This is a genomic window from Methanobrevibacter intestini (genome assembly GCF_047402955.1).
Taxonomy (GTDB): Archaea; Methanobacteriota; Methanobacteria; order Methanobacteriales; family Methanobacteriaceae; genus Methanocatella; species Methanocatella intestini.
Map to the genome: position 1 here is coordinate 346,028 of NZ_CP187956.1, position 115,343 is coordinate 461,370.

General features: G+C 30.0%; 128 protein-coding genes and 1 tRNA gene (2 of these 129 running past the window's edge). 36 read left to right on the top strand and 93 right to left on the bottom strand.

Going from position 1 to position 115,343, the window contains the following annotated elements; genetic code table 11:
• Together ACMC9J_RS01410 and ACMC9J_RS01415 are read left to right on the top strand one after the other, a co-directional pair.
• Window positions 1-69: the 3' end of a hypothetical protein gene (locus ACMC9J_RS01410; RefSeq protein WP_368500037.1), read on the top strand. It extends 423 nt beyond the left edge of the window; the window shows 69 of its 492 coding nt (coding positions 424-492); its start codon lies off the left edge, out of view; the stop codon is at window positions 67-69.
• A 4-nt stretch (window positions 70-73) separates the two neighbouring features.
• Window positions 74-421, top strand: a complete 348-nt coding sequence (locus tag ACMC9J_RS01415) for a hypothetical protein (RefSeq protein WP_427003433.1) — start codon at window positions 74-76, stop codon at window positions 419-421.
• A gap of 347 nt (window positions 422-768) precedes the next feature.
• On the opposite strand, the gene ACMC9J_RS01420 is transcribed toward ACMC9J_RS01415, so the two are convergent.
• From ACMC9J_RS01420 to ACMC9J_RS01430, 3 genes are all read right to left on the bottom strand, one after another.
• Window positions 769-1,146: a hypothetical protein gene (locus tag ACMC9J_RS01420; protein ID WP_019266997.1), complete on the bottom strand. Its 378-nt coding sequence runs from the start codon at window positions 1,144-1,146 to the stop codon at window positions 769-771.
• A 382-nt stretch (window positions 1,147-1,528) separates the two neighbouring features.
• Complete coding sequence (locus tag ACMC9J_RS01425; protein WP_427003434.1) at window positions 1,529-1,996, bottom strand: hypothetical protein; 468 nt, start codon at window positions 1,994-1,996, stop codon at window positions 1,529-1,531.
• Window positions 1,997-2,001: 5 nt separating this feature from the next.
• Window positions 2,002-3,285, bottom strand: a complete 1,284-nt coding sequence (locus ACMC9J_RS01430) for an AAA family ATPase (RefSeq protein WP_427003435.1) — start codon at window positions 3,283-3,285, stop codon at window positions 2,002-2,004.
• A 214-nt stretch (window positions 3,286-3,499) separates the two neighbouring features.
• On the opposite strand from ACMC9J_RS01430, the gene ACMC9J_RS01435 reads away from it, so the two are divergent.
• Window positions 3,500-3,733, top strand: coding sequence for a DUF3781 domain-containing protein (locus tag ACMC9J_RS01435; RefSeq protein ID WP_427003436.1), 234 nt, complete (start codon window positions 3,500-3,502; stop codon window positions 3,731-3,733).
• 267 nt (window positions 3,734-4,000) lie between these two features.
• Here ACMC9J_RS01435 and ACMC9J_RS01440 read toward each other — a convergent pair whose 3' ends face one another.
• Window positions 4,001-4,132: a hypothetical protein gene (locus ACMC9J_RS01440; protein ID WP_427003437.1), complete on the bottom strand. Its 132-nt coding sequence runs from the start codon at window positions 4,130-4,132 to the stop codon at window positions 4,001-4,003.
• Window positions 4,133-4,259: 127 nt separating this feature from the next.
• On the opposite strand from ACMC9J_RS01440, the gene ACMC9J_RS01445 reads away from it, so the two are divergent.
• Together ACMC9J_RS01445 and ACMC9J_RS01450 are read left to right on the top strand one after the other, a co-directional pair.
• Window positions 4,260-4,781 carry a hypothetical protein gene (locus ACMC9J_RS01445; protein WP_427003438.1) on the top strand — a complete coding sequence of 174 codons (522 nt, stop codon included), beginning with the start codon at window positions 4,260-4,262 and terminating at the stop codon, window positions 4,779-4,781.
• A 1-nt stretch (window position 4,782) separates the two neighbouring features.
• The gene (locus ACMC9J_RS01450; RefSeq protein ID WP_019266988.1) at window positions 4,783-5,034 is read left to right on the top strand and encodes a hypothetical protein; all 252 of its coding nucleotides are present in this window, start codon (window positions 4,783-4,785) and stop codon (window positions 5,032-5,034) included.
• Window positions 5,035-5,153: 119 nt separating this feature from the next.
• Here the strand turns inward: ACMC9J_RS01450 and ACMC9J_RS01455 are convergent, their stop codons facing one another.
• The 3 genes from ACMC9J_RS01455 to ACMC9J_RS01465 form a co-directional block, all read right to left on the bottom strand.
• A complete protein-coding gene (locus tag ACMC9J_RS01455) occupies window positions 5,154-5,531 on the bottom strand; it encodes a DUF2283 domain-containing protein (RefSeq protein ID WP_019262841.1) in 378 nt (125 codons plus the stop codon).
• The gene (locus ACMC9J_RS01460; RefSeq protein WP_019265341.1) at window positions 5,512-5,835 is read right to left on the bottom strand and encodes a hypothetical protein; all 324 of its coding nucleotides are present in this window, start codon (window positions 5,833-5,835) and stop codon (window positions 5,512-5,514) included. The genes ACMC9J_RS01455 and ACMC9J_RS01460 overlap by 20 nt, the downstream gene beginning before the upstream one ends.
• 130 nt (window positions 5,836-5,965) lie before the next feature.
• Complete coding sequence (locus ACMC9J_RS01465; RefSeq protein WP_427003439.1) at window positions 5,966-6,988, bottom strand: glycosyltransferase family 2 protein; 1,023 nt, start codon at window positions 6,986-6,988, stop codon at window positions 5,966-5,968.
• A gap of 195 nt (window positions 6,989-7,183) precedes the next feature.
• Between ACMC9J_RS01465 and ACMC9J_RS01470 the strand changes: the two genes are divergently transcribed.
• Entirely contained in the window at window positions 7,184-7,660 is a 477-nt protein-coding gene (locus ACMC9J_RS01470) for a GNAT family N-acetyltransferase (RefSeq protein WP_279069694.1), read from the top strand.
• 10 nt (window positions 7,661-7,670) lie between these two features.
• Here ACMC9J_RS01470 and ACMC9J_RS01475 read toward each other — a convergent pair whose 3' ends face one another.
• Window positions 7,671-7,820: a hypothetical protein gene (locus ACMC9J_RS01475; RefSeq protein ID WP_004033392.1), complete on the bottom strand. Its 150-nt coding sequence runs from the start codon at window positions 7,818-7,820 to the stop codon at window positions 7,671-7,673.
• Window positions 7,821-8,269: 449 nt separating this feature from the next.
• Here ACMC9J_RS01475 and ACMC9J_RS01480 point away from each other — a divergent pair, with 449 nt between their 5' ends.
• Genes ACMC9J_RS01480 through ACMC9J_RS01505 form a run of 6 tightly spaced genes read left to right on the top strand, consistent with a single transcriptional unit; the run spans window position 8,270 to window position 13,800 of the window.
• Window positions 8,270-9,043, top strand: a complete 774-nt coding sequence (locus tag ACMC9J_RS01480) for a uroporphyrinogen-III synthase (protein ID WP_400243398.1) — start codon at window positions 8,270-8,272, stop codon at window positions 9,041-9,043.
• Complete coding sequence (locus tag ACMC9J_RS01485; RefSeq protein WP_019266986.1) at window positions 9,033-10,136, top strand: glycosyltransferase family 2 protein; 1,104 nt, start codon at window positions 9,033-9,035, stop codon at window positions 10,134-10,136. Before ACMC9J_RS01480 ends, ACMC9J_RS01485 begins: the two co-directional genes overlap by 11 nt.
• Before the next feature lie 6 nt (window positions 10,137-10,142).
• Window positions 10,143-11,237, top strand: coding sequence for a UDP-galactopyranose mutase (gene glf / locus ACMC9J_RS01490; RefSeq protein ID WP_019265336.1), 1,095 nt, complete (start codon window positions 10,143-10,145; stop codon window positions 11,235-11,237).
• Between the two features lie 18 nt (window positions 11,238-11,255).
• Window positions 11,256-11,525 carry a signal recognition particle subunit SRP19/SEC65 family protein gene (locus ACMC9J_RS01495; RefSeq protein WP_019265335.1) on the top strand — a complete coding sequence of 90 codons (270 nt, stop codon included), beginning with the start codon at window positions 11,256-11,258 and terminating at the stop codon, window positions 11,523-11,525.
• Window positions 11,522-12,943, top strand: coding sequence for a single-stranded-DNA-specific exonuclease RecJ (locus ACMC9J_RS01500; protein ID WP_019265334.1), 1,422 nt, complete (start codon window positions 11,522-11,524; stop codon window positions 12,941-12,943). The genes ACMC9J_RS01495 and ACMC9J_RS01500 overlap by 4 nt, the downstream gene beginning before the upstream one ends.
• Before the next feature lie 53 nt (window positions 12,944-12,996).
• On the top strand, window positions 12,997-13,800 hold the full coding sequence (locus ACMC9J_RS01505; protein ID WP_250416026.1) for a winged helix-turn-helix transcriptional regulator: 804 nt from the start codon (window positions 12,997-12,999) through the stop codon (window positions 13,798-13,800).
• On the opposite strand, the gene ACMC9J_RS01510 is transcribed toward ACMC9J_RS01505, so the two are convergent.
• Together ACMC9J_RS01510 and ACMC9J_RS01515 are read right to left on the bottom strand one after the other, a co-directional pair.
• Complete coding sequence (locus ACMC9J_RS01510; protein WP_019265332.1) at window positions 13,801-15,090, bottom strand: DEAD/DEAH box helicase; 1,290 nt, start codon at window positions 15,088-15,090, stop codon at window positions 13,801-13,803.
• Window positions 15,091-15,147: 57 nt separating this feature from the next.
• Window positions 15,148-16,482 carry an SPASM domain-containing protein gene (locus ACMC9J_RS01515; protein WP_427003440.1) on the bottom strand — a complete coding sequence of 445 codons (1,335 nt, stop codon included), beginning with the start codon at window positions 16,480-16,482 and terminating at the stop codon, window positions 15,148-15,150.
• A gap of 107 nt (window positions 16,483-16,589) precedes the next feature.
• Between ACMC9J_RS01515 and cas4 the strand changes: the two genes are divergently transcribed.
• Both cas4 and ACMC9J_RS01525 read left to right on the top strand, forming a co-directional pair.
• Entirely contained in the window at window positions 16,590-17,273 is a 684-nt protein-coding gene (cas4, locus tag ACMC9J_RS01520; protein ID WP_427003441.1) for a CRISPR-associated protein Cas4, read from the top strand.
• A 119-nt stretch (window positions 17,274-17,392) separates the two neighbouring features.
• A complete protein-coding gene (locus tag ACMC9J_RS01525) occupies window positions 17,393-17,800 on the top strand; it encodes a thermonuclease family protein (RefSeq protein WP_029143262.1) in 408 nt (135 codons plus the stop codon).
• Window positions 17,801-17,817: 17 nt separating this feature from the next.
• Here the strand turns inward: ACMC9J_RS01525 and ACMC9J_RS01530 are convergent, their stop codons facing one another.
• The 5 genes from ACMC9J_RS01530 to ACMC9J_RS01550 form a co-directional block, all read right to left on the bottom strand.
• Window positions 17,818-18,459, bottom strand: coding sequence for a hypothetical protein (locus ACMC9J_RS01530; protein ID WP_094516188.1), 642 nt, complete (start codon window positions 18,457-18,459; stop codon window positions 17,818-17,820).
• Between the two features lie 33 nt (window positions 18,460-18,492).
• The gene (locus ACMC9J_RS01535; RefSeq protein WP_019268161.1) at window positions 18,493-18,897 is read right to left on the bottom strand and encodes an RDD family protein; all 405 of its coding nucleotides are present in this window, start codon (window positions 18,895-18,897) and stop codon (window positions 18,493-18,495) included.
• Between the two features lie 12 nt (window positions 18,898-18,909).
• A complete protein-coding gene (gene hypE / locus ACMC9J_RS01540) occupies window positions 18,910-19,929 on the bottom strand; it encodes a hydrogenase expression/formation protein HypE (protein ID WP_019268160.1) in 1,020 nt (339 codons plus the stop codon).
• A gap of 211 nt (window positions 19,930-20,140) precedes the next feature.
• Entirely contained in the window at window positions 20,141-20,626 is a 486-nt protein-coding gene (locus ACMC9J_RS01545) for a hypothetical protein (protein ID WP_295870599.1), read from the bottom strand.
• 70 nt (window positions 20,627-20,696) lie between these two features.
• Complete coding sequence (locus ACMC9J_RS01550; protein ID WP_427003442.1) at window positions 20,697-23,540, bottom strand: FmdE family protein; 2,844 nt, start codon at window positions 23,538-23,540, stop codon at window positions 20,697-20,699.
• A gap of 452 nt (window positions 23,541-23,992) precedes the next feature.
• Between ACMC9J_RS01550 and ACMC9J_RS01555 the strand changes: the two genes are divergently transcribed.
• Together ACMC9J_RS01555 and ACMC9J_RS01560 are read left to right on the top strand one after the other, a co-directional pair.
• Window positions 23,993-24,613, top strand: a complete 621-nt coding sequence (locus ACMC9J_RS01555; protein ID WP_427003443.1) for an energy-coupling factor ABC transporter permease — start codon at window positions 23,993-23,995, stop codon at window positions 24,611-24,613.
• On the top strand, window positions 24,606-25,109 hold the full coding sequence (locus ACMC9J_RS01560; protein WP_427003444.1) for a hypothetical protein: 504 nt from the start codon (window positions 24,606-24,608) through the stop codon (window positions 25,107-25,109). The genes ACMC9J_RS01555 and ACMC9J_RS01560 overlap by 8 nt, the downstream gene beginning before the upstream one ends.
• 122 nt (window positions 25,110-25,231) lie before the next feature.
• Here the strand turns inward: ACMC9J_RS01560 and ACMC9J_RS01565 are convergent, their stop codons facing one another.
• The 6 genes from ACMC9J_RS01565 to ACMC9J_RS01590 form a co-directional block, all read right to left on the bottom strand.
• Window positions 25,232-25,609 carry a 30S ribosomal protein S8e gene (locus tag ACMC9J_RS01565; RefSeq protein WP_004033374.1) on the bottom strand — a complete coding sequence of 126 codons (378 nt, stop codon included), beginning with the start codon at window positions 25,607-25,609 and terminating at the stop codon, window positions 25,232-25,234.
• Window positions 25,610-25,826: 217 nt separating this feature from the next.
• On the bottom strand, window positions 25,827-26,213 hold the full coding sequence (locus tag ACMC9J_RS01570; protein ID WP_400253741.1) for an adhesin: 387 nt from the start codon (window positions 26,211-26,213) through the stop codon (window positions 25,827-25,829).
• Window positions 26,214-26,231: 18 nt separating this feature from the next.
• A complete protein-coding gene (locus tag ACMC9J_RS01575) occupies window positions 26,232-27,395 on the bottom strand; it encodes an ABC transporter permease (RefSeq protein ID WP_019266978.1) in 1,164 nt (387 codons plus the stop codon).
• A 6-nt stretch (window positions 27,396-27,401) separates the two neighbouring features.
• Window positions 27,402-28,340: an ABC transporter ATP-binding protein gene (locus tag ACMC9J_RS01580; RefSeq protein WP_019266977.1), complete on the bottom strand. Its 939-nt coding sequence runs from the start codon at window positions 28,338-28,340 to the stop codon at window positions 27,402-27,404.
• 4 nt (window positions 28,341-28,344) lie between these two features.
• Window positions 28,345-30,957 carry a hypothetical protein gene (locus ACMC9J_RS01585; RefSeq protein ID WP_427003445.1) on the bottom strand — a complete coding sequence of 871 codons (2,613 nt, stop codon included), beginning with the start codon at window positions 30,955-30,957 and terminating at the stop codon, window positions 28,345-28,347.
• A gap of 91 nt (window positions 30,958-31,048) precedes the next feature.
• On the bottom strand, window positions 31,049-31,396 hold the full coding sequence (locus tag ACMC9J_RS01590; protein WP_094516185.1) for a hypothetical protein: 348 nt from the start codon (window positions 31,394-31,396) through the stop codon (window positions 31,049-31,051).
• A gap of 222 nt (window positions 31,397-31,618) precedes the next feature.
• Here ACMC9J_RS01590 and ACMC9J_RS01595 point away from each other — a divergent pair, with 222 nt between their 5' ends.
• Together ACMC9J_RS01595 and ACMC9J_RS01600 are read left to right on the top strand one after the other, a co-directional pair.
• Window positions 31,619-32,302 (top strand): DNA polymerase domain-containing protein, encoded by a 684-nt coding sequence (locus tag ACMC9J_RS01595; RefSeq protein WP_019265320.1) that lies wholly within the window; start codon window positions 31,619-31,621, stop codon window positions 32,300-32,302.
• 38 nt (window positions 32,303-32,340) lie between these two features.
• Window positions 32,341-33,042 (top strand): TIGR02253 family HAD-type hydrolase, encoded by a 702-nt coding sequence (locus ACMC9J_RS01600; RefSeq protein WP_019265319.1) that lies wholly within the window; start codon window positions 32,341-32,343, stop codon window positions 33,040-33,042.
• Here ACMC9J_RS01600 and ACMC9J_RS01605 read toward each other — a convergent pair.
• The 5 genes from ACMC9J_RS01605 to ACMC9J_RS01625 form a co-directional block, all read right to left on the bottom strand.
• Window positions 33,037-33,810, bottom strand: a complete 774-nt coding sequence (locus ACMC9J_RS01605; RefSeq protein ID WP_019265318.1) for an exodeoxyribonuclease III — start codon at window positions 33,808-33,810, stop codon at window positions 33,037-33,039. The genes ACMC9J_RS01600 and ACMC9J_RS01605 overlap by 6 nt on opposite strands.
• Entirely contained in the window at window positions 33,811-35,355 is a 1,545-nt protein-coding gene (locus ACMC9J_RS01610) for a phenylalanine--tRNA ligase subunit alpha (protein WP_019266974.1), read from the bottom strand.
• 155 nt (window positions 35,356-35,510) lie between these two features.
• Window positions 35,511-36,395: a triphosphoribosyl-dephospho-CoA synthase gene (locus ACMC9J_RS01615; RefSeq protein ID WP_427003446.1), complete on the bottom strand. Its 885-nt coding sequence runs from the start codon at window positions 36,393-36,395 to the stop codon at window positions 35,511-35,513.
• A 9-nt stretch (window positions 36,396-36,404) separates the two neighbouring features.
• Window positions 36,405-37,406 (bottom strand): porphobilinogen synthase, encoded by a 1,002-nt coding sequence (gene hemB / locus ACMC9J_RS01620; RefSeq protein WP_019266972.1) that lies wholly within the window; start codon window positions 37,404-37,406, stop codon window positions 36,405-36,407.
• Window positions 37,407-37,452: 46 nt separating this feature from the next.
• On the bottom strand, window positions 37,453-38,163 hold the full coding sequence (locus ACMC9J_RS01625; protein ID WP_427003447.1) for an endonuclease III domain-containing protein: 711 nt from the start codon (window positions 38,161-38,163) through the stop codon (window positions 37,453-37,455).
• A 73-nt stretch (window positions 38,164-38,236) separates the two neighbouring features.
• Here ACMC9J_RS01625 and aroC point away from each other — a divergent pair, with 73 nt between their 5' ends.
• Window positions 38,237-39,331, top strand: a complete 1,095-nt coding sequence (aroC, locus tag ACMC9J_RS01630) for a chorismate synthase (RefSeq protein ID WP_427003448.1) — start codon at window positions 38,237-38,239, stop codon at window positions 39,329-39,331.
• Here aroC and ACMC9J_RS01635 read toward each other — a convergent pair.
• Window positions 39,328-40,251: an MBL fold metallo-hydrolase gene (locus tag ACMC9J_RS01635; RefSeq protein WP_019266969.1), complete on the bottom strand. Its 924-nt coding sequence runs from the start codon at window positions 40,249-40,251 to the stop codon at window positions 39,328-39,330. The two genes, aroC and ACMC9J_RS01635, sit on opposite strands and share 4 nt — an antisense overlap.
• A gap of 14 nt (window positions 40,252-40,265) precedes the next feature.
• Window positions 40,266-41,186, bottom strand: a complete 921-nt coding sequence (locus ACMC9J_RS01640) for a DUF2121 domain-containing protein (RefSeq protein ID WP_303999291.1) — start codon at window positions 41,184-41,186, stop codon at window positions 40,266-40,268.
• Window positions 41,187-41,555: 369 nt separating this feature from the next.
• Here ACMC9J_RS01640 and acs point away from each other — a divergent pair, with 369 nt between their 5' ends.
• Together acs and ACMC9J_RS01650 are read left to right on the top strand one after the other, a co-directional pair.
• Window positions 41,556-43,652, top strand: coding sequence for an acetate--CoA ligase alpha subunit (gene acs / locus ACMC9J_RS01645; RefSeq protein WP_427003449.1), 2,097 nt, complete (start codon window positions 41,556-41,558; stop codon window positions 43,650-43,652).
• 75 nt (window positions 43,653-43,727) lie between these two features.
• A complete protein-coding gene (locus tag ACMC9J_RS01650; protein WP_427003450.1) occupies window positions 43,728-44,177 on the top strand; it encodes a hypothetical protein in 450 nt (149 codons plus the stop codon).
• Between the two features lie 217 nt (window positions 44,178-44,394).
• On the opposite strand, the gene ACMC9J_RS01655 is transcribed toward ACMC9J_RS01650, so the two are convergent.
• Both ACMC9J_RS01655 and ACMC9J_RS01660 read right to left on the bottom strand, forming a co-directional pair.
• On the bottom strand, window positions 44,395-45,345 hold the full coding sequence (locus ACMC9J_RS01655) for an ABC transporter substrate-binding protein (RefSeq protein ID WP_295870563.1): 951 nt from the start codon (window positions 45,343-45,345) through the stop codon (window positions 44,395-44,397).
• A gap of 165 nt (window positions 45,346-45,510) precedes the next feature.
• Window positions 45,511-46,533 (bottom strand): adenylosuccinate synthetase, encoded by a 1,023-nt coding sequence (locus tag ACMC9J_RS01660; RefSeq protein ID WP_019266964.1) that lies wholly within the window; start codon window positions 46,531-46,533, stop codon window positions 45,511-45,513.
• 356 nt (window positions 46,534-46,889) lie between these two features.
• Between ACMC9J_RS01660 and ACMC9J_RS01665 the strand changes: the two genes are divergently transcribed.
• From ACMC9J_RS01665 to ACMC9J_RS01695, 7 genes are all read left to right on the top strand, one after another.
• Window positions 46,890-48,770, top strand: coding sequence for a sensor histidine kinase (locus tag ACMC9J_RS01665; protein WP_427003451.1), 1,881 nt, complete (start codon window positions 46,890-46,892; stop codon window positions 48,768-48,770).
• Between the two features lie 15 nt (window positions 48,771-48,785).
• Window positions 48,786-50,636, top strand: coding sequence for a sensor histidine kinase (locus tag ACMC9J_RS01670; RefSeq protein ID WP_427003452.1), 1,851 nt, complete (start codon window positions 48,786-48,788; stop codon window positions 50,634-50,636).
• A gap of 15 nt (window positions 50,637-50,651) precedes the next feature.
• Window positions 50,652-51,062: a response regulator gene (locus ACMC9J_RS01675; protein ID WP_019266960.1), complete on the top strand. Its 411-nt coding sequence runs from the start codon at window positions 50,652-50,654 to the stop codon at window positions 51,060-51,062.
• 11 nt (window positions 51,063-51,073) lie between these two features.
• A complete protein-coding gene (locus tag ACMC9J_RS01680; protein WP_427003453.1) occupies window positions 51,074-52,843 on the top strand; it encodes a glycosyltransferase in 1,770 nt (589 codons plus the stop codon).
• Window position 52,844: 1 nt separating this feature from the next.
• Window positions 52,845-53,459 carry a hypothetical protein gene (locus ACMC9J_RS01685; RefSeq protein WP_019268144.1) on the top strand — a complete coding sequence of 205 codons (615 nt, stop codon included), beginning with the start codon at window positions 52,845-52,847 and terminating at the stop codon, window positions 53,457-53,459.
• Window positions 53,460-53,558: 99 nt separating this feature from the next.
• Window positions 53,559-54,950 carry an MFS transporter gene (locus tag ACMC9J_RS01690; RefSeq protein WP_427003454.1) on the top strand — a complete coding sequence of 464 codons (1,392 nt, stop codon included), beginning with the start codon at window positions 53,559-53,561 and terminating at the stop codon, window positions 54,948-54,950.
• A gap of 111 nt (window positions 54,951-55,061) precedes the next feature.
• The gene (locus ACMC9J_RS01695) at window positions 55,062-56,444 is read left to right on the top strand and encodes an MFS transporter (protein WP_400253737.1); all 1,383 of its coding nucleotides are present in this window, start codon (window positions 55,062-55,064) and stop codon (window positions 56,442-56,444) included.
• A gap of 38 nt (window positions 56,445-56,482) precedes the next feature.
• Here ACMC9J_RS01695 and ACMC9J_RS01700 read toward each other — a convergent pair whose 3' ends face one another.
• From ACMC9J_RS01700 to ACMC9J_RS01715, 4 genes are read right to left on the bottom strand one after another with little or no spacing between them, the layout of a single operon-like run.
• The gene (locus tag ACMC9J_RS01700; protein ID WP_427003455.1) at window positions 56,483-57,067 is read right to left on the bottom strand and encodes a hypothetical protein; all 585 of its coding nucleotides are present in this window, start codon (window positions 57,065-57,067) and stop codon (window positions 56,483-56,485) included.
• Window positions 57,068-57,077: 10 nt separating this feature from the next.
• Window positions 57,078-57,662 (bottom strand): DUF6891 domain-containing protein, encoded by a 585-nt coding sequence (locus ACMC9J_RS01705; RefSeq protein ID WP_427003456.1) that lies wholly within the window; start codon window positions 57,660-57,662, stop codon window positions 57,078-57,080.
• Between the two features lie 4 nt (window positions 57,663-57,666).
• The gene (locus tag ACMC9J_RS01710) at window positions 57,667-58,362 is read right to left on the bottom strand and encodes a DUF6882 domain-containing protein (RefSeq protein ID WP_304129515.1); all 696 of its coding nucleotides are present in this window, start codon (window positions 58,360-58,362) and stop codon (window positions 57,667-57,669) included.
• A 9-nt stretch (window positions 58,363-58,371) separates the two neighbouring features.
• Window positions 58,372-59,607, bottom strand: coding sequence for an LL-diaminopimelate aminotransferase (locus ACMC9J_RS01715; RefSeq protein ID WP_427003457.1), 1,236 nt, complete (start codon window positions 59,605-59,607; stop codon window positions 58,372-58,374).
• Window positions 59,608-59,768: 161 nt separating this feature from the next.
• On the opposite strand from ACMC9J_RS01715, the gene ACMC9J_RS01720 reads away from it, so the two are divergent.
• Entirely contained in the window at window positions 59,769-61,493 is a 1,725-nt protein-coding gene (locus tag ACMC9J_RS01720) for an ATPase (RefSeq protein ID WP_427003458.1), read from the top strand.
• A gap of 25 nt (window positions 61,494-61,518) precedes the next feature.
• Here ACMC9J_RS01720 and ACMC9J_RS01725 read toward each other — a convergent pair whose 3' ends face one another.
• Together ACMC9J_RS01725 and ACMC9J_RS01730 are read right to left on the bottom strand one after the other, a co-directional pair.
• A complete protein-coding gene (locus tag ACMC9J_RS01725; RefSeq protein WP_019266945.1) occupies window positions 61,519-61,977 on the bottom strand; it encodes a hypothetical protein in 459 nt (152 codons plus the stop codon).
• Between the two features lie 8 nt (window positions 61,978-61,985).
• Window positions 61,986-63,653, bottom strand: coding sequence for a glutamate--tRNA ligase (locus ACMC9J_RS01730; RefSeq protein WP_427003459.1), 1,668 nt, complete (start codon window positions 63,651-63,653; stop codon window positions 61,986-61,988).
• 127 nt (window positions 63,654-63,780) lie between these two features.
• Between ACMC9J_RS01730 and ACMC9J_RS01735 the strand changes: the two genes are divergently transcribed.
• The 4 genes from ACMC9J_RS01735 to ACMC9J_RS01750 are packed head-to-tail and all read left to right on the top strand — an operon-like array spanning window position 63,781 to window position 67,764.
• Entirely contained in the window at window positions 63,781-64,785 is a 1,005-nt protein-coding gene (locus ACMC9J_RS01735) for a tetratricopeptide repeat protein (protein WP_019265297.1), read from the top strand.
• 9 nt (window positions 64,786-64,794) lie between these two features.
• On the top strand, window positions 64,795-65,823 hold the full coding sequence (locus ACMC9J_RS01740) for an aldo/keto reductase (RefSeq protein ID WP_427003460.1): 1,029 nt from the start codon (window positions 64,795-64,797) through the stop codon (window positions 65,821-65,823).
• 15 nt (window positions 65,824-65,838) lie between these two features.
• On the top strand, window positions 65,839-66,921 hold the full coding sequence (locus ACMC9J_RS01745) for a peptide transporter (RefSeq protein WP_427003461.1): 1,083 nt from the start codon (window positions 65,839-65,841) through the stop codon (window positions 66,919-66,921).
• Window positions 66,922-66,945: 24 nt separating this feature from the next.
• Complete coding sequence (locus tag ACMC9J_RS01750) at window positions 66,946-67,764, top strand: class I SAM-dependent methyltransferase (RefSeq protein WP_427003462.1); 819 nt, start codon at window positions 66,946-66,948, stop codon at window positions 67,762-67,764.
• Window positions 67,765-67,843: 79 nt separating this feature from the next.
• Here the strand turns inward: ACMC9J_RS01750 and ACMC9J_RS01755 are convergent, their stop codons facing one another.
• Both ACMC9J_RS01755 and hcp read right to left on the bottom strand, forming a co-directional pair.
• Window positions 67,844-68,173, bottom strand: a complete 330-nt coding sequence (locus tag ACMC9J_RS01755; protein WP_019265293.1) for a cupin domain-containing protein — start codon at window positions 68,171-68,173, stop codon at window positions 67,844-67,846.
• A 1-nt stretch (window position 68,174) separates the two neighbouring features.
• Entirely contained in the window at window positions 68,175-69,470 is a 1,296-nt protein-coding gene (gene hcp / locus ACMC9J_RS01760) for a hydroxylamine reductase (protein ID WP_427003463.1), read from the bottom strand.
• Between the two features lie 117 nt (window positions 69,471-69,587).
• Here hcp and ACMC9J_RS01765 point away from each other — a divergent pair, with 117 nt between their 5' ends.
• Window positions 69,588-70,370 carry a TrmB family transcriptional regulator gene (locus ACMC9J_RS01765; RefSeq protein WP_019266939.1) on the top strand — a complete coding sequence of 261 codons (783 nt, stop codon included), beginning with the start codon at window positions 69,588-69,590 and terminating at the stop codon, window positions 70,368-70,370.
• Here the strand turns inward: ACMC9J_RS01765 and ACMC9J_RS01770 are convergent.
• The 22 genes from ACMC9J_RS01770 to ACMC9J_RS01875 form a co-directional block, all read right to left on the bottom strand.
• The gene (locus tag ACMC9J_RS01770; RefSeq protein WP_427003623.1) at window positions 70,351-71,757 is read right to left on the bottom strand and encodes a DUF2142 domain-containing protein; all 1,407 of its coding nucleotides are present in this window, start codon (window positions 71,755-71,757) and stop codon (window positions 70,351-70,353) included. The genes ACMC9J_RS01765 and ACMC9J_RS01770 overlap by 20 nt on opposite strands.
• Before the next feature lie 374 nt (window positions 71,758-72,131).
• Window positions 72,132-73,124: a short chain isoprenyl diphosphate synthase IdsA gene (idsA, locus tag ACMC9J_RS01775; protein ID WP_019265289.1), complete on the bottom strand. Its 993-nt coding sequence runs from the start codon at window positions 73,122-73,124 to the stop codon at window positions 72,132-72,134.
• Window position 73,125: 1 nt separating this feature from the next.
• Complete coding sequence (locus tag ACMC9J_RS01780; protein WP_019265288.1) at window positions 73,126-74,490, bottom strand: RNase J family beta-CASP ribonuclease; 1,365 nt, start codon at window positions 74,488-74,490, stop codon at window positions 73,126-73,128.
• Between the two features lie 6 nt (window positions 74,491-74,496).
• Window positions 74,497-75,543, bottom strand: coding sequence for a type 2 isopentenyl-diphosphate Delta-isomerase (gene fni, locus ACMC9J_RS01785; protein ID WP_019265287.1), 1,047 nt, complete (start codon window positions 75,541-75,543; stop codon window positions 74,497-74,499).
• Between the two features lie 7 nt (window positions 75,544-75,550).
• Complete coding sequence (locus ACMC9J_RS01790) at window positions 75,551-76,348, bottom strand: isopentenyl phosphate kinase (RefSeq protein ID WP_019265286.1); 798 nt, start codon at window positions 76,346-76,348, stop codon at window positions 75,551-75,553.
• 5 nt (window positions 76,349-76,353) lie between these two features.
• Entirely contained in the window at window positions 76,354-77,316 is a 963-nt protein-coding gene (gene mvk, locus ACMC9J_RS01795) for a mevalonate kinase (RefSeq protein ID WP_019266937.1), read from the bottom strand.
• Window positions 77,317-77,327: 11 nt separating this feature from the next.
• Complete coding sequence (gene amrB, locus ACMC9J_RS01800; RefSeq protein ID WP_427003464.1) at window positions 77,328-78,176, bottom strand: AmmeMemoRadiSam system protein B; 849 nt, start codon at window positions 78,174-78,176, stop codon at window positions 77,328-77,330.
• A 9-nt stretch (window positions 78,177-78,185) separates the two neighbouring features.
• Window positions 78,186-78,782, bottom strand: a complete 597-nt coding sequence (rpsB, locus tag ACMC9J_RS01805) for a 30S ribosomal protein S2 (protein WP_019265283.1) — start codon at window positions 78,780-78,782, stop codon at window positions 78,186-78,188.
• A gap of 51 nt (window positions 78,783-78,833) precedes the next feature.
• The gene (locus ACMC9J_RS01810) at window positions 78,834-79,028 is read right to left on the bottom strand and encodes a 4Fe-4S dicluster domain-containing protein (protein ID WP_004033287.1); all 195 of its coding nucleotides are present in this window, start codon (window positions 79,026-79,028) and stop codon (window positions 78,834-78,836) included.
• 22 nt (window positions 79,029-79,050) lie between these two features.
• Window positions 79,051-80,295 (bottom strand): phosphopyruvate hydratase, encoded by a 1,245-nt coding sequence (gene eno / locus ACMC9J_RS01815; protein WP_250415955.1) that lies wholly within the window; start codon window positions 80,293-80,295, stop codon window positions 79,051-79,053.
• 140 nt (window positions 80,296-80,435) lie between these two features.
• On the bottom strand, window positions 80,436-80,633 hold the full coding sequence (locus ACMC9J_RS01820; protein WP_004033277.1) for a DNA-directed RNA polymerase subunit K: 198 nt from the start codon (window positions 80,631-80,633) through the stop codon (window positions 80,436-80,438).
• A 69-nt stretch (window positions 80,634-80,702) separates the two neighbouring features.
• Window positions 80,703-80,873, bottom strand: a complete 171-nt coding sequence (locus tag ACMC9J_RS01825) for a DNA-directed RNA polymerase subunit N (RefSeq protein WP_004033275.1) — start codon at window positions 80,871-80,873, stop codon at window positions 80,703-80,705.
• A 51-nt stretch (window positions 80,874-80,924) separates the two neighbouring features.
• On the bottom strand, window positions 80,925-81,326 hold the full coding sequence (locus ACMC9J_RS01830) for a 30S ribosomal protein S9 (RefSeq protein WP_004033272.1): 402 nt from the start codon (window positions 81,324-81,326) through the stop codon (window positions 80,925-80,927).
• Window positions 81,327-81,344: 18 nt separating this feature from the next.
• Entirely contained in the window at window positions 81,345-81,767 is a 423-nt protein-coding gene (locus tag ACMC9J_RS01835; RefSeq protein WP_004033270.1) for a 50S ribosomal protein L13, read from the bottom strand.
• Window positions 81,768-81,785: 18 nt separating this feature from the next.
• Entirely contained in the window at window positions 81,786-82,151 is a 366-nt protein-coding gene (locus ACMC9J_RS01840; RefSeq protein ID WP_004033268.1) for a 50S ribosomal protein L18e, read from the bottom strand.
• Window positions 82,151-82,975, bottom strand: coding sequence for a DNA-directed RNA polymerase subunit D (locus ACMC9J_RS01845; protein WP_019265281.1), 825 nt, complete (start codon window positions 82,973-82,975; stop codon window positions 82,151-82,153). The genes ACMC9J_RS01840 and ACMC9J_RS01845 overlap by 1 nt, the downstream gene beginning before the upstream one ends.
• Window positions 82,976-82,987: 12 nt before the next feature.
• Window positions 82,988-83,380 carry a 30S ribosomal protein S11 gene (locus ACMC9J_RS01850; protein ID WP_004033264.1) on the bottom strand — a complete coding sequence of 131 codons (393 nt, stop codon included), beginning with the start codon at window positions 83,378-83,380 and terminating at the stop codon, window positions 82,988-82,990.
• Window positions 83,381-83,391: 11 nt separating this feature from the next.
• Window positions 83,392-83,928: a 30S ribosomal protein S4 gene (locus tag ACMC9J_RS01855; protein ID WP_019265280.1), complete on the bottom strand. Its 537-nt coding sequence runs from the start codon at window positions 83,926-83,928 to the stop codon at window positions 83,392-83,394.
• Between the two features lie 92 nt (window positions 83,929-84,020).
• Window positions 84,021-84,464, bottom strand: coding sequence for a 30S ribosomal protein S13 (locus ACMC9J_RS01860; protein WP_019265279.1), 444 nt, complete (start codon window positions 84,462-84,464; stop codon window positions 84,021-84,023).
• Window positions 84,465-84,658: 194 nt separating this feature from the next.
• Window positions 84,659-84,743: transfer RNA gene (locus ACMC9J_RS01865), tRNA-Ser, on the bottom strand.
• A gap of 228 nt (window positions 84,744-84,971) precedes the next feature.
• Entirely contained in the window at window positions 84,972-87,113 is a 2,142-nt protein-coding gene (locus ACMC9J_RS01870) for an RNA degradosome polyphosphate kinase (RefSeq protein WP_427003465.1), read from the bottom strand.
• The gene (locus tag ACMC9J_RS01875) at window positions 87,113-88,027 is read right to left on the bottom strand and encodes an exopolyphosphatase (RefSeq protein ID WP_427003466.1); all 915 of its coding nucleotides are present in this window, start codon (window positions 88,025-88,027) and stop codon (window positions 87,113-87,115) included. Before ACMC9J_RS01875 ends, ACMC9J_RS01870 begins: the two co-directional genes overlap by 1 nt.
• Window positions 88,028-88,241: 214 nt before the next feature.
• Between ACMC9J_RS01875 and ACMC9J_RS01880 the strand changes: the two genes are divergently transcribed.
• Both ACMC9J_RS01880 and ACMC9J_RS01885 read left to right on the top strand, forming a co-directional pair.
• Window positions 88,242-88,805, top strand: a complete 564-nt coding sequence (locus tag ACMC9J_RS01880) for a LemA family protein (protein ID WP_019265276.1) — start codon at window positions 88,242-88,244, stop codon at window positions 88,803-88,805.
• 14 nt (window positions 88,806-88,819) lie between these two features.
• On the top strand, window positions 88,820-90,604 hold the full coding sequence (locus tag ACMC9J_RS01885) for a DUF2207 domain-containing protein (protein WP_427003467.1): 1,785 nt from the start codon (window positions 88,820-88,822) through the stop codon (window positions 90,602-90,604).
• Here the strand turns inward: ACMC9J_RS01885 and ACMC9J_RS01890 are convergent.
• From ACMC9J_RS01890 to ACMC9J_RS02050, 33 genes are all read right to left on the bottom strand, one after another.
• Window positions 90,601-98,001, bottom strand: a complete 7,401-nt coding sequence (locus tag ACMC9J_RS01890; protein WP_427003468.1) for a UvrD-helicase domain-containing protein — start codon at window positions 97,999-98,001, stop codon at window positions 90,601-90,603. The genes ACMC9J_RS01885 and ACMC9J_RS01890 overlap by 4 nt on opposite strands.
• 154 nt (window positions 98,002-98,155) lie before the next feature.
• Entirely contained in the window at window positions 98,156-99,118 is a 963-nt protein-coding gene (locus ACMC9J_RS01895; RefSeq protein WP_427003469.1) for an RNA-guided pseudouridylation complex pseudouridine synthase subunit Cbf5, read from the bottom strand.
• Between the two features lie 78 nt (window positions 99,119-99,196).
• Window positions 99,197-99,418 (bottom strand): 50S ribosomal protein L14e, encoded by a 222-nt coding sequence (locus ACMC9J_RS01900; RefSeq protein ID WP_004033248.1) that lies wholly within the window; start codon window positions 99,416-99,418, stop codon window positions 99,197-99,199.
• Window positions 99,418-99,936: a (d)CMP kinase gene (gene cmk / locus ACMC9J_RS01905; RefSeq protein ID WP_019264639.1), complete on the bottom strand. Its 519-nt coding sequence runs from the start codon at window positions 99,934-99,936 to the stop codon at window positions 99,418-99,420. The genes ACMC9J_RS01900 and cmk overlap by 1 nt, the downstream gene beginning before the upstream one ends.
• Window positions 99,936-100,202, bottom strand: a complete 267-nt coding sequence (locus ACMC9J_RS01910; RefSeq protein ID WP_004033246.1) for a 50S ribosomal protein L34e — start codon at window positions 100,200-100,202, stop codon at window positions 99,936-99,938. Before ACMC9J_RS01910 ends, cmk begins: the two co-directional genes overlap by 1 nt.
• 117 nt (window positions 100,203-100,319) lie before the next feature.
• Complete coding sequence (locus ACMC9J_RS01915; protein WP_004033244.1) at window positions 100,320-100,895, bottom strand: DUF106 domain-containing protein; 576 nt, start codon at window positions 100,893-100,895, stop codon at window positions 100,320-100,322.
• Between the two features lie 9 nt (window positions 100,896-100,904).
• Entirely contained in the window at window positions 100,905-101,465 is a 561-nt protein-coding gene (locus tag ACMC9J_RS01920) for an adenylate kinase (RefSeq protein ID WP_019264640.1), read from the bottom strand.
• Between the two features lie 41 nt (window positions 101,466-101,506).
• Complete coding sequence (gene secY, locus ACMC9J_RS01925) at window positions 101,507-102,871, bottom strand: preprotein translocase subunit SecY (protein ID WP_019266549.1); 1,365 nt, start codon at window positions 102,869-102,871, stop codon at window positions 101,507-101,509.
• A 30-nt stretch (window positions 102,872-102,901) separates the two neighbouring features.
• Complete coding sequence (locus ACMC9J_RS01930) at window positions 102,902-103,339, bottom strand: uL15m family ribosomal protein (protein ID WP_019264642.1); 438 nt, start codon at window positions 103,337-103,339, stop codon at window positions 102,902-102,904.
• Between the two features lie 9 nt (window positions 103,340-103,348).
• Window positions 103,349-103,807, bottom strand: coding sequence for a 50S ribosomal protein L30 (locus ACMC9J_RS01935; RefSeq protein ID WP_019266550.1), 459 nt, complete (start codon window positions 103,805-103,807; stop codon window positions 103,349-103,351).
• Between the two features lie 13 nt (window positions 103,808-103,820).
• The gene (gene rpsE, locus ACMC9J_RS01940) at window positions 103,821-104,462 is read right to left on the bottom strand and encodes a 30S ribosomal protein S5 (protein ID WP_019264644.1); all 642 of its coding nucleotides are present in this window, start codon (window positions 104,460-104,462) and stop codon (window positions 103,821-103,823) included.
• A gap of 2 nt (window positions 104,463-104,464) precedes the next feature.
• A complete protein-coding gene (locus ACMC9J_RS01945; RefSeq protein ID WP_019264645.1) occupies window positions 104,465-105,046 on the bottom strand; it encodes a 50S ribosomal protein L18 in 582 nt (193 codons plus the stop codon).
• 11 nt (window positions 105,047-105,057) lie between these two features.
• Complete coding sequence (locus ACMC9J_RS01950) at window positions 105,058-105,504, bottom strand: 50S ribosomal protein L19e (protein WP_019264646.1); 447 nt, start codon at window positions 105,502-105,504, stop codon at window positions 105,058-105,060.
• A 126-nt stretch (window positions 105,505-105,630) separates the two neighbouring features.
• Entirely contained in the window at window positions 105,631-105,960 is a 330-nt protein-coding gene (locus tag ACMC9J_RS01955; protein ID WP_019264647.1) for a 50S ribosomal protein L32e, read from the bottom strand.
• A 15-nt stretch (window positions 105,961-105,975) separates the two neighbouring features.
• A complete protein-coding gene (locus tag ACMC9J_RS01960; protein ID WP_019266551.1) occupies window positions 105,976-106,512 on the bottom strand; it encodes a 50S ribosomal protein L6 in 537 nt (178 codons plus the stop codon).
• A gap of 8 nt (window positions 106,513-106,520) precedes the next feature.
• The gene (locus ACMC9J_RS01965) at window positions 106,521-106,913 is read right to left on the bottom strand and encodes a 30S ribosomal protein S8 (protein ID WP_004033225.1); all 393 of its coding nucleotides are present in this window, start codon (window positions 106,911-106,913) and stop codon (window positions 106,521-106,523) included.
• A gap of 12 nt (window positions 106,914-106,925) precedes the next feature.
• The gene (locus tag ACMC9J_RS01970; RefSeq protein WP_004033224.1) at window positions 106,926-107,069 is read right to left on the bottom strand and encodes a 30S ribosomal protein S14; all 144 of its coding nucleotides are present in this window, start codon (window positions 107,067-107,069) and stop codon (window positions 106,926-106,928) included.
• Between the two features lie 16 nt (window positions 107,070-107,085).
• Window positions 107,086-107,598, bottom strand: a complete 513-nt coding sequence (locus ACMC9J_RS01975; RefSeq protein ID WP_019264649.1) for a 50S ribosomal protein L5 — start codon at window positions 107,596-107,598, stop codon at window positions 107,086-107,088.
• Complete coding sequence (locus ACMC9J_RS01980) at window positions 107,595-108,323, bottom strand: 30S ribosomal protein S4e (RefSeq protein ID WP_019264650.1); 729 nt, start codon at window positions 108,321-108,323, stop codon at window positions 107,595-107,597. Before ACMC9J_RS01980 ends, ACMC9J_RS01975 begins: the two co-directional genes overlap by 4 nt.
• 1 nt (window position 108,324) lies before the next feature.
• Window positions 108,325-108,678 carry a 50S ribosomal protein L24 gene (gene rplX / locus ACMC9J_RS01985; RefSeq protein ID WP_019264651.1) on the bottom strand — a complete coding sequence of 118 codons (354 nt, stop codon included), beginning with the start codon at window positions 108,676-108,678 and terminating at the stop codon, window positions 108,325-108,327.
• Window positions 108,679-108,686: 8 nt separating this feature from the next.
• The gene (locus ACMC9J_RS01990; protein WP_004033220.1) at window positions 108,687-109,085 is read right to left on the bottom strand and encodes a 50S ribosomal protein L14; all 399 of its coding nucleotides are present in this window, start codon (window positions 109,083-109,085) and stop codon (window positions 108,687-108,689) included.
• 5 nt (window positions 109,086-109,090) lie between these two features.
• Window positions 109,091-109,408 (bottom strand): 30S ribosomal protein S17, encoded by a 318-nt coding sequence (locus ACMC9J_RS01995; protein ID WP_004033219.1) that lies wholly within the window; start codon window positions 109,406-109,408, stop codon window positions 109,091-109,093.
• Between the two features lie 13 nt (window positions 109,409-109,421).
• A complete protein-coding gene (gene rnp1 / locus ACMC9J_RS02000; protein WP_019266552.1) occupies window positions 109,422-109,697 on the bottom strand; it encodes a ribonuclease P protein component 1 in 276 nt (91 codons plus the stop codon).
• A 73-nt stretch (window positions 109,698-109,770) separates the two neighbouring features.
• The gene (yciH, locus tag ACMC9J_RS02005) at window positions 109,771-110,112 is read right to left on the bottom strand and encodes a stress response translation initiation inhibitor YciH (protein ID WP_004033216.1); all 342 of its coding nucleotides are present in this window, start codon (window positions 110,110-110,112) and stop codon (window positions 109,771-109,773) included.
• Window positions 110,113-110,319, bottom strand: coding sequence for a 50S ribosomal protein L29 (rpmC, locus tag ACMC9J_RS02010; RefSeq protein WP_004033214.1), 207 nt, complete (start codon window positions 110,317-110,319; stop codon window positions 110,113-110,115).
• A 38-nt stretch (window positions 110,320-110,357) separates the two neighbouring features.
• Window positions 110,358-111,110: a 30S ribosomal protein S3 gene (locus ACMC9J_RS02015; protein ID WP_019266553.1), complete on the bottom strand. Its 753-nt coding sequence runs from the start codon at window positions 111,108-111,110 to the stop codon at window positions 110,358-110,360.
• On the bottom strand, window positions 111,110-111,574 hold the full coding sequence (locus ACMC9J_RS02020; protein WP_004033210.1) for a 50S ribosomal protein L22: 465 nt from the start codon (window positions 111,572-111,574) through the stop codon (window positions 111,110-111,112). The genes ACMC9J_RS02015 and ACMC9J_RS02020 overlap by 1 nt, the downstream gene beginning before the upstream one ends.
• Window positions 111,575-111,586: 12 nt before the next feature.
• Window positions 111,587-111,997 (bottom strand): 30S ribosomal protein S19, encoded by a 411-nt coding sequence (gene rpsS / locus ACMC9J_RS02025; RefSeq protein ID WP_004033209.1) that lies wholly within the window; start codon window positions 111,995-111,997, stop codon window positions 111,587-111,589.
• Between the two features lie 15 nt (window positions 111,998-112,012).
• Window positions 112,013-112,738, bottom strand: a complete 726-nt coding sequence (locus ACMC9J_RS02030) for a 50S ribosomal protein L2 (protein ID WP_004033206.1) — start codon at window positions 112,736-112,738, stop codon at window positions 112,013-112,015.
• A gap of 12 nt (window positions 112,739-112,750) precedes the next feature.
• Window positions 112,751-113,011, bottom strand: coding sequence for a 50S ribosomal protein L23 (locus ACMC9J_RS02035; RefSeq protein WP_019264654.1), 261 nt, complete (start codon window positions 113,009-113,011; stop codon window positions 112,751-112,753).
• A gap of 24 nt (window positions 113,012-113,035) precedes the next feature.
• A complete protein-coding gene (gene rpl4p, locus ACMC9J_RS02040; RefSeq protein ID WP_019264655.1) occupies window positions 113,036-113,800 on the bottom strand; it encodes a 50S ribosomal protein L4 in 765 nt (254 codons plus the stop codon).
• 2 nt (window positions 113,801-113,802) lie between these two features.
• Entirely contained in the window at window positions 113,803-114,813 is a 1,011-nt protein-coding gene (gene rpl3p / locus ACMC9J_RS02045) for a 50S ribosomal protein L3 (RefSeq protein ID WP_019266554.1), read from the bottom strand.
• Window positions 114,814-115,150: 337 nt separating this feature from the next.
• A protein-coding gene (locus ACMC9J_RS02050; RefSeq protein ID WP_019264657.1) for a putative RNA uridine N3 methyltransferase crosses the window boundary here: on the bottom strand, window positions 115,151-115,343 show its 3' end. The gene runs 635 nt beyond the window's last position; only the last 193 of its 828 coding nucleotides appear in the window; the start codon falls outside the window, past its right edge; it ends in the stop codon at window positions 115,151-115,153.

Consider the following 115,343-nt stretch of genomic DNA (forward strand, 5'->3'; position numbering starts at 1 on the left):
CAGATAAGTGTTAATGAAAGTAATTCACAAGCACAAAGCTATTTAAATGGCCTGGAGTTTAAGGGGTGATTTTATGAAAGACCGTACTGTTTTTATAATCTGCGGAATTGCAATTATAGTATCTGCACTGTTTGCAGCTTATATTATTAATGATACTCTTTCAATATCCACTACAGAATTCCATTTATATGAAAATGATCCTGCAGAATCCGACAGTGCTGTTGAAGATGTATCCGATGATTATCCTGAATATTCACCAACCTTCGGAAATTATAAAATTTTAGGTGATGATCTGGAAGACAGATTAATTGAAACATCTGCTGGAGAAAAATATGTTTTAGGCGGAGACGGGTATTATACCTATGCCGGCACAGATTCAAATGGAAATTACAAAATAGGAACTTATATGGGAAAATATTAATTTCCCATTTTAAATTTAAACTGCTTTTTAAAGAAAATCCAAATTCTTTTTGTTTTATGCAAGCTAATTTGCTTCACTATAAATACACATTTTAAGAAGAAAATTACACAAAATAGGAAAACATTTATAAGGTACAAAAACAATAAGATTAATTGAAAATAGATTTCCATGATTATTATCCTTCAAGATATCTAGCATATACTCACAACAAAAAAATCTATTTTCAAAACAAAAATAGCTTGCAAATAATACGAAGGCCTGTTAAGAGATTACCATATCGTAAAAGCTAATTAAAAAGAATAGCCTAATAGCTATTCTCCCATTCCAATTTCCTTATTGAAAATCTTTTAAAAATCATAATCCACATATTTAAATGACTGAGGAGCAACAAAACCGCAAATATCATCAACATCTATAGGATTATTAAAAAGAGTTAACTTAGAAATTTCCATTGCAAATCCCTTTTCTTTTTCCAAAAAATATTCAAAAAAATTTTGTTTAGAAATCCCTGCATCTTTTGAAAAATTATTCCATAAATTATCCGGAGTATCCTCAATAACTTTATCACATTCAAAATATCCCACAATCTCTTTATCAGGAACAGTAGAATAAATAAAAATTTTTTCAACAGGTTTTTTAGGAATATTCTTTCTAAATTCATATTTTTTTTCTTTAGAAATTATTTTACTAACAAACTGGGGTTTAATTGAAATAATTAAATTCATTTTAACATCTCTTCTTTTAATTTTAAATATTTTTCATGTGCCAACCTTTGAATAGATTGTGGGTGTGCTTTAATAATATTTTTATTAACTAAATCATCCAAAGAAATTTTCTTACATATTCTACTATGTATAAATAATATAACGTTATTCCTATCTTTAAAATTCTAGGAATTCACTGACTTTTTGCCCGATTTATTAAAAAGAAATTAATTAAAAAATATATGTATTAAACTATTAATTTAAGCTGTTAAATAAAAATTTTGTCGGATTTAACATTAATATTCCTAAAATAAAACAATATTCATATATCATACTATTTTACCAAATGGTTGCACTACATATAATATCAATTTTGTTTATTTGACTATAAAAAAATCCTACTTTAATTTTCAGAACACAACATTGAAACAAACACATCTTCAAATGTTTTTTGATTATAACATTTATGCTCCAAATTAACAAAACTTTTTAAATATTTATACTTAGAATCAATTTTATTAGAAATATTTTTTTTATAAATCTTAGACTTGTTTTTATCATCTAAAAATACAACATAAAGTTTTTTGTTAACCTTTAATAGCCAATCCATAAATCCTGAAATTGTTTCATAATAATTTTTATCCAATTCATCACAATATTTTTTATATAATTTAGGAAGCACTACAAAAAGAGATTCAATTGGTTTAATTTTTAAACTCAAACAATGATTACTTTTAATTAAACTTTCCCCACTTTCTGATTTAGAAATTTCAGTTATAGATTCAAATGATTCTTTAGCGTTTTTAGAAAAACAATTTTTATCTTTGAAGAAATTTAACATATCAATAAAATCCTGATTAGTGAAAACCATTAAAACTACCCCATATCTTCTTTTAACTCTGTTTTAAGTCTTATTTTTTCAATTTCATCAAAAGGATTACCTAAATTATCATAAATTTCAACAGCATCATAAAGAGGTATTCTCTTGAATTTACATTTATTTTTACCACTTTCTTCAGTTAAATAAAAATTAACCTCATCATCAAAAGAATAATACTTAGAATATACTTCAATAGCTTCTGCTAAAAAAGGACTATGAGTATTAATATACAATGAAATATTCAACTTTTTAACTAATAAAATTAAAATTTCGGCAAATTTTATTTGCCATTCAGGATGTAAATTAACTTCTGGTTCATCAATTATTAAAAAACTATTTTTAGTCAATCCCCTATTTTCCAATAATAATTGAATAATACCTAACTGTTTTAATCCTGATGCAGTGTTTTTAATTAAATATTCACTTTTATCAGAAATAAAAACAAACTCATTTTTATTATAATCAAATTTAAATCTACCATTTAATAATCCATTTAATTTATTATTAAAATCAATTAAATCTTTATTATAAACATTATCATAAACATCAATATCTTCATTAGGAAGCAATTTTCTATATAATTCATTTAAGTGATACGCATTGTTGTTTTGGACATTATTATAATTAATTTCAAAAATAGATGGAGAATCTATATAAATAACTTTTGAAAAACTAATATTGTCCAAAATTTTACCGGACACATTTCCTTCAATTCCATCATTATTAAAAGTTAAAGTATTTTCAAAATTTTTTTCATCACAAGTTCCATAAAATTTAATTTTAGCACCAGTATAACAAAAATCAAATTCAAAAGCAAATAAAACATTACTAATCTGAATATATCTTCGGGTTTTATTTTTATTGAAATTTATCACTTCACCTATTTCTTTTAAATTTTCAGAGTATTGATTATTAAAATTTTCATCAAAATTAGACGCTAATTTAAAAAGCTCATCATACTCTTTTTCAAGGGAAGTTTCCAAATCATGATTACTAAGTTCAAATTGAATTTTTTTTAATTTAGATTCTTCATCATGATATTCTTCAGATACTTTATTAGACCAGTGAAAAATAAATTCTGAAAGTTTATCCCTTATACTTTTATTTGCTAATTTTACACCTTCATCAGATGCAGCATTTAAAAAACAATACAAAATTTTACTAAATGTGGACTTTCCAGTACCGTTTTTTCCAACCACAACATTAATTCTACCAATTTCAATATTAGCTTCATCAATTGGACCAAAATCAGATATATTTAACACCATATCATTTAACATAACTATAAGCCCCATTTTAAATTATAATATCAACATTTTTCATATTGTTTTAATAGTAGATTAAACATTTTCTTAAAAAAATATTAATTAATAATTAATATATCATAAATTCAAACTATTAAATATATTTTTTGTAGGATTTAACATCAATATTCCTCTATTAAAACAATTATAACAGAATATTTATCTGTAGCATCCCTCAAAAATAACATACATGAGCCTGCTTGAAAACACAGATAAAATACACACAACCCAGATGGGTGTTGGAAGAATTAAAAGAAACCTCAAATTAGATACTGATGATGTCGTTGGCTATTGCATTTCCAAAATTAAAGATAAAAACGCTAAAATAAGTCGCAAAGGTAAAAACTATTACATTGAAGCTGACAGATGCATAATAACTGTTAATGCTTCCAGCTATACCATAATAACTGCACATTTAAAATAAGTAAAATACTTTCATCAAATAAAAAGCCATATAGTTGCATTTAAGTGCAATATTCCAGAATCAAGGCAATTTTTCAGAATGATAAAAAAAAATAGTTTAAATTAAACACAACCGCATGATTTTAAAAATCATTTAATTCAGATAGTTTAGTTGAAATAATATCCTGAATTTCAGCTTTTTTCTTGTGATTTAAATAGATATCCGCACCATGAAATGTTTTTTTAATACCAATGATTCCCTTTTTGTGTAATTTCTTTACAGCTTTATTTATTTGTTTACAGGAATATATGATAATCTATTGCATACATTTTTTATAGGAGTGTGTCTTTTATTGTAATATGCTCTCCTATGCAATGCATATACAATTTTTATTTCAATTTCTTCTTCACAAAATTCCATACAACTTAATCACCTCCATTATTAATTTATTAAATTAAAGATATAATATTTAATGTATTCAATTTAGACAATTTACAAAAATTTATTAATGATAATTGTATAATTATTATACATGGAATGATTAAATATGCTAATAGAAATTTTAGGAAAATGCCCCCAAATAAAAGTATTAGACTATTTATTAGCAAATCCTTTTGAAAGCTATACCAAACAACAAATAGCAATAGGAGCTGAAATATCTAGATCTACATTAGACAAATTTATGGATAAACTGCTGGAAAATAAAATACTGATTTTAAAAAATTCAAAATACGAATTAAATTTCAATTCAGAAATTGTTAAAAAATTAGATGCACTACAGGAATATCTGGCCAAAAAAGAACTTGAAAAACAATCATCATATGAAACTGAAGAATTTATAAAATATTCTGATGAAGAATTAGACAAACTTTTTGACGAAAATGCAAAAGATGTTGATTTAGACAAATTAGAAAAAGAAATTGAATTAAATGAAGAAATATTAATCAATAAACAGGAATACAGACAATTAAAATATAATATTGCCTGTCCTTCCAAAAACCCAAAAAATAGCTATAATAAATTAGATTTAACAAACACTAAAAAATATTACAAAATTGGAGGATTTTAATATGGCAAATAAAAATAAAGAAATACAAATAAACTCTAGCATAAACATTAAAGATGAATCTAAAGTCATTCACGCATCATCATTTGGAGTGGGAGGAGACGACGAAGAAGTCAGGCTAATTATAGTAAACAACAAATTGATTAATAAAAATGATAATTTTGAGCTAATCAGCGAATCAGATTTACAAATTGTTATGAGTCCAGCTACTGCCATGAAATTAAAAGATATGCTTGAAAATTATACTAAAAATTAAATCCGTTAAATATTCTTATTTTTTTATATCATCAATTATTAAATAAAAAGTAATATAGTTGCATTTAAGTGCAATATTCCAAAGTCAAGGCAATTTTTCAGAATGATAAAAAAAATAGTTTAAATAGTTAAATCAGCAGTTATATTTGGAATTCCATATTTATTAACAGTAAATGATTCTAAAATCTGTTTATTTTCATTATTATGAATTAAAACACCAATAACAACATTAATTGTAATAAATTTATTATCAACAACAACAGTCATATTAAAAAATTTTAAATCATTTAATGAAGATTTTGGAATGTTGAATCTTTTAGAAGCATCCATAATTTCTAAAGAAACTGGCACATCATTTTTATCAAAATCCAATAATACACCATCTTCCAGTTCAACGGTTTCATGATAAATAAAATCATTTTTGACTTTAACTCCTAAAACATCTGAAGAATAATCATACATATACTTTAATACAGTACTATTTTCGTTCAATATCACGCTCACGCCTCCTTTTATTAAATGAATATACTGTTAAAACTTCTACATTATCAAAGTCATCAATTACAATAATAATATATAAATCATCATTTTTATTTTTTTCATGTGGATAAATAAGTTTAAAACGATTTTCACAAGTTTTTGAAATACTTAAAGGCACTTCATTAACTAAACAATTTGCAACATAATTTAAATTATAATCTCGTTCAAACCAATTATCTAAAATATGTGGATGAACCACCAAATCATTAACATTACACTTTCTTAAAATATTTTGAACATCTTCAATATTAAAATTTATCATTTATTACCTCCTTATAATGAACAATAAATATATTAAAAATGTTAATATAAAAAATTAATGTTACATATCACTCCAATTATTCAAAATAAAAACAATATTCCTTATTTAGCACAATATCCAACATGAACAATTAAACAGACCTGAAAATCTTTCTTAAAAAAGCAGATTCCTTTGAAGCTTTCATAATCTTAATAATTAAAATAGCTAAATTAAAGAATCTGTGAACTATAAAAAAGTTAATTATATTTGCCCATCCTTCATTAGCCTTACATCCAAATCCAGCTTCTTTTTCATAGTTATACAACTTTTTAATCATTGATTTCAAATTACTTCCAGTTGTATTAACATCAATGAAAAATCTGAGCAAATTACGTAAGTAGAATTTAAAATAAAAACTAGCTAAATCTTTTTTATTATATTTATCTAAAATTTTAAACATTTCAGGAACTGAATTAAGTAAGTTTTCCACATGCTTCGGACTGCATTCATGAGATAATGACTCTTCATGCATATCCCAAAAGTATCCGTAATATTTTTCCAAATAAACTAATTTAGATGAGTTGAAAAAGACTTCCAGACAAAAAAGCAAGTCTTCAGCAAGCATATTTTCTACAAATCTTATATTATTATCTGCAATGATTTCTTTTTTAAAAATCTTATTCCAGATAGTTATATCTTCAAAATAAGCTAAATCACCATCTGAAATTACAATATCCCCCTTGGAACTTAATTTTCCGCCAACATACTTTTCAGATACTGGAATATCCTTAATATTATCTCTTTTAACTTTATCACAGGAAGCTATGTCAGCATCTTCTGAAACAATAGCCTCATACAATTTTAAACATAAATCTTTGTCATGTTCATCATCATTGTCTGAAAACATGATATACTGACCGCTGGCTATTTCAATACCTTTATTTCTTCCAAAACCAGGAAATCCGTGGTTTTTATCAGAGTAAATGCCAATTACATTATCATATTTAGCTACATATTCTTCTATAATGCTTTTTGAGTTATCCTGAGAATTATCATCTGCTAAAATAAGTTCAATATTTTCAAAACCTATACTCTGATTAATAATTGAATTTATTGTTCTTTTCAGGTATTTTTCCGCATTATAAACAGGTATAATCATAGATATTTTGTACATAGCCAGTCCCCATCTTTATAATTTATTATTAATTTTTGTATCTTATTAATTTTATTATAATCAGTAAAAAAAATAGATAAAAACTTCTAATTATTGTAGTAATTACGAAATATTGATTTAATTGTAAAGAAAAAAATTATAAATTAATAATTTAATAATATAATTATGAATAAAATTAATTGCAGTAAATTAAAGATGATAAAAGCAAATAAACAAATTTTATCAACAATACAGTTTGATTGTGGTGATAATGATCTTAATGAATTCTTATTAAAAGATTCTTTTAAAAACTTAGAAAATAGTTTATCTAAAATATATTTATGTTTATATGATGAAACAGTTGTTGGATTTTTTTCATTATCTGCAGATTCTATTAAAATTAACAAAAAACTTGAAATCAATTATAAAACATACCCTGCAATCAAAATAGGTAGATTAGCAGTCCATGAACATTACCAAAATATGCGAATTGGATCCATTATTATTGATTGGATTGTCGGTTTATGTTTAGAATTGAGAAAAGATATAGGTATCAGATTTATATCAATAGATGCATACAATCATGAAAAAACAATAAATTTCTATACTAAAAATTTATTCGAAGTTCTACAATACCCTAAAAACAAGAATAAACTAACATTACCCATGTATCGTGATTTATGCCAAAAATAATTAAAAAAAATTATCTTTTAAATTCAATTTGTTCAAAAGTTTTTTTTGCTCTTTTTAAAGCTTTAATTTCCTCTTCAGTTGAAGGAATATTTAATTTTTGAATAAATCTATCTGCATCATCACCAGTTAATGTTGGAGTTGGTTCTACTTTAGTTGCCATGATTAAATCTCCTTATTGATAATTTTAATAAATATTATATAGATTATTATTTAAATATCTATTGATTTGCATGACCTTGTTGAAATCATACTTATATTATTTGATTAGTTTAAAAATAAAATGAAACCATTCCACCAACAGCACTCGAATAAACTTTCAAATCCATTATGCATAATTTTTCAAAGTGTTTAAAATATTCATTGACAATATTGGAGCCAATCCCAATGCTGCTACAGCAATAGAATAATCTATGAATTTTTTTCTAGTAGTTTACTTTACCATTTTGTAGGAATTCACTTTACCATTTTGTAGTATTTTACTTTACTACTTTGTAGCAATTCACTTTACTATTTTGTAATTTTTAATTATTAACAACAAATAATACATAAATAATATTAACTAATAAAATCAAAAATTATAATATTATTAAATTATTTGGAGTAAATTAAATGTCAAGACCCATTGTTGCAATTACAAGGCCTGCTGACAGATCTAAAGCAGCCTGTAAGATTGTTGAAGAGTTAGGAGGCCAATATATTCTAGCTCCTACCTTAGATTTAAAACCGGTTAATAGTGAATCTTTAAAGAATTTAATAGCTAATAAAGATTTGCTGGATTGGATTGTTTTTACCTCTCCAACTACAATTACTTCACTAAATCTTTTTTATCCTGATTTTTTAAAAAATTTAGATTGTAAAGTAGCTGTAATTGGAAATAAAACCGGAAAAATAGCCAGTGAACAGGGCGTTAAAGTTGATTTAATACCTGATGATTTTACAGCAGAAGGTCTTTTAGAGGAATTTGAAAAAAGAAATATTACAAATCAGACTATTGGAATTCCCAGAACTGCTTCTGCAAGACCTGTTCTGCCGGAAGGCTTAGAAAAGCTTAACAATAAAGTTATACTTGCTGAAGCTTACAAATCATTATTCCCAATGGATGAATATAAAATCAGTGATTTGATAGCTAAAATAGAAAATAATGAAATTGATGCAATTACTTTTACCAGTCCTTTAACTGTTACCAATTTCTTTAAAATATCTAAAAACAAAGAAAAATTAGCTGATTTACTTTCAAATAATTTATTAACTGTCTGTATTGGTCCCATTACCGGTAAAATTTTAGACCAGTACAATATTAATTATATATATCCTGATACTTACACTGTTCGTGATATGATGGAGTTATTATTCAAAACCTGGAGAAATTCACATGAAAGATAAAATAAGTATTATTCTGCCTATTTTTAATGTCGGCCCTCATTTAAGAGGAGGAATTGATTCTTTAATCAACCAAACAATAGGAAATGAAAATTTAGAAATCATTATGGTAGATGACTGTTCTACTGATGAAAGTGGAAAGATTATTGATGAATATGATGAAAAATATGACTGCTGTAAGGCTATTCACCTGGAAAAAAATACTGGTGCAGCTAACGGTCCCCGTAACAGAGGTATTGAAGAATGCAGCGGCGATTACATCATGTTTTTAGATCCTGATGACAGATACACATTAGATGCCTGTGAAGTATTATACAATGCCGTAACCAAATATGATGCAGATATGGCTTTTGGCAGATTTAGAAGAATCTACACTTACGGTGAAACTGTTCAGAAATCATATTCCCCTTATTTGGATGATTTGGAAAGCGCTTATCCTGATGAAACATTTGAAACAGCAAATCCTTTAAATGTTCCTGATTATGTTTGGGACCACATTTTAGAACATGCTTTATACGGCAAAAATATTCAGGGAAAATATGAAAGAAACGAACCTGTTGATGTTATCCATGTTAAGAGCATTAAAGAAGAGCCTGATTTATTGAAAATGGCTCCTTCTGTCTGGAGTAAAATCTTTAAAAGGGAACTTATTATGGATAAAAATATCCGTTATCAGCCATTTGTTTCCGGGGACGATTTGGCATTTACTTTAGAAACTCTTCTTAAAGCTGACGGAATTGTATATTTGAATAATTTCATGTGCTATGACTATTATGTACGTGATTTGCCTGATGACAAGTCAATTACCAATAATGTAAATGTCAGATTCCTCAGCGATTTAATGGACTCATATATTTATGCCAGACAGTGCACTGAAAGGTTTTCCAAAGAGATTCAAACAATTTCAGTTAATCCTCATTTAATTTACTGGATGCATACATGGAAAAATTCACCGTTTACCAAAAACGAAAACAGATTACTGTTAAGCAAAGTGGAAAAGCTTAAAAGGATTCATAAAAGCGATTTAAAAACCAAAATGTTATTATCTTCCATGACAACAGCTATTGAATCTGCAATTAAAATACACAAGGAGTAAATATTAATGAAATATGTAATTGTTGGAGCTGGTCTTTCCGGTTTAACAATAGCTGAAAGAATAGCTAACCAGCTTAATGAAGAAGTTCTGATTATTGAAAAAAGAAATCATATCGGCGGAAATATTTATGATTTCTACGAAGACGGCATTTTAATACAAAAATACGGACCTCATATCTTCCATACCAATGAAAAAATCGTTTACGAATACTTGTCCGAGTTTACTGAATGGTTAGACTACGAACATCATGTTTTAAGTAATGTAGACGGAAAATTAGTACCTATGCCTATCTGCATAGATACTTTAAATGCTTTATATGACCTTGATTTAGATGAAGAATCTATGAAAAAATGGATTGAAGAGCACAAAGAAGATATTGATGAAATCAAATCAAGTGAAGATGTTGTTTTAAAAAATGCTGGTCGTGACATTTACAATAAGCTTTTTAAAAACTACACTCAAAAACAGTGGGGAACCTCAGCAGCAAATCTTGATCCGTCAGTAATTTCAAGAATCCCCTTCAGGTTTAATCATGATACAAGATACTTTGAAGACACATATCAGGGAATGCCGAAAGAAGGTTTTACTAAAATGTGTGAAAAGATGATTGACAATGATAAAATCAAAGTCGTCTTAAATACTGATTATAAGGATTATTTAAAAGATATTGAGTATGATACTTTAATCTACACAGGGCCTATTGATTATTTTTACAGTTACAAATACGGGGAATTATTATACAGATGTCTGAACTTTGTATATGAAGTTTTAGACGAAGATTCCTATCAGGAAGTTGGTGTTGTCAATTATCCGAATCATCCATACTTTACCCGTATTACTGAGTTTAAAAAATTAACCATGCAGGATGTTGAAGGCAAAACTGCAATTATGAAAGAATATCCCGGATTCAACGGAGAATTATGTTATCCGTATCCTACTCAGGAATACCTTGACAAATTCCAGCAGTACAAAAAAGAAATGGATAAAGAAGAAAACGTAATATTTGCAGGACGTCTAGCTCAATACAAATATTACAATATGGATTTAGTTGTTAAAAATGCTTTAGAAATATTTGAAACACAAATAAAAAAGAATCATTAAATTTGAAGGTGAATTAATATGATTACAGTATGGCCACAGTATCTGGATAAAAACCTCTCTTTAAATGAAGGCAGAAAAGTATCAAAAGAAATAGCTGTAGAAGACCCAAAACTGCAGGATATTGAAAAAGCTCTAAAAAGACTTAATTTACCTTACAGCACTCAAAAAGAAAGAGCATATCCCAGCAAATGGTATGAAAAATCAGGACGTATCTTAGTTGAAAGTGATAAATCCAAATTAGAGCTTTTAAAAGAAATCAGTTTAAAACTACAGGAAATAAAACAATGATGGAAATACCAAATGAAATGCAGGAGCAGTTTCTTGAAGCTAAACAGTTAATCGAATCTAACAACAACATTAAAATTTATACACATACTGACTGTGACGGAATCTGCTCCGGTGCAATTCTATCTATAATATTGGACCGTTTAAACAAGGATTATGAAATTGAATTTGTTAACTTGGATGAAATAGAAGACCTGAATCTGGATCATGAATTAACAATTTTTTCAGATTTAGGATCTGGTCAGGGAGTTGACAAAAATGCAAAAGACAATCAGAAAATACTGATTTTAGACCACCACCCACCATTAAGAGACATCAACTATAAAAATGACAAAGCATATACTTATTTAGAAATTAATCCGATGTTTTATGGTATTGATGGATCATATTATATTTGCGGTGGAGGATTGTGTTATTTCTTAGCTAAAACATTTGGCTTTAAGGATTTGAGCTGGATTGGTGTCCTGTCAGCTATTGGAGATATGCAAAACAATAAAACAGGACATTTTGAAGGATTAAATGAAATTATCCAGGAAGATGCAATTAATGAAGGTCTTTTGAAAGTAACTAAAAATGATTTAAACATCTATGGACGCAGTACCAGACCGTTATACGTTGCACTCTCTTATTTCAGTGATGTTAAGTTACCGATAACCAACAATCAGCAGGAAGCTAAAGTTGTTTTGGAAGAATTGGGAGTTGATGAAAAACACAACAGAAAAACATTGTCAGAGGTAACTGAAGAGGACAAAATGGAAATCAAGAAATTTTTAAGCAGAATGATTTCCAAAAGAGTTCCTCCAAAATACCTTAAATATGTTCCTAAACTGATTGTCGGAGATGCATACACCTTCTTAAATGAAGAGGAAGGAAGTTTTCTAAGAGACGGTTCTGAATTTTCAACAGCTATGAATGCCTGTGGCAGAAACCGTGAAGAAGCTATTGGAGTAGATATTCTTAAAGGAGACAGAATTGTTGCTCTGGATTCTTTAGAAGAAGTCAGCAAAACACATAAATATAATTTGGCCACTTCCATCAGCAAAGTTGCAGATAATTACCATTCGGAAATTATTGAACTTGATAATTTCCAATATTTTGACTGCAGTGACTTTGATGAAGATATAGCTTCTAATATCATCGGTACAATAACTGGTATGGTTTTAGGTTACTGCAATTGGAAAAAACCTATTTTAGGATTCAGTAAACCAAAAAATAACCAAATCAAAGTCTCACTTAGATGCTCCAAACTTTTAGCTTATGACGGAATTCACTTCGGTAATATAATGCGTGAAATCGCAAAAGAAGTTGGAGGTACCGGTGGAGGCCATGCAATAGCTTGCGGAGCCTACATTCCAAATGAAAAAAAATCAGAATTTCTTGATAAATTTAATAAAAAGTTACAAGGAAAAATAGCAAATTAAATATAACATTAAATCAAAATTAATTATCATTGAAAAAATTGAGGAATGAAAAAATGAAAGCATTTAAAAAAAGAGGTGCCTTAACACATTTTCAAATTTTAAGTGAAATCTCAAAGCAAAACCCTCATCTTAAACAAAAAGATTTGGCAAAAACTTTAGGTATCACCATTCAGGCTGTTTCAGAAAATATTAAGACACTTATTGAACAAGAGTATATAACATCTAAAGATGGCAGATCACCATATAAAATTACCCAAAAAGGTATTGACAAAGTTAAAAGAGATGCTATTTCTCTTAGAAAATACTCTGATTCTGTTTTGGAAACAATGAATCATTATAAAACTGTCTGGCCAGCTATTGCAAAAGAAGATCTTAAAAAAGATGAAATTGTTGGTCTTTATATGGACTCTGGTGTTTTATATGCTCATAAAAAAGAAGAAGATGCGACTGGTGTTGTTTTAGGAGATGCTGCAAAAGGCTGTGATGTAGCATTAAGTAATCTTACCGGTTTAATCGACATGACCATAGGAGAAGCTGTTGTTATTAACCTACCTACTATTAAAGAAGGGGGATCTAATAAAGCTAACCTGGAATTAATTAAAAGTGTCTATGAACAGGGAACAACTAACGGCAGAAAAATAGATAGAGTAGCTATTGCAGGAACTGTTTCCAGAGCAGTAGCTAATATGTTAGATCTCCCAGTTACTATTGAATATGCTGCTCCTCAGGCTACAGCAAATGCAGCTCGTAAAGGATTAAATGTTTTGGCATTATGTGTCGGAGATATGACTAAATCTTTTACCCGTGAACTTGAAGAACAAAAAATAAAATTCGACATTATTGATGGTGGAAAATAATTAATTTTCCTTAACCATTTTTAATAATGCGGCAGCTATGTCTACAGAATCAAAATCTTCTTCCATAGCACCTTCAACTAATTTTACATATTTTTCCAAATTATCTTTTTCAATGGAGTTTTTAACGCTATTCATTAGCTGAGTATTTTTAATATTTTCCATTTCTTTATATGATGGAATTTTTCTTTGTTTGATTTTAGATTTGGTTACTTTTTTAATAGTTCTTAAACTATAGATTTCTTTACCTGCAACAAAGGTAAATGCATATCCCATATTACCTGCTCTACCAGTTCTTCCAATTCTATGAACATAGTATTCGGGATTTTGAGGAACGTCATAGTTAACAACCACTTCAACATTAGGTACATCGATTCCACGTGCAGCAACATCAGTAGCTATTAAGATTTCAATATTTCCATTACGGAATTTATTCATGACTTTATCACGGGATTTCTGATTCATGTCTCCATGAATTCCTTCAGCAGCATAGCCTCTGTTTCTTAAGTTTTTAGCAACCCAATCAACCCTTTTTTTAGTGTTACAAAATACCAAGCCTAAATTAATATCATAAACATCAATTAAACGAGTTAAATTTTCAAGTTTATCTCTTTCTTTTGTTTCAAAATAGTATTGAGTTATTTCAGGAACAGTCATCTGACTTTGAGCTACTTTTAAATGCTTAGGCTTTTTTTGATAAAATTTAGTAATTCTTTTAATTTCCTTAGGCATTGTAGCTGAAAAAAGTAATGTTTGCCTTTGCTTTGGAGTGTGTCTTAATATTTTTTCAATATCCTCTCTGAAACCCATATCCAACATTTCATCTGCTTCATCCAATACTACAGTTGAAATTCCTTTTAAGTCTAAAGTTTTACGTTCAATATGATCTAAAACACGACCAGGAGTTCCAATAACTACATGAACACCTTTATTTAATACTCTAATCTGCCTCCCAATAGGCTGACCACCATAAACCGGTAAAATTTTAAGTTTTTTCATATGGGAACCTATTTTACCGATTTCACCAGCTACCTGAATACATAATTCCCTTGTAGGGCATAAAACAATAGCTTGTGGAGAATTATCAGGAATAAAAATCTTTTGAAGTAAAGGAACAGTAAATGCTAAGGTTTTTCCAGTACCTGTCTGTGCTTGTCCTATTATATCAATTCCTTTAAGAGCTTCAGGAATAGTTAATTCTTGTATTGGGCTTGGCTCTTCAAAACCCATTTCTTTTATTGATTTTTTAATTTCTGCTAAAATTTCAAAATCATCAAATGTTATATCACTCATTAAAGTTAGTATTTGTTAAACTAACTATTTATAATATATTGATAAAATAAAAATTGCCTAATTTAAAAGATTTTCCTTAATGTCCTTTAAACAATGATTATCTTCAGACAAATAATCATTATTTTCCATAAATGCTCTTTTACGACATCCACCACAAATATATTTGGATTCACAGCATCCGCACTTTCCTTTTAAAAGGCTTCTATTTCTAAGATTTAATAAAACATCATTATTTAGCCACATACTGTCTAAATCATCACGAATATTAGCTATTTTTAAATTCCTGAAATAATCACAGGGGTAAATATCTCCATTTCCATCTATTGCCATGTAAAATCTTCCAGCTCCGCAGCTGCCAATATAATTTCCCAGCTCTTTCATAGCTTCCTTGTCATAATTCAAATTAAAGAAATGTGTTGGAATCATGTTCATGCCATTACACTGAATTGTTGAGGTAATATCACCCAATTGAGGATCATTAGTTAATATCTGCATGTCTTCATTGATATTTTCCATATAAATTAGCTTAAACAGTTCCAGTCTCTGATTATCATTTAAATCTCCATTGACAATATCCAGTTTATACCATCCAACTCCCAACTGCTTTAAAAACTCGATTATTTGAGGAATTTCCAAAAGATTATCCTGAGTTACTTCTGTTGAAACTTCCACATAAACATCATTTTCACTATATTTTTTAATGGATTCAACTGCATTTTCCCATAAATTATCAATTCCAAATTTTTCATTATGCTTTTTAGGACTAATGCTTTCCAGAGAAATATCTACAAATTTAACTCCTGCATCAACATATTTATCAATTTTTTCCAGATTAAATCCATTGCTGATTAAGCAGGGATACATTCCTACATCATTTGCATGTTTAATAAATGATGAATCAGTTTTTCCGATAAATGTAATATGTGCAACTCCAAAATTAGCTAATTTTTCTATTGCATTATGTATCTGTTCAAAGGACAGTTCACCATCTGTTAAATCCCATTGAACCTGAAGAGGTGCTGCAGGAACAAAGGGCTTTTCAATTCCTATTTCTCCAAGACCTTTTATTACACTGACCAGACCTTTAGTCCAGTATGAATCCTGCATTAAATCAATCAATTCCTTTTCTGATATTCCAAAAATACTGATGCTGTTTCCGACAACTGTTTTAATTACCGGAACAAGCAATCTACATTTTAAACATATATCTGATCTTTTACCTAAATAATAGTCAATTGCAACTTCCAAAGGATTTTTTCCACACTTTCTGCATTTTACAGTTGCTGATTTGATTAATTTTTGAACAAGAGAACTGCCAACTATATTTTCAAAAGTCTGTACTTTATTTGCAATATCTTCGCTGTCTACATCTTTATTTTTGGTAAAACTCAATTTCATCTCTCCAAAATGTAAATTTCATTAATTAAGATAAAATTAAGTTACAATAATATTTAAATTTAACTAAAGAATTATATTTTAAAAACAACAAAATACTACATATGGAAAACAAAATTATCACTGATTTAAACAAAGATTTGGACATTAAATACCATCCAAATATTAAAGGTGTCCAAATTATCGAAGGTAAAAACAATTTCCCTATTAGCTGGTTAAATCAACAGGGATATTGTGAGTATCAGCTATATCTGCAGTACTTCCAGGGAGTAAAAGTAGGTGAAACACAGGCTATGACTACAGGAACCAATGTACACAACCAGTTAGAAAAGAAGTTCCAGGAAAGTGCAACACCTGCAACCTTTGAGGAAGTACTTGAATTTTCAAAAACTGAAAAAACAGTAACAAGAGAAATGTTTGTAATTTCACCAGAATATGGAATCAGAGGATTTATAGATGAAATATGGATGACTCCTGAGGAATTTGTGATAATTGATGACAAACCAGGAAACAGAGCATATGGATCAACAATAAATCAGGTCAGAGCATATTGTCTTGCATTTAAAAATATGATTAATGACAAAAGAAAAATTGTAGGTGCCTTAAGACAAAGAGGAACTGACAACATATTCTGGAGTGAAGAATTTGATGAAGATGCACAAAAATCAATTAAATTCATAATTGATAGGATGAATGGTTTATTTGAAGGAGAAAAACCATTTATAAAAACAAAAAATCCGAACAAATGTAAAAGCTGCAGATTCCAAAGTTACTGTATACACGATTAAAACACAATATTTATTTAAGTTAAAATACCATATAAAAAACAATGAAAGCTAGAAACCTCTCCTTAATATTACTTATATTATTTGTTGGAGTATTTGCAGTTTCAACTGCTATGCATTTCATGGATAATGAAGTAGCAGCTGCACCTTCACAGGGAACACTTAATATTGAGGATTCCAAAACTCATGAAGTGCGAAATGTACACTATGAAGCTAGTGGAAAATGTTACAAAGTCGTAGACGGAGATACAATCTGGGTAGAAGGTATTGGAAAAATCAGATTTGTGCAGGTAAACACTCCCGAACGAGGAGAACCGGGCTATCACGAAGCAAAAGACTATGTTAAAGAAAAATGCCTTGGAAAAACAGTTTATTTAGACATTGATGATAAAAAACACTACGATAAATACAACAGAACATTAGCTATTGTTTATACTGAAGATTTAGACATAAACAGAGAACTATTAAACGAAAATCTGGCGGAAATTATGTACATACCTCCAAGCGAATTTGCTAAAGGCAGTGTATAATTTCTCATTTTTATTTTTTAAACAGTTCTATGAAGACCTAAATACAATTTATTTTTCTTATATACTTCATCTAAAATATCATTCCACTCTGAAATTTCCAAAAGACCCTTATTTGGAATAATGTCATCAAAATAAGATTCATGTAAATTTAAAATATCAGCCAGTACATAAGTTAAAACTTTACCGCTTGGTTTTAAATCATAAGGATCATAACCAGTAACCATTAAAACCCATATATTATCCTTTGAAGAACTGTTATACTCTTTTTTAAGAGCTTCATACCAATGAACAATTTTATTTTCACTATCTCCTATTTCACCAGAACCCACACTGATATAATAACCTTCATCTGAAAAATCAATAGTTTCAATAGCTTTATTGATTTTATCTTTAAGTTCGGGAGAATCGACAGCTAATTCATATTCTTCATTTGTAATATAATCAGTTAAATAATTCTTAATTTCAGTTTTATTTTTAAAATAATCAATAGGTTGTAATTTATCAGGATCTCGATCACACAAATCAAAAATCAAATCCTCATCTACCTCACAAATTTCATACCCATCAAGTTTATGAGATTTATAAGGTTTAAAGTCCAAGCAATAATTTTCCAAATCATCTTTATTTAAATACCATAAAACCTGCACCCGATTAATCATAAATAACACCAAAAAAAGAAAAATAAAAAATTTTTATCTTAATTCATCAAAAACCCTTGTTTTAGTAATTGAATTTAAAATTCTATCATTTTTACCTAATATTTTACCAATTGCCCAATCAAATATTATTGGGAACCAATATATTTTAGTTAAATTACGGACAATAGCTTGCGGCCATGAAACATATTCTCCGTTGTTGGATCTAACCTGTAAATATAATAAAGCTTTACCAACAGTAGCTCCCTTATACTTTTCACATACAACAAAATAAACCATTATTAAAACAGGCACTACATACGGGAAATAAGAATAAAGTGAATTTATACTATAAGGATTTGCTAACATATACAAAACAAATGATACAATCCACATAAATGCTGAAACTACAAAAAAATCAGCAAGATAAGCTGCAATCCTTCTTGTAAATAAACTTGCCATAATATCACCTAATTAACATACTCTTGGAACAGGATCGGCTATTGGAGCTTCAAGTATTCTTTCCCCACCAATTGGAGTTTCAACAACAACATAATCTCCTTCAATAACTTCACCAATAATAGCTGCATCTTTTCCATATTCTTCAGTTTTAATTGCTTCAAGAACTTCCTCAGCCTTATCAGCTTTAACACCCATAACGACTTTCCCCTCATTAGCCACTTCAAAGGGATCAATACCTAACATTTCAGAAACTGCATGAACTTCTTTTTTAATTGGAATTGCTTCCTGATGAAGTAAAACACCTTTTCCAGATTTTGAAGCCATTTCATTAATTGCATTTGCAAAGCCGCCACGGGTAGGGTCTTTCATAGCAGTAACTCCACCTACATCAAGTGCTTTTTTAACAACATTCCACATCGGAGCAGTATCAGATTTCAAATCAGTTTCAAAACCGAAACCTTCCCTAAAAGACATGAGACTCATTCCATGATCTCCCAAAGAACCTGTGACAATTATTTTATCACCAACTTCCAAAGTAGAATCACGAACAATCTCTCCTTTTTTAGCTATTCCAATACCTGTTGTTACCATTACAATACCGTCAATCTTACCTTGCTCCATTACCTTGGTATCACCAGTAATAACAGCAACATCAACTTCTTCACAAGTTTCATTTAAGGATTTCATTATCCTGTCCAAATCAGCAATAGGGAAACCCTCTTGCATAATAATCGCATTAGAAATAGCTAGCGGTTTAGCACCCATAACAGAAACATCATTAATAGTTCCTGCTGCGGAAATCCTACCAATATCTCCACCAGGGAAGAATAGCGGGTCGATAGTATGGCCATCAGTAGTTACAACAATCTCATAGTCACCTATTGGAATAGTTGCACCATCATCTAAAGCGTCTAAGCTAATACCACCATTAACACTTTTTTTAGTGATATTATCCAAAACAGCACTGGAGATTAAATTAGCCATTACCTCTCCACCAGCACCATGATTCATACTAATTTTATCTTCTGACATTTTATCTCCTAAAAAATAATTAAAGTTATAGTTATATTGTCTGTAATATCAACTATTTAATTATAGTTGTTATATCAGAAATATATTTTTGAAATATTATAGTTGAATTAAAATATTGGATTTCACCTATTTTAATAAACCTATAAAAAAAGAAATAAAAAAATGATTTTTAAAAAGGTGTTTTATGTTTTATAACTTCATTTAATAAAATTCATTTAGAAAATAATTTCATTAAACATATTGAACCAAATAAACCTGTTAAAAAAACCACTATGTAAATAAGAATATTAGATGTGCTAAATAAAGGATTAGTTTCTTCAACTACCTCCTCTGCAGTACTGTTATCTGTTGTATTTGAATTATTAACCTCATCAACATTCATATCTCCAGAATCAGACACCTCATTTTGTGAATCAACACTGGATCCGGCAGATTTTCCGCCAGTAGAACTATGTGTTTTTTCAGCCACTCCCTGAGAACTTTCAGATTGGTAAGTGTGAGAAGCGAAAGAACCACCTGAAGAATGTGACTGTTGATATGAACCGGAATGTGAAGGAGCTGACTGTGGAGAATCTGAAGATGAAGAAACCTCTTCAATATATTCATGTCCGTGTCCAGGATGTGCAGCTACTCCACCTACACAAACAAATATTAGAGAAATTATTGAGATTAACAATAATATATTTTTAAAATTCATTTAAATCAAAAAAATATTAAAAGAATTGCATACTAAAAAATTAATATGCAATCCATAAATACAAAAATTCCTATTTTCTATGTTTCATATAACCTACACCAACTAATATTCCGACAATTAATATGACAATTACTACATATGGCATATAATCTGGATTAATGGATTTAGCTGGAGATTTTTTAGAAACTTCATAAGATTTACCATTATCAGAACCTAAATCAGCACTGCTTGGATCTAATGCATTATTTGAATCGCCAACATTAGAATTACTACTTTGCGGCATGTTACGATTATTATAAACACCTGCACTGCTTGCTGATGAATGAGATATTTCATTAACATTAGAGTTGGAATTAGAGTTAGTATTATTGTTAGCATTAGTATTAGTGTTTGAATTGTTATTCTTTTCTAACTGTTTTAACAAATCTTCTTTAGTTACTGAACCGTCAAGACTCTTAATATAAGACATAGTGTTTAATTCACCAGATCCTGACTTTAATAAATTAAATTGCTCAGCAGTAATCCATTTTTCTTCACTGGTTTTAACAACAAATTTTTCTAAAACATTTGGATTATTTATTCCCTTGTATAAATCAATGAATGCTTGAATTTGAGCAGCGCGTTTTGCTTCAGAAGTAGCATACATACTAGTATCTATTGTAGGCCATTTAAATGAAACAATAACAACACGACCAATATTTAAGTTATTATCCCAAATAACTAAAGCACCCTCATCAGTAGCCCCATCTACATATGTAGAAGTTACATCAGAATCAGGTAATTTTTGAACAAAATAAGTTCCCATACCCGGAGATACACCTAACAAATAAGTCAAACTATCATCTTTACAATAAGTACTAGATGCAATGTAATTATATGATTCATTTTCACCTAACGGATGATTCTGTTGAATATAATCAGTTATGAAAAATCCAGGCTGTACACCAGGACAAACATGATTATGGTATAAAAAAGCCATTATTTGATCAAAATTAGGATTTGATTTCCATGCATTTGCAATAGATTGAATATTATTCCAATTTTTATCAGGCATGAAAGTTTTTTGAATTGCTTTTACTTTTACAGAATTGTTTAAAGTTTCAATCCCAATATCAACAACATTACTTCCATTTAATTCACCGACAAACCATGTTCCATCAGGATTATACCTTAAATAAACTGAGTATAAAACATCAGAATTAGGATTACGCAATATAAATGTAAACCATAATGGTTTCCATAATGCCTGGTGATATTGTAACAAGTTTTTACTGTATAGAGTTGCACCAGCAATTTCATGAAGTCCATCACGTATTACAACAGTTTCTTTACCATTTAAATAAACATAACCTGCAGAAGTAAATATACCTAAATCCACATTATCTTTACCTAAATTAATATTTAATTCCTTTTTAAAAATAGCATTAGCTTTATTGAATGCTTCATAAGCAATATTTTTCATTTCTTTATCAGATAATGAAGCAGACCCATTAGAAGAAACAGTTCTTGTTGCTTTAGGTAAATTTAATGATAAAATATAATTCATATCTAATCCATGAGAATCAATAGGATCAATAGATACATTACCATGAACAACACTTTTTGCAGTTCCCATCAAATAATAGTATTGTTCTTCAGTTAAATTAGTAAATTCATATAAAAATGTTGCTAATTCTTCAGGATTTTTATTAATTTTATTAATCCACCAAGTACAATATTTTAATTCTTCTAAGCTTCCAGCATCAGCATTAATACCAGTTTCGGCTTTAAAATCAGCTTTTATCTTCTTAGAATCAAAACTCATTATAATTAAATCACCAGATAATGATTTTGCATCCCATCTAATAAAACCAATCATGTTTTCAGTAGCGCCAGTTGCAGTGGTGTCAATTCCAACATATGAAGTTTTACCAATTGTAGCATCTAAGAAAAATAGTACTGCATCATCATCAGAGCCTCCAGGAACTCCTAATATTTTGTAGGAAGTAACATCAGCTGGAGATCCTCCACCAGTTAAAGTTTCTTGAACTGGAGGATAATATTTTATTAAAGCTTTGACAATACTGTAACCACCAAGTGTACCTTCACAGATATGTCCATGAAATGCTGCTTCTTGAAGTACTTCTCTAGAAACACCTGCAACCCATCCATTAGCTAAACTTGCAAATGACCAAGCATTTTGACCATGAATAGACTTGAAATAATTATTCCATTGTTCTCTGGTCATATTTTCAGAAATTGTACCTAAGTAAGAATAAGATCTTGAACCGTTTTCATAAATTACTGCTTTTAATTCATTTCCTCTTTTAACAATAAAAGCAAAATCAATTGGATTAACAGCAGTGTCACGCAACATTAAAACATTTGAATATTTAATTTTAGTTCCGTAGTTTAAAATAGCTTCAAGAGCATCTTCAGTTGATTTACCATTTAACTTGGTAACTCCTGCTGTTGTTACAACAAGAATATCATCAGCAGTTTTAAAGTCCAATAACCGGTCTGCATCAGCAGTTACATCACGACCAAGTTTATATGCATCACTAGCTTTTAAATTAAAAGTAATGGAATCACTGATAATCTGACTTTGAGAGATATATCCTGCAGTCAAAGCCGTTATATTATACCCATTAGAAGAATTATCCTTAAATGTAAGAACAAATCTGTTTGAGCTAACCAACTCATTGTTGTATTCTATTTTGTCTTCACCTGAATAAATATAAAAATCAGGAATTACATTATTATTATCGTTTGCGTATTCGTAATTAACCTCTACATTAATTGATTTAGTTGGTGTTAATGTATCAACATTTGTACCATTAACATCTTCTGCACAAACATTGCCCATCATTAAAGCAATTAATGTCACGACCAATAATATAAACACGAATCGCTTCCCGTTATTTTTAACAACCATTAAATCAAACCTCCTTTTTAATTAATTAAATCCGTATCCATGAACAAATGAATACAATCTAATATGAAAAGTAATACATATATAAATATTATTATTACGAATTATGAAAAAAAACTAAAAAAAGTATTACTTTTCTAAAAAGAAATTTAAAACTACCTGCGTAAAATACCTTAACATCCATATTAACTTATTTAACCTCAAAAAATCAATTTTAAAGACCCGACAACAAAACAATAATTATAAAATTCGTTAAAACTTCTGCAATTTAATCAAAATATAATTTAATCAAAAGTAATACTGAATATATTAACAAACTACTAATAAATAATATTCAGTTAATTAAAATGTTTAAAAAGTAATACTTTTCAATGAAAAATGGCAAAAAAGTAATAAAAAGTCTTAAATACATATTACCTTTAAATATATAAGAATATAAATGAAAAAGTGATATAATGCATATACCCGATGGAATAATAACTATAGACCAGGCACTTATCTACTGGATTTTAACAATATTAATTATGGCAATATGTTTCTATAAATTTCAAAAAGACAGTCAAAAAGACAAGAAAATTGTTTCAATGGCTATTTTTAGTGTATTTACAGTAATCATTACATCACTGTCTATTCCTTCACCTCTCGGTGTTCCGATTCATTTCTTTTTAATTCCATTAATTGCAATTATATTAGGACCACATTCCTCAAGTATAGTTGCATTTATAAGTTTAATTATACAGGCATTAGCATTGAATATGGGTGGATTAACTTCTCTCGGAGCTAATTTTATAGTAATAGGCTTTATAATATCTATAACAACATACTTTTTCTACAATTTATTTAAAGACTTAAATGAAAAGTTTGCAATATTTGGAGGAACAGTAATTGGAATTATATTTGCAACACTTGGACAAATAATTATATTATTAATATCTAGAACTATGAGTTTAAACGCATTACTTGCAACATTGCTCCCATTTTACTTGTTTATATCAATAATTGAAGGAGCTGCAAATGTAGTGATTATAAGTGCAATTAAAACTATGAAACCTGAAATAATGAGGATTAATGAGTGATACTATGAATAAAAAATATTTAATTATAATTTTATTAATACCTTTAATCATATCTGCTGTATACGGACATGGAGTTGATGTAACTGCCGATACAATGGTTATTGCAGATGAAACAAACGGACAGCTAGCTAAAGACATAGCTGATTCAAATGGAATGAACATCAGTGTTTATAAATTTACTTCACAGGCTGATGTAGAACATATTTTAGAACATACTGTAAACAACACAAACAAACGCATATTAATGATAGCTTATCAGGATAGTGGAAATGAATTTTTAAAGAAACATTCCGAAGTATCTGATAGGGTTATTGTAGTTGACAATGTTAACAATGATACTATAGAAGACGGATTAAATAAAATAATGAATGCACCAATACAAACTGAAGAATCTCAAAGTTCATTTGCTGTGCCGTTATTCATTGGATTAATAATAGGTATTCTTATTGGTGCGCCAATTGGAGTGCTTTTAATGAAAAGAAAAAATAAGGAATGAAAATTCCTTTAACTCCTTTTTTTAAAAAATAAAGTATAAATCTAAAATAAGTATAAAAAGAAATTTTACAAGCTAATCTTCTAATTTTAGTAAAAAAAGTAAATTTAAATAAAATAAATTATTTAAATTAAAATTCCGTTAAGTACACCGTCTTGACCAGGCCTAGAGGTTACTTTTGCATTACCTTCAGGAGTTTCTACAATAGCACCTTTGGTAATGATGTTCCTTCTTACGTAGTTTGGGTTTGCAGAGTTTTCAATTACACCTAAAACATCTACAACTTGGGATTTACCAGTAGCAGGATCAGTTAAATTCATTTTATTAGCAGTAGCTAATCTGAGTTTTTCGTTTCCTCCACGGGTTCTGATTTTTTTCAATCTTTTTTCATCTACTCTAGTTTCAGCTGGATCTCTACCTAATTCAGCTTTCCTTTTTCCACGGTTTGCAACATTCCTTGCACCAGATGGTAATCTAGTTGATTTTCCTTGAGAAATTGCCATTATTTCACCTAATAAATATAATTAAATAATAATCGCGTCATTAAGCCTCTTTCATTTAAACTGTTGTGACAAGAAGATAAATAACAATTTAAATCTTGAGAGCAATAAAGAGTCTTAAAGAATAATGATAATAAAATATTACTCTTTCATTATATATAAATGTTTTATTTGCCTTTCAAAATAAGAAAAATTTGGATTTTTCTAAAAAAGAAATTATCTAGTAATCACAAACTGAAATGTTTTGTGATGTACTAGATTGTTTATAATTGCTGTCACCTGAAAAAACACAATCAAATGAATATATTCCAGGAGTAACATTTATTCCAAAGGTATTTTCCCCACAAGCATCTGTTGTAACATTAAAACTGTTTTTTTCACCTAATACATCAGTTACAATAATTTCAACAGATTTATTGTTAATTGGTTTATTATAAGCATCACTTAATCTTAAAGTAAATGAATCACCATTATGTAAATTAGAATCACTCATAATCTTCAAATTAGTTTTTTCCTGAGAATATTCTAATGCATAAATTGAAACAATAGCTAAAGCAACTAATGCTACAATAATAATGCAAATATAAATCACATTCTCTTTATCCATAATAAACCAAACCTTAAATTAATTTTCCCGTGAAATTTTTCTATTAAACAATAGAATACTTATACCTAATAATATAATTCCCATTATTAATATAATTATTAGGTTCATAACTATTGCATCTAAACCCTGGCCATAAGTCAGAACCTGACGAATTGCAGTAATTGCCTGATTCCAAGGTAAAATCTCATAAATCTGTATTTGCTGATTATTTATAGTAGCTATAACACAATCAGGTAATGGAATAAATGCTCCTGCGATAAAACTTAATGGAACAGCAATAATTGGAGAAATACTTGAAGCCTGTTTTGCATTTTTTGATAAAGCTACAATTATCAAAGCAACAGCTACTGAAGAAAATGTAGTTACAATACCTACAATACAGGCCAGGAATAAAGTATAAATTCCCCCTTCCCATTTAAATCCAACTAAAATAGCTACCAAAAGCATTATAATTACCTGAATGACACCTACAAAAGACCATGAAATTAAATTTCCAAGTACATAATCTCTTGTTTTCATTTTAGAAAGTCTCAAACGTTTAATCATTCCACTTTCTTCTTCAGTAGCTACATTAGAAGCAACTACCGTTATAGTCATTAAAATTGCAAATACAATCAAACCTGGTGCATATAAATCAAAGGTAGAAGATGAAGAAATATTCAAGTCTTCATATTTTAGCTCAATTTCCGGAATAGTTTGACCTGCAACCTTATTTATAATTTGTTTAGAGAATTCTGAAACAATTCCTGAAATAACACTACTTCCAATACCATAATCTGCATCAATCGGATTTCCTTTAATTACAATCTCCCCTAAACTAGACATATTATTTCCCATATCACTAGTAAAACCTTGAGGAATAATCAGAATTGTAGAAACAGATCCGTTTTCCAGCATTTTTTGAGCCTTATCTTCACTGCTAACCTCATGAACTGTAAATAAACTTTCATTTTCGCTGGAATTAAAGTCTTTAATTACTCCAACCAATTCATTTCCTAAATTAACCCCAGATGCATTGTCATGATTAATGACAGCTATATCCACATCACTTTCCACATTATCTCCAAAACCGATACCGAATATTAACATGAATACTGCAGGAAACAATAATAAGAAGAATAAGTTTTTCTTATCTCTAATTAACTGTTTAAAATTTAATTGGACGATATCAAATATTTTCATTTTAACTCACTCTCTTAATTGTCTTCCTGTTAACTCAATAAATACATCTTCCAAAGTATTTTGACGTATGCTAATATCTACTATTTTAGAATCATTACTTTCAACCAAATGTATTATATCCGGAAGTTTTTTAACTGCATCCAACAAAACAAGAATTATTTTTTCATCAGCTTCAAAGATATTGTTTAAATCAGCAATACTTTTAAGTTTATTGATAATTTTAGTATTGTCTTCAGAATTATCTAATTCAAGTTGAACAGTGTCTCCATTACCAATTATTTGTTTTAATTTCTTTGGAGTGTCTAATTTTAATAATTGACCATGGTCAATAATAGCTACCCTGTCACTTAACATATCTGCTTCATCCATTAAATGAGTAGTTAAAATAACCGTATGGCCTAATTCCTTTTGATGGAGAATATAATCCCACAGCAATCTTCTAGACTGTGGATCCAAACCTTCTGATGGTTCGTCCAAAACAACAACAGATGGATTATGAATAGTAGCCATAGCTATATTCATTCTACGTTTCATTCCTCCCGATAAAGAGGACACCAATTCATCTTTTTTATCTGTCAGATGTAATTTTTCAAGAATTACCAGTATCCTTTCTTTTAAAGTCTTTTTTGGAATATCATACATTTTTCCTATCATGTACAAATTTTCAAAGCAAGTTAGATTGTTCCATAATACAACATCCTGCGGACAAATTCCTATTTCTTTTTCATCAAGATATGAAGAATCCTTTCCATTAAATAATATATTTCCACTTGTAGGTTTTAATAATCCTACCATCATATTAATCGACGTGCTTTTTCCAGCACCGTTTGGACCTAAAAATCCAAATATTTCACCTTTTTTAACTTCTAAAGACAGATTATTTACAACTGCAATCTTATCATATTTTTTAACGACATTTTGCAATTCAATTACAGCATCAGACATTATTTTAACCTCTCCCAATAATTTGACCAGTAAGAGGATTAATTTCTATAACATCTGCAACAGCCCCCTTTTCATCATAGATATATGCATGATAATTATCACCATTTAAAAATGGAGTGCCCGCATAATATCCGTCATCATATTCCTTAAGAACAGAATTTACTGTATGTGTAACAGCAATAGGAACATTATTCTCCTGTGGAGCCATAACTAAAATCCTATTAGATATTACACAATCATTACAATAAGTAGAAATAATATATTCACCCGGATTTAATCTAATATTCAAACTGGCTTTACCTTTGTCATTAGATACTTTATTGTAAAATACTCCGTTAATATTGAAAGTAACACTTTGATTAGCTAAAGGATTTCCGCATCCATCAACAACAGTTGCTACAAAAGAATTTCCCTGAGTTATATTTCCGTCTTTGGCAATTACTGTTGGTAAAACAGTAATATTATTGGAAACCATGCACTCTTTGTAAATTGCAGTGACAATGTATTTTCCAGGGTTTAAATTAATATTTAAAGTAGCTATACCTGATGCATTGGTTGCTTTAGTGTAAAAGACTCCATTAATATTAAATATTACTTTTTCACCTTCCACAGCAACACTGCCGTCATTATTAAGTAATTTAACTGAATATTGTGAAGCATTTCTAAAGTATTTTACAAGTTCTTTATTATCTGCAATATTCGGTTTAACAATTACCTTGTTTCCTATTTGTTCACCATTAACAGGATTTATAGCCGTAATAATATAGTTTCCTGGATATAATCTAATATTCAAACCAGCTATTCCCTTATCATTAGTTGTTTTGGTATAAAAGACTCCGTTAATATTAAATGTAACATTAGCATTGGTAAGTAAATTACCTTTAGCATCTACAAATTTGGCGCTGTACTGGGTTTCATTTCTAAATATTTTAACTATGTCAGAACTTGAAATAGTTGATTTGACATTTAAAATAGAATTAACTGTAATGTTATCTTCCATATAACAGGTTGTAACATTGTAAATATTGCTAACTAAATTAATAGACATTGCAACAATACCTTTTTCATCAGTTACACGATTCATAGTAACTCCGTTAATTGTAACAGTGACATTTTTATTAGCTAATGCTTTTCCTGTTTTGTCAGTTAGTTTAATGATTAATTTAGTTCCGTCATGATAATACATTTCAACATCAGGAACTGTTAAAATACTTGCAATATTTTTAACATTAACATTAACTTTCTGAATTTCATTGTCAACATATGCATAGACAGTATAATCATTTTCAACACTGCTTTTAAATGTTGTAGTGAAATCCAAAGTACCGTTATTGTTTTCTAAAACTCCGCCAGTTGCATTTAATTTAATAGCTCTTAAAGGAACATCTGCATGTACTGCAGTTTTATTCCAAACTAAATCAGCCTTTAAAGTAATCTTTTCATTGACTTCAACAGTTTCAGGATTGGCAGTGAAATTTAAAACTGCAAAACTTTTAGGAACTAAAATATTAACTAATGTAGATGCCCAATTAGGATTATTGCACCCCCACCAGTTATTGTCAAAGTACACTTTCGTAAAATTGCTGTATACCGTATCATTGATAAATACGGAGTTAGATACATTACAGGAAGTAGCTATTAAAGTTATAGCATTGTCTACATCTGAATTATTAATAAATTCGCACCCATAGGCAAATACGGAAGCTGAACCTCCCATATATCCACTATGTGAAAATATAGCTCCTGCACCTCTTGCTGCATAATTGTCAACAAATGATGAATTGTAAATTTCCATATCGGCACAATCCCACTGATAGATAGCTCCACCATAGCAGTCTTTATAAACTCCGTCAGCACGATTTGCTATAAAAACAGAATTGCTTACTTTTAAATTACCATTTATATTTTTAATAGCTCCACCGTTTCTTGATGCAAAATTATTCACAAAAGTAGAGTTGCTTACTTTAAGTATTCCAACATTGGAAATAGCTCCGCCATCACGATTGACAGCTGTATTTTTTTCAAAATAACAGTTTACAACATTCAGTTTTCCTTCACTATCTATAGCTCCTCCACCATAAGCAATGTTATTTTTAAAAGTAGAATTATCAATTGTCAATTTAGCATCTTTAGATACACTAACGGCCCCACCATAGGAATAGTTAAGTTTATCTACATAATTGTTTTCAAAAACAGAATTGGAAATTAAACCATTATTTCCACCCCAGCATATTGCACCGCCATATTCCAGACTGCCATTGCCGTTAATAAAAGTTAATCCATTTAAAACTACATTATCACAGGCAACATTAAAAATCCTGCTGGATTTATTGCCGTCAAATACTACATTACCCATTCCCTGAATAGTTAATTCATGGTTTATTGTTAAATTAGTATTTTTAGCTCCAGTATAAGTTCCTTCATTAACATAAACAGTGTCATTATCTGATGCATAACTTAAAGCCAAATCCATATTATTAAATGGATTTTCCTGTGATCCGTCACCATCAATTGTTGTATTTGTTCCTACATACCATTCGGAAGCATCATTAGCTGATGCTATCGGAATAATCAATAATAAAAACAAAGACCAAAAAAATATAATTTTTTTATTCATTCTCTCACATTTATTAATTTACTCAATTAATAGTATATTAAAAATAAATTATAAATATATATGATAATAAAAAAAGGAAGTATTATTCCTTTTAATAATTACTATCTAATAAAAAATTAAGATCTGGAATCCCATAAGTATTTTCAAATTCATTATTATAAATTTTTACTCCATTTACAAAGATATCAAAGTATATTGAAAGACCATCACAGCCAATACCAATTTTAATATCAGATTCTTCTAAAATTTCTTTTTTAACATTTAAAATATCAGATGCATTATCTATAAAAACAGATACTGGACATCCATTTTTATCAATATTTATAAAAATTCCTTTATTCATTGCATAATTTGCAAAATAGCCATTTTTACCATCTATTTTCCCACAGAAAATATCATTTATTTCATCATAGCTGGAAATTAATCTTTGAGTTTTCATAACATATCACCTTACTTATTGTTATAATCTTATAAAATAAATAATTAACCAAGAAGAGCATTTGAAAAGAAATTATAAGTATTTTTTAAGTAAATAAATAATTTTTAAAGCAATATTTCTAAAACAAACAACATTAACTCAATTAAATATTTCAAAACAATAACAATTTAAATTATCAAAGCAATAATAATAAATAACTAAAATAAAATTGGTGTAAAAAAATTGCCAAAAGAAACAAAAGAACAGCTGGAATTGGAAGCTGAAATTAAAAATCAAGCTCAGAAATTCATAACCAATCTTAATGCAACACTTCCGGAAGTTATGGAATTGGAATATGAAGGATTCTACAGAAGAGGATTTTTTGTAAGTAAAAAAAGATATGCAGTTATTGAAGATGGTGAAATCATAGCAAAAGGTCTGGAATTAGTCAGAAGAGACTGGGCACCAATTGTTAAACAAACACAAAAAGACATACTGAAAGACATACTGAAAGAAGGAAACACCAAAAAAGCAATTAATACCGTTAAAAAAGTTTTAAAAAGACTAAAAAGTGGAAAAATTGAAGGAAAAGAACTGATAATACACACACAAATCACAAAACCTTTAAATGAATACAAACAAATAGGCCCTCATGTAATTGCAGCTAAAAAAATGGAAGAACATGGAATTAAAATAACTAAAGGAACAATTATCCAATATGTAATCATAAAAGGAAAAGGTTCAATTAGCCAAAGAGCAGTTCCTTATGACTATAGCGAAGGATTGGAATATGACAGAGATTACTACATAAATAATCAGATGATTCCAGCTATTGGAAGAATAATGTACTCATTAGGCTACACAAAACAAGATTTGGAAGATTTAGCACAAGGAGAAAAACAAACAAGTTTAGATGCATTTTTCTAATAAAACTTTAAATAAGACTAAAATAATAGGTAAATATAATGATGCATAATAACCCTGATGATGACCGTGTTGTATTTTTTGATGTAGATGATACTTTACTTGACACATCAACATTTGCACAAACCGCAAGAAAAGCAGCTATTGAATTAATGGTAGACAATGGACTTCCATTAGATAAAGATGAAGCTTATGGTGTTTTAAAAACTATTATAAGACAAAAAGGTTCAAATTACGGCAAGCACTTTAATATTTTAACAGAAGTAGTTTTAGGTCATGAAGACCCTATGCTTGTAGCATTAGGTATGATAACTTACCATAATGTTAAAATAGCTCTTTTAAGACCATTTGCCGAAACTATTGACACACTAATTTATCTTAAAAGCCAAGGATATCGTTTAGGTGTTATTTCCAATGGAATTACAATCAAACAATGGGAGAAATTAGTAAGACTTAATGTGTACTCTTTTTTTGATGCTGTAATCACCTCTGAAGAAGTAGGGGCAAAAAAACCAGATAAATTAATCTTTGATGTAGCTCTAAGAAAAATGAATGGTGATCCTGAAAAATCAATAATGATTGGAAATAAATTTAAAGAAGATGCACTTGGAGCCGTGAATGCCGGAATGAGTGCAATACTTGTTAATTCAGATGTTACAGAAGAAGACAGAACATACATCAGAAAAGAACAGTTAGATATCACCATTATTGAAAATATCGGTGATGTGAATACAATATTATAAATCCAGTTCCAAAGTAACCGGACAATGATCAGAACCAAAAACATCATCTTTTATGGTTGCTGATTTTACTTTATTTTTAAATTCTTCATTTACAAAGAAATAATCCAGTCTCCAGCCGGCATTACGGTCTCTTGCACGAGTTCTATAACTCCACCAGGTAAAATTATCTCCAGAATTATCAAACATTCTGAAAGTATCAACAAAACCGCTAGCCAGCAAATCATCTAACCATTCACGTTCTTCAATAAGATAACCTGATTTACCTTCACAATTATCCGGATTATAAACATCAATCGGATTATGAGCTATATTGACATCACCAGTAATGATTAAATTCTGACCCTGATTTTTTAAATCTTCAAGTAAATCAAGCAAAGCATTACAGAAGTCTATTTTATAGTCTAACCTTTTAGCATTCATTCCACTATTTGGAAAATAAATATTGAAAAGAGTAAAATCACTATATTCAAGTCTAAGTACACGACCTTCCTTATCCAGTGCTTCAACTCCCAAACCTCTAATAACATTTTCAGGTTTGATTTTGGAAAATGTGCCGACACCGCTATATCCTTTCTTTTCAGCTTCATTAAAATAAGAGTTAAATCCACTGACATTGGTTAACTTTTCAGGTATTGAATCTTCAGTAGCTCTAACTTCCTGAAAATTAATAATATCTGCATTAGTATTACTAAACCAATCCCAAAACTCTGGCTTTTTACTGGCTGCTCTGATACCATTTACATTCCAAGAAACGAGCTTAACTGACATTTATAACCTAACTCCATTTGTTGTAGGCAATTCACGAAGCCATTTAATATCACTTTTATAAAGCATACGAATATCAGAAATATCATATCTAATCATAGCTAATCTTTCAATACCTAAACCAAACGCAAGAACAGGAACATCTACACCTAACGGTTTAAGAACTTCAGGTCTAAACATTCCAGAACCTCCAAGTTCAATCCAGCTTTCCTTATCTTCAAGGTAAACTTCACATTCAGTAGACAAATAAGTGTATGGGAAGTAAGCAGGTCTGAATCTAACTTCAAAACCTAATTTTTTATAAAATTCTTTTAAAAAGCCCATTAAGTTTTGATAGTTAACACCTTCACCGCCAACAAGCCCTTCTACCTGATGGAACTCCGGCAAATGTTTATAAGTAATAGTTTCTCTTCTAAATACCCTACCTACAGAAAACATTTTAAACGGAGCTTCATGCTCATATAAATATCTTGTTGAGATTCCAGTTGTATGTGTTCTTAAAACTGTTTGTCTTGCAACATCCTCATCCCAGTCATATTGCCATCCTGTAGAACCTGTGTCTCCACCGGTATTATGAATTTCAGCAGTTTCATCAACTAATTTCTGATCCGGCAAATCACATGTCAAAGGATTTTTAACATAAAAAGTATCCTGCATTTCACGGGCTGCATGATCTTGAGGCTGGAATAAAGAATCAAAGTTCCAGAATGCAGAAGCTACAATAGAACCATTTTCCTCACTGAATCCCATGTTTAAAAAGATTTCTCTGATTTCATCAATAATTTCCCTTAAAGGATGTTTTTTACCTGGGAAAATTTTTGGAGCTTCAGCATTAATATCATAAGGACGGTATTCTAAATCTTTCCATTCCCCGTCTTTTAATTGTTGGTGTGTTAATTGAGTAGCTTGTTTTTGAATAGTGAAACCTTCATTTAATATAGCTTCACCTTTATCTAATATTTTAAAAGAGTGTGAGGTGTTCTTTTTAATATTTAAAATATTTTTCCTGTCATTAAGTTTTTTAAATCCGTCTAATAATTCAGGAGGTAAATTACTTTTAATAGAATTTTTAGCTTCCTGCAAATGTTTTAATAACTTTTCATCAGTTCCTAATATTTTAAAGGATTCCTGACCATGTTCAGTAATAGTTACAATGCCTTTATTGATTTTAGCCCAATTTTTACGAACTAACCAGCCAATAGCTATGTTAGTTTCTTTTTTATCAATATTAGCATCTTTAGCTAAATCTCCCATGTTCATTTCTTTTTTGGAAGACAATACTTTAAGGATTTTACGTTCTGGAAGTCCCCCATCTGCATATTCATTTCCATTATCAGTTAAAGAAATAACTTCTTCAACATCCTTATCCACTTCAATAATATCCTTAGAAGCAAGGGAACCTGCTGCACTCATAACAGATTTAATATCCATTTGCGTATTTTTAGCTATTTCCTCAGGAGTTGCATCAGGATTAGTTTCCAATTCTTTTAAAAGTTTTTTCTCATAAATATGTAATTCACTAATGGTTTTTTTAATATCCCCACTCATTTAAACACCTTAAATAATAAATAATATTATAATATATGTAAATAGAATTTATAAATGTTAGCTAAAAATAGCTTTTATTTAAAAAGAGGAATTGGAAAAGAAATATTTTAATTTAAATATGGGCTTTGAAGATAATAAAAAAAGAAAAAAAGTATTTAGAAATATGATTCCAGATAGCTGACAAAAATAGAAGCTGCAGTTAAATCAGCAGTAGTTCCGGGATTTAATTTGTTTTCATATAAATAATTATCAAATTCATTTAATTTATCTGAAAAACTGCCATCACCCTTAAATAAAAGCAATTCCTTAGCATGAGATGAAACCTCACTGGCTTTTTTGTCACCATATTTTCTTGAAATTAAAGTATCCGGAATTTCAGATAAAATAGTTAAAAAGGTTAAAACACATGCATCATTAGCTTTCATGGTTTTTCTCAAATCACGGTAAGTCGGATAACCTTTTTCAAAAACAACAGGCATTCCCGTAGTCATTTCATTAGCTAATCTGTCCCATGGTGCAGAAATCTCTAAAACATCAAACATAGTTTGTTTATTTGCCCTTAATTCTTCTTTTGCATTTTCACTAGCTACATCATACTCATCCTGATCACCCATTCCGCCGGCATCTGCAATGTTAATTGCATCATACAAATCCACTGCATCTTCCACAGTAGTTGCTTCCATTAATTGAGAAGTATTTTTTCTAAGCTGAGAAAAATCATCACTGATAGCTGCCCCACAGGCTATTGGAGTAATCATCATTACAATTCCAAGATTTGTATTATTAGCTATCCATTTATCTGTTTCTTTTACAGCATCCAATATGTATTTACCTAACTTTGCATTCTGAAGACAGTTTTTATTGACTTTTGAAGTTGCTTTTTCAATAGTATCCCCAATTACAATTCCACTTATTATAAAGTCTTCAAATTCCATATCTTCAAAATCACGGGTTCTATGAACATTTCCAGGCTTTGGATATCCACTTACTTCTAATGCTGAAGCTATTTGAGCTATTTTAGCTATTGTTTTTGAATCCATAATATCAACTTAAAGCAAATCATTTAAAAGCACATATGATGCAAAGTTAGTGATTATCAGGTCTGATCCTGCTCTTTTAATAGAGATTAAACTTTCTAAAATTGCATTTTCAGTTAAAAATCCTTTTTCAATAGCTGCCATAATCATTGAGTATTCCCCACTTACATTATAGCTAACTAAAGGTAGTGTAAATTCTTCTCTGATTGTTTTAATAATATCCAGGTAAGGTAAAGCAGGTTTAACCATTAAAAAGTCAGCACCTTCAATAACATCAAGTTCACATTCCCTAATTGCTTCTAAGGCATTTGCAGGATCCATCTGATAACTTTTACGGTTTCCGCAAGTTGGTGATGAATCAGCTGCTGCTCTAAATGGTTCATAAAATGCAGATGCATATTTTGCTGAATATGACATAATCATAACATTATAAAATCCATTTTCATCCAATGCAGTTCTGATAGCATCCACTCTGCCATCCATCATATCAGAAGGAGCCACTATATCTACACCAGCTTTAGCATAAGAAACAGCTACTTTAGCAATGTATTTCAATGATTCATCATTTAATATTTCCACTCCGTCGTCAGTATCGTCATTTTCTTTAATTAATCCGCAGTGTCCGTGAGAAGTGTATTGGCATAAACATACATCACCGATAACAACAAGATCTGTCTGTTTTTTAAGTTCGCGAATTGCTCTTTGAACTATTCCTGTAGATGAGTAATCCGGACTAGCCACTTCATCTTTACTTTCAGGTAATGGAACTCCAAAGACAATAATTGATTTTAAACCTTTTTCTTCCAATTGTTTTGCAAATTCAATACCTGCATTTAAAGAATACCTGTATTCTCCAGGCATTGATTCAATAGGTTCTTTTTCATCACCTTCAAGTTCTTCTTTGAAAAAAATAGGATAAATCAAATCTTCTTTGTCCAATTTAGTTTCACGAACAATATCTCTGATTTTAGAGTTTTTTCTATATCTTCTCATTCTTGTAACTGGAAATACCATTTTTTCACCTACATAATTATTAGTAAAATATTACACTTAATATTTATCATATTTTAAATTCACTTAAAAGCGTATCTTCAATCCCGTAAGGCTTTTTTAGATAGTAATTTTTTCCATGCTCAACAATCAATGCATGATACTCCTGATATGCATTAACATCTCCATTAAAACTATCTTCAAATAATTTTTTAATATTCATATACTTTTCTTTTTCATCAAAATATCCCAAATAAGAAAATATCCTTTTAGTATAGGCATCCACTTTAAATTGCTTTTGTTTATATGCAAAAAGTAAAATAGAATCTGCTGTTTCATTACCTACTCCCTTAACTGCTAAAACTTCTTTTCTGGAAGGAATTTCACCATCTAAAGAAATATAAAATTTGGCAATATTTTTAAGATAATTAAATTTCTGATTAAAATAACCTGCAGGGCGAATAGCTTTTTTAAATTCATCTTCACAGGAATTAGCCAGTTCAAGAATATTTTCAGCTGAAAAATCACTTAAAAGACTTAGATTATTTAATGCTTTTTCTACTGAAGGCCAGGAAGTGTTCTGAGTCAGAACAGACCCCATTATAATTTCAAACTGCTCTTTCGAATTTCTTGGAAAACTATAATCATTTGGATGATAACCTTTAACAGCACCTGTTTTAGTGGGATTTGAGCCGTCATAACCTATAATAGGCCACCATCCCTGATAGGAATATGTCTTAAGTAATTTGTCATAAATCAGATTAATATTATTTTCACTCATACTACTCAACAAAACATTTATTAAATTTATATTATATTACTATGAATATAAGATTTTTATTGGAGAAACAAATATGGGAAATACAATCGGAAAAATGTTTTCAGTAACCAGCTTCGGATCAAGTCACGGAAAAGCTGTTGGAGCAGTTATTGACGGATGTCCTGCCAATCTTGAATTAAGTCCTGAAGATATTCAAAAAGAACTGGACAAACGAAAACCTGGAACAAGCGGAGTAACAACACCACGTAAAGAAGAAGATAAAGTTCAGATTTTATCAGGAATTTTTGAGGGTAAAACTGACGGAACACCTATTACAGGAATTGTTTATAACAATAATCAGCATTCCAAAGATTACTCAATGTTTAAAAACACTCCCCGCCCATCTCATGGAGATTACGGTTGGATGAGCAAATATGGCAATTATGACTACAATGGAGGAGGTCGCGGAAGCGGAAGAATCACTATAGGTCATGTAATTGCAGGAGCAATAGCTAAAAAGCTTTTAAAAACAAAAAATATCGAAATTGTTTCTCAGGTTGTTCAAATCGGTGACATAATGGCTCACAGCAATGATTTTGATACTGTAAAAGAAAATGTTGAGAAAAATTCCGTAAGATGTGGTGATTTAGAAGCTGCTAAAGCTATGGAAGAATTAATTTTGGCTAAAAAACAGGAAGGGGATTCAATTGGCGGAATTGTTGAAACAGTAGCTGTCGGAGTTCCTGCAGGGCTTGGAGAACCAGTATTTGAAAGGCTTGATGGTGATTTAGCCAGAATTCTAATGAATATAAATGCTGTAAAAGGAGTGGAAATCGGTTTTGGTTTTGATGTAGCTACAAGCAGTGCATCAGAGATTAATGATGAATACTATATTGAAGATAATGAAATTTACACATCAACCAACAGTTCCGGAGGAATTATTGGTGGAATAAGTAATGGCATGCCTATTATTTCAAGAATCGCAGTTAAACCTACTCCTTCAATTTCAAAATGTCAAAAAACAGTTAACTTGGAAAAAATGGAAGCAAAAGAAATAAGTATCCAAGGAAGACATGACCCCTGTATCTGTCCAAGAGCAACTATTGTAGCTCAATCCAGTGTAGCCATTGTTCTTGCAGACCATATGATTAGATCCGGATATATTCATCCTTCAAATCTGGAAATCTAACCGTTTCTTCCAATTGTAAGCTCATCATTTTCTCCATTTTTTAATGAAGCCTGGTAAGTATTTTTCCTCTCTCTTCTATTTAAATCAATATTTGAACTGTGAATCTGAGAATTGACATCTTTTAATGTTTTAATGCGAATCCTTGCAGGATTTTGAGTATTTACTTCAAAAGACATCCCATCAAAAGCAGCTAATGTTTTTACACCGCTTTCTTTAGTTATTCTTTTTGCTTCATCAATTGGATCTATACTTAACATTTTAAGACCAAAGTGAGTCATAATAGCTAATTTTGGCTTTACTTCTTTTAATAACTCAATAAAATTACGTGAACATAAATGACCCCTAATAGATTTATTTCCCGGCCTAAGTACACTAGCTATTAAAATATCTGCTCCTTCATGGTATTTATGCAAATCCTCAAAATATCCCGTATCTGAAGTATAGGATATTTTAAAACCTTTATAATCAATCTGAAATCCTACACCTTCAGGGTCACCATGAACTGTTTTTGTACCTTTAACAGAACAGCCATTAATGTTTTCAACCTGATTTGGCTCCAGAACATATTTTTTAGAATGACTTTGATGATAATTTGAAATTCCCGGACCCCATCTCTCATAACCGTCAAGAACACTTTTATTTCCTAAAACAACACCATATTCTTTGGTCATTCCTCTGGTCATGGCTTCAATGAGAATTTCCGCATCATTATAATGGTCAGTATGTGCATGAGAAACAAAAACACCATCTAAGTTTCTTGGGTCAAATCCGAATTGGTAAGTTCTAACAAGTGCCCCAGGACCTGGATCAACATGATAGTTTTTCCCGTTCAGATTATCAATTCTAAAACCGCCAGTCATTCTTCGTTGACTGATAGCTGAAAACCTTCCACCTCCAGTACCTAAAAATGTTATTTTCATTTAAAAAATCCCCTTTATAAACCACATAAAATTATATCACACTTAAGATTGGATTTGTCCTTTTTAAGACATAATTTTTCATTCTGGATAACTACCTTATCTCCAAGTTCTGCATCACCATTGTCGCTGAACATAAAAACAGTTTCATTTGGTTTAGCTATCTGTTTCCAATTTCCATCAAAAGCCTGTGTTTTGCTATTTAATTTAACATGAAGCATTTTTCCATCGACTGAAACAACTTCACCAATATCTCCCTTATCAATAATTTTATCAGCTAACGCTATTTCTTTATTTTTTTGGATTAAATCTTCCTGCAGTTTTTGTCTGAATTTAGATAAAACCTTAATATCCTTGTCAATACTTACATTAAGATGTCTTTGAGCTTCTGATTTATTGAATTTAGGCTGTTTGATTAAAACATCAAACTCATTTCCAATTGTAGGTGTTTTTCTAGAAATTTCAGTTAATATCTCTTCAAAGATGTCACCCATATATTTTAAACTTAATGAAGGTTTCCATTTTTTATTTATTAGCTTTTCTGCTTCCTGTTTGGCAAATTTATTACCGAATACAATAATCGCTTTTTCACCAGCTTCTCTGGAAACAGTTTCAGAGCCTGACAGTTCCACTATTTGGTAACCCATTGTAGTTCCATAAATTCTTTTTCTGTATGTTTCAAAGGCTTTTTTAGTAGTGACTTCCCCTCTTACACAATTTCCTACAGTAGTTATTTTAGTAGCATCTTCAGTTAACTTAATTGCAATGCCATATTCATCAGCTTTCTTTTTAAACTCCTCATCATTTTTTATTTTGCCACTATATAACTCGGATTCCAATGCATTTAACTGCTCTTTATTTCCAAAATAACCAATTCTTCTTTTATCACTAGCCATTACACATCCTTTTTTTCCAATATAAGCAATAATCAAACTCATTTCCTAACCCCTAAAATTAACAGTGAATAAAAATTAATTATAATAATTTAAGTTAATATAATATTATATTTATTATAAGTTATATATTTTCATCAAATTTTGATACAACTGTAAAAAAATTTCCATTAAAAAAAATTTATCTTCTAAAAATAAGCAAAAAAATTCGTTATAACACTAACCAAAGTATCAAAAGATACTGTTAAAATTATTAAAAAGATATAGAACTGTTCATAACAACAATCTTTATATAACAATAGAACATAAAATAGTAGTATAATAATTTTTAATTATTTATCATTACAAATTATAACGTCATAAAAATTATAATTTAAATAATGGTAAAAATTAAAGAACTAGGAGAAAAAACCTATGAAAGATCTCAATAAAATGTTTAAACCTGATTCAGTTGCTGTAATCGGAGCTTCAAACACCCCAGGTAAAGTAGGTTATATTATCATAGATAATATCATCTCTGGAGGATATAACGGAAAAGTATACCCAATTAACCCAAAAGGAGGAGAAATCCAAGGGTTAAAAGCATATGAAAATATTAAAGATGTTCCTGAAAAGGTGGACTTAGTAATTATGTCCATTCCTGCAGCTTTTGTAAATGAATCAATAAAAGACTGTGGTGAAGCTGGCGTAGAAAACATGGTAGTTATTAGTGCTGGTTTCAAAGAAATTGGAGAAGAAGGTGCAAAATTAGAAGAAGAATTAGTTGCACTTAGTAAAGAATATGGTATAAATATTATTGGACCAAACAGTTTAGGAATTACAGATTCCCACACTCCATTAAACTCTTCATTTGCACAAATGATGCCACCAAAAGGAAATATTGCATTTATTTCCCAAAGTGGGGCTATGATGGTAGCACTTCTTGACTGGAGTCTTACTTCAGGAATCGGATTCAGTAAAGTAATCAGTCTTGGAAACAAAGCTGGTGTAACTGAAACCGAATTAATGGAGTATTTAGCTGAAGATCCTGAAACTGCAGTTATTATCTGTTATTTAGAATCAATATCTGATGATGATAACTTTGTTAAAGCAATGAGAAAAACCACTGCTAAAAAACCAATCGTTGTACTTAAATCCGGTTCAAGTAATGCTGGTGCAGAAGCAGCATCTTCTCACACAGGTGCTTTAGCAGGTAGTGACTTGGCATTTGATACTGCTTTTGAACAATCCGGAATCCTTCGTGTAAGCAGCATGGCAGAATTGTTTGATATTGGATTGGCATTTTCCAAAGCACCACTTCCAGAAGGAAACAATGTAGCTATCATTACCAATGCCGGTGGTGGAGGAGTGCTTACTGTAGATGAAATGGAAAGACAGGGATTGGAACTTGTTCAATTTGATGAAGAAACAAAAGAAAAATTAAGGAAAGGTATTCCTGAAGAAGGTAGTGTAAACAACCCTATTGATGTTTTAGGAGACGCTCCAGTACAAAGGTACAAAGAAACATTAGATATTGTTTTAAAAGATGATCAAGTAGACAGTTTAATCATCATGGTTTGTCCTACAGCATCTGCAGACCCAGACGGAATTGCAGCTGCAATCTTAGAAGAAAGAGAAAAATTCGGAAAACCTATTTTAGTTGTAAATATGGGTGGACCAACCTTTGAAGCAGCAAATCATGCACTAAGATCCCACAATGTGCCTACTTATGTTTTCCCTGAAAATGCAGTAGATGCACTTGCAGCTATGACAACCTATGCTGAATTGGAACACAGAGAAGCTGATTCCTGTATTGATGATTTAGACAACATCGATAAAAAAGCTGTAGAAGAGATATTCGCTAAAGTTAAAGCTGACGGCAGAGACACCTTACTTGGTAGTGAGGCATATGCAGTAGCTGAAGCTTATGGAATTGAAGCTGCACCAATTAAATTAGCTACCAATGCAGATGAAGCAAGCCAATTAGCAGCAGATATGGAATTCCCGGTTGTACTTAAAATAGCTTCTGACAAAATACTTCACAAATCAGATATCGGTGGAGTAAAAGTAGGAATTGAAAGTGAAGAAGAAGCTAAAGCAACTTTCGATGAAATCATAGCTAATGCTAAAAAAGCACATCCTGACATTGTACCTGACGGTGTGGAAGTGCAAAAAATGATGGAAACCGGTCAGGAAGTAATTGTCGGTATGATTAAAGACAAACAATTCGGACCAATGATTGCATTTGGTATGGGTGGAATTTACGTTAACCTTATTGAAGATGTATCCTTTAAATTAGCTAACGGTATCAGCAGTCAGGAAATTGATGAGCAAATCAATGACACTAAAGTTAGCGAATTGCTTAAAGGTTACAGAGGAGAAGCACCATGTGATATTGATGCTGTAAAAGAAGCTATTAAAAGAGTAGCTAGGTTAACCTTAGACTTCCCTGAAATATCCGAATTGGATATTAACCCAATTTTCGTATACGAAAACGGATCAAGTGCTCTTGATATAAAAATCAAATTATAATTTCTCATTTGAGAAATTACTCTTTTTTTCTTTTAAACATTAGTTGGAGGTTATACTATAACTAATGAAATCGATTTGGAATTATATACCATAGCTATAACCAGATTAAACACAGGATTTCAAAATATCGGTGAAATAATTCAAAAAAATGCAGATGAACTTCAAAATAACAATCCTGAAGCTATAACAATATTAACTGAAGAAATTGAAAACACAGCTCCATCTTTTAAAAATAGTGCCAAAGACTTTAACAGAATGTATTTGGATATTGTAGACAGCTTAAATCAAAAAGAAGTTAATTACAATGAATATGAACCATTTTTTAAATATATAAATCAGATATTTCCACAATACAGGGAAAGTCTTGTAAAAAGTATTGACAATTTAAAAAATATCGGAATAGACAATTCCGAATTGAACCAAACTATTGCAAATCTGGATAATGCAATTATGGAAATCGTAAATACATTTACAAACTTGTTAAAAATAGCTATTGATTATGTAGATAGCACAAAAGATATTTAAAAAAACATTAAAGTTCGTGCTTTAAATTAAAAATTGCTTTGATTATATTAAAGTGAAAATAAAACTTTCAAATATAACCACAGCTACTTCTTTCTATTTTACAATCAACTATTGTTAAGATTCTTCAAATGAAGTGCTGTAACTTTCAGCGGCAGAATCAAAATCTAAAAAAAATAAGAGGAATGTAACTTATAAAAAATTACATTCAAAAGATAAGTTAAGCAGTTACATCATAAAAGATTTTATCTGCAGGGATTTTTTCTTTTAAAACACCTAAATCAACTTCAATATTCATGAAGTCCATTACATTTTGTTTGTATGCATCATCCAATCCAGAAACAAAATTGATTCCGCTTAAAGATTTTTTCTCAATATCCGGATTAGCTACTATGTCTTTTGGTAATTGGGATACTGCATCATCAGGATGTTCTTGAACATATTTAGTAGCATTAGCATGGATTTCTACAATTTTTTTAGCTTCATCAGGATGTTCTTTTAAGAAATCATCAGATGCTGCAACTACACAGCATGGATGTCCAGGTATGATTTCAGATGAGTCAACCAATTCAGTATTGCCGTTTTCAACTGCAGTAGTTACAAACGGTTCATAAGTTAACATACCGTCAATTTGATTAGATTTTAAAGCATCATTCATTGAAGGAACTTTCATTGCAGAAACTTTTAAATCTTTAATATCAATATTATTCTGATTTAAATAATATTTAAGCAACATATATTGAATGGAAGCTTCTCCAGGAGTAGCAATGGATTTGCCTTCTAAATCCTGAACAGAAGTAATTCCTGAACTGTTACTTACAACAATTCCACTACCTTCAGTCTGTACACCAGAAATAACTTTTACTGGTACGCCTTTTTCTATTGAAGACAATACTGGAGTGATACCTACATATCCAACATCCACTTCACCACTAGCCATAGCAGTCATTAAGTCTCCACCATTATTGAATTGAACTAATTTAGTATTAATACCTTCTTTTTGATACATGTCTTGAGCATCAGCAATGAATAAAGCTGCATCATGATCACTTGGAAGATAACCGATAGTTACTGTACCATCATCTTGACTGGAGTAAAACATATATGCTCCAGCTGCAATAATGATAACAGCAACGATTATAACAATAGTTATAATTGATTTTTTATTCATATCATCACCATAATTAAATTACAGTAATATGTATTAAAAATAGCAATATATAAAAGTTTCTGAAACATTCTTAAAATTTAAAATTAAAGCCATGAACAAAACCTTTTTAAAAAATATCAACAATTAAGCAAAAATAAATTAAAAAAAGTGAAAGGAATTAATTAATTATAATAATTCTTTTCTTAAATCAATAGTGTCCTTTAAATCCGGACCGGTTGAAATAATAGTTACTGGAACACCAGTTTCAGATTGAATTTCTTCAACGAATTTTTTGGTCTCTGCAGACAAATCATCATAACTTTGTGTTCTAGCACAGTCAGGATATAATCTGTCTACACAGGTTAAAGCTATTTGAGTTGCACCATTGATTCTACAGGATTCTTTTGCAAGTTCCATATCAAATAAACCTACACGACGCCTACGTCCAGTTACAACACCATATTCTTCAATATTTTTACTTTCAGCTTCTTCTTGTGAAATTTCAGTTGGGAAAGGTCCTTCACCAACACGGGTAATATAAGCTTTGAATACATTTATTACTTCATCGACTTTAGTTGGACCTACACCTACATCAGCAGCAAATGTACTTGCAGTGGTATCTTTACTAGTTACAAATGGATAAGTTCCATAGTAAAGAGATAATGCAAATCCTTGAGAACCTTCAATAAATACATCTCCACCATTATCTAAAACATCATTAGTTTCTAAAGAAACATCAGTCAAATAATCTTCAAGTTCAGGAACATCTTTAGCTAATTTAACTGTCCTTAACACCCTATCAGAATTAGCTGGTCCGCAGCCGGATCCTGTACTTCCTATTTTTTTAGCTAAATGCTCTGATTTTTTGTCCCTTTCTCTGTGATCTTTAGTAATAATAGCACATCTAGGATCAACAAAAGTTCTTTCTTTTACATTATATTTCTTTAAATCTTCAAATTCTTTAAATAAAACATCTTTATCTACTAATACTCCAGCACCAATCATGAGTTTAGCATCAGTATGTACAAAACCAGAAGGGATGAGTCTTAAACCATATTTTTCACCATTAAACTCAACAGAATGTCCTGCATTTGGACCTACACCTGCACGAGCAATAATATCAGGTTTATCATTACCACAAAGATAAGTGATACATTTACCTTTACCTTCGTCACCCCATGCTCCACCGACTAAAATACTACAAGTCATTTAATAACTCCTTTCATAATCTTAAAAACATGAAAATAAAAATTTTCACAACACTAAAATATTTTGTCAATACTCTTTTAAAAACTTTTCCAAAATACTCACTTATCAATATATTTTCAATGCATTTTTCTTTTATAATAATAAAATACAAACTCAAATTTCAAAAAAATCAACATCATATGAAAATTAAAACAAATATTCAAAATATAATTAAAAAACTTAAAAAAATAAAAATAATACATGGCATGCATTAAGTAGGCAAAATTGGGCAGGTATTCTATGCATATCTACCAAAATATTATATATATTAATTTAGTATAAATATAAAATTGGATATAAGTGGGGTTAATTTAAAAATGCATGTTAAAAAAAGATATGATGAAAACAGTGACATAGCGGAAATTGAAATACATGATATAAACACAAAAGACATTTACAAACCATCACCTAAGATATTGGACATACACCAGCCCAAACACAGAAAACTATTAAAAGCCGTACCTTCAGACATCCACATACTTTTGCCGATACGTGAGGGCAATGATTTTATAGTTATGCGTTTAGGCTGGACTACTCTGCAAAAAACAAATCTTGATTCAAACGATGTTGAAGGTAGAATGTATAGTAATGTTCTTCCATTTCATTATAATTTATTGAAAGATTATTGCAAAAAAGCAGTAACTAGCAAAAAAACCATAAAGTTAAGACTCTATTATTATAGAAATAATCGTATACAATCAATAGTCCATACAACTATTTTAGAAGACAACGGAAAACTATATATTGTTGAAGATTATTCCTCAGAGAAAGAAAAAAATAAGCCCAGAATAAAAGAGGATAATGACAGCAGAAAATTGGAGCTAATTGAATATTTCTCCCAAACCGGAAGTTATTACAAATATAAAAACAAGTATACTTGGACCTCCGGAATTTATAACATAATAAATAGAACTCCTGAAATTGACGACCAATATTATAATATTGTTTTTAATTTAGTAGTTGATGAAGACCAGCACAAAGTTGAAAAATTATTAAATAATCTAGGCCCTGAATCAGCACATATTGAAGAAATTATAAAAATCAAAACTAAAACTGGCAATATTAAATATCTTGACATCCATGTTTATGTAAAATTTGATGAAAATAATGAAATTATAAGTAAAACTGGTTTTTTTAAAGATATTAGTCATGAATTAACTGAAAAAAATAGAAGTATGGATTATTTAATAAATGGATTTATAAAAAATTCTAAATTAGCACTGCTTATAGAACCATTTAGCAGCAAATATTCATTTAGTGAAGGATTTTACGAAATTTTAGAACTAGATAAACAGAACGACTATAAAAATAATTGGAAACATATTATTGAAAATATAGAAGAAAAAGATATAGTTCAAAAAATTAACGGCATACGGCATGGAAAAATAAATAAACTAAATGAAACTTTTACATATTACCCGAATAAATCAGAAGAGAATAAGAAAATTATTGAATTATCTCTTGAATCATTTTACATAAATAATGAAATACACCATTTAGGATTTTTAATTGATATTACAAAAGATATTGAAAAAAGTAAACAACTTGAATATGCAAAAAGACAAAGCATAATTATCAAAGAAGTTCACCATAGAATAAAAAACAATTTCCAAATATTGAATAGTTTTATTAATATAGAAAAAAAAGTTTATCAAGATAAACCAGAATTGGTTATTGAACATATGCAAAGTAGATTACAATCATTAGCTGATTTACATAATCAAACATGTAAAAATGGTGATTTTGAAATCTTAAACTTAAAAACAAACATAGAAAACCAAGACACTGCATTAAATAATTTATTAAGTAAAAATAAAGATATAACTTTTATTTCAAATATTGAACCTGATATTTGTTTGCCAATTTCAATAACAACTCCAATAATGTTAATTATTAATGAATTAACAACCAATTCAATTAAACATGCATTTAAAAATGATGAAAATCAAGAAAAAATAATAACAAAAAGTGCAAAATTAATTAATAATGAAACTTGTGAACTTATATACACAGATAACGGTAAGGGAATTAAAAAAATTGAGAATAAAGAAGGACATTTAGGATTAAATATTATTCAATCTTTAACAAAACAGATAAATGGAACTCTCGAAATTAACACTCCTGAAAACGGAAGCAGATTTAAAATAATATTCCCAATTAAAGAAGATACATATGATATACAAAATAATAAATTATAATTAAGGTCTCAAAAAATGAATATTGAAAAAAAATACTTCCCAATAGAAAAAGTCGAAGAAGTAAAAATATATGATTTAAGTAAAGAAGTAATATTTTATAATTCCCCGAAAGTTACAGATGTTGAACCCCTTGAATTTGAATCTATTTTAAATCAAATTTCATCTGACGTTAATCAATTCATTCCTGTTGATAATGGAGAAGACTTAATAGTCACACGATTTGGAAAAACATTACTGCAAAGATTAAATATAAACCCTAAAGATATCCTTGGAAGACGTTTTAGTGAATGTCTCCCATTTTATCATGATCTATTCAAGGAACATGTTAAAAAAGTTGTAAATAAAAAGAGCAAAATTGAAAAATTAAGATTACTCTATTTTGAAGAGAATACACTAAGTTTAATTTTAACTACAACAATAATGGAAAAAAATGGGTACATATACATTATTAACAATTATGAAGCTGAATCAATTACCAAAACTTCCGCAATTAAGAATCACAGTGATAAATTATATTTGATTGAATATATGTCACAAACAGGCAGCTATTATAAAATAAATAATAAATATGCTTGGACAAATGGAATATACAATATTTTAGGCAGACATCAAAAGTCTTCTGACAAATATTATAATATAATCTTTGATCTGGCACTTAAAGAAGATAAAGAAAAAATTAAAAAAGCCATGCATGAAAATCTTCCAAGAAAAATGGAAATAAAAGAAAAAATTAGGATTAAAACTGAAAATGGGAAAATAAAAACTTTAGAATGTAATTTATATCCAAAATACAATAATAATGAATATGTGGGAATTTATGGTTTTTTTAAAGATATGAGCTCAGAATTAGATTCAAGTATTCTTAATCCAATTGATTATATTTTAAATGGATTTACACATTCTCAAAAACTTGCACTATTACTAGAGCCATTTAATCCAGTGACTTATTCATTTACTGATGGTTTTTATAATATTATTGGAGTAAAAAAACAAGAATATACTCATAATTATAATATTTATAAACATATTGGAGAAAAAAAAGTAGTTGAAAAACTAAAAAAAATGGAATCCGGAGAAGTAAATAAATTTGATGAAACTTTTACTTTTTATAAAGATAAAACTACAAAAAAACCAATAACCTGCGAATTAATACTTGAAAACTTTTATGTGAACAATGAACTCCATACTATTGGATTTTTAATTGACATTACACATGATATTGAAAAAAGAGAACATATAAAAATTATAGAAAAACAAAAAATAATAATTAAAGAGGTTCATCATAGAATAAAAAATAACTTACAAATATTAAATAGTTTTATAAATTTGGAAAAAAGGGAATATTCAAAAGAACCCGAATTAATCATCGAACATATGCAAAGTAGACTAAACTCATTATCAATTTTACATGCACAAACTTGTGAAAGTTTAGATTTTGAAAATTTAAATGTAAGTGAAGCTATTACACAACAAGAGGAAACATTGAATAATTTATTGAGTTCACATAACGACATAAATTTTATAACATACATTGATCCAGAATTATGGATGCCTATTTCTCTTGTTACACCACTCTTATTAATAATAAACGAATTAACAACTAATTCAGTTAAACATGCATTTAATGACAATACAAAAAATAAACAAATATATAAACATATGAAATTAATTGATGGTGAAACCTGTGAATTTGTATTTAAAGATAATGGTATCGGGCTGAAAGATACTAAAATGCAAAGTTTAGGTTCAATGATTATTAAATCATTAATTAAACAGATTAATGGAACTTTAGAAATAACTGTAAATAATGGAACTCAATTTAAAATAAAATTTCCAATAAATCAAGAATATGTGGGATATAAATAAAAAGAGGAGCTTAATATGGAAGAAAAAATATTAATTGTAGAAGATGAATCAATTATTGCACTAGATTTACAATACGGATTAAAAGATTTGGGTTATAAAGTAATCGGCACCGCAGATAACGGTCAGGATGCAATTGACATGGCTGCAGAACATTTACCTGATGTTGTTTTAATGGATATTAAATTAAAAGGCAACATGAGTGGTATTGAAGCTAGTGAAGTCATATCAGAATTAGGAATTGCAGTTGTATATTTAACTGCAAACAATGATGCTGAAACTTTTAACAAATCAAATATAAAAGGATCTTACGGCTTTGTTTCAAAACCATATGATATTAATAAATTAGATAAAACTTTAAAAATAGCAATAGCTAAATCAAAAGTAGAATCAAAAAAAATAAATGATTCATATGGGTTTACAGAATAAATGGGATTAAAATGAAGTCGCCAACAAAAGAGAATATAAAACAAATTGCAACAACAAAAAATTACACAACCCATGTTTATATTGGAAGTAATGATGATGAGTTTATATCCTCTATAAATAAATCATTAAACAATGCCAAATATAAAATAATTGGATTTGAAAGTGATGGGAAGAAACTTGTAAAAAATATAAAAAAAGACATTCCCAACATACTTCTTTTAGATACAAAAATCAATAATTCAAGTTACAGGGAAATAACTTCTTCAATTGAAAAAATAAACATACCCCATATAGCTATAATCGATGATATAACTGATAACATAATTGAAGAAATAATTCCTGGAAATCCCTTCGGATATTTAATAAAGCCTATTGAAATAGAAGAATTAGAAAGAATGATTGATGTATCTGTAAAAAAACATAATATCAACACACTAAAAACAATAAATGCTAAAGATAGGATTAAAGAAAAAAATGAAGAACTTTTAATTGAAAAATCAAATTCAATATTTCTTCTAGTGACTTGCAGTGCATTAATAATTTCAGGAATACTAGCTAGAAATGTAACATGGCTTCAATGGCTTCTTCTTATTCCAACATTAACCATGCTTTTCTTAGCTATAAGCAGTACAAAAAAACAGGAAAAACCTATCCCTTATGAAAAACCTCCTTTTGTTAGCATTATTATTCCTGCACATAATGAAGAGTATACTATTGCTCAAACAGTAACCAGCATTAGCCAAATAGATTATACTTTAAATGGAAAACCTAACTTTGAGCTTATTGTTGTAAATGACGGTTCAACAGATAGTACTGGTGAAAAATTATCCGAATTAAAAAAAGATATTCCCATATTGAGAATTGTTACAAGAAAACCTCCAAAATCTGGAAAAGGAAAAGGTTTTGTATTGAATGATGCTCTAAGTTTATCAAAAGGAGAAATAATTGGAGTTTTTGATGCTGATACCCAAGTAGAAAAAGATTTCTTAAATATTGTTATGCCTTATTTAAATAATCCCAAAGTTCAGGGTGTTCAAACTAGAGTTAAAATGTATAACAAAGATGAAAACTTCCTTGCAAATATGCAGCATGTAGAATTTGAAAGTTTTGGAAATACATTAATAGCTAAAGATAATTTAGGAAAAAGCGGATTTTTAGGAGGTAATGGGCAATTTGTTAAAAAACAAGCTATTCTTGATGGTGAAAAATGGGACGGATTTGCAGTAACTGAAGATTTAAATCTATCCGTTAAAATATTACTTAAAGGTGGTCAAATACGTTATTGTGGAGAAACCGCAGTTTATCAGGAAGCTGTAACTGATTGGAAGTCTTTCTTTAAACAAAGAACAAGGTGGGCTATCGGTAACTTTGAAACCATATTCATCTATTTGCCAAAAATTTTAAAATCCCCACTACCACTTATAAAGAAATACGGGATTATCGAACACATTTCATTTTATGCATTTAACTTATTCATATTCTTTGGATTTATTGTTAGTATACTAAATGCAATTTCTTGGTTTATATTTCATGGAGTAACTATAATTAGAATGGATGCTCCAATTATTGTAGGAATAATCTCAACAATAGCATTTATTCCAGGAATTTCTATTGCCCTTTTACGTGAAAAAGCAGGCCCTTTAAAATTTATAAAAGACATTATCAGTTATTGGATTTATTGTTTCCATTTAATACCATTATTTTTCGAAACAATGTTTAAAATGATTATTAGAAAAGAAAGAAAATGGGATAAAACCAAACATAAAGGAATAGAGGAATAATATGCAAAAAAGAGATATTTTTATGAGCATTGTTATTGCTGTTATAATAATATTTTTTGTGGCTAATATGAGTGCCATAAATAATTTTTTAAGTGTCCATACAGACAAAACCATTGAATTTGGACATTCGAATATTGTAGTTCCAGAAGCCTGGAACACAACAGATGAAGTAAACCTTAGTGGTCAAGCAAAAACAGATAATGGAATTACAAACAACTACACTATTATTGATGTATGGGATGATTGGCCTGAATCAAGTATAACCGACATTTCAAATGCCAAATTTGCTTCTATGGAATCTGGAGGTTTTAAAGTATTGAAAAAAGAAAATGTTGATTTAGGAGGTATTAATGTTTCCAAACAGTATTATTCAAATCCTTCAAGAGATAATGATTATCAATGGGATCATGTCGGAGTAAACTATGTTTTCCCAAAAGAGGATACAAATTATAGTATTGAAGTTCATTACTTCACAACCTATGATTACAACAACAAAACTTATACTAAAGAGTTAGATGATCGTATCGAAGATATGATTGGTAATATACATAACCAAGAATATAACGGATTTTTTTCTGGAATAAATGAAATTTATAACTATTTATTCCCAAACTAATTTTTTTATAGTTGCTGGCAAAGTTTTATTGTACATACTTAACAAATATATTAATATTCTTATTTTAAAAAAAACAATGAAACGGAGAAATGAAAACAGATGATTAAAAAAACAACAGCATTTTATGTGGTGGTTGTAGGATCACTGGCTAGTTTTATGGCTGCCTACACATCAAATGCAGTAACAATGGCTTTGCCGGAACTTGCACGAGTATTCCACTTAAGCAATATTCTACAAAACTGGACAATAAACCTTTATCTATTAACAATGGCTATATTAAGTGTCCCATTTGGAAAAATTTGTGCACAAAAAGGACTTAAAAAATCATTCTTTTATGGTGCTCTTGTATTTTTCATAGGAACTGCAGGAATAATAGTAGCTATAAATACTGAAATGTTATTATTCTTCAGATTTATTCAGGCAATAGGATCTGCTGCAATTTTTGTATCTTCAGTAAGTATGATTGTAAAAGCTGTTCCAAATAATCAAAGAGGTCGTGCATTGGGAATTAACATAGCTGCAGTCTATATCGGACTGTCATTAGCTCCGGTATTAGGTGGAACTTTAACATACAATTTTGGATGGGAAAGTATTTTTGCAATAACACTTCCTGTAAGCTTTATTGTAGTGGCACTTACATATTTAAAAATCAAAGAAGAATGGAAATTAGATGCTAATGATCCTATTGATATAAAAGGAAGTGTTTTTTATGGAATTGGAATTTCAGCATTTATGTATGGATTTACAGAACTGCATACACTAACAGGACAGGCAATTACAGCAGTTGGAGTAATATTTCTAATAATATTCATTTACTATGAATTGAAACAGAAATATCCTATATTTAATGTAAGATTATATAAGAACCATAAATTCTTATCAAGCAATATAGCCAGCGTAATAAGTTATATTTCCATTTTTAGTGTATCTACAATTATCAATTACCATTTCCAATATATTTTAGGCTGGAATGCGCAAATGACCGGACTGATTTTAATCAGTATGCCTGTAATGCAGGCAATTGTAACTCCGCAGTCAGGAAAATTGTCTGATTTGATAAATCCTCAAAAGCTCTCAGCACTTGGAATGGGTCTTGCAACAATAGCTATATTAATACTGACAACAATGGATGACTCCACATCAGTATATATCATAATTATTGCATTGATGATTGGAGGTGTCGGATATGGACTGTTCAGCAGCCCAAATACAAATACAATAATGAGCAGTGTTCCTCCAAATGAAACAACCATGGCATCAGCTGCAGTAGCTACCATGAGAGTTATCGGTCAGACATTAAGTATAGGCATATTAACAGTTATTTTTGCATTTGTAATGGGTAATGTGGCTATAACACCTAGTGTATATCCCCAACTTAGTGAAAGCTGTCATTTAGCTTTAATATGTTCAACAGTACTTGGAGTCATAAGTGTTTTAGCATCACTTGTAGGAATGAACTCCAATGATAAACTAAACACCACACAAAGATAATTTAACCTCCCATTATCCTCTTTTTTTAAAAAAAAAAAGCAAATAGAAAATAGCATATTACTTAAAAAATACAAACTACATTATAATAAAGAAAAAAGAGAGTTGTTTTTTATGAATGCAAATAAAAAAAGAGATTTTATTGTTATAACTGTAGCCTCTCTTGCCACATTTTACGGTGCATACATGGGGAATGTTACGCCTGTTGCACTGCCTAAAATGGCTGAAATTTTTGGATTAAGTAATATAATGCAAAATTGGGTTACAAATATATTTTTATTAACAATGGGAGTATTAGCTATTCCTTTAGGAAAGCTCTGCAGCAGATATGGAGTTAAGAAAACATTTATTTACTCTGTAATTTTAATGTTAATCGGAAGTATTGGAACTCCCCTATCACACACAATTCCGGAATTATTAATATTCCGGGTAATTCAGGGAATCGGAGGTGCCGGCCTTTGTGTAGATTCAATGTTAATAATTGCTGAAGCAATAAGGCCTGAAAAAAGAGGTCAGGCACTGGGAATAACTGTAAGCTGCACATATATCGGAATTGCACTGGCACCAGTACTTGGAGGCAGTCTAACCTATAATTTCGGCTGGGAATCCATATTCTGGGTAATGATTCCTTTTATATTATTAAACCTCATATTGCTTTTTACAATAAAAGAGGAATGGTTCAAATACCAAAATGAAAAATTCGACTTGAAAGGGTCTCTGGTCTTTGCAATTGGAATATTATTATTGATTTACGGATTTTCAATATTCAATACAGCAATAGGATTTATAATAACTGTTGCTGGAGTGCTTTTACTGATTTTATTTGGTAAAATTGAGTTAAACTCCAAATATCCTGCATATGACATAAAATTATATAAAAATAAGAAATTTTTATCAAGTAATATAGCCAGTATATTAAGTTACATAGCTACCTTTGTAGTAACTACAATTGTCAATTACAATTTCCAGTATGTACGTGGCTTTGATTCACAGCTTTCAGGACTGATTTTAATTACATTTCCATTATTGATGGCTATTGTAGCTCCGGCAGCAGGAAAATTATCCGATAGAATTGATCCTCAAAAAATTGCAACAATCGGAATGATAATTGTAACTGTCGGTTTAATCCTACTTGTACCTCTTGATAAAGACACATCAATTGTAATTGTACTTGTATCACTTGCATTGCAGGGTATAGGATACGGATTATTCGCAAGTCCAAACATCAACACTATAATGAGCAGTGTTCCACCAAAAGATACTCCAATGGCATCAAGTGCAGTAGCTACAATGAGAATACTCGGTCAAACATTAAGTACTGGAATATTAACTGTGATTTTTGCAATAATGATGGGAAATGTAATAATTCAGCCATCTAACTATCCGCAGCTGATTTCCTGTTCCCAAATAACATTACTGATTATAACTATAATCAGTGCTCTTTGTTTTATTGTCTGTCATATGGGTTACAAATCCAAGGACAAACTGTATTTTTAAAAATATAGCTGTTTAAATTAACAGCTATTAATTTTATTTTAAATTAATGTGTTATGCTCACACATAGGGTCTTTCATAATAATATTTCTTTTCAAACGATATTTTAAAAAATAAAGAACCCACTGATTAGATAATTCTTTTAAGCTGTCACTGTCTAATTTTAAATTATTAAAAAAGAAATCCATTTTATTTCCACCAACAACAATAGCTAATTCATTTGTTTCAAGTAAAACAAAGAAATCATTTCTAATATTATGAATATCAAACTCATTATCCATAGTTAGTACTTTTTCCTTTGCATAATTATAAAAAAAGGTATTCAGATATTCAAAATCTAAAAATTTAATTTTTTCAACTTTTAAAACAAAATCTTCATTAATGAAATGGTTTTTAAAATCAAAATTAGCTAAAAACTCAGCATCCCAGATGTTATTATAAAAAAAGACAATAAATGACTTGTCTGAAAATCTGAAGGATAAATTTAAACTATCATTATATTTAGGGTTTCCTAACTCAACATCACTAAATTCCAGATATATTGAATCTTGAGCTATTTCTAAAGAATCCCACATTCCAAAAGAAGTTATAACTTCCTCAATTAAATTTAATGATTTTGAATTCATTTTCAAACACCTAATTATTATTTATATATGCTTCAAAAGCGCCTTCCATTTCATATTCCTTATTTTCATCAAAAATTTTATCCCATTCAATGGAAATTTCAATCTGGTTGTTAACTGTTTCGTCCCAATTAACATCAAAATTAGATTCTTTTAAAGTGCTGAAAACAATTTTTCCAATTTCCAAAGCTTTATCAGGATTATTCTCAAAATCTCCAAAAGTGATTTTCAGTTTATTGTCTTCAATAGCTTCCTCAACATCCCAAAATGTGTAAAAACAAAAACCCACAGGGTCATATTTATTGTTTTTCAGATGAACAAATAACTCAAAGGCATCAGTTACTCCCTCTTCAATATCATAACCGCAGTTATGAATAGCTATAATGTTTTCACCGGCTAATTTGATAAAAGCATTTTCCAATACTTTAAAGTTAGAGTTATCCTTCTGACTAAAAGATATTTCAATATTGGAAAAATCAATGTCCTCTTCAATGAACTGCTCTTCCAATATTTCTATAATATCTTCCCTGTTGAAAAACCCAGAATTAGCTAATAATTCTTTTGTATATTCTATTTCATCAACTAATTCCTGATTCATAAAATCACTCATCTTCTAAAAGCATTTGAATGTGAGTTACATTACCTCTTTCAGTGAAACTTGCAATAATACGACTTTCACCAAGTTTAGCGACAGCAAACTCTTCTTTCTGTTTGAAAGGATAGCCCTTAAGTTTTGTATATGATTCAAAAGCTATTTTTGGGAAAATTTCAAAATTCTTCTGGAAAGTGTAGAATGTATCTCTGAATTTAAGAACTGAATTGTTTTCAACTATCAAATCAGATTTAATAGCTACAAAGATATCCAATCCTTCCATATTAACTCCATAGTATCCGTCCATTTTTAAAATAGAAGTAGCTACCATTGCCCATATATGACAATCATCAAAAGTTGTTTCAAATTCAGGAGTTGTAAATTGGCCGATTTCATATTTTAAACCTATTTCATGAATTTCTTTTGCAGCTTCAATTAGACTTTCATCAAATCCTATACTTTCATTATCCCATGCCCAGGACCATTTTTTAGCTTCTTCATTGAAGAAACCTAAAATCTGAACATTGAATGAAATATCATCACTAAATGTTAATACACCTTTTTCAATATCCAACTGACCTTCCAAATCTCCGATTAATTCTGATAAGTTTTCCTGTTTATCTAAAGCTAAAGCACCGTATTTAGATAAGATAACTTTAAATGAATCACCCTGTTCAATTTCAACTGGTTTTTCAATTTTCCTCACAAAAAACACCTAAAAATTTAATTTGGAAATTCTGTCCATTGCTTCTTTAGTATTTTCTAAAGTATTAAATGCAGTAAGTCTTAAATAACCTTCACCACTTGGTCCAAATCCGGAACCTGGAGTTCCAACTACATTAGCTTCATTTAATAATAAATCAAAGAATGCCCATGAATCCATATTATTTGGAGTTTTAACCCATATATAAGGTGAATTAACTCCACCATAAACTTCAAGACCTAATTCTTCTAAGCTAGATTTGATTACTTTTGCATTTTCCATATAATAGTCAATAGTTTCTTTAATTTCTTTTTTACCTTCATCAGAATAAACTGCAGCAGCTGCAACTTGAACAGGATAAGAAACACCATTGAATTTTGTAGTTTGTCTTCTGTTCCATAATTGGTTTAACTGAACCTCATTACCTTCGCTGTCATAACCTATTAATTCTTTAGGAACAACAGTGTAAGCACAACGGGTACCAGTAAAACCTGCCATTTTAGAAAAGCTTCTGAATTCAATAGCTACATTTTTAGCACCTTCAATTTCATAAATAGTATGAGGCACATCATCTTCACGAATGAAACATTCATATGCTGCATCAAATAAAATAATTGCTTTATGTTCAATTGCATAATCAACAAAGACTTTTAACTGATCATAAGTAAGAGTAGTACCTGTTGGGTTATTTGGATAACATAAGTAAATAATATCAACATCTTCTTTTGGAAGTTCCGGAACAAATCCATTTTCTGCATTGCATTTTAAATATGTAAGTCCTTCATACATACCATCATCTTTCATTTCACCAGTTCTTCCAGCCATTACATTAGTATCAACATATACTGTGTAAACCGGATCTGTAACAGCTATTTTATTACCTAAATCAAAAATTTCCTGAATATTACCAGTATCACATTTAGCTCCATCACTAATAAATACTTCATCAGTGTCAAGAGAAACTCCGAACGGTTCAAAATCATTTTTAATAATTTCTTCAGCTAAAAAATCATATCCTTGTTCAGGACCATAACCTCTAAATGTATCTGCTTTACCCATTTCATCAACAGCACCTTTAAATGCTTTAATAACACTAGGAGCTAATGGTTTAGTAACATCTCCGATACCCATTTTAATAACATCAGCATCAGGATTATTTTTTTGGAATTCAGCTTCTCTTCTTGCTACTTCAACAAAAAGATAACTACTTTTTAATTTAAGATAGTTTTCATTAATTTTAACAACCATGATTGAACCTCATATAATTATTAATATAATTTATATTTTAGCTATCAGAATATATAAACTAACTGCTTTTTAAAAATTTTAAAAAATCTAAAACTATATAATTATAAATAACTGATATATAATTATAAGTTATAAAATTTCAATAAGGAAGTGGAGAAAAAATGAATGAAACTACTATATTAGTGTGGATTAATATTGCGATAATTGGTATAATCGCTATAATTATCGTAAAATTGTATTTTAGAAAAGATGAATTAGAAAAAGACAACTCTCCTTTATTATCTAAGGATAGTTTAGATGGATTAATCCCATCCAATAAAAATAATCAAAATAATTTATCAAAAACCGCTCCAACTAAATCTTTTGTTTCAACATACTTCTCTAAACAAGATCAGCCTAAAGGTACTTCCTTAAGAAAACAAGGTCAAATACCGGAAGATAACTTCAATAGCTATATTGTTCCTGAAACCAATGAACACCTATTTTCCAACAAAATAGAAACAAAAGAAGAAGAACCAGGAAAACCTATAAATTTTAATTATGAAACAAAAGTTCAAAAGTTCCAAGAACCAATTAACGAAACCCAGATGGATATTATGAGTAAAAATAATAAAAACATGAAAAAAGAAAAAAATGAAAATAATATTTCATTGGAAGAAAAACCAAAACATGAATTAAAAGATTTATTCAGTATCGATGAATTGATTAAAGAATCAAAAAGAAAAGATAATGAAAGGGAAAAAGAATCTAAAACCATCAGAAAAGAAAAAGAAGATACGACAGAAATTAAAAAAAGTATCAAACAAATGAAAGAAGGTAAAAAAGAAGAATCTCCAATAACTGAAATTAAAAAAGATTCAATTGAATCCATTACTGAAACACCAGCTGAAAGTAAAAAAGAAGTTAATTTTTATGATGCTGTTAATGACACAACTAAAGATAAAGTTAAAGAAAAATCAGATACTGAAGATATAGCTAATGCAATTAAATCCAGTAAAAAAGAAGAAAAAACACCTAAAGATGAAAGTATCGCAGATATTTTAGCTAAAGATAAAAAAGAAGAAATTACTGATGATGTTTCAAAAGAAGAAAATATTAAAGATATTTTAATTGAAGATGAAACAGAAGATAAAACACCTGAGGAAGAAAATATTGCAGATGTTTTAGCTAATGATGAAGAAATAAAAACACCAACTTTAAAATCTCCAACTAAAATCGAATCAAAAGAAGATGAATTAACTGTTCTCCCAGCTGTTGAAGAGGATTATGAATTTGGAGCTCCATTAGAAGAATCTGAATTATTTAAAGATGAAGAAGAACCAGAAGAAAATGTATTAAGTGATTTAGACTACAGAAAAGATTTAGCTAAAATAACAAACACTATTAAAAACTCTAAAATATTCAATGAAGTAAAAGAAAAACTTGCACCGGAAAATCAAATAAATGAAAAAGAACACATTACAGATGAAATGTATTTAAGAAATGTTGGTACATACAAAGAAGAAGAACCTGCATTTCCAGAATATGAACCTATCATAAATGAAAGGCATGAAGAGTATCCAAGTGACTATGATTACACTGAACCAACTCAAGAACAATTACTAAGACAGGAAAATACACGTAAAGTATTAAACATGGTTAAAAATTCTGAAACAGAAAAAGCATCACAAACACTTAAAATAAAAGAAAAACCAGAAAAAAATAATCTTAAAATAAAAATAAACAATGATGAAGTAATTCTTCGCAAAGGTGCTGAAATTATCTTTAAGCATGACGGTGAATCATACTCAAGTAAAGTCTATGGAATTAGAGGTAATGACATATCTGTAAAATACAGAGGTAAAAAAATTACTATTAATCCAAAAGACATTAAAAAAATATATTAAAATAAGAAAAAAACTTTCTTATTTTTTATTCATTTAACCTATAACTTTCATCTTCCACTATATACTTTGCTTTTCCTATTTTTAATGAACGAATTATATTTAAATAAAAGTCGTCTAATTCTACATCAGCATAGGGATATGCAAATTCAAAAGAATATAAATTATCATCTTTAACAAATAAAAATTCATTACAACGGGCAGATACTTCACCATTATCCATAGAAGAAATAGCTGCATAATAAATATCATCATTAATAGGGATGAAATCAGAAAAAATTAATTTTCCCTCCCCATTTTTAAAGTTTCTTTCAATGCTTTCTTTAATATCCACTAATCCAGCCAGTGTAGGAATAACTGATATTTTAATAGTCATAGGTTTCGTTGAATCAACTAAAAATAACTCAACAAATTCCTCCTGATTATTTACACTTTGAAATCCTTCAGGAATTGGAAGAGTAATATATCCATTAGTAAATAATGTCATAGTTTCTCCTATTTATGAGCATAATAAAATATTAACTCATTATCTTTAATTTCATCTAAACGTGCAAAACCAACTCTTTCAAATTGCACAACATCCCCAACTTTTAAATCTTTTAGTGCTCCTTCACCAAGACCTGTTTTTACAGATGCATCATCCATAACAATACTTACATTAACATTATCTTCAATTGGAACCCATTGGATAATTTTAGCTTTCAAATCTTTTGCTTGTTCAAAAGAAGTTGAATTAAAAGTAATTTTATCCCCATTAATATCAACATTTACTGCATCCATTAATCTGGCTACTCCATTTTTAATATCTTCACTAGCTAAATATGCTTTTCCTGCAAATGGCAATATTCTGTTTCCTCTGTCTTCATGGTCTGCATGTAATGGTCTTTCAATATCAACAGCACCATCTTCATATCCTTCAACAGATACTTCAACAGGATCTTCTACAAAGAAATAACGATTAGCTATAGGTTCCAGAAAATTACGGTTTAATCCATAAATCTTCTTCCAGCTGATGGCAGAATCAGACATTTTAACTCCAATTTCAGTAATTAAATCATATATTGTCTGAGGTTGGATTCCTCTTCTTGCTATTGCTCTTAATGTACCTAATCTGGAATCATCCCATCCAGAGTATTTGCCGGAGCTGATTCCTTCTAATGCTTTAGATGTACTTAATGCAATATCTTCCATTTTTAATCTACCATAATGGATAAATTCAGGAACATCCCAACCCATATGATTATACAAATATTTCTGTTTTTCACTATTTGCTAAATGGTCTTTTCCTCTAAGTACATGACTCATACCCATTAAATGATCATCTACAGCTACTGAAAAGTTCATCATAGGGTAAACTCTGTATTTATTTCCTAAACGTGGATGGGTTTCCTCTACAATACGCATAGCTACCCAATCACGTATAGCTGGATTTTTATGATTAATATCAGTTTTTACTCTTAAAACAGCTTCTCCTGCATACATCTGATCAAATTTATCCCACAATTCAAGATTTTTCTCAACACTATTATCTCTACATGGGCAAGGCTTACAGTTATCCTTAAGCTCCTTAAAGGTAGCTCCGTCACAGGTACACATGTAAGCAGCTCCTTTTTCTATTAACTGACGAGCATAATCATAATAAATCTCAAATCTGTCACTTTGATAGTAAACTTCATCTGCTTTTATTCCTAACCATTTCAAATCCTGAGGAATTAAATCATATGCAGGTTCAAAAACTCTTTTAGGATCAGTGTCCTCTATTCTTAAAATAAGTTTACCGCCATATCTTTTAACATATTCTGCATTTGGAACTGCTGCACGAGCATGCCCTATATGTAATGGTCCACTTGGATTTGGAGCAAATCTCATTACTACATTATCATGAGAACCTGGAAGCTCTTGAAGACCTTCCTCTTTTTTCTGTTTATTTTCTTTTACTTCCACATGATATTTAGCCATTTGAGCTGATTGTTCATCTTCACTTAATTTGTTAACTTGAGCTACAATTTTTCCAGCAATTGGACCAATTTCTTTTGCTCTACTCCTTAAATCCGGTTCTTGACTCATGATTGAACCAATAACTGCCCCCGGATTTGCACTTCCTTTATGCTTCGCAGCATTTAATAAAGCATGTTTATAGACAATTTCTTCTAAATCATTCATAAAATCATCATCACAATTTATATAAAAATAGTAATCAATAATAATTTATTTATTTGAAAATATATAAATATTCACTAAGAGTAGTTATTTATTTTACGGAGTTGAACAAAAACTTAGGTATGATATAATGAGTGATAAGCTTGAACAAGCAAAAGACTTAATAAAAAACAAAGAATATAAAAAAGCTCTTGATATAGCTAAAAAAAGACATGGAAAAGATAAAATAGATGAATACTTAACTATTTTAGACTTATTAATCCAAGAAAAATATTTACCTGCAATTGAAGAACGAGGTCACTATCACCAGTATTATGATCCGAATCATGATAATGGAGATTATGGTGAAAAATACTTTGATATGTATTTAGAAATAGAACCACAATCAGTTAACGGATTATGTGATAAAGCAATGTCTTTATCTAATAAAAATAAATTAAAAGAAGCTATCGAATATATGGATAAAGCTTTTAAAAATTATGATGCATATTCTCAAAAAGAAGAACCTAGAATTAGTCATGAAGAAGTTAGAATGGGTAAAATTGAACTTTTAATGCAGGACAATCAAAATGACAAGGCATTAAATGAAATAAACAAGTATGAAAAGAAATTTGGAGAAAATAAAAAAGAAATTTTCTACAAAGGCCAGCTTCTTGAAAAAACCGGAGAATATGAAAAGGCATTGGAATATCTGGATAAAAGTTTAGATGAAGACCACACTATAATAGCTCTAAATTCAAAGGGAAATGCATTATATGAATTAGGAGAATATAAAAAAGCTTTAGATTCCTATAATTCATGCATTACTCACGAAAAAGATGTTAAAGATGATTTGGAATTAGTTACAAACTTCAATTATAAAGCTGCATTCTGTAATGTTGAACTTGGAAAATATAATGAAGCAGTTAAACACTTAAACAAAACCATTGACATGTTAAATGAAGAAGGGAGATTAGATAAAAACCTTGAAGAGATTTATCAGAAATGTTCCTTTGAAAAAGACAGACTAATGTATAAGAATAATGTAGAAGACAAACGTTTCAGTCATTTTAAATTCCTATCTACAAAAACATCAATAACTGCACTCATAATTATTATACTAGCTTATATTATCTTAAAAATTATTGGATACTAGTGATGTTAAATGAAAATGATGAGACTTGGAAAAACAAATTATAAAGTTAACAAAAATGGATTTGGAGCACTTCCAATACAAAGAAGAAATAAAAAAGATTCCATTGAAATTATACAAAAAGCATATGACAATGGAATCAATTTCTATGATACTGCCCGCTTTTACACAGACAGCGAAGAAAAATTAGGTGCCAGTCTTAATGAAGTAAGAGAAAATGTAATTATTGCAACAAAGACTGGAGCTGAAAATGTAGATAATTTCTGGAGTGATTTAGAAACTTCCCTTAAAAATCTTCAGACAGATTATGTAGAAATTTACCAATTCCATAATCTCCCGTTTTGTCCAAAACCTGATGATGGGTCAGGACTTTATGAAGCAATGCTGGAAGCTAAAGAAGAAGGAAAAATAAAACATATCGGAATTACTTCACATAAATTTACAATAGCCAAACAGGCTCTTTCAAGTGGACTTTATGAAACACTGCAATTTCCATTTTCCTATTTAACAGACACTCAGGAACTGAATCTGGTTGAAAAATGTAAAAAATTAGACGTTGGATTTATAGCTATGAAAGCAATGGGTGGAGGATTAATAACCAACTCAAAAGCAGCATATGCATTTATGGCAAATTATGATAATGTATTGCCTATCTGGGGAATTCAAAGAGAGTCAGAATTAGATGAATTTTTATCTTATCAGGAAAATCCTCCTACTTTAGATGGCAAGTTAAAAATAGCTATAAAAAAAGATAAAGAGGAGTTAGGAGATGATTTCTGTCGAGGCTGTGGCTATTGTATGCCTTGTCCAAATGATATTGAAATCAATACGTGTGCCAGAATGTCTTTATGGATTAGAAGAATGCCTACACAGCCTAGTTTAGGTGAAGATTTTCAATCTAAAATGAGACGGGCAAAAAAATGTGATGAATGTGGAGAATGTATTAAAAAATGCCCTTACAATCTGAATATACCTCAGCTACTTAAAGAAAATGTTCAGGATTATGAAAATGTTTTAAATGGAAAAACTATCGTAAACTGATAGGTGAAATTAAATATGGTAAATAAAAAAGCTATTAAATTAATAAACAATAAAGAATATGAACAGGCAAATAAAATCTCGTTTATATTATTTCAAAAAAAGAACATAGATGAATTTTTAGAAATTAATAATTTGCTTTTAGAGGAAAATTACATACCTGCACTTCCTTTAAGAGGATATTACCATCTGATTGAAGACATGACTCATGACAATGATGATTATGGTGAAAAATACTTCAATAAATATTTGGAAAAAAGGCCGGATTCAACATCTATCCGTTTTCAAAAAGCTATTGCATTATCTGCAAAAGGAAACGAAGAAGAATCTAAAAAAATTATTGAAAATCTTATTGAAAATTATCAGAAAAGCCCATATAGCGATGAAATAATCACATGTGAGTCAAAAGAAAAGCTTTGTGAACTTAAATTAATTTACATATTCAAAAAAGGACATGACGAGGATTCACTAAATTATGCAAATGAACTGCTTGGCGAATATCCTGATAACATTTTAGCTATGCTAATACAAGCTAAAATATTATGTAAAAATAATGAAAACCAGGAAGCTTTAGAAATAATTAACAAATGCTTGAAAAAAGAAAGGATTATTGAAGGAATTCTTATAAAAGGAGACATTTATGTTAATTTAAACCAACACGAAAAAGCTATTAAATGTTTTGATATTGGAATAAAATCATTAAGTAAAAATGAACAGCACCTTAGTATTGAATGGTATCATAAAAAAGCTCTGTCATTAATCCAATTGCAAAAATATGAAGAAGCAATGAAATGTTTAAACAAAACAATGGATATAATCCTTGCTATAGAACTCCATACCAATTTAAATGAAGCTGGAATAAAATTATTGAAAGATTGTGAAAAAGAAAAGCAAACACTGCTTAATAGGGGTGTAGCTGATCTCAAATACAGCAAACACACAATTAGTTTAAGTAAATTAGTTTATATTCTTTTAGCCCTGTCTATCTTAGTTAATATCCTGTCGGTTGATGACAGAATTAAATTAGTTGTAAGTGCGGTATTTTTAATCACTGCTGTTACTTCACTTGCTAAAAAGATTTATGAATCAAATTTTAGATAAATTAAAAAAAAGGATGTAAAAACAATGAAACAAACTATAACTGACCCGAATGAAGTCAATTGGGTTCAATTTTGGCAAAAAGCACTTGAACAAAAGAAAGATAAAAACAAGGACTGGGACAAAGCAGCTCCTAACTTCCATAAAAAAGCTAAAAAAGATGATTATCATGATTTATTATTTTCAAAGCTTATTTTAAATGAAAATGACAGTCTTTTAGATTTAGGTTGTGGTGAGGGATCAATTACTCTACCTATAGCTAAACAAGTTAGAAAAGTAACAGGTGTTGATTCATCAACTAAAATGTTGGAGCTATTAAATCAAAGAGCACAAGAACAAAACATCGAAAACGTAGACACTATTTTAAAATCCTTAGAAGATATTACTTATGAAGAAATTGGAGATTATGATGTTGTGCTTGCTTCAAGATCATTAAACGGAATAATCCCAATTGAAGAAACTCTTAAAACAATAAACAAAATAGCTAATAAATATGTTTTTATCACATTATTTGGTCCTGAAAATTGGAAAATAGAAAAAGAATTTAATGAATACATCAAAAAAGAAAGTAAACAGTTTCCAGGATATAATTACCTATTTAATATACTTTATAATATGGGAATTTATGCTAATATAGAGCGCTTGGCTATTAAAGCTTATAGGGAGTATGACAGTATTGAAGAAGCTATGGACAATGGCAAATTTAGACTGGATTTACTTAACAATGATGAAAAAACACAATTGAGAAAATACCTTAATGAAATTCTTAAAAAAGACCCAGAAACCGGAAAATTATACCATGAAAAAGATAAAGCTGACTGGATTTTAATTTGGTGGAAAAAGTAGTTATTTATAATTTTCACATTATAAATAACCCTAATTACACAAATTTTTTCAGCAATCAAAAAAAGTAAAATAAATGATTTTAATCAGATTTAATCATAGTTAAAATCATTTTATATGGCATATTAACAGCTTGAAGAGCATGAGGCTCATTAGCTGGCATAATAATCATTTCACCTTTTTTTACAATATTTTTATTACCTGAAATAGTTATTTCTGCTTCACCATCAATTACCTGAACCATAGCATCAAATGGTGCAGAGTGTTCACTTAAGCCTTGACCTTTGTCAAATGCAAAAAATGTTACTGTTCCAAGCTCTTTTTTGATTACTTCCCTACTAACTACTGTATCTTTTTGATAATCAACCAGATTTTCAATGTTTAAAGCTTTAGCTTTAATATCTTCGCTCATTTTATTCGCCCATTATTTTTTTAATATCTTCAATTGGGTCACCAATTGGTGTTAGATTATATGTACTTACTAAGTAATTAAGTATATCCTCATTTGCCCAAGCTGGTAAAACTGGTCCGATAAGCATATCTGTTTTACCTAAGTATAATAAACTCCATAAAATAGCTACTGCTTTTTGTTCCATCCAACTTAAAACAATTGTAAGAGGTAATTCATTTAATCCAACTCCAAATAAGTCACATAATGCAAGTGCAATATCTACTGCAACAATTGCATCATTACATTGACCTAAATCTATAAGTCTTGGTACTCCTTCAATATCTCCTAAATCCAAATCATTGAATTTGAATTTACCACAGGCCAATGTTAATACAACAACATCTTCAGGTAAGTTTTGTACAAATTCTCTGTAGTAGTTAGATTTAGGGAATGGTCCGTCACATCCTCCTACTAAGAAGAATCTTTTGATTTTACCTGCTTCAACTAATTCTTTGATTTTATCAGCAAGTGAAAGCACTGTAGATGCTCCAAATCCTGTAGTGACAGTTGTTAATTCTTCAGCATCTAAACCACCTAATTCAATAGCCTTGTCAATAACTGGTTTGAAGTCGTAATTTTCTACTACTGGAGTATCAGGTAATTTAGCTACATCCATAGTGAAGATTCTGTCTGCATATTCATCTTTTGGAAGTAATACACAGTTACTTGTTGCTACAATAGCTGCATTATATTTAGAGAATATATCTTTTTGATCAAACCATGCTCCTCCAAGCTGACCTGCTAAACTTTCATATTTTTTAAGTTCCGGATAACCATGAGCAGGCAACATTTCAGAGTGAGTATAAACTTTTACATCAGTTCCTTCAGTTTGTTTTAATAACTCTTCTAATGCTTTTAAATCATGTCCTGTGACAATTATTGCTGGACCTTCTTGTGCACCTACTTTTACTTCTGCAGGTTCTGGTTCACCATAATGGTCAATATGTGCTTGTTTAAGCATTTTCATTACTTTAACATTAGCTTCACCCGCTTCAAGTCCTAAATTAATTAAATCTTCAGCATCAAAATTAACATTGGTTAAAGTGGAATACAATCCTTTGGTTAAAAATTCATCAACATCTGAATCTTTAACCCCTAAAACATTTGCATTATAATTGTATGCACTTATTCCTTTCAAAGCAAAGATTAAATTATCTTGCAATCTAGCTACAGTTGGTACTTTACCACAAACTCCACGTACAGTACATCCGGTACCTTTTGCAGTTTGTGAACATTGATAACAAAACATATCTACCATAATAACTACCTCATTATTTATTATAATAATTGATTAATTTAAACATTTATAAATATTTTGTAACTTGTTAAGGGTGAAAAGTAAGTTATATTAATAGATAAAACACAAATAATTACTATGAAACAGGAAGACATCAACTTATTAAAACAATTGGGACTAACCACCTATGAAGCTAAAGCATATATTACATTAAGTTCACTAATTCAGGCAACAGCAGACGAAATAAGTAACAAATCAGATATACCAAGATCTAAAATATATGATGTCTTAAAAAGATTAAATTCAAAAGACTACCTTAAAATAGAAAGCGGACGCCCTTTAACCTATCATGTAAATCCGCCAGTAAATGTATTGAAAAGGGAAAAAGAAAAATTTATCAAAAGAATAAATAACACAAGCCATCATTTAAACACATTATATGAAAAGAAAATATCCGAAGTTGAAGCTCCAATTTGGAGAATAAGCGGTTTGAACAATATAATCGATAAAGAATTGGAAATCATCAGACGGTCTAAAAAAACAATAAATATGAGAATAGGATTTTTACTTCAGGATGAAGGATCCAAATTAGTTTATGAACTTCTTTTAAAATCTGAAAATGTTAAAATAAACATTATGGTTTCACCTTACTGCCAGATATCCTATAAAAAATTTAATATTACTAAATTATTTAATCAGAAAAATGTAAACATTTATACAACAGATGTTCCCTATGTTAAGATGTTAATATCTGATTCAAAAGAAATGATGCATATATATTCAAAATTTTCAAAAGAAAGTGGTGAAATACTTCCAAATACTGCTATCGGAATTTGGAACCAGTATGAAGAAATAGCCAACAACTATAATAAACGATTTGAAAATCAGCTAAAAAAAATAGCTAATAATAATGTGAAATAGTAAGTAAAAATAAACCTGCTAAAAACATTATTATTAAAGTTAAAAATAAATCATCCCTATCTTCAAATTTCTCATGTTTTATATTTACTATTAAAGGAATAAACGGAAACATTGGAACAAAATACCGTGTTTGAATTCCGACAATGTAACTTGCACCAACAGGAGTCCATGTACAGTATAAAATACCAAATATTGAAAAGTATACAAGCAAAACAATAGCCGTTAATATAATTCTTCTTTTTCTGGACAGATTTAATTCGTGCTGATATCCAAGAGAAAATACAGCAAAAAAGACCAGATAAATTGCATTAAACAAAATTAATCCTTTAAAATCTGCAAAATGATAAAATGTTGAATTGATAACAAATACATCAAATACTGATTTAATCGCAAACAACAGCAAAGTACCAATAGCTGTGGGATTAACCATTATATATTCCATCTGAGCGGTAAATGATGCATTACGACTATTTAATACATAATCCGTGGTGTGTTGACTAGCACCAATAAACTGGTTAAAGAAATTTCCAAAATACATTATTACAATTACAAAAACTGCAAATGTGACAATTGCAGAATACTTCTTAAGTTTTGCAGAGGGAAAATTCTCTTTAGGAACAGCAAATATGCTTAAAGCTAAAAAAACATAAGGTGGCTTTATAAAACTCATCAATAAACATGCTATAAAAAATATGGTCAAATCTTTAGTTTTAAACTTATTTTTATACATATAAATAAAATAAGCAAACATCACTATAGCACAGGCAAATATAAATGCATCATAACTAAATGATGAAGCTTGAGAAATTGCAATTGGTAAACATGCCATAAACAGCAATGGAATCTTATAAACAGGAGCTTTTTTAATTGCCCAATAAACAAAACCAGCATATAATAGCAAATTAGCTAATCTGCCTAACCATAATGTCCAAATAACAGACAAATTCATACATTTAGCTATTAAAATTCCTAAAGCTGAAAACAAATAAGAATAAAATGGAGTGTTTGTAGATGCCGGCCAATAACCCCATGAATCATTTATAGGATTATTAAAATTATAATCAAGAATTGTTGTTCCTGATTTTGCCTGATTCATTTCAAAGAAATAATCATGAACATGATAACCATTCGGAGTTTTAACAGGATATAAAACACCCTCAGTTATAGATTCTGCACGTTCAAAATGAATAGCCTCATCTGGAAATGACAGTGGAGGTGCAAAAAATACCATCAAGAGCCCAAAAAGAAGAATAATTACAAAAGCAACTTTGTGAGGTTCTTTTTTATGTTTAATACTGTACAATACTCCAAAACTTCCAAAAATCAAAAGAATAGTTAAACCTATTAACTCTCCTTTAAAGTAGATAAAGTTATCCCAACAAAACATTGAAAATACAAAAAACACAATCCCCACCAAATAAATTAAAATAAATTTTTTATTGGTTGCGAAAGTTTGTTTATAATCCGAAATAATGTCTCTTGGAGAATTAAAGTTCATATATTAATATTAATATGACATAATATAAATATTGTTAGTTTAATGTTAATTAATCAAAGTTTACTAAAATTCAACAGAGATGTATAATTACTTTCCCATCAGAATTTATAACTGCCTCTTTAAAATTATTTATTGAATGTAAAAAGAATAATTTCTATTTTAAAATTGTTTTATTTAAAAAAATATCATGAAATGTTTTAATGAATAAAATAAATCGGTTAATCAAAAAAAGAAAAAAATAGGATTTGAAATCCCAAATGAATTTAAGAATGTCTTTCAAGTACAAAATCTGCAAGATCAAAAAGCATCTGTTTACTTTCAGAATCAGGCAATATTTCGAGTACTTTTTTAGCAGAAGCTACATTTTCTAACGCAACATTTTTAGCATATTCAATAGCACCATATTTATTAAATAAATCAAGAGCCATATCTATATCTTCTTGTGAATTATTATCATCTTTTAAGATTTCTAATAATTTTTTATTGTCTTCACCTTCACAAGCAGCTAAAGCCTTAATAGCTATAATAGTCATTTTACCTTTAGCTATGTCACTTCCAATAGGTTTACCTAATGTTTCTTCATCACTAGCTAAATCTAAATAATCATCCTGAATTTGGAAAGCAAGACCAATTAATCTTCCGTAATCATACATTGCATCAATTACTTCCTGATTGGCTCCACCCATAATAGCTCCAGCTTTAGAAGCTGCGGCTATTAATGCACCAGTCTTTTTAAAGATCATGTCCAAGTATTCATCTTCAGATACATCATATCTGTCTTCAAAACTCATATCAGAAGCCTGACCTTCACAAATTTTAACACATGCATCAGCTACAGTAGCTAATGTTTGGCTTAACTGGGTCGGTGTATTTTTTTCAGGGTCTGAATTCATAATTATTTCAAAAGCTTTTGAAAATAAAGTATCTCCAGCTAAAATAGCTACATTTTCATCCCAAACTTTATGTACAGCAGGTTTTCCCCTTCTCATATCATCATCATCCATGATATCATCATGAATAAGTGAAAATGTATGGATAAGTTCAATAGCTGCAGCAGACTTCAATGAATTATCCCTAGATCCTCCAACTGCTTCAGAAGTAATTAAAGTTAAAGCTGGTCTAAGCATTTTACCTCCAGCTTTAGTTAAATAAATTGAAGCTTCCTGAAGATTATTTGGAACTATGCAAGATAATTCTTCTTCTATTGTTTTACTAATATCAATGGAATAATTTCCCAATTCTTCTATTACATCCATGCTAATTTCCTCCATGTGCACGTTCATTTTCAAAAACTTGTGCTTGTGAATTTCTTAATATATGAACATTATAACCAATTCTATAACCTTCCTCTTCAGCTAATTCCCCATAAGCTGCAAGCATTGATAAATCTCCATGAGCCGGAATAATATGCTGTGGTTTTAACATACGTAAGAATTCTCTGTGGTCTTCCCTTCCAGCATGTCCTGAAACGTGAGCATTTGAATAAATTCTTGCACCTTTTGCTCTTAATTTACTTTCCATAATATGCCTGTTAGCTGCATTAGTCGGATTTGGAATAATCGGTGCAGAAATAATAACATTATCTCCTTCTTTAATATTGAATGGAGTTCTGTTACTGGCTATTCTAGGAAGTAATGCATCTGGTTCTCCTTGGTGTCCAGTAGTTACAAGCAAATATTTTTCCCTGTCTTCATCAGCTCTCATTAAAGCTTTGTTAACTGCTTTCGGGCTTCCATAAATACTTGCATTTTTAGGTAATTTTAAAATACCCTGTTTTTGTGCAATACCGCAGAATCTTTCCATAGATCTTCCAAGGAAATAAATTTCCCTGTGGCTTTTTTTAGCAATATCAGCAATAGCCTGAACTCTTTCAATATGAGAAGCGAAAGTAGTAACAATCATACCTTTTTTCTCATATAATGGTCCGTGCATTACATCTTCCAAAATGTTTCTTGCAATTCTTTCAGAATAAGTTTTAACTTCATCTGTGTTTTTTGCATTAGTAGTCTCTACAATAAGAGTAAGAACTCCTTTCCTACCTAATTCCCTTAATCTTTTATAATCAGGTGGTGGAGATACTTTTTGATGATTATCAAATTTAAAATCAAGTGCATAAACAATAATTCCTTCAGGAGTATGTAAAACCGGAAAAACTGCTTGTGGAATACTGTGTGTTGACTGAACAAATTCCAAAGTAATATTTTTAGACAATTTCATTTTACTTCCAGGGTTTAAAGGCCTAATTGGATTATTCACTTTAAATTTACGTTCCCCTTTAATTTGTTTTTCAACAAGTGCAGTTGTATATGGAGTTCCAATTAATGGAGCATCATATCTGTGAGCTAATTTAGCTACTGCACCAATATGGTCCAAGTGACCGTGAGAGAAGATTATTCCTTTTACTTTACCGTCAACATCTTTCATTAAAGTGTCATCTGGAATAATTCCCCTTTCAATCAAATCTAGACTATGCATTCTATCAATATCAGTATCTTCGTGAATATTGATTCTGTCTAAATGTATTCCCATATCAAAAATGATAACATCTTCGCCAATCTTGACAGCAGTCATGTTCTTCCCGACTTCTTCATATCCGCCAATTGCGATTACTTCAACACTCATATGTTTTTATCTCCTTGAATATTTCTTTGTGTTAATTCCTCTTTCATTAAGCCATTCTCTTGTTTTTCCACTTATAACTAAGTTTGAATTTTTGAGTTCTTCGATATTATTTGCGCCAACTAAAAACATAGCTATTCTTAGAGAATCATTGAATCTGTCAATGAATGTGGTTAATTGTTCTTCAGAAACAGAGTGTTTTAAAAATGGTAATGCCATACCTACACTATCTGCTCCAAGAGCAATAGCTTTTGCTGCTTCAAGTCCTGATCTGATACCGCCAGATGAAACAACTGGAACATCTACAGCATCAGTAACCTCTACTGTACTGATAGCTGTTGGAATTCCCCAATCCCAAAATGTTTCACCTAAATATCTGTCTTCAGCTCTGTAAGTCTCAACAGCAGCCCAGCTTGTTCCTCCTGCACCTTCAATATCAATATAGCTAACGCCAGCACCAACTAACTGCTTTGCTACTTCAGCAGATATTCCACAGCCCGTTTCTTTAGCCATAACAGGAATATCAACTCTTTTAGTTATTTGATTTATTGAATCAAGAAAACCTCTTGCATCCAAATCTCCTTCAGGCTGTATTGATTCCTGAAGAGGATTTAAATGAATAGCTAAAATATCTGCATCTAAAATTTCAACAGCTTTATCAGCCAATTCCAATTGAGGTGCTCCAATATTACCAACAAGCAAACAATCAGGAGCATTTTTTCTAACAACAGTATATGTATCTGCAAGTTCAGGATGTTCAATAGCAGCTCTTTGACTGCCAACACCTAAAGCTATATTTTTACTTTCTGCAGCAATAGCTAATTGTTTATTAATAGCTTTTGCAGAAGGATGACCTCCAGTAATAGCAGTTATAAATAAAGGAGAATCTAATTTTTTACCAAAAACAGAAGTTGATAAATCAATGTCGTTTTTATCAATTTCCGGAAGTGCTTTGTGGATTAATTCAACATCTTCGAAACCAGTTTTTTTATTTTTAAATTCAACATCATAATTTTTACAAATTAATAAATGCTCTAATTTTCTATCTGAAATCATGTTTTTATTATCCCCTTGAAATAACAGTTCCCTTTACTTGATCATTGTTTAAAGCTTTGAAAATATTGTTTTCAATTTCAGCATTTATTATTTTAGATTCTATTCCCAAATCTGCTAAATATAAAAGCTCTTTAATTTTACCAACCATTCCGCCTGTGACATCAACATTAGTAGTTCCTTCTAAAGTATCTAAATCTTCAAGTGAAGAAAATTTATCAAAGAAAACTGCATCATCGTGTATTTTAGGATTTTTATTATAAACACCATCAACATCAGTTCCTAAAATAACTTTATCAGGATTAAGATTTTTAGCTAAATATTGAATAATCTGATCACCAGAAATAACACAGATTTCCAAATCTTTATCTAAAACAACATCCCCATAAATAACTGGAATAAATCCTTTATTTAAATATCTCTTAAAGCTATCTAAATTACCTTCAGTTATTCTTTTATTAGTAGCTACCATAAAACTTGAAGCTGGAATAGCTACAACAGGCAAATCTTCTTTTATAAATTCATCACAAATAAGCATGTTTAATCTTTTAACTGCATTTTGTGTTTTAGAAAATCCTATTCTTTTTTGAGGATATTCTTCTTTGTTAAAAGGTTCTCCAATTTTATATTCTTTGGCTGGAGGATGGCCAAATGAACCTGCACCATGAACAATTATTATCTCTTTAGACTCATTGTCAAGTGAAGATTTAATTTCATTTGCAATCCTTGATAAGTTTTTCTCATCAATTTCGCTTTTAGTTGCATCTTTATTTGTTAAGATGCTCCCCCCAATTTTTAAAATAATCATATAAATCACTTGTAAACCCTTGAAGAAACCCCTTTTCTAGTAAATCTTATTTTTAAAACATTATCTTCAGCAGCAATTCCACGGGCAACTTCATCTACTCTGTTTGGACAAAGTGCTATAATACTTCCTCCACCACCAGCTCCAGTGATTTTAGAACCAATAGCACCATATTCTCTAGCAGTATAAACCATACGGGATAATTCCATAGTATTTACTCCTAAAACATCCAAAAATCCATGATTTATATTCATTAACTCACCAATTTTATTGAAATCGCGTTTTAATATAGCCTGTTTAGCATAGTTAGTCAACTGCCCCATTGCACTAATAACAGGGTTGATAATTTTTGGATTTCTATTTTTCAGGAGTCTTACATCCTTAACCATTTTGCCTGTATTACCATGTTTATTTGTGTAACCTACAACAAAAGGCGCATTGAAGTTAACTTTGAAATGTTCCACTTTTTTATTTCTAGATAAATAAACAAGGCCACCATAAGTAGAAACTAATGTATCTAATGGACTGGCTATTCCTTGAACTGCCTGTTCAACCATATGAGCATCATGAGCTAAAGATTTCTTGTTAAATCTTATATTATGAAACCTATATAATGCAGCCAGTGTAGCTACTGTAACTGCAGCAGAAGAACCAAGTCCGGAACCAATAGGAATATTTGAAGATAATTTCATCACAATTGGACTATGATCGTGAACTTTATTAAGAGCTTCTAAAATATATCGAATAATACCCGGCTTTCCTCTTTTTAAATTATATTTCTTATGTTTAGTATCTAACTCAGCTTCAAAATTCAAATCATGAGACTTCAAAATAGATTTATCCGTCTTTGATTCAGTAATTTCAACATATGCTCTTTTATTAACTGCTCCTGCAATCGCAGGTTCATCATAAACAACAGAATGTTCACCAAACAAAATAGTTTTTGCTGGAGCAGAAGCTAAAGCCCTCATATAAACACACCTTATTTAAAAATACCTGAAGCATAACCTACAACAGAACTTAAATCACCAGATATATCACCACTAGTTTTATAAGCCAATATTTCAGATGTATTTTTCCCACACATCTTTGAAAGTATTATTGTAGTCATAACAGGACCGTAACCACACATGGTTATATTATACTGAATAATTTCTTCTAAAAGTTTAAACTCATCCATATCTTCAATATCTTCTAAAACAAAACCGTCAACTTTATTAGCTCTCTCTTGAGTATTGAAATGAGATAAATCACTACTGGCTATAACGCAGTAAGATTTGCCTAATTTTTCACCAGCTTTAAAAATAGCAGCTGCCAAATCATTTGCAGTTGAAAGTGTTTGTGAGCCTAATACAACAGGAACTATTTTAAAATCATCAGAAAAATATTGTAAAAATGGAAGTTGAACCTCTATACTGTGTTCTTTTATATGAGCAGTAAAATCAGCTGATGCAAAATCTGAAAAAGAAATTAAAGTATCTGCAAATTCATTATCAACCTGAATATTTCCAAGTGGAGTTATCCATTCTCCTTCATTGAAAACTGAAACTTCACTGCCTAAACCAGTATGATTTGGACCAATTATTATAAAAACTTCAGGAAAACCATTTTTAGCTAATTCACAATAGCTGTGAGCAGCTATTGTTCCAGAATATTGAAAACCTGCATGTGGAACCATAACATTAACTGGATAATCATTACCTTCAAAAGATTTAATGTCTGGAATTTTACCAGGGCCAAAAGAGTGTAAAAAACAATCTTCAACAGTTTTTACAAGCTCATCAGGATTGTCTGGATAAAACATTCCAGCAACTGCAGGTTTTCTTAACATAAAACTCACTTAAAATTTAAGTTCAAAGTCAGTAGCTTCAATATCTAAGTCACCATCTTCAGGAATGGTACCTCTTTCTCTCAATATTTGTCTAGCAAGTAACCAGTAAACTAAAGCAATAGCTTTCCTACCTTTGTTGTTTACAGGAATAGCAATGTCAACAAAACTAAGTAAGTTTTCAGTATCACATAATGCAACTACAGGAATTCCATTTTGTTTAGATTCAAGAACTGCTTGTGCATCTGATCTTGGGTCAGTTACTACAATAATTTTTGGTTCAATGAATTTTGCATAAGTTGGATTAGTTAATGTTCCAGGAATGAATCTACCAGGAATAGTTTTTGCACCAGTAATTTCACCGAATTTTTTAACAGGAGCTTGACCGTATTGTCTGGTAGCTACTACTAAAATATCTTCAGGGTCGTATTTTGCTAATAATTTAGCTATTTGTCTAATTCTTTCATCAGTTTTTTGAATATCTAATACGTATAAACCATCAGATCTTACTCTGAATATGTATTTTTCCATATCGCTAGTTTTTTGTTGGGTTCCGATATGTAAACCTGCTGCTAAGTAGTTATCTAATTCAATTAAAAGTTCGGACATAATTATTCACCTTAATTTAATAATATTTTTTAATAATTTTTTTAAATAAATTTAATCATCATCTTCAACATTGACACATTCTTCAGGACAAACATCCATACAAACTTCACAGAAACTGCAGTCTTCAGGATCGACAATTTCAACTTTGTCTCCTTCAAGAACTAAAACTTCCATTGGGCAAACGTCAACACATTCTGCACAATCAATACCTTTACACTTATCATAATTAATAGTTACAATAGGCATATTTAAATCTCCAATAAGTTATCTAAAATTCACCCATTTTTGGATTAGGAAGTTCTTCTTCAATACGAATGAGTTCGTTTAATTTAGCTATTCTTTCTCCACCTATAGCACCGGTTTTAATCATTGGAGAACCAAAACCAACAGCTAAGTGGGCAATAGTTGCATCAGTAGTTTCACCAGACCTATGGGAAACAACAGGTACAATATCATTTTCTTTAGCTAATTTAACAGTAGCATAAGTTTCAGATAAAGAACCTATTTGATTTGGTTTAATAATGATTGCATTAGCTGCATTCATTTCAATACCTTTAGCTAAAATTTCTTTGTTAGTTACAAATAAATCATCACCACAAATAAGACATTTATCTCCAACTTTGGAAGTTAACTGAGCAAATCCATCAAAATCAGATTCATCAAATGGATCTTCTACATAAAACATATTATAAGTGTCAATAATGTCTTTTACAAAGTCAATTTGATCTCCGGTATCTCTTTTGATACCGTCTTGAGCATAAATATATTTTTGCTCATCTGCATTCCATAATTCAGAAGCAGCCATATCTAAAGAAGGTCTGATTTCAATACCAAGTTCATCACCAACTTCTTCACATGCCTGAGCTTGAATTTCTAAAGCAGCATCATTAGTAATGTTAGGCACCCATCCACCTTCATCTCCTTTTCCACCAGTGAAATTGGAGTCTTTAGTTTGGATTAATTCTTTTAATTTTTTGTGAATGCTTGAATTTGCAAATACAGCTTCAACCATATTTTTTGCACCGACAGGAACTACTAAAAATTCTTGAATATCCGGTGCATTAACTCCTGCATGTGCTCCACCATTCATCATATTTCCAAGAGGGAAAGGCAATTCATTTACTAAATTTCCTCCTAAAAATTTATATAATGGCATATTATATGATGCAGCAGCAGCTTTAGCTACAGCCATGGAAACAGCTACAGTAGTATTACCACCAATAGCTGAAAGATTGTCAGTTCCGTCAACTTCTCTTAAAACTTCATCAATAGTAGCTATATCTTCAGCATCCATTCCAATAAGTTCAGAAGCAATAATATCTTCAATTTCACTTACAATTACGTCTACTCCACCTTCAGGGAATGATACTACTTCTCTTGAACCAGTACTTGCCCCACTTGGTGCAGCAGCTCTGCCGAACCCATTCCAAGTAATTACATCTACTTCAACAGTTGGGTTTCCTCTGCTGTCCAAAATTTTACGAACCTGGACATCTTCTATTATACTATCCAAAAAAAACACCTCAGTGTCAATTAATTTATTACCATATAATCTATACTCATAAAAAATTAGTAAATTTCTTTATAGAGTTATGTTGGTATTTTTTATTTTTTTTTAAATAATTTAATAATGAAATAAATAGAATAAACTATTTATTCATCATATCTTATTACATCTAATGGTAAAACTCCAGCTTTGAGTTCTTCGTAAGCTATATCAATTGGATCTAATGAGTCACCAATTTCCACTAAAGGTTTAGCACCCATTGAAATCTGAATTGCTCTAGCTCCAAGAAGTCTAGCTCTTTCAAACCTTGTTAAATTTTCTGTAGTCATGAATATTACTTCCATTTTTTAGGTATTACCGTTTACCAAGATTAATTTTATAAGTAAAAATATATCCCTACAACTTGTAAAAACCTATTCCCATGTTTCAACATGAGAAATTAACATTCTTCTACAACAATATCTGTTTAAGCCTAAGTCATCTAAAATATCTTTTGATTTTTCACCGGCAGCTAATCTTTTATTATATTCATCAAAGTAAGCTGATACCGGTTTTCCACAACTTAAGCATCTTATAGGAATCATTTATATCATCTTTTTAATTTTTTAAATAAAAATTATAAAATTACAGAAAAATTATCTGTAACTTTTTTGTTTACGTGCTCTTGCTCCAGGACCACCATATTTTTTAGGTTCTGAACGTCTTGGGTCACCTACTAACATGGTTCTGTCGTAGTGTATGAATTTATCTTTTAAATTCATATCTTGAGACCATTGGACAAGTCCTTTAGCAATTACCATACGTGCAGCTTCAGCCTGACCCATTACTCCTCCACCAACAACATGGATGTTAATATCCACTTCATTAGCTAAATCTCCAGCTAAGGTTAATGGTTCTTGTAATTTTAAGTTAGCGAGTTCTGGGGAGTAAAGTTCTAAAGGAACTCTGTTAATTCTTACTTTACCAGTACCTTCTTGAACAGTACCTCTTGCGATAGCTGTTTTACGTTTTCCACTTGTATGAATAACTTTAACCATAATCACACATCCATTTATCTAAAAGGTAGCTCCTAAAAGTTTAGAAACTTCACCTAATTCAATACCTTTTTTAAGGTTGTTGTATTCTGCTTCAGGAACTGCAACAAGATCCGCATCAGCATATTCTTCAGGTACACCAACATATGCTTTTAAACCTTTGAAAGCAACCCTACCTTTAGATTTTTTATAAGGTAACATTCCTCTTACAGTTCTTCTGAATATATCATCTGGCCTTCTAGGATATTTAGGACCTAAATCACGAGGGTTAGAGATACTTGCTCTGTCTACTCTTTGTTTGTATTTTGCATAAGCCCAATCCTTATTACCAGTAATCATAATCTTTTCAGCATTAAGAATTACTACTTCTTCGCCTTCTAAGAGATTTTTACTAGTTACACTAGCTAATCTTCCTAAAACGCATCCTTCTCCGTCAATAATCATAATAACAACACATCCATCTTATTCCATGATTCTAATGTTGCTTCCTTTTGGATTAGATTCCATTATATCATCAATTGAGACGCATTCTCCACCAGCACTTTCAATTTTTTCCTGTGCTTTTTGTGAGAATTTAAATGCTGCAACATTTACTTTTTCTGTTAAATCACCATTAGATAATACTTTTCCAGGTACTAAAACAGTTTCATCAGCATTTGCATACCTTGCAATATCTGATAAATTAACTTCTGCAGTTCTTCTGTTAGACCTTCCAAGTCTATTAGCAACATCTTTCCAAATAGCTGCATTTTCTGTTTTTGATTTTTTATTAAGTTTATTAATAAGTTCAATAAGGTTAGGATTTGTTTTGATAATTTTCTTAACCATTATTTACTTCCTCCTTCACTAAATCTGATAAACTTATCTGCTTTTTCACCTAATTCATCGCAAGCTTGCAATAAAACTTCTTTAGGAGGCATTGATCCATCAGTTTCTATTCTAAATATAAAATCATTTTCATGATACCCTACATTGATGTAGCTTTCGTCTTTTCCTTCAGATTGTGCATTTCTAATTGAAGCTCTTACACAGCTTTTACACATACTGCAATTTTCAATGTCTAAAATCTTAATCTCTTTAGATCTTTTATCAGATTTCAAAACACCTCTTGGGCATGCATTAGCACATTCATAATCAATTTCCGTATTCTCATTAAAAGTGATTTCGGGATATTGTTTATAAACACATACAGTAGTTGGCATCCATTTAGCATGTTCTTTTCCATATCCAACTTTTGCAACTGCTTCAATGTTTAGTTTTTCTCCTTCTTTAAGTTTTACTAAAGGAATGGTATCATATACTGGTTTAATTTTTGAGTCTGAAGATATTAAATCCTTAGAATAAACAACTTTAGGTCCTTCTTCTTTTAAAGAAAACATAACGCTATGGTCATCTTCATAATCATCATCACCAGGTAAAGGTAAACCTTCAATTGCGTCCATGTCAGAAACTAAAGGAGTTAAACCAAGCCTATGAGCAAGTACCTCATTAAACATAGCTGAATCATTTCTCATGATATTTACATCTTCAATAGCTATTTTAGGTACATTTACCATTGCACACCTTCTAATAGCATTAATAAAAGGTACTTCTACATCACGGACAATGAAAACAATTTCATCATCTGTTTGACTTTTAACTTCTATCTCCATATTAAACCCTTCTTAGACTCTTCTTCCTCTTTTACCACCAGGTCTTCCAGTACCATCGTGAGGAATAGGAGTGATATCTTCTATTTTACCAATTTTAATTCCAGCTCTTGCTAAAGCACGAATAGTAGCTTGTGCACCAGGTCCCGGACTTCTGTGTCCATTTCCACCAGGAGCTCTTACTCTAATATGTAAGCCAACAAATCCTTTTTCTTTAGCATCATCAGCTATTCTGGTTGCTGCAGCCATAGCTGCGAAAGGTGAAGCTTGTTGCCTATCTGCACGAACAACTTTACCACCAGACCATTGGGAAATGGTTTCAGCACCAGTAATATCTGTTACAGTAATAATAGTGTTATTGTATGATGAGTAAATATTAGCTATACCCCATTTTTCATCTTTTGCCATAATTACACCCTTTATTCCTCAGTAGCTTTTTCATTTTTGTTTTTATTGTACTCTTCAATCTGTTTAGCTACAGGTGATGATGGATAAAATCCAATTTCATCTTCTTGGCCTTTTAATACAACATAACTTGGTGAATTGATTTTTTTACCATTTAAAGTTATGTGACCGTGTACAACAAACATTCTAGCTTCTTTAGGAGTACGAGCTAAACCTTTTTTGTAAACAATAGTTTGTAATCTTCTTCTTAAGATATCTTCAACAGTTAAGTTTAAGACTTCTTCAAGTGCTGCACCTTCAGGCAAAACACCGGTTCTAGCTAAGTGTCCTAATAATTCTAATTTTTCATCTTGCATTTGGTTCGTATCGAACCCGAGTAGGTATCTTGCTTCCCTACTGTATCTTCTAACTAAAGTATCAGCTTTCCAAATTTCTTTTTTGTTTTTTAAGCCGTATTTAGTCATTAATTTATTTTCATTTTTGATTCTTTCTGCATTCCAAGGATGTGGCGGTGTATTATACTTTTTCCTTGATTTTCTAGGTTGTCCCATTAAAACATCTCCTTTATAAAAATAATTAAATTAATACCATCATTGTAAAAAAAATTATTGAGTAATATTAATTATAAAAAAAGTTCTCATGCTTATGAACGTTTTACACCAACTGAAGAACTGTTCCTGAAAGTAGATTTAGTTCTTTGACCTCTAACAGGTAAACCTGCTTCGTGTCTTCTACCTTTGTAACTTCTGGTTTTCTTCATTCTGTTTAAATCATCTCTTAAAGTCATGTCAAGATCTGATTCAATTAAATGAATATTTTTACCAGTTTCATAGTCTTCCCTACGGTTTAACATCCAATCAGGAATATTAAATTTTTGTGGGTTTTCTAAAATTTCTTCAATTTTTAAAACATCTTCATCAGCGATATAACCGATTTGAGCTTCAGAATCTAAATCTAAAGTACGGCACATAGTTGTGGATAAAGATATTCCAACACCTTTGATTTCGGTTAAAGCTTGTTCAATGGTTTTATTACCATCTACATCCTTTCTAGAAATACGCACCAAGTGCTTAAAGTCGTCTTCCATTAAATAACCTCCATTTATAGAGCGAATCTACGAGACGCAAAAGTAATAGATTCGAATGTTTTGATTTCAAAACACAGTTCTTTCAACAATTTAAAACTTAGTGTTACAACTAAGAGTGCAAAATATCAGTTTAACAAATAATTTAATAATCGTGAAAAAAATAATTAAAAAATCGTATGTTAAAAACTAATAAACGCCGAGACTGGGATTTGAACCCAGGAGGGAAAAGCTCCCACGAGATTTCCAGTCTCGCGCCTTACCAGGCTAGACTATCTCGGCATTATTGCTTAAAATAGCTCCAAGTATAATAAAAAATACTTAGCCTACCATGTTAAACACTAATTAACATGATAACAATATATTTAATTTTCTACCTATATAAAGGTATTGATTTTTTCAATCCAAAAAATAAGATTAATATAACAGTATCTAACTTTTAAAATTTAAAAGTTGTTAAAAAAATAGAATCAGAATGAAATTCCTATTAAGAATTTCGATGAAAACTATTTAATCAAAAATACTGCTAATTTTATCAACAATTGACTTTATAAAATTAGGATCTTCTTTTTTAACTTTAACATCCTTCATTTCATCAATAGCTCTTTGCTGAAAAAATTCCTGTGAATTGATATGACGTGCCTGCTGTATACATTCATAATCTCCTTCGGAATTTATTCTACGGCCTTTGATGTCATCTTTTAACATAATATCCAAATCTTCAAGAATTCTTGCCTTTATAGCTTCATCCTCAATAGGACATGCAATTTCAACCCTTTTTGCAGTATTTCTTGTCATCATATCTGCACTTGAAATATATAAAATTCTATCTTCACCAACACCAAAAGCATAGACTCTTGAATGTTCCAAATACCTGCCAACAATTCCACGAACTTCAACATTATCTGTTTTGTCTTTAAGACCTGGAATAATACAGCAGATTCCGCGAATAATCATTTTTATTTTAACTCCTGCTTCTGAAGCTTTAGCTATCCTATCAATGATTCGTCTGTCTGTAAATGAATTCATTTTCATTAAAATTTCAGCAGGCTGATTATTTTTAGCTTTAGCTATTTCCTTATCAATCAGATTCATGATTCCTGATCTTAAAGAATTAGGTGCTACAAGAAACTTATTATAATGACCCTGCAAATTGGCTAATGCCAAATTTTTAAAGAATTCAGTAGCATCATCCCCAATTTCCTGATTAGATGTTAAATAACAGTAATCAACATATAATTTTGCAGTTTTTTCATTATAATTACCAGTACCAATTTGTGTGTACTGCTTTATAGTTCCCTTATGTTTTTTAGTTACAGTACATATTTTAGAGTGCACTTTATAATCTAAAAATCCATACAATATTTGACAGCCTGCTTCTTCAAGTAATTCTGCATAGTGAATGTTATTTTTCTCATCAAATCTTGCACGAAGCTCAATTAAAACTGTTACTTCTTTATCATTATCTAAAGCTTCAAGCAAATATTTAATAACAGAAGATGTTCTTGCCACACGATATAAAGTTATTTTAATTGATAAAACTTCAGGATCATTAGCTGCCTCTTTTAAAAAATCAATAAAATGGTCCATTGTCTGATATGGATAAAATAATAAAATATCTTTCTTATCCAACTGTTTAAACAATGATTTGTTTGGATCAATCTGACTTGTTCTTTGAGGAATAAACTCCGGAAAAGTCAAATCTTCAGTTACATCATCAGGTATTTCTTTTATGAAATCATGGATAAAATCAAGATTTATTGGAGACTGCATAAGAAAAACCTGGTTTTTATGTAATCCCAATTCTTTTCTAAGATATTTAGTGTAGTTATGATCATTGCTTTTGTAAAACTCCAATCTTATTGGTGACAATCTTTTTCTTTTTTTAAGAATGTTTTTCATAAAATGTCTGTAATCTTCATCTTCATCAATAGGAGTTTCCTGAAGGTTAATATCTGCATTTCTTGTTACTGCAGCTACAGTTTTATATTTAACCCTATAATTTGTAAAAATACCTTCGACAAATGCATAAACCAAATCTTCCATTAAAATAAATTCATTTGTATCCGGAAATTTAATATAATTAGGTAAAGAATATGGAATCGGAATTAATCCAATGTATTCCTTTGAATTTTTCTTCTTTTTTTCATCTCTTTCCAAGATACAATAAATATATAACTTTTTATTTGCCATGTGAGGAAACGGATGATAAGAGTCAATTATTTGAGGAGATAATAAAGGAGCTATATTTTCATAGAAATACTGAGTTGCATATTGTCTAAACTTACTGTTTAACTCATCAAAATTATGTTTAACAATGCCATATTTTCTTAAATCTTTAGCTATTTCATCAAAAATCAAATCCCTTTCTTCATATAACGGTTTAGTAGCTTTAAATATGGCATCCAGTTGTTCCTGAGGACTCCAGCCAGTTTTATTATCCCAGTCATCTTCATCAATAAGAGTCAAATCAAAAAGACTGCCGCATCTAATCATATAAAATTCATCTAAATTGCTTGTGAAAATAGATATAAAATTTAGTCTTTCCAACAACGGAACAGTATTGTCTTTTGCCTCTTTTAAAACCCTGTCATCAAATTTAAGCCAAGACAGCTCCCTATTTTGAGTATATGAATAATCTCTCTTTTTCATTATAATCCCTCAGCATCCAAAAGTGAGTATAAAACTCCTTCCCTTATGGAATTTTTACAAACACATATTTTCTCTATATGGAAATATTTTGCAATTGTTTTAATAATTATAATTCCCGGCACGAGTGTGTGAATTCTTTCAGCTTTAACTTTCAGTATTTTATTAAAATTTTCCTTATTATTATATTTAAGTTCATCCAATACATCATCCAGCAAATAAACCGGAATTGTATCTTCTTTTTCATTGATAAAATTAAGATGAACCAGTAATTTTTTAAGATTTCTAACAGTTCCACCTACACCAAATAAATATTTTTTATGAGTTTTAACAAAATCCAAATCTTCAATTTCTTTAATAACTCTTTTTTCAATATTTTCAGATTCCTTTTTATTTGGAAACATAACTCCAACATAATCTTCATAACATGACAGTGATCCTATAGGTAAACTTCCTTTATCAATCGGTGTTTTATTTTCAAAGATAATTATTTCACAGCTGCCTCCACCAACGTCAGTAAGAATCCCCTCATCACTTCCCAATCCTATGTCTTTAACTGAATTGAAACTTAGCTGTGCTTCGGTTTCATCATCAAGAATATGAATCTTTATACCCAGTTTTTCTTTTATGAAACCAATTATTTCATAAGTATTTGAAATATTTCTTAAACTGGCTGTTGCAAAGAAATATCTCTTATTTACATTTAATAAATCCATAATTTTATTAAATTTATTTAATATAGCTGATAAAATATTTATTCCTTCATCATTTAATTTGCCATCATCACGATAAGCAATAAGGCCTGCTGTTTTCTTTTTAGAAAAAACGGATTTAATTTTGTTATTTTTATATTCATATATTTTTAATCTGATAGTATTTGAGCCAATATCTACAATTCCATATAACATTTTTATCATTCAAATTTATTTATTTATTTATTTGAAACTAATACCTTCTCACAATTTTAGTTTCACTATTTATTATTAAATATTTATATAAAAACTACTATAAATACTCAAAATTATCTACGATAACCCCCTTTAAATATTTTTAACAAATAATACAATCCATTAACAACATATTAATAAAACTTAAATCAATATATAAATTAATAAAAAAGGAGCAAAAAATATGGATACAACCATGATTATTTTAGTAGTAATTATAATAATCATACTTGCTATTGTGTTATATCTTATTAGTGGATATAACGGCCTTGTTAATGCAAGAAACAGAGTTAAAAACAGTTATTCTCAAATTGATGTTCAGCTCAAAAGGAGAAATGACTTAATACCAAATCTTGTTGAAACTGTTAAAGGTTATGCAAGTCATGAAAAAGGAGTATTTGAAAATGTAACCAAAGCAAGAAGTGGATTAATGAATGCCAGCAGTGTTAAAGAAGTTAGTGAAGCTAACAATGCTTTAACAGGTGCATTAACATCATTATTCGCTATTGCTGAGAATTACCCTGAATTAAAAGCTGATCAGAATTTCAAAGAATTACAATCAGAGATAACAGAAACTGAAGATAAAATCTCTTACTCAAGACAATTCTATAATGATGCTGTTTTAATGTACAATAACAAATGCGAACAGTTCCCAAGCAATATTATTGCAGGAATGTTTAATTTTAAAGAAGCTGACTTTTTTGAAATAGCCAGTGGTGAGAGAGAAGCACCTAAAGTGCAATTTTAAGGGAGATTAAATACATGGTTAATAAAAAGATAATAACCATCTTCCTTCTACTTTTTTTAATAACATCAACAGTCTCCTGTGTTTATGCCGATGACGATGACAGAAGCTATTCCATTACACAGGCACTTGTAGACATTGTAGTTGATACAAATGGAATGCTTCATATAAATGAAACCTTTGACTATTCCTTTGACGGAACATTTAATGGAGTTTATAGAGATATTCCCCTAAAAGATGGAGAAAGTATTTCAAATATTCATGTATCAGCAGAAGGTGCCTATACAAAAGTAGAGCAACATCAGGAAGATGGAACTCAGCATATAAAAATTTATTTATATTCAGATGCTGCCAAAACCCAGCCAATAAGTGATACAAATGTTAAAGTCCATATCAGCTATGATATGAAAAATGTAGTGACTGTTTATCAGGATACTGCATCCCTGCAATATCAGCTTTGGGGAGACCAGTGGGCAGTTGGAGTTGATGAATTAATAACAACTATACATTTACCTAATGATAACGGTAATGAGTACTGGTTAAATCCTACAAAATATACCAAAACCAGCTCATTAGATGGAAATACAATAACTTCAACCAGCAATTACATAGATTCCGGAAACTTTTACGAAATTGAAGTTTTAATGCCTGAAAACGACTTTGAAAACTCACCAAATGCAATCCATATTGATAAAACGGCTAAAAAAGAAATAGAACAACGCTACAATGATTATCAGGCAAATGAAAAGATGTGGGATAATATCGGATCACTTATCGGAATACTGTTTATTATAAGCCCAGTAATTCCATTTTTTATTTACCGCAAATATGGCGTGGAACCTAAAGTGAATTATGAAGGAATTTATGAAAGGGATCTTCCAAGTAACGACCCTCCAGCTGTAGTTAATGCATTAATCCAAAAAAGAGACAATATTGGAACTCCAGATTTAAAAGGATTTGAAGCTACAATAATGGATTTAATCAATCGTAAAATATTTAAAATTAAATCAAATGAAGAAAAACATCTAATCATAGAATTAGATGAAACAAACTACAGCAGCTTAACATTAGATGAAAAAGATGTTTTCGATATCTTCAAAACAATAGCTAAAGATAATCTCTTGGATTTAAGTAATGTCAAAGATTACTTATCTGATGAACATAATGCAGAATGGTTCAATAACAGAATCAAATCCTGGAAAAATGATGTTGTCTACGAACATTTATCAAAATCCAGATTAAAGCAATTCTTTAATAATAAAGGAAATAAAATAGCTCTTTACTATTCAATAACCTGCATAATTATTGGAGTTCTGTTTGCTGCATTATTCTATATGGTAACTGGTTTAAATACAACAGGAGGAATAATCGGACTTATAGGATCAGTATTTTTATTCATTTCTGGATTTGTGATTTACATATTGCCTGAAGATATCTTTGGGCAATGGACAAAAGAAGGCAGAGTATATATGCTAAAGTGGAAAAACTTTAAGAAGTTTTTAAGCGACAATAGTTTAATGAAAGAACACCCTCCGGAATCAATAGTTATATGGAATCAATACCTTGTATATGCAACAGCTCTCGGAGTAGCTGATAAGGTTTACGAATCCATGAAACTCCATGTTGGTGAAGGAAACATTGATGACGATTATCTTGATTCATACTATTATTATGGAGCAGGATATTACATGATGCATACTGCAATAGATACAGGAATACAAACAGCAAATGCAAATACTGACAGCTCCGGCTTTGGTGACATTGGTGGAGGTTCCGGTGGAGGAGGTGGAGGAGCATTTTAGCTTCCCATCTCTTTTTCTTCAAATGGTTCTGTGTGTCTACATTTAGGAAAACCACTGCACCCTATAAATAAACTATTATCATTACCATTATGCCTTTTTACAAGAGGTTTACTACACTTAGGACAGTTTTTACCAATATACTCAAGTTTACTTTTCCCCCTACATCCTGTTTCTTTAAAATTTGTACATCCTAAAAATGGATGCCCGTCACTATGTCTGCGACGTTTTATAAGTATTCCATCACAGTTCGGACAATGTTTTATATCATCTAAATCCTTAAGTTCACTTCCATAATAACCCCCTTTCCAATTACATCGATTAAATGGAGGTGCCATATTATGAGAACATTTAAGGACCCTATTAAGTTTACCATTATTCCAAAAAGATTCCAGCAAAACTATACCTGTTTTACAAACAGGACATTTTAATTTAGTTGGAATCGCATAACGTTCACCATTTTTTTCAATATTTTTAAGAGTTTCAAGCTTATTATTTTCCAAATTAAGCAATTCAACATTTACATCATTTTCCAGCTCCTGAATGAAAACAGAACTTTTAAAATAAGGAGCTAACAGATAAACATTGTTTTTTGTTCTAGTTAATGCAACATAAAACAATCTTCTTTCTTCAGCATAACTAAAAGAATCCCCATTCCTTTTAACAAAATTTAAAACCGGATCATCAACCATTTTATTTGGAAAACCTGCCCTCCAATTTTTCAAATTTATCAAAATTACATTATCACATTCTAAACCTTTAGACTGATGAACAGTACGATATTCAATGTTAACATCCGGATTATACCTATAAACAATTTTTACAAATTTATCTCTTCTTAATTTATCTTCATCTCCCAAAATTTCAAATTTTCTTTTTCCGTCTTCATTTTTTACATTGAAATTCTTCAGCAAATTAAATATGTCCTTATTATTCCTACCTAAAATCAGAATCTTTTTGTTTTCAAACTTTGATTGATTTATGATATTTTTTATTATCAATTCGAATTTTAATATTTCATCAAAATCATTATCAAACTTAACAATTTTAATTGGACATTCCAATGATTTAGAAGATTTTAATTCCTTTCTAGATTGATCGGGATTTTTCATTACAAAGTTACTTGAAACATCAATTAACTGTTGAGAATTTCTGTATGTTTTTTCAACATATCGAGTTTCACAAACATCAAAGAAATTATCAAATTTGGTAAAAATATTTACATCACAACCACTGAAACTGTAAATAGATTGCCAATCATCACCTACAACCATTATCTTGGCACCAATATTATCACAGATATTTCTTAACAAATTATATCTAGTAAATGAAGTGTCCTGATATTCATCAACAATTATATATTTATAAGGTAAATTCAACCCATTTTTCACAATACAATCACTAGCTTTATTAATCATATCATTAAAATCAATTTTTTTAATTTTTAATAAATATGCTTCATAGTCATTGTAAATCTCTTCAACAATTTTTAAAAATGCTATTGTCCTGTCTTTTGAAAAACTACTTTTAAATCCATCAACATATTCATAGAATTCTTTAAATTTATCTCCGTCATAATTGTTTCCTTTAAATAACTCAATAAATGTCTTTAACAATACAATGAAATCTTCCCATTCTTTTATAGTTTTATTTTCCAATAATATTGCATAAACTTGCCTATAATCAATTTCATTAAATTCAACACCTTGAGCTTGTAATTTTTCTGCCAAACGTGTTAATAATCTGTTTTCTGATTGATAATATGAAAAAGTTTCAATTAAAGTAGTTTCATATTTTTTATGTACTTTCCTTTTCCATTCCATTTCTTTAACGTATTCTTCAGATGATTTTCCGCCAATTAAATGATTTTCACAGTTACGGTTTAATCCAAAATGTTCTATATAGATATTATAATCATTCAAGTAAAAATCAGGAAAATAATCTTTAATTTCATATTCCTCACAGATATCTGTTAAATTAAGCAGGCTCCTTACAATATCATTTTTTAATTCATCAGGAATCTCTTCATCAAAAGAAAATAAAAATTCTTTAAATTTATTAAATTCTCTTTCAAAGTTTTTATTAGGATATGAATAAATCTTTTCATAAGTATAATTAATTCCATGAATAAACAGGAAATTAGCTATATATAACTCTTCATAACTTCTTACAATCTCATTATTTAATGTTTCCCTCTGTTTATTTTTAAACCGTCTTTTTAATGTTGAGAAATCTACTCCTTCCTGCCAGTCAAGCAAATCCCCTTCATATTTAATATCCTCTTCAGATGGAGGGACATTTATATAAAAACTGAAAAATTCAATTAACTTTTTACTTATATCCTCACTTTTCAATGCTTTTTTAGTTAAATATCTTTTAATAATACGTTTAAGAGCAGAAGTATCAGGTCTGGAATACTGATTATACTGTGTTAAAATATCTTTTCCAACTTTATGAAATGTTTTAATATCAATCGGTTCAGCAATTCTTTCTTCCAAATCATTAACAGATGCATTTGAAAATGAAATTGCTAAAATCTCACTAGGATCAACATCTCTTTTTTCAGTTAAATATTTAACTTTACCTTGAATTGTAAATGTCTTACCGCTTCCAGCACCTGCAATAACTCTTACTGCATCTTCATCAACAACAATAGCGTTTCTTTGTTGAGAATCTAATGATTTTCCATCTAAATCATCGAATAAATCAGAGTTGTCGTTTAATTCCTGATTTATATACAATTCATTAGCATGTTTAGTATCCATTTCAAAAGTTTGAGGTTTATTATAAAATTTTTCAAAAAATTTTTCATCTTCTGAAGAGATGTATTCCGCATAATCTTCTTTAAATTTTTTAACTTTAGGAATTGCGTTTTTATGCCAAAGCAACAATTTCTGTTTCCAGTTATGGGAAAAATAATTATCCGGAGCATATTCTCCAATTTTAGCAAATTTTTTAACAACAGTATTTAAATAGTAACTTACATTCCATCTAATTACCAAATCATCAATATTCTCATAGTTTCTGATAGCATCTTCCATCAAATCAAGTTTATCATCGCTGAAAATATGTTTTTTGACACAGTACTGTTTAACTTTAGTTAAATTCGAATAAATTTTCTGAATACTGCTTTTATACGTTTCCTTTTCTTCATCTTTTATAAAATAAAATGGGTTAACCTTATTCAAAGATGCTCCCCACAAAATAATTTCATAATTATCTTTAAAGAAAAACTCAACATTTAATCTGGTAATTATATCATCATAATTATTATAATCCTCAATAAATTCACATATAATATCTAAATCAATATTTGATGGAAATACATTATTATGAAAATCAACTATTTCATTTAATTTATTATAACAGTCTTCAGATGCTTTTAAAGTGTCTTTTTCTTCTTCAAATATATAAGAAGTGATAGTTTTAGATTTTATACCTATGAAATTGTTAATATCATTTAAATTATTAGAAAACCATGTCTGATAATTAATTCTTTGAACTATATTCTCGAAATTTTCATATATTTCAATGAATTCCAATGTTAAATTTTTCCTATTTTGTTTAATATTGGGATTTTGGTTAAAAACATCTCTAATTTTTAAAAGAATATCATAAAGATAATTAACCCCTTTTTTACAATCATCTCTGTTCCTATCAGAAATTTCATATTTTTTAGTTCCTTTTGTAAACAAAATAAATTCATTAATTTCTTTTAAATGTTTATTAAAAAAAGAAGCTATCCTCAAATTACAAATTTCATTATCTAAATTACCATATTCTTCAATGAAATTTAAAAATTCATCTTTTTGAGAATCAGTAATTTTATCATCAAATGAATCAATGATTCTTTTGGAAATAACATAATACTTAGAAAACAGCTCTTTTTGTTTTTCCAAATACTCAAGAGAACCACTTTCAAAATCTCTCTTATTTACTTCGTTTAAAATTTGTTTAATCCTAAATTTACAATTTTTATCAGCAATTATATCATCTAAATTTTCAAAATTATAAACAAAAGAAGACACAACCTCATCCTGAGATAAAAAAGGACAATTATTTCTAAATTCAACAATCTTATTATACAAACCTTCAGTTTGCTTTTTTAAATCTTCAACATCATCATCTAAAACAAAATCAGAAATTTCACTATTTACCTCATTATTAAAATCAATCAAGTTATTTTTATTTGAATCTAACCAGTTATGAACTTTGATTTTATAAATTTTACCATCAATAGAAGAATAAACATCCTTAAACTCATTAATCCTAACCTTTTCAGACTCTAACAAATCATCACTAACACGTAAAACAAAAGAATCGCATTTATCAAAGAAAACCTTAAAATCTTCCTTCTGCTTTTCCAAAACATCAACAGAACTACCTAAAACAAAACCAGAAACAGAACCTAAAAAACCATTAATATCAAAACGATTATTCAAATAACAAACAATAGCACCAATACCCTCATAATTAGATTTAAATTCATTAACTAACTTAAAATCATCAATATCAAGTAAATCCCAATTTAAATCAAGACAGGCACCATACAACTGCTTATAATCTTCCCTAATTACATCAGCATCAAGATGATCAGCAATCTCAGAATCCCTCAAAGCATTAAACCTAACAAAATCGTTCCTATTATCATCTACCCACTTCTTAAGCAGTTCTTTTCTCTTCTGCTGAATTTTACCATCCAAAGTATCATATTCATCAATAAAATTTAAAAATTCATCTTTTTGAGAATCAGTAATTTTATCATCAAATGAATCAATGATTCTTTTGGAAATAACATAATACTTAGAAAACAGCTCTTTTTGTTTTTCCAAATACTCAGGAGAACCACTTTCAAAATCCCTGTTATTTACTTCGTTTAAAATTTGTTTAATCCTAAATTTACAATTTTTATCAGCAATTATATCATCTAAATTTTCAAAATTATAAACAAAAGAAGACACAACCTCATCCTGAGATAAAAAAGGACAATTATCTCTAAATTCAACAATCTTATTATACAAACCTTCAGTTTGCTTTTTTAAATCTTCAACATCATCATCCAAAATAAAAGCAGAAATTTCTTCACTCATTTCATTATTAAAATCTGCTAATTTATTTTTATTAAAATCCAACCAGTTATGAACTTTAATTTTATAAATTTTACCATCAATAGAAGAATAAACATCCTTAAACTCATTAATCCTAACCTTTTCAGACTCTAACAAATCATCACTAACACGTGAAACAAAAGAATCACATTTATCAAAGAAAACCTTAAAATCTTCCTTCTGCTTTTCCAAAACATCAACAGAACTACCTAAAACAAAACCAGAAACAGAACCTAAAAAACCATTAATATCAAAACGATTATTCAAATAAGAAACAATAGCCTCAATACACTCATAATTAGACCTAAATTCATCAACCAATTCCCAATCACAAATATCCAACAAATCCCAATCCAAATCAAGACAATCATCATACAACTGCCTATAATCAGCCCTAATCACACCCGCATCAAGATGACCAGTAATCTCAGAATCCCTCAAAGCATTAAACCTAACAAAATCACTTCTATTATCATTCAACCACTTCTTAATCTGTTCTTTCCTCTTCTCTTGAATCTTAACATCTAAAGAATCATAATAATCTATAAAATCAATCAATAGTTCTTCATTCTTTTTAGATAACCATTTTGAAAAATTGGCAATTGCATCTTTTGAATAAATATAAGCTTCCTTAAATTCCAATAGCTGATTTACAAGATCATCTAACTCACAAACCTGCTCAATTTTATTAATTTTAATCAGATATGAATTTAACTCATAATGAAAATTAATTTCATCAATATACTCTGCAATATGTGAAAAATTAAAAATAAAATCATCAAGGTCTATTTTATTATCATCAGTTATAAACTCCCGAACATTAATAACTTTTTCATTCAAATCAGCATATTTTTTCTCAAAACTCTTTTTATCATCTATTTTTATACTGGAAGACTTTTTTAAGCCATTGAAATAAACTAAATTATTCCAATTATCATCAACATATATGGCATCATCAAGTTTATTATCCAATAATTCATAATCATTTTTTATACAATCATACTTAAATGATAAATTATTTTCAAATTTATGCAAAATTTCTGATTTGAAATGTTCAATATTGTTAAAATTAGCTGTTTTACTATTAATTTTAAAATAACAATTAGATTCTTCAACAATATATGGAAATTTCATATAATATTTTATAAAATCATTTAATAAATTTTTATATTGATTGCTAATATTAATACCCTTATTCAGGATACAATCTACATTAACTAGGACCATTTTAAAATCAGAGCATAATTCTTTAAATTTAAAATTATCTATAAACTCTTTAGGAAATTTAGTTTCATAATTTTTTATAGATTCCAATATGTTAAAATTATCTTTAATCCAATTTTCAGATCGAAGCAATTTTATTTTACTGTTTAATTTTTTATAAGCCTTTTTGAAATTGTGTAAATTATTTCTGTTAAGTTCAATCTTATTTTTTAAATAATAAAATGACTCATTATCATCAAGCATTTCAATAGCTAAATTATAAAGCCCTTTATAATTTTCTTTTTCTTTTAGAAGCTCATCAAGATTATTGGACCTTGAAATTTCAGAAGATAATTTTATTATTAAATTTAACTTTTGGTCCATATCATAATTATTGTTTAAATCATCTACATTCTGGTTAAAGTTATCGAAATTTGAAATAAAATTAGATATAATTTCCTCCTGAGATTCATTAAAAACATCTGAATTATTTAAAGCATAATCTTTAATTGGCTTAATTAAATCATAATTATCTTTAAACTGATTTTTATAAGATAATTTATCTTTAGAAATGCGTTCATTAGGAATTGAAACTGAAAAAAAATCATTTAACTTTTCTAAATTTAATTTAATGCTGTCAAATGTATTAATACAGTATTCATTATTCTTTTTAGGAATAATATCTGCTAATTCATCATAAATTCTTTTAAATGTATAACAAGACTTTCTTTGATTTATAGATAAATTAAACTTCTTTTCTTCAAAATAATCAGTTAATTTACAAATCATTTCATAAATAGACTTATTTTCTTCCTTAATAGCTGGAATATCCAAAACCAAATTTTCAAAAGAACTCTGATATTTACTTATAAAATCAGCTATTTTGCTTTCATTATTTAATAAAAATTCATTTAAATCTTTTTTATCGCTTTTAGACAAACCTTTACCGAAAGTACCTGAAAATGAATTTTTAAGTTTTTGAAATGATGTAAAATCAACAAAAATATCCTCATTAATATTAGTTCCACAATATGGGCAAATTTCTTCATTATTTAAAACTTTAGAACATATTGGACACTCCATAACCATTTATTATCCCTCAATACCAAATAATCAATATATACATTCAATTACATTTATTTTTCTTATTTAATGTATATAAGTAATTTGAAAGTTATTAATCTGACTCTTAGAAAAAAAAAGTAAATTTAATTAAAAATAAAAAAAGTAAAGGTTTAAAAAGTTATTTCCACATTTTAGGATAAATATCTGTTTTCATAAAAACTTTAGAAACATTAACAGCAAACCCGGATTCCAAATTTAAAATCTCATCACTGCTAAATAAAGAATTACCTGAAGCAACCAGTTCACCTTTAAGTGTTTCAATAGCTACTATGGAATTTTTTTGAATATTAACAGATAAATAAGCTATTCCGCCACTGGCTAAGTTAGCACCATGACAGATTGCATCAACTGCAGAATCTTTAATAACTACTTTTGGCAGGTAATCTGCAGCCCTCTCCATTGGCATAATAGCATTTCTTAAAAATGATTCATCTTCATCTTCTTTGTAGAAATGATATGCGTCAGTAACATCCTGAAGAGTGGATAAATGATTATCTTCTGTAAATGAACCTACCTGTGTTCTTCTAAGCTCCGCCATATGCGCACCAACACCAATGGCTTCACCTATATTATGACAATAAGTTCTAACATAAGTTCCAGCTTCACAGCCTATCCTAAATAAAACATCCCTACCATTAATTTCATAGATGGTGGAATAATAAACATTACGAGATCTTAATTCACGTTTAACTGCTGATTTAACTGGAGGAAGCTGGAAAATTTTACCGGTAAACTCATTAAATACTTCACGAATTTTATCCTCATCCACATCATGATGAAAAGTCATTACACAAACATATTCTTTAGGAGCTGTTAAAAGAAGTTGAATAGCTCTTGTTGCATCTCCAAGCCCTACAGGCAAAACACCTGTAACTTTTGGATCCAAAGTTCCGCCGTGTCCTGATTTTTCCAAATTTAAAATACGCTTTACCCATGAATCAATTTCATGAGAAGTTGGTCCAGAGGGTTTGTCTAAATTAATAACACCATGAGAAATATAATCTGAAATTTCACGTTCTTCAGGAGCGCATCCGTATTCAGGATTTGTAAAACTTTTGGATTTTGTAAGAAAGTCTTTCATGAAAAATCACTAAAAATCAATAAATAAAAAAAATAAGTAAATAAAAATAAGTAATGAATAATTTAATTAATTATCCATTTATAAATCAGCTAAAGCTGCTTTAATAGAGTCAGCATCACCAGAAACATCTACAGAATCTGCAGTTGGTTCTAAATGAGCAATGTTACATCTTCTATTTTTAACAGATTCACCGATTACTTCAACGAAGTTTTCATCGATGATTTCTACGATTGCACATTTTTCGCCAGCTTCTCTACCAGCGGTTTTAACACAAACTCTTCCTACTTCAATTGCTGCCATTATATCACCTTTAATGTTGTTAGAATAATTTTTGTTATACTTTCAGGATCAAAACTGTCAGTATTAATCATTAAGTCATAGATATCTAAATTACTAATATCTATGTTATGAATATCTAAATATCTTAAAGCTTCACTTTCTTCACGAATTTTAATTTCTTTTTTAGCCACATCAACAGATTTAGATTCTCTTTGACTAATCCTTTGAGCACGAACATCAAGTGGTGCCATTAACCAAAGTTTTAAATCAGCTTCAACAAAATAAGCTGATAGTCTTCCTTCCAATATTAAATTCTCTGAAGATTTAGCAAGTTCAGCTTGTCTTTTATCAATTTCTTTATCGATATTATCATTACTTTCAGCAAACTCACTGAATTCAAGAACAGACATACCTTTTTCTTTAGCCATAGCCCTAAAAATAGAGCCTGAAGAAACAAAAGGAATATCCAATTTTTCAGACAACAGCTCTGCAGTTGTCGTGGTTCCAGTTCCAGCCAGTCCACCAACAGTAATTATCATTATTTTCTAGCCTCGTTTTTGAAATGTTTACGAGCACAGCTTGAGCATAAATACCCACCATATGGACGATTAGGTCTTTTATGGGATTTTGCTAATTTGTTAATTTCATATGGGCGTCCACGTGGAACTCCATGTAATAATTTACCACATTCAGCACAAACATGCTTAGATGGTTTTTTCTTTTTATATCTTAAAACATTTTCTCCGCCAGGAGTGTTTTTATAAACTCTTTTATATGATCTTGATCTATATCTGTTTGCAGGCATTTAATCACCTAAATTAATTTTAAATAATAAATTTAATAATTGTGTAATAGCGTATTCAAAATAGAATATTATACTATATTGTTTTCATTATTAATAAATACATAGGTTAAGGATTAATTAAAATCCTTGTTTGAAACCTAAAAATTTCCTTAATATTTGACTCATACCAAAAGTACATATGAAATACCAGAATAACCATCCAATATTATATCCGACAGAATGGCCTCCATACATAAAACTACCAATAAAATGCCAAATTGGAGCTAATGATACATAAAATGCACCAGGAGGCATAGAGATAACTAAACCACTAATTGGAGAAGCTCTCATCCAAAAGAATATCAAAATAATTGGAATAAAAGTAACAATCATCGGCTTGAAAGAATTAGTCATCATCTTACTTTGATTTTGCATAATTTCAGCTTGTTGAGCTTGAAGTTTAGCTAATTTCTTCCCGTCACCAGATTTTTGAGCTTCCCTAACCTCTTTTTGGTAGTCTTTCATTTTCTGTTGTATTTCATTCATTTCGTCTTGGTCAACTAATAATTTATTAGCTATTGTAGTTATTAATGAAACAATGAATGCAATAACCAAAACAGTTAATGCTGGATTTTGAGGATTCGGATCTAAAGCAAGCAATGGACTGAATATTGCATTTAGTGCCTCAAATACCATGTTAAATATGTCAATCATGAAATTCCTCTATTTATTTAAAACATCCACTAATTTTGAAACTGTAGAAGGTAAATGATTATCGTGATTTTCAATAATTTTTACGGTAGCACCAGTTAATGTAGCATAAGCCATAGATGCTGCCCTATTCATTTCTTGATGTAATTGAATATCTTTTGCTCTTTCAATATCTCTAGAACGAGTATCATCATTTAATCTTCTGTAAATAATTTCATCAGGATTAGCTTCAATCATGACAAAAAGATTAGGTTGCAATTCATTTAAAACCCAAATTGGAAGACCTGGTAAAAACCCAGATGGAGTATTTATAGTACAATGAGTATCTACAATAATATTTTCATTTTCAGATCTTTCTTTAATTCTTTTTGCTGCTTTTTCTTGAATTTCTTTTTGAACATCTGGAGATAATTTTCTTAAAGCATCTCTATCATCAACAATTTTCTCTTCAATTGCGATTTCAGTCATTATATCTCCATAATTTAAATGAATATAATCTACTTCTTCAAGTGCTTTATTAAGCAAAGTGGTACTTCCAGAACCTGGAATACCTGTTAATACTACCAATTTCAATTTAATCCCCCATTTTTAAAAAGATTGATGAAGAAGAATAATTATTCTCCTCCTAAAAATTTCCTGAGTACTGGATTTGCTGACATGAGTTGTTCCTCAGCCATTTCCTCGTATATTTTATGTATAATACCAACAGTAAGCAATACACCAGTACCTCCACCTAATGCTCCAGTTAAGTCTGCACAAAATGCAATTATACCTACATAAAGACCACTTATAATAGTAAGTGCTGGAATGTATTTTTTCAATATTTTATATAATTGACGTTTACTGCTTCTGAAACCCGGTATTTGAATACCTGACTTGTAAAGTTGTTCTGAAATTTTCTTAGCATTTAATCCACTAATTTCAACCCAAAGATATGAGAATAAAATTGCACAAAGCAAGAAGAAAATTGCATATATAATTACACGAACAGGGTCAGTTACTAACAAACTAACATCATTTGGTGTAGATAAGTATAATGCAATACCGCTTACAGCTTTACCATTAACAATTTCACCGAAAATCGGGTAACCAATTTTTTGGAAGACACTTGCAAGAAGGGAAACGTTTACAAGTAATGCACTGGTTAAAATAACAGGCATGTTACTTGCATATACAAATTTTAATGGATATTTACCAACAGAACCTCTAATTCTTCCATGTCCTCTTACTGAACCATGAGAAATAGGAATTTCCACTCTCATAGATTCACCGTATACAACAACAAAGAATACAGCTGCTGTTGCAATTAATGGAATTAATACTGAAAAGTCAATAGAACTTGACCAGAAGGATTGGATAAATGCAGGAATTGCCCCACCATAAATACCGTCAGATCCAGGTATGAAACTGAAGGTACCTACAAGAATAGCTTCACAAACACCAGCTGCAATAAATAAACCAATACCACTACCAAATCCCCATTTGGAGATAACTTCATCAAGATAAATTATCAATATTGCTCCAATAACAAGTTGAAGGAATAACACACCAAGATATGAATTATCAATTGGTACTAAACTTCCTGTCAATACCAATACACCAGCTTCAAACATTGTGAAGACTATGGATAATATTTTTTGTGTGGCCTGATACTGGGATTTATCCTCTGGAGAAGACAAATCTAAATCTAACAATTTGGAACCAACTAATAATTGCAATACAATTGACGCAGTTACAATAGGTCCAATTCCTAATGTTAAAATTGAACCGAAACTTCCCGCCATAACTGCTCTTAATTGAGCAAACTGGTCCACTGCTGCAGAACTCAAACCATATAATGGTATTTCAGTTAATATAAAGTATAATACCAAAATAAGAGCAGTCCATTTAAGTTTTTCATTAAAATCTTCATGATGCACAGGAGATTTTACTTCTGGTAAAAACCTAAATAATGGCTCTAAAACTTTTAATGATGACATTTTATTCCTCTAATAAAAAGAAAAAAGAAACTATAATTCGATAGCTTCTCCTCCCATTTCTTCAATTTTTTCAATAGCTGAAGCAGAAAATTGAGGTGCTGAAATAATGAAAGATTTAGTTATTTTACCTTTAGCTAAAACTTTATCATAACCTAATTCAGTAACATCAATAACAATGGAATCTCCATCTTTAGATGCTTTACCACTTTCAATTAACTTATCAGCTTGCTCTTCCAAGTAACTTAAGTTAACAGGATTTGTTTTTTTAATCATTTTTTGAGGTCTTTTGAATCCATGTTTACCATAATGGTCTGGGTCAAATTTTGCAGTCCAAGTCCAATGTTGTTTGGAAGCTCCTGCATTACCTCTACCACCTTTGTTACCTGCACCTCTACGTTTTTTGGTACAGCCTCCACCGTTGGATCTAGAACCTCTGAGTTTATTAATTTTACGTTTTGATCTAATCATCTTATACACCTAAAGCATTCTTTCTGCAAGATCTTTAATATTTTCTCCCCTGTAACCTAAGGATCCTCCTTCTTTAACAGAAAGACGGATGTCTTCATATCCTTTCCTTGGAGGGTGTAAACGGAATACAGGTTTAATATCTAAGTCCATTAATTTAACTTCACCAGCAATTACAGCTTTAGCCAATTCTTCAATATTTTTGTAATCAGAATTTTCAGCTACATATTCATCAGTAACTTTGTTGTTACCTGTGAATTTACCTCTTTTAGCAATAATTTCAGCTAAAAGGTCTGCATCAATTTCACCCCAAGTGATGTAATCCTTAGCTTTTTGAAGCATACCATTGTAACTTGGAGTATCTTCAACTAAAACTGCATGGCTAATTCTGTTAAGTCTTAACATGTCTAAAGTATCAGCGATGTTTTTAATAACACCAGTAGTTCCTCTAACTCTTATAACTAAAAACATATTTAATCACCATCTAATATTTAACTCCCATTTTCTTAAGGTCAGCTTCACTAGCTTTAACTGCACTTAAAGTTTTTAAAGCATCAAATATAGCATTAGCAAAGTTTACAGTAGTTTGAGTTTGACCGAAAGATTGAGACCATACATCTTTAATACCAGCAAGATTTAAGATTGTTTTACCAACATCTCCAATTACTAAACCTACTCCAGCAGGTGCAGGCATAAGGGAAACATTTACACTACTTGCTTTACCTTGTACTTTGAAAGGTACGGTGTGTTCTTTACCACAAACACAACCCCAATCTCCACAACCTCTTCTTACTTTAATAAGGTTGTATTTAGCATTGTCAACAGCTTTTCTGATAGCTGGACCTACTTCTTTAGCTTTTCCTTGACCTAATCCAACATAACCGTTTTTGTTACCTACAGCAACAATTACTCTGAAGTTAACTTTTCTACCAGATTTGTGCATTCTTTGAACTAAGTTAACATCCATTACTTCTTCTTCTAAATCTGGAACTAAAGCATCTACAATTTCTAATTCCATTATAGGAAGACCTTTTTCAAAGATTTCATCAATATCTGTAATGGTTCCTTCTTTAACTAATTTACCCATTTTAGTTTTAGGTTCCCATTCATCTATATTAAAACTCATAGTTATTCCTCTGCCTCATCGATATTCTTTTTGGTTTCTTCAAAGTTTTTAGGTAAATCTGCTGGTTGAAGGCCTCTTTCTAAATACTTTGAGAATAATTTTGCAATTTCATCATCATCTAAAGACTCAGCATAGTTTGCTACATGTTCTCCATTAATACGGGATTCATCTGGTAAAACAGCTTCACCATAAGGGATATCTAAACCTGCATCTACAGCACCTTTAAGAGCTGCAAATACTTTAGATCCTTTAATAGCAGATTTTAAACCAATGTCTAAAATTGCAGAGTCAATACCTTTAGCTAATGCTCTTTTAGCACAAAGGTAAGCAGTTAAATATACTGCAGAAGTATTACTTGCTCCACCTAAATAACCGTAATTAGCTAATTGTTTACTTACTGCAGATGCTAATGTAATATCTCCTTCAGGAGCATAATCAATAACTTGAACAGTTGCATGAGCATTAGAAAGTCTTACAACTAAACGAGATTTGTCATAATCGACTAATTTCATCCTAGCTGCGTAATCAGTTTTTCCTTCTCTTCTCCTTCTAAATGGTACTTTATAATTTGATCCTTGAGCCACGTTTATTCCTCCTATTTAATTAAATCATGGTCACGAGCATATGTTTTCATGTAAGATTTACTTCTGAAAGCACCACCCTTAGCCATTTTATATAATTTACGGTATGTAGTAGCATCAATTTCGTTTGCATCACGCATGTCTTTAAGATCTTTTCTTAAAGCTCTAATTGTAGTCATCCATTCTTGTTTTTTAGGATTACGAGCTTTTTTAGCTCCTTTTACACTACCTCTACCTTTCCTTTTTCCTTTTTTCTTTTGTTCTGCTAATTTTTTAGACCTGTAGCTACTAATACCTTTTTGAGGTTTAGCTTTAATAGCTCCATTATCTATTAACTGCTTTACACCTTCCCTAGTAATTGCCATGGATACTTCTTCCATTCTTTCAGGATCAATCCATACACGATTGAGTCCTACTTTAAGTATACTAGCAGCTAATCTTTTTTGAGTTGTAAGATTCATATATATAATCCTCCATTTTCAGCATAGCTGATAAATTTAGATAAAAATCTAAATTCCCTTTAAATCAGAAAAATCAATTCATAAAACCCGGAATTGATTCAACTTGAATAAATGTGAATATAATATTTATTTATTTAAAACTTTAATACCTAATTCTGATGCTTTTTCTAACATCAAATCTTTTTTCCTTTTACCAATAGAAGCACTTATTCTTGCAGCATCAGTAGCTGGGTTTAAGTCTTCTAATTCCATCATATTATGAACAAGAACATCATTATAACCTGAAGGATGTAAATCCCTAACCGCTCTAGGAGTTCTGTAACCGATAGCAGGCATATCAGGTTTTCCTGCTTCATATCTTCTCATTTTACTGGTTTTACCCCTAGGACGTCTCCATTTGATTCCAAGTTTTTTATAACGAGCATATTCTTGTCTTTTAAATCTTTTATTAGCCATTTAATCACCAATTCCTTATTCTTTGCTAATTAAATATATTCCATCTTGGAATACTCTAGGATCTCTTCCCCTAATTTTAGTTGCTTGTTCTAAGTTAGCCATGGTTTGACCAACATGTTCCTTATTGATACCAGTAATTGTTACCTCATCACCTTTAACTACTACTTTAGCACTACCTACTATTTTAGCAGTTCTTGGATGTCTTTCCCCGAGGAAATTGTCAATTACTACAATGTCTTTGTTTACTTTCACAGTCATTGGAAAGTGAGCAAATACAATTTTCATATGATATTCGAAACCGTCAGTAACACCAGTAATCATATTACTAATGTGAGCTTTTGTGGTTCCAATCATTGCTTTATCTTTTTTTCTTGGGAATGAAGTTTCTAAAACAACATTGTTTTCAACTTCACTAATATCCACATTAGGATATGTGAATTTTCTGGAGTCTTCTCCATTAGGTCCTTTTACAGTGACCTCATTATTATTAATTATAACTTCAACGCCTTCAGGGATTTCAATTTCTTCCCTTATAGCTGCAGCTACTACCATTTTATCACCTAATACATGTAAGCCAACAAACGTCCACCAATTCCTCTTTCTTTTGCCTCATAATGAGTCATAATTCCTTCAGGAGTTGTAACGATTAAAATACCAAAGTTTTTTGCTGGCAAATATCTTTTTTCAAATTTCTCAAATTCATCTTTTTTAACAGCATGACGAGGTTTAATAACACCACATTTGTTAATGTTACCTTCTAATTCTACTTTGAATTGACCTGCTCTGTTATCATCAATATATTCAAAATTACCAATGTAATTTTCTTTTTGCATTGTGCTTAAAACTTCTCCAATTAATTTGGATGCAGGTGAAATAACACAAGAGTCTTTTACTTGTAATTCGTTATTTCTAATATTAGTTAAAGCATCAGCAAGTGGATCCATGAGACTCATATTAAAACACCTCTAATTATATTTTTTAAAACCTATTTTAGGAGCTATTTCCCTAAAGCATTGTCTGCATAAGCTAAGCCCATATCTACTAATCATAGCAGAGTGGTCTCCGCAACGAGTACATTTTTTTGCAGCTTTTCCATATTTTCTTGGCAAAATATCACCTTAACATTTATTCAGTCACGTAATTGACATTAAAATTATCTTCCATATATTTCATAGTTTCTTCTTTAGAAATTCTATGTTTTGCTGGAACTTTCTTTTGTTGGATTCTTCTTTTAGCAATCCTGTAACCTGGTTTTTCAAAAGTAACAGATACATTCATACCAAAAATACCAATATCAGGATTATATTTCATACCTGGAATATCAATATGTTCTTTAATACCAAAGGAAAGGTTTCCTTGATCATCAAATTGGGTAGGTTTGATATTTTTATTAATTCCTTCTAAAACCATTTCAATAGCTTTATCAGCTTTTTCTCCACGTAAAGTTAATTTACATGCAATTGGTTGACGTTTTCTAATACCAAATTCAGGGTTGGTAACTTTAGAAAATGTTTTAACTGGAGTTTGATCGAACATTTGTTCTAAAAGGGTAATAGCACGAGATAATTTTTCACCTGCTTCTCCAACACCAATGCTGACAGTAGCTTTAGAAATTTGTACTTCGTTCATTGGGTTCATTTATTAACCTCCAATAAAGATATTGCTGGTTCATTGTCACCAACTACAAATGCATAATCTTTTAAAGTTAAAAATTCATCTTTAGCACTATTTTCAATAATAATAGTGTTAGGGTTGGAAGATTCGTTTACAATAATTTCAGAAACAGTACCTAACTCACCAGTGTGTTTACCACCAGTAATAAGTACACAAGCACCTTCTTTTAATTCGAAAACTTCATTGATTTCGTGGTCAGGTACTTTTAAGTTAATAACATCTCCAACATTGTAATCATTTTCATCAATAATTACATTTTTACCGTCATGAAGGTTTACTTGGATTTTTCCGCCTTTAATGGTAGATTTATTAACTATTTTACATAATTTAGAATCATTTTCTTCAATTTGGTTTAATTGTAATCTTCCTTTTTTATCTAAAAGCACTCTATAAACTTCACCAGTTTTTGGGATTTCAATAATATCCATGAAACCAACTGGGAATTTATAATCTTTAATTACTCTTCCATCTACAAGAACATTACCTGAGTTGATGATTCTTTTAGCTTCTCTAGAATTATCAGCTAATTTTAAAATATCTCTAATAACTAAAGTTAAAGATAAAGAATTCTCAATAGAATGTGAACCTGCTGAAGGTTTAACAGTCCAGGTATCTTCTTTAGGATGAATAGGCCAAGTTTTTGGTGCTTTGTATGTTTTCAAATGTTTTCTAGATCCCATTTTAGCCATTTTAATTGTCTCCTGTTACATTTTTAATTCTTCTATCGTCATCCATATCTGCATCAATAATCATTACGTTAGATGGATCTACTGGAAGGAAAACTGCAGTTCCGTCAGGTTTTGATAAAGTTACTTCTTCAATAGTTATTTTGTATGAACTGTAGTCCACACCTAAAACTGCACCTTCATGTCCTTTAAAATCTCCACGGAGAACTTGAACTTTGTCCCCTTTCCTAATAGGTAAAGATCTTTTACCAATGTCTGCTCTTAAGTCTTTACTTAAAGTAGCACTCATGTGTTTTCCACGTGCATGAGCAGGAGCATTGTAAAGAGCTTTTCTTTGTTTTCTTGGTTGTTTTGACATTTTTTCACCTATACTAAAATACTTGCTGCACTACCTACACTAGGCCATCTGTCAGCTGCTTCTTTAGCAACAGGACCTCTTACTTCAGATCCTTTTAAGATTCCTTCAGGAGTGATGATAACTGCTGCATTATCTTCAAATTTAACACGAAGTCCGTCAGCACGCATGTATTCTTTTTTCTGTCTGATTACAACAGCGTTTACAACTTCTCTTCTCATGTCAGCAGTTCCTTTTTTAACAGAAGCAACAACTAAATCTCCAACACCAGCAACATCCAATCTCCTTCTTACACCTTTGAAACCTTTTACAGATATAATTTGGATTTCACGTGCACCAGTATTGTCTACACATTGGAGAGTAGCTCCAATTGGTAATGCTTTAGATACATTTGATGTTAATGCTTTCATAACAATTACTCTCCTTTTACTTCAACTAAAACAAAATGTTTAGTTTTACTTAATGGTCTGCATTCTGCAACTTTTACAGAATCTCCAACATTCACACTTAAGCAATCTGGCTTGTGAACGTTAATTTTGGATTTTCTTTTTTCATATCTTTCATATTTTTTTATGAATTTATAGTAACTACGTTCAACACTAATGGTCCTTTCTGCTTTGTTACTCACTACAATTCCTTCAAGAACTTGACCTCTTAAAGGTAAAGTTCCATGAAATGGGCAGTTAGGATCATCACATGTAGTTTCTGGTTCTTGAACATTAAGCCCAACCATATTATCACCGTATTTATATTTTTTTAAATCTTTTTTTTATTCTATCTTCAGGACGAATTGACAAAATATTACCATTAATTTCAACTTTCTCTCCAGTTGGAAGTTCGAATATAAATATTGAACCCTTTTTTGGAATTATTTTTTCAACATCATCAACTTCAATTTTAATGGTATTCTTTGTCTCATCAATAACAGTTCCTTTTAATCTAAGAGACTTGTTAGATACACTAGTAACACTTACACTTAATCCTATGAACTCATGATGGACTAAATTATTTACCGTAATCATATTTGCATCTCTTAAAAAACTGTAATCAGCAAAAAATTATAAAATTTTTATTGAAATGTATCGAAGAGATGAATTACCTTCTTCTTTTTTTATTATTCTTCTTAGATTCACGAATTTCTATTGTATCTGATGAAAAACCCATGTCAGATAAAACTTCTTTGACTCTTACTTTATGATCCCCTTGAAGTTCTATTTGACCGTTTTTAGAAGTACCTCCACAAGCACATTTTGCTTTAAGAGTTTTTGTAAGTTCTTTGATATCAATATCGTGTTCATCTATACCTTCGATAATAGTCATGAGTTTTCCGAATCTTCTCCTTACTGTAAATACTTTAACAGTTTGAACTTCACGTGCAATCTCTTCACACACACAAAGTTCTTCCGGAAGCCCACAGACATCACAGATTTTTGACATTTAATTCTCCTTCTGTTTTTCATTCAATATTGTAAGAACACGAGCAATTGTTCTTTTCAATTCTCTAATTTTTCCTGGGTTTTCAATTACCCCAGCAGCTGCACTTTTAGAAACATTTTTGGATAATTCAGCTCTGAGTTCAACTAATTTATCTTGAATCTCATCAACTTCCATGTCCCAAATTTCTTTACTTCTTAAAATCGCCATTGTTCCAACTCTTTTGAAATAATTAAATTTTTAATAATTTAACTATCCTCTTTTGCTTCTTCAGCAGATTCCTCTTCAACAATCTCTTCTAATTCATCGAGATCTTCTACTTCTTCAACAATTTCATCTTCAACGATTTCTTCGCTGTCGTCAAGTTCTTCAACTTCAACTACTTCATCGTCTTCAATAATTTCCATTTTTGGAGGAAGAATCTCAACTGAATCAGGTAATACAGTTTCTGGAGGCATGATTCTTACATATATACCAAGTACACCTGGTTTTAATTGAACTGTAGCAAATCCTTCTTCAACTAATCTGATTGATGGTTCACCACATTTTTTGATGTAACCTTCAACAAATTTAGCTACAGCAGATCTTGAACCTCTGATTTTACCAGAAATAGTAACTTCTACACCTTGAGCTCCAGCGCCCATGATTCTACGAATGGTAGAGTAAGCAACTCTTCTGAAATGCATACCTCTTTGTAACATGTTAGCTATTTTATAAGCCATGATTTTTGGGTTGAGTTCAGGAACATTTACTTCTTTAACTTCAATTTGAGGATTGTCTAAACCAAAGTCATTTTTAAGAGTATTAGTAATAGCTCTTACGTTTTTTCCACCTCTACCAATTACCATACCAGGTCTTTCTGCATAAACAACAACCATGGTACCTAAAGGTGTAATTTGAACATCCATACCACCGTATCCTGCTCTTTCAAGTTCTTTTTCTAAGTATTCATCAATTCTGGTTCTTTTAAGGCCCTCAGTGACGAAATCTTTTTCTATCATTAGTTAGCCTCCTGTAATACTATTTGAATATGAGTAGTTGGAGTGTTAAATGGGGTCATCCTACCGAATGCTCTTGGAATAACTCCAGGAAGTACAACTCCTCTGTGGCTGGAGATATGTTCAATGAATAAGTTTTCAGTGTCCATACCTTTGTATTCAGCATTAGCTTCAGCATTTTCTAAAACTTTTAATACTTGTTCTGCTGCTTTTACAGGGTATCTACCTGCTGCCCATCCTTCTTGTCCTTTTCTGTGACCAACTTGTCTGTTGTGTCTTTTGAAAGGAACAGATTTTTTCATATCAATAACATCTTCTAAATAATTTTTAGCTTTAGTTACTTCCATTCCTCTTATTGCATTGCAAATTTCAACACAGTGTTTTGGAGAAATCTTAAGAGATTTTGCCATAGCACGTGCAGTTTTTGCTTCATTAGTTTCTTTATTATAAGCATATTTATTAGCCATGATCTAATCTCCCTATTTAAGTGGTACAAACATAGATGATCTTGTAGCTCCCATACCTGGGTCTCCATGTTGAACTTTTTGTCTTGTTGGTGCAAATTCACCAAAGTAACAACCAATCATTTCTGGTTCGATTGTAACTTCAACAAAGTTTTGACCATTGTAAATACCGAAAGTTGTTCCAACCATTTCAGGTAAAACAATCATATCCCTACAATGGGTCCTGATTACAACAGGCCTACCATCTTTGCTGCCTTCTTTATTTAACTTCCTCATTTTATCCAAAACAATTTGTTGTCTTGGTAAAAATCCTCTTTTTAAAGACCTTCTTTGTCTTGCAGGGAATAATTCCATTACTTCCTCTAAAGACATGTCTTGTAATTCTTCAAGAGTATAACCTTTATATTTAAATATTTTTCTTGCCAATGAAACACCCTCTATCTATCTTTTTAATCCTGTTCTTTTAGCTGCAATTGAACCAACTTTTCTTCCTGGTGGTGCATGTCTTGAAACAGTAGTTGGACGACCAGGATGTTGCCTGTTACCTCCCCCGTGAGGGTGATCAACAGCGTTCATAGCTACTCCTCTTACAGTCATGAATTTCTTACCTTTAGCTTTGTAAGCATGCCATCTGTTACCAGCTTTAAGGAATGGTTTTTCTTTTCTTCCTCCTCCAGCTACAACACCGATACTTGCACGGCATCTTGGGTTAAGATATTTTAATTCACCAGATGGTAATTCTACAACAGATTGATTAGCATCATGAGTAATTAAAGAAGCATAAGTTCCAGATGATCTTACAAAACGACCTCCGTCTCCAGGAGTGTTTTCAATATCATAAATAGGAGTTCCTTCTGGAATTTCAGCAAGAGGTAAAGTATTACCAAATTTAATAGGAGCAGAAATACCACATTCAATTTCATCATCAATTTGAATGCTTTCAGGTGCTAAGATAAATTTCTTTTCACCATTTTCAAATTTTACTTCTGCAATTGGAGCAGTTCTTGCTGGATCGTGTACAATATCAGTAACAATTCCTTTAATACTACCTTCTTTTTCTAATGCATCGTAAGACCTGTATCTGATTTTATCTTTAAAACGATGAGAAGCAACACGGTGAGCAGGAGTTCCTCTTCCTCTTCTTTGAATTATTAATCGTTTTCCCATTATAATTCCTCCTTAGAATACTCCTATTTTGACAGCGAGTTCTTCTGCCATTTCTTCTTCAACAAGTTTAATAAATGCTACTTTATTACCACGAGGAGTGATATGAGTAGTTACTCTAGCTACTTTTTCTTCGTATAACTCTTCAAAAGCCCTTTTAATTTGACCTTTGTTAGCACTACGTTTTACAACAAAAGTAATCTCATTATTTTTATCGATTAAATTCATGGTTTTTTCAGTAACATGAGGTTTAATAATAATTGAGTATGAATCCATAATAATCACCTTATTTATCCAAAATTATTGGAATAAACCTCCTAATTTTTCAACAGCTGATTTAGTGAAAATAGTGAGTCTTCCTGGGTGAGTACCTGGTGCTAATAATTCTGCATTTAAGTTTTCAACAGTTACTACATCTACACCAGCATGGTTTCTTGCACCTAATTTGATACCGTTATCTTCACCGACTACTAAAAGAGGTCCTTTTACTTTTTTGTATTTTCTTCCTCTGGTTTTACCCCTACCAGCTCTTATTCTTTTACCTTCTTTAGCACGGGTAATGTCATCGTAAACTCCTAAGTTTTGGAAAATTTCACGAGTTTGTTTAGTAGTTTTTACAGAACAAATATCATCTTCAACAATAATAGGTACTTGTTCAAGGTCTCCTAATTTGTGACCTCTGTTTTCAACAAGTTCTTTATTTGCAGTAGCTGCTACAGCAGATCTGATTGCAAATCTTCTTTCTTTTATGTTGATTTTTTCGTGATGATTTTTTTCAGCTCTTGTAGGATGTGCACGTCTACCACCAACAGCCATTGGTACAAATGCTGCTTTGGAACCGTTTTTAATCCTAGGTACTCTAGCTGTACCTCTACCGGATCCCCAACCTTTTGCAGAAGTTCTTTTACCTGCTTTAGGATCATTACCCCATGGTTGTACTCTAGCGGTTTGTGCTGAAATAACAGCCCTTTTTATTAAATCAGGTCTGTATTCTTCATTAAAAATAGCTGGAAGTTCGATTTCTTCTTTAACTTCCCCTTCCATTGAATAAACGTTTGCTTTCATGATTAGACCCCTTGTTTAGATTTTGTACTTATGTAGTTTATTTGAGGCATATCCTCAGACTTTTTATTAGGTCTAATAGGTTGTCTTAAAATAACTAATCTTTTAGATGGACCTGGTAATGAACCTTTTACTAAAACATAGTCATTTTTAACAAGACCATATTTTACAAATCCGCCATCTGGATTAATTTGATCAACTTCATCAGCAGATGCGATTTTTAAGATTTTTTTATTAAACTCAGTTCTTTTATGGTATCCCATTTGACCTGCTTGTGCTACAGTCCACATGGTTCTTGATGGAGTCCAAGGTCCAATAGAACCTACGTGTCTTCCTTTACCTGCTCTTACAGCTTTACCATATTGAATTCTGATTCCCCATCTTTTAACTACACCTTGGAATCCTTTTCCTTTAGTAGTTGCAATTGCATCTACAAATTGACCTTCGTTTAAGATATCACTAGCTTTTACTTCATTACCTAATAATTCTAATGCAGTATTTAATTTTTCTTCAGGATTTGCTCCTCCAATACCACATTCAAATATGTCCGGTTTTTTCTTAGGTACGCTAGTTACTTTTGGATTAGTATGGACTAAAACTTTAATATCTTCAGTTTTGTCTAATACACCTTGTATTTTTGCAATAGCTTCAGATTTATTGTATTCTTTAGGAAGAGAAATTTTCCTTGAGAGTTCTTCATCTAAATTATCTGCAAGTACTTCGGTGATCACTTTTAATCCACGAGAAGTTTTTTCGTATGCTCTAATTCCCATTACTACGACTGGAGGTACTTCCAATACGGTTACTGGAGTGAAAACATCCATACCATTAGTTGGAGAGTTTTTGTCAGAATCAGTCACTAACGCGTGAGTCATACCGACTTTATAACCTGCGAGGCCGAGTAATTTTGGTTCATCATTTTGTGGCCAAGATTTTATCCTAGGGGTTTCTTTAGCTGCTCTTTTCCTTGGACTAAAAGCAACAGACCCTTTTCTTGGCTGGTGATGTCTTACCATTTATTTTACCTCCTTAACTAATATTTTCCTTTATTTTATTATATTCAAATTTTTAAATAATAGCTATAAATAGCTATTTTCAGATTTGGGTAATATTACACCAAGTATAATATTATCCGAGTAATAAATAACCGCAATAAAATCACAGTTAAATAAACATCAAAGTTTAATATATTCTTTTGAGCGAAATTAATTGAAACATAATTAAGCGCTCGTTTAATGTATAAACCATTCTGCGCTAAGTAATTTTTAGGAGAGTCCTAAAAACATCAATGTATAAAAAGTTGAGCAAATTATCTATTAGCCATGTATAAAAACTAATAATTAATAAAGAGAATTAAAATCTCAAAATGTTGAATAAAGAAAGTGTAGCGACAACTGCCTCTTCAGTTCTAACAGTTTCAGTTCCTTGGTTAGGGATAGTATTTAACTTAATATGTTCCCAATTACCGCTAGAAACATCTTCTGAAATTGAAGAATATGGGCCACCAAACAAAATAGCAATATTTTTAAATTCATCTACTTTAAGT

What these genes read in the sequence shown, in the direction of transcription:
- ACMC9J_RS01415 (WP_427003433.1), top strand. Translation starts at nt 74, where the DNA reads ATGAAAGACCGTACTGTTTTTATAATCTGCGGAATTGCAATTATAGTA.
- ACMC9J_RS01420 (WP_019266997.1), bottom strand. Translation starts at nt 1,146, where the DNA reads ATGAATTTAATTATTTCAATTAAACCCCAGTTTGTTAGTAAAATAATT.
- ACMC9J_RS01425 (WP_427003434.1), bottom strand. Translation starts at nt 1,996, where the DNA reads ATGGTTTTCACTAATCAGGATTTTATTGATATGTTAAATTTCTTCAAA.
- ACMC9J_RS01430 (WP_427003435.1), bottom strand. Translation starts at nt 3,285, where the DNA reads ATGTTAAATGATATGGTGTTAAATATATCTGATTTTGGTCCAATTGAT.
- ACMC9J_RS01435 (WP_427003436.1), top strand. Translation starts at nt 3,500, where the DNA reads ATGAGCCTGCTTGAAAACACAGATAAAATACACACAACCCAGATGGGT.
- ACMC9J_RS01440 (WP_427003437.1), bottom strand. Translation starts at nt 4,132, where the DNA reads ATGGAATTTTGTGAAGAAGAAATTGAAATAAAAATTGTATATGCATTG.
- ACMC9J_RS01445 (WP_427003438.1), top strand. Translation starts at nt 4,260, where the DNA reads ATGCTAATAGAAATTTTAGGAAAATGCCCCCAAATAAAAGTATTAGAC.
- ACMC9J_RS01450 (WP_019266988.1), top strand. Translation starts at nt 4,783, where the DNA reads ATGGCAAATAAAAATAAAGAAATACAAATAAACTCTAGCATAAACATT.
- ACMC9J_RS01460 (WP_019265341.1), bottom strand. Translation starts at nt 5,835, where the DNA reads ATGATAAATTTTAATATTGAAGATGTTCAAAATATTTTAAGAAAGTGT.
- ACMC9J_RS01465 (WP_427003439.1), bottom strand. Translation starts at nt 6,988, where the DNA reads ATGTACAAAATATCTATGATTATACCTGTTTATAATGCGGAAAAATAC.
- ACMC9J_RS01470 (WP_279069694.1), top strand. Translation starts at nt 7,184, where the DNA reads ATGATAAAAGCAAATAAACAAATTTTATCAACAATACAGTTTGATTGT.
- ACMC9J_RS01475 (WP_004033392.1), bottom strand. Translation starts at nt 7,820, where the DNA reads ATGGCAACTAAAGTAGAACCAACTCCAACATTAACTGGTGATGATGCA.
- ACMC9J_RS01480 (WP_400243398.1), top strand. Translation starts at nt 8,270, where the DNA reads ATGTCAAGACCCATTGTTGCAATTACAAGGCCTGCTGACAGATCTAAA.
- ACMC9J_RS01485 (WP_019266986.1), top strand. Translation starts at nt 9,033, where the DNA reads ATGAAAGATAAAATAAGTATTATTCTGCCTATTTTTAATGTCGGCCCT.
- glf (WP_019265336.1), top strand. Translation starts at nt 10,143, where the DNA reads ATGAAATATGTAATTGTTGGAGCTGGTCTTTCCGGTTTAACAATAGCT.
- ACMC9J_RS01495 (WP_019265335.1), top strand. Translation starts at nt 11,256, where the DNA reads ATGATTACAGTATGGCCACAGTATCTGGATAAAAACCTCTCTTTAAAT.
- ACMC9J_RS01500 (WP_019265334.1), top strand. Translation starts at nt 11,522, where the DNA reads ATGATGGAAATACCAAATGAAATGCAGGAGCAGTTTCTTGAAGCTAAA.
- ACMC9J_RS01505 (WP_250416026.1), top strand. Translation starts at nt 12,997, where the DNA reads ATGAAAGCATTTAAAAAAAGAGGTGCCTTAACACATTTTCAAATTTTA.
- ACMC9J_RS01510 (WP_019265332.1), bottom strand. Translation starts at nt 15,090, where the DNA reads ATGAGTGATATAACATTTGATGATTTTGAAATTTTAGCAGAAATTAAA.
- cas4 (WP_427003441.1), top strand. Translation starts at nt 16,590, where the DNA reads ATGGAAAACAAAATTATCACTGATTTAAACAAAGATTTGGACATTAAA.
- ACMC9J_RS01525 (WP_029143262.1), top strand. Translation starts at nt 17,393, where the DNA reads ATGGATAATGAAGTAGCAGCTGCACCTTCACAGGGAACACTTAATATT.
- ACMC9J_RS01530 (WP_094516188.1), bottom strand. Translation starts at nt 18,459, where the DNA reads ATGATTAATCGGGTGCAGGTTTTATGGTATTTAAATAAAGATGATTTG.
- ACMC9J_RS01535 (WP_019268161.1), bottom strand. Translation starts at nt 18,897, where the DNA reads ATGGCAAGTTTATTTACAAGAAGGATTGCAGCTTATCTTGCTGATTTT.
- hypE (WP_019268160.1), bottom strand. Translation starts at nt 19,929, where the DNA reads ATGTCAGAAGATAAAATTAGTATGAATCATGGTGCTGGTGGAGAGGTA.
- ACMC9J_RS01545 (WP_295870599.1), bottom strand. Translation starts at nt 20,626, where the DNA reads ATGAATTTTAAAAATATATTATTGTTAATCTCAATAATTTCTCTAATA.
- ACMC9J_RS01550 (WP_427003442.1), bottom strand. Translation starts at nt 23,540, where the DNA reads ATGGTTGTTAAAAATAACGGGAAGCGATTCGTGTTTATATTATTGGTC.
- ACMC9J_RS01555 (WP_427003443.1), top strand. Translation starts at nt 23,993, where the DNA reads ATGCATATACCCGATGGAATAATAACTATAGACCAGGCACTTATCTAC.
- ACMC9J_RS01560 (WP_427003444.1), top strand. Translation starts at nt 24,606, where the DNA reads ATGAGTGATACTATGAATAAAAAATATTTAATTATAATTTTATTAATA.
- ACMC9J_RS01565 (WP_004033374.1), bottom strand. Translation starts at nt 25,609, where the DNA reads ATGGCAATTTCTCAAGGAAAATCAACTAGATTACCATCTGGTGCAAGG.
- ACMC9J_RS01570 (WP_400253741.1), bottom strand. Translation starts at nt 26,213, where the DNA reads ATGGATAAAGAGAATGTGATTTATATTTGCATTATTATTGTAGCATTA.
- ACMC9J_RS01575 (WP_019266978.1), bottom strand. Translation starts at nt 27,395, where the DNA reads ATGAAAATATTTGATATCGTCCAATTAAATTTTAAACAGTTAATTAGA.
- ACMC9J_RS01580 (WP_019266977.1), bottom strand. Translation starts at nt 28,340, where the DNA reads ATGTCTGATGCTGTAATTGAATTGCAAAATGTCGTTAAAAAATATGAT.
- ACMC9J_RS01585 (WP_427003445.1), bottom strand. Translation starts at nt 30,957, where the DNA reads ATGAATAAAAAAATTATATTTTTTTGGTCTTTGTTTTTATTATTGATT.
- ACMC9J_RS01590 (WP_094516185.1), bottom strand. Translation starts at nt 31,396, where the DNA reads ATGAAAACTCAAAGATTAATTTCCAGCTATGATGAAATAAATGATATT.
- ACMC9J_RS01600 (WP_019265319.1), top strand. Translation starts at nt 32,341, where the DNA reads ATGATGCATAATAACCCTGATGATGACCGTGTTGTATTTTTTGATGTA.
- ACMC9J_RS01605 (WP_019265318.1), bottom strand. Translation starts at nt 33,810, where the DNA reads ATGTCAGTTAAGCTCGTTTCTTGGAATGTAAATGGTATCAGAGCAGCC.
- ACMC9J_RS01610 (WP_019266974.1), bottom strand. Translation starts at nt 35,355, where the DNA reads ATGAGTGGGGATATTAAAAAAACCATTAGTGAATTACATATTTATGAG.
- ACMC9J_RS01615 (WP_427003446.1), bottom strand. Translation starts at nt 36,395, where the DNA reads ATGGATTCAAAAACAATAGCTAAAATAGCTCAAATAGCTTCAGCATTA.
- hemB (WP_019266972.1), bottom strand. Translation starts at nt 37,406, where the DNA reads ATGGTATTTCCAGTTACAAGAATGAGAAGATATAGAAAAAACTCTAAA.
- ACMC9J_RS01625 (WP_427003447.1), bottom strand. Translation starts at nt 38,163, where the DNA reads ATGAGTGAAAATAATATTAATCTGATTTATGACAAATTACTTAAGACA.
- aroC (WP_427003448.1), top strand. Translation starts at nt 38,237, where the DNA reads ATGGGAAATACAATCGGAAAAATGTTTTCAGTAACCAGCTTCGGATCA.
- ACMC9J_RS01635 (WP_019266969.1), bottom strand. Translation starts at nt 40,251, where the DNA reads ATGAAAATAACATTTTTAGGTACTGGAGGTGGAAGGTTTTCAGCTATC.
- ACMC9J_RS01640 (WP_303999291.1), bottom strand. Translation starts at nt 41,186, where the DNA reads ATGAGTTTGATTATTGCTTATATTGGAAAAAAAGGATGTGTAATGGCT.
- acs (WP_427003449.1), top strand. Translation starts at nt 41,556, where the DNA reads ATGAAAGATCTCAATAAAATGTTTAAACCTGATTCAGTTGCTGTAATC.
- ACMC9J_RS01655 (WP_295870563.1), bottom strand. Translation starts at nt 45,345, where the DNA reads ATGAATAAAAAATCAATTATAACTATTGTTATAATCGTTGCTGTTATC.
- ACMC9J_RS01660 (WP_019266964.1), bottom strand. Translation starts at nt 46,533, where the DNA reads ATGACTTGTAGTATTTTAGTCGGTGGAGCATGGGGTGACGAAGGTAAA.
- ACMC9J_RS01665 (WP_427003451.1), top strand. Translation starts at nt 46,890, where the DNA reads ATGCATGTTAAAAAAAGATATGATGAAAACAGTGACATAGCGGAAATT.
- ACMC9J_RS01670 (WP_427003452.1), top strand. Translation starts at nt 48,786, where the DNA reads ATGAATATTGAAAAAAAATACTTCCCAATAGAAAAAGTCGAAGAAGTA.
- ACMC9J_RS01675 (WP_019266960.1), top strand. Translation starts at nt 50,652, where the DNA reads ATGGAAGAAAAAATATTAATTGTAGAAGATGAATCAATTATTGCACTA.
- ACMC9J_RS01680 (WP_427003453.1), top strand. Translation starts at nt 51,074, where the DNA reads ATGAAGTCGCCAACAAAAGAGAATATAAAACAAATTGCAACAACAAAA.
- ACMC9J_RS01685 (WP_019268144.1), top strand. Translation starts at nt 52,845, where the DNA reads ATGCAAAAAAGAGATATTTTTATGAGCATTGTTATTGCTGTTATAATA.
- ACMC9J_RS01690 (WP_427003454.1), top strand. Translation starts at nt 53,559, where the DNA reads ATGATTAAAAAAACAACAGCATTTTATGTGGTGGTTGTAGGATCACTG.
- ACMC9J_RS01695 (WP_400253737.1), top strand. Translation starts at nt 55,062, where the DNA reads ATGAATGCAAATAAAAAAAGAGATTTTATTGTTATAACTGTAGCCTCT.
- ACMC9J_RS01700 (WP_427003455.1), bottom strand. Translation starts at nt 57,067, where the DNA reads ATGAATTCAAAATCATTAAATTTAATTGAGGAAGTTATAACTTCTTTT.
- ACMC9J_RS01705 (WP_427003456.1), bottom strand. Translation starts at nt 57,662, where the DNA reads ATGAATCAGGAATTAGTTGATGAAATAGAATATACAAAAGAATTATTA.
- ACMC9J_RS01715 (WP_427003457.1), bottom strand. Translation starts at nt 59,607, where the DNA reads ATGGTTGTTAAAATTAATGAAAACTATCTTAAATTAAAAAGTAGTTAT.
- ACMC9J_RS01720 (WP_427003458.1), top strand. Translation starts at nt 59,769, where the DNA reads ATGAATGAAACTACTATATTAGTGTGGATTAATATTGCGATAATTGGT.
- ACMC9J_RS01725 (WP_019266945.1), bottom strand. Translation starts at nt 61,977, where the DNA reads ATGACATTATTTACTAATGGATATATTACTCTTCCAATTCCTGAAGGA.
- ACMC9J_RS01730 (WP_427003459.1), bottom strand. Translation starts at nt 63,653, where the DNA reads ATGAATGATTTAGAAGAAATTGTCTATAAACATGCTTTATTAAATGCT.
- ACMC9J_RS01735 (WP_019265297.1), top strand. Translation starts at nt 63,781, where the DNA reads ATGAGTGATAAGCTTGAACAAGCAAAAGACTTAATAAAAAACAAAGAA.
- ACMC9J_RS01740 (WP_427003460.1), top strand. Translation starts at nt 64,795, where the DNA reads ATGAAAATGATGAGACTTGGAAAAACAAATTATAAAGTTAACAAAAAT.
- ACMC9J_RS01745 (WP_427003461.1), top strand. Translation starts at nt 65,839, where the DNA reads ATGGTAAATAAAAAAGCTATTAAATTAATAAACAATAAAGAATATGAA.
- ACMC9J_RS01750 (WP_427003462.1), top strand. Translation starts at nt 66,946, where the DNA reads ATGAAACAAACTATAACTGACCCGAATGAAGTCAATTGGGTTCAATTT.
- ACMC9J_RS01755 (WP_019265293.1), bottom strand. Translation starts at nt 68,173, where the DNA reads ATGAGCGAAGATATTAAAGCTAAAGCTTTAAACATTGAAAATCTGGTT.
- hcp (WP_427003463.1), bottom strand. Translation starts at nt 69,470, where the DNA reads ATGGTAGATATGTTTTGTTATCAATGTTCACAAACTGCAAAAGGTACC.
- ACMC9J_RS01765 (WP_019266939.1), top strand. Translation starts at nt 69,588, where the DNA reads ATGAAACAGGAAGACATCAACTTATTAAAACAATTGGGACTAACCACC.
- ACMC9J_RS01770 (WP_427003623.1), bottom strand. Translation starts at nt 71,757, where the DNA reads ATGTTTTGTTGGGATAACTTTATCTACTTTAAAGGAGAGTTAATAGGT.
- idsA (WP_019265289.1), bottom strand. Translation starts at nt 73,124, where the DNA reads ATGGATGTAATAGAAGAATTGGGAAATTATTCCATTGATATTAGTAAA.
- ACMC9J_RS01780 (WP_019265288.1), bottom strand. Translation starts at nt 74,490, where the DNA reads ATGAGTGTTGAAGTAATCGCAATTGGCGGATATGAAGAAGTCGGGAAG.
- fni (WP_019265287.1), bottom strand. Translation starts at nt 75,543, where the DNA reads ATGATTTCAGATAGAAAATTAGAGCATTTATTAATTTGTAAAAATTAT.
- ACMC9J_RS01790 (WP_019265286.1), bottom strand. Translation starts at nt 76,348, where the DNA reads ATGATTATTTTAAAAATTGGGGGGAGCATCTTAACAAATAAAGATGCA.
- mvk (WP_019266937.1), bottom strand. Translation starts at nt 77,316, where the DNA reads ATGAGGGCTTTAGCTTCTGCTCCAGCAAAAACTATTTTGTTTGGTGAA.
- amrB (WP_427003464.1), bottom strand. Translation starts at nt 78,176, where the DNA reads ATGTTAAGAAAACCTGCAGTTGCTGGAATGTTTTATCCAGACAATCCT.
- rpsB (WP_019265283.1), bottom strand. Translation starts at nt 78,782, where the DNA reads ATGTCCGAACTTTTAATTGAATTAGATAACTACTTAGCAGCAGGTTTA.
- ACMC9J_RS01810 (WP_004033287.1), bottom strand. Translation starts at nt 79,028, where the DNA reads ATGCCTATTGTAACTATTAATTATGATAAGTGTAAAGGTATTGATTGT.
- ACMC9J_RS01820 (WP_004033277.1), bottom strand. Translation starts at nt 80,633, where the DNA reads ATGGAAGTAATATTCATGACTACAGAAAATTTAACAAGGTTTGAAAGA.
- ACMC9J_RS01825 (WP_004033275.1), bottom strand. Translation starts at nt 80,873, where the DNA reads ATGATTCCTATAAGATGCTTAAGTTGTGGAAAACCGGTATCAGCTTAC.
- ACMC9J_RS01830 (WP_004033272.1), bottom strand. Translation starts at nt 81,326, where the DNA reads ATGGTTAAAGTTATTCATACAAGTGGAAAACGTAAAACAGCTATCGCA.
- ACMC9J_RS01835 (WP_004033270.1), bottom strand. Translation starts at nt 81,767, where the DNA reads ATGATTATTGACGGAGAAGGATGCGTTTTAGGAAGATTAGCTAGTGTA.
- ACMC9J_RS01840 (WP_004033268.1), bottom strand. Translation starts at nt 82,151, where the DNA reads ATGGTTAAGAAAATTATCAAAACAAATCCTAACCTTATTGAACTTATT.
- ACMC9J_RS01845 (WP_019265281.1), bottom strand. Translation starts at nt 82,975, where the DNA reads ATGGAGATAGAAGTTAAAAGTCAAACAGATGATGAAATTGTTTTCATT.
- ACMC9J_RS01850 (WP_004033264.1), bottom strand. Translation starts at nt 83,380, where the DNA reads ATGGCAAAAGATGAAAAATGGGGTATAGCTAATATTTACTCATCATAC.
- ACMC9J_RS01855 (WP_019265280.1), bottom strand. Translation starts at nt 83,928, where the DNA reads ATGGGACAACCTAGAAAATCAAGGAAAAAGTATAATACACCGCCACAT.
- ACMC9J_RS01860 (WP_019265279.1), bottom strand. Translation starts at nt 84,464, where the DNA reads ATGGAAGACGACTTTAAGCACTTGGTGCGTATTTCTAGAAAGGATGTA.
- ACMC9J_RS01870 (WP_427003465.1), bottom strand. Translation starts at nt 87,113, where the DNA reads ATGAAAAAGAGAGATTATTCATATACTCAAAATAGGGAGCTGTCTTGG.
- ACMC9J_RS01875 (WP_427003466.1), bottom strand. Translation starts at nt 88,027, where the DNA reads ATGATAAAAATGTTATATGGAATTGTAGATATTGGCTCAAATACTATC.
- ACMC9J_RS01880 (WP_019265276.1), top strand. Translation starts at nt 88,242, where the DNA reads ATGGATACAACCATGATTATTTTAGTAGTAATTATAATAATCATACTT.
- ACMC9J_RS01885 (WP_427003467.1), top strand. Translation starts at nt 88,820, where the DNA reads ATGGTTAATAAAAAGATAATAACCATCTTCCTTCTACTTTTTTTAATA.
- ACMC9J_RS01890 (WP_427003468.1), bottom strand. Translation starts at nt 98,001, where the DNA reads ATGGTTATGGAGTGTCCAATATGTTCTAAAGTTTTAAATAATGAAGAA.
- ACMC9J_RS01895 (WP_427003469.1), bottom strand. Translation starts at nt 99,118, where the DNA reads ATGAAAGACTTTCTTACAAAATCCAAAAGTTTTACAAATCCTGAATAC.
- ACMC9J_RS01900 (WP_004033248.1), bottom strand. Translation starts at nt 99,418, where the DNA reads ATGGCAGCAATTGAAGTAGGAAGAGTTTGTGTTAAAACCGCTGGTAGA.
- cmk (WP_019264639.1), bottom strand. Translation starts at nt 99,936, where the DNA reads ATGATAATTACTGTTGGTGGACTGGCTGGAACTGGAACCACGACAACT.
- ACMC9J_RS01910 (WP_004033246.1), bottom strand. Translation starts at nt 100,202, where the DNA reads ATGCCTGCAAACAGATATAGATCAAGATCATATAAAAGAGTTTATAAA.
- ACMC9J_RS01915 (WP_004033244.1), bottom strand. Translation starts at nt 100,895, where the DNA reads ATGATTGACATATTTAACATGGTATTTGAGGCACTAAATGCAATATTC.
- secY (WP_019266549.1), bottom strand. Translation starts at nt 102,871, where the DNA reads ATGTCATCATTAAAAGTTTTAGAGCCATTATTTAGGTTTTTACCAGAA.
- ACMC9J_RS01930 (WP_019264642.1), bottom strand. Translation starts at nt 103,339, where the DNA reads ATGATTAGATCAAAACGTAAAATTAATAAACTCAGAGGTTCTAGATCC.
- ACMC9J_RS01935 (WP_019266550.1), bottom strand. Translation starts at nt 103,807, where the DNA reads ATGTTTTTAGTTATAAGAGTTAGAGGAACTACTGGTGTTATTAAAAAC.
- rpsE (WP_019264644.1), bottom strand. Translation starts at nt 104,462, where the DNA reads ATGAGTTTTAATATAGATGAATGGGAACCTAAAACTAAAATGGGTAAA.
- ACMC9J_RS01950 (WP_019264646.1), bottom strand. Translation starts at nt 105,504, where the DNA reads ATGAATCTTACAACTCAAAAAAGATTAGCTGCTAGTATACTTAAAGTA.
- ACMC9J_RS01955 (WP_019264647.1), bottom strand. Translation starts at nt 105,960, where the DNA reads ATGGCTAATAAAAGATTTAAAAGACAAGAATATGCTCGTTATAAAAAA.
- ACMC9J_RS01960 (WP_019266551.1), bottom strand. Translation starts at nt 106,512, where the DNA reads ATGGTAGTAGCTGCAGCTATAAGGGAAGAAATTGAAATCCCTGAAGGC.
- ACMC9J_RS01965 (WP_004033225.1), bottom strand. Translation starts at nt 106,913, where the DNA reads ATGAGTCTCATGGATCCACTTGCTGATGCTTTAACTAATATTAGAAAT.
- ACMC9J_RS01975 (WP_019264649.1), bottom strand. Translation starts at nt 107,598, where the DNA reads ATGAACCCAATGAACGAAGTACAAATTTCTAAAGCTACTGTCAGCATT.
- ACMC9J_RS01980 (WP_019264650.1), bottom strand. Translation starts at nt 108,323, where the DNA reads ATGGCTAAAATGGGATCTAGAAAACATTTGAAAACATACAAAGCACCA.
- rplX (WP_019264651.1), bottom strand. Translation starts at nt 108,678, where the DNA reads ATGTCAAAACAACCAAGAAAACAAAGAAAAGCTCTTTACAATGCTCCT.
- ACMC9J_RS01990 (WP_004033220.1), bottom strand. Translation starts at nt 109,085, where the DNA reads ATGAAAGCATTAACATCAAATGTATCTAAAGCATTACCAATTGGAGCT.
- ACMC9J_RS01995 (WP_004033219.1), bottom strand. Translation starts at nt 109,408, where the DNA reads ATGGTTGGGCTTAATGTTCAAGAACCAGAAACTACATGTGATGATCCT.
- rnp1 (WP_019266552.1), bottom strand. Translation starts at nt 109,697, where the DNA reads ATGATTACGGTAAATAATTTAGTCCATCATGAGTTCATAGGATTAAGT.
- yciH (WP_004033216.1), bottom strand. Translation starts at nt 110,112, where the DNA reads ATGTCAAAAATCTGTGATGTCTGTGGGCTTCCGGAAGAACTTTGTGTG.
- rpmC (WP_004033214.1), bottom strand. Translation starts at nt 110,319, where the DNA reads ATGGCGATTTTAAGAAGTAAAGAAATTTGGGACATGGAAGTTGATGAG.
- ACMC9J_RS02015 (WP_019266553.1), bottom strand. Translation starts at nt 111,110, where the DNA reads ATGATAGAAAAAGATTTCGTCACTGAGGGCCTTAAAAGAACCAGAATT.
- ACMC9J_RS02020 (WP_004033210.1), bottom strand. Translation starts at nt 111,574, where the DNA reads ATGGCTAATAAATATGCTTATAATAAAGAAACTAATGAAGCAAAAACT.
- ACMC9J_RS02030 (WP_004033206.1), bottom strand. Translation starts at nt 112,738, where the DNA reads ATGGGAAAACGATTAATAATTCAAAGAAGAGGAAGAGGAACTCCTGCT.
- ACMC9J_RS02035 (WP_019264654.1), bottom strand. Translation starts at nt 113,011, where the DNA reads ATGGATTCATACTCAATTATTATTAAACCTCATGTTACTGAAAAAACC.
- rpl4p (WP_019264655.1), bottom strand. Translation starts at nt 113,800, where the DNA reads ATGAAAGCAAACGTTTATTCAATGGAAGGGGAAGTTAAAGAAGAAATC.
- rpl3p (WP_019266554.1), bottom strand. Translation starts at nt 114,813, where the DNA reads ATGGTAAGACATCACCAGCCAAGAAAAGGGTCTGTTGCTTTTAGTCCA.